Origin of the sequence: Polaribacter batillariae (assembly GCF_017498485.1) — a bacterium.
GTDB classification, from domain to species: domain Bacteria; phylum Bacteroidota; class Bacteroidia; order Flavobacteriales; family Flavobacteriaceae; genus Polaribacter; species Polaribacter batillariae.
This window is the reverse complement of sequence record NZ_CP071795.1, coordinates 1,499,059-1,614,401: the sequence shown is the minus strand read 5'-3', so window position 1 is coordinate 1,614,401 and position 115,343 is coordinate 1,499,059. Positions and strand designations below refer to the sequence as shown.

Here is a 115,343-nt window from a genome sequence, read left to right as displayed (position 1 = left end):
ATGGAACACATGGTTTTGCATTTTCATCTGGTTTGGCTGCCATAGATTGTGTTTTAAGAACATTAAAACCTGGCGATGAAATTATAGCAGGAAATGATTTGTATGGAGGAACTTACAGGCTATTTACTCAATTATTCGAAAAATATGGCTTAAAATTCATATATGTAAATATGAATTCTAAAGAAGCTCTTTTAAATGCAATTTCAGAGAAAACAACATTGGTTTGGTTAGAAACGCCAACAAATCCGTTATTAAAAATAGTAGATATTAAGGCAATTTCTAAAGCGGTAAAAGGTGTAAATTCGGCTATTTTAATAGGAATAGATAATACGTTTGCAACCCCTTACCTACAGCAACCTTTAACATTAGGAGCAGATATTGTGATGCATTCTGCAACAAAATATTTAGGAGGTCATTCTGATTTAGTAATGGGTGCTTTGGTTGTAAAAAATGATAAATTAGCAGAAGAATTGCATTTTAACCAGTTTGCAGCTGGTGCAATTGCTGGTCCAATGGATTCTTTTTTAGCGTTAAGAGGCATTAAAACGTTGCACATTCGAATGCAGCGTCATTGCGAAAATGCGATTAAGGTGGCTGTTTTTTTAAAAAATCATCCTAAAGTTGGTGCTGTTTATTTTCCTGGTTTAGAGGACCACCCCAATTATAAAATTGCCAAAAAACAAATGAAGAGTTTTGGTGGAGTGGTTTCTTTTAGTTTAAAAGATGAAAGCAAAGCTGCTACTTTTAAATTTTTAGAAAATATAAAACTTTTTACGTTAGCAGAATCTTTAGGTGGTGTAGAAAGTATGGTAAATCATTCTGCAACGATGTCTCATGCTTCTATGCCTAAAGAAGAACGTTTAAAAATTGGAATTGCAGATTCTTTAATTCGTTTAAGTGTTGGAATTGAGGCTATTGAAGATGTATTAGCAGATTTAGAAAGTGCTTTGAATTTGTAACAATTTTCCAGACCTTACAGGTTTTTAAAACCTGTAAGGTCTATTTCTGCAAGATTCTTTTACGAAACTTGATTGAGGATGTTTTTTATTTGAAATTGATTTAATTAACGAGTTTATCAAGAAAGAGTTTTAAGCCCTTTTTGGGGTTGTTTTATGGGATTGAGTAAGTGCGTTAGGGATTGAACGGCTTGTTTGAGCTCTCCCGCTTTTTTGCGGGAAGCGAGTAGTGAAAGCCCGCTCGAACGCCCAAAAAATATAAAAATTTATTCGTTTTATTTTATTAAAACAATCCGTTAATTTGAGAATCGATTCTGTCTATAATGTATCCTAAATCTTCTTGATTATCTACAAAATCTAAATGATCTACATCTATAACTAGTAATTTTCCTTTTTTGTAGGTAGAAATCCATGCTTCGTAACGTTCGTTTAATCTGCTTAAATAGTCGATAGAAATGGAGTTTTCGTATTCTCTACCGCGTTTGTGAATTTGCCCAACTAGTGTAGAAATATCTGCACGTAAATAAATTAATAAATCTGGTGGGGCAACTAAGTTTTCCATCAACTCGAATAGAGAGCTGTAATTGTTATAGTCTCTATTGGTCATTAAACCCATTGCATGTAAATTGGGTGCGAAAATATGTGCGTCTTCGTAAATGGTTCGATCTTGAATAATGTTGTTTCCGCTTTCTCTTAGTTCTAAAATTTGACGAAAACGACTGTTTAAAAAATAGACTTGCAAATTAAACGACCAGCGTTCCATTTCTCCATAAAAATCGTCTAAATATGGGTTTTCATCTACAGATTCGTAATGCGGTTTCCATTTGTAGTGTTTGGCTAAAAGTTTGGTTAGCGTAGTTTTACCTGCGCCAATGTTTCCTGCAATTGCAACGTGCATATTTTAAAGTATATAAGATTAAAAAGGGATGCTAAAGGTACACATTTTTTGCAATTGTAGCAGAATTAACAGAGCAATTTATATCCGAAACCGCGTACGTTAATAATTTGTATGTTTTTGTCTTTTTTTAGTTTTTTACGAAGTTTTGTTATAAAAACGTCCATACTTCTTGCATTAAAAAAATCGTCATTTCCCCATAATTTATTCAAGATAAATGTTCTGTCTAAAACTTCGTTTTTCTTTTCAATTAAATAAAATAGTAATTGCGCTTCTCTGTGGGTAAGATTTGTGTTGTCTTCGTTAAAAATTAATAGTTGTTTGGTGTAATTAAAAGTGTAGTTTCCTATTTTAATGTTTTCTATGTTTTGTTTTAACTCTACTCGATTTAACAAGGCTTTTATTCGAACGATTAATTCTTCTATGGAAAAGGGTTTTTTTAAATAATCGTTTCCTCCGTGATTAAAACCTTCTAAAACATCGCTTGTTTGCGATTTTGCTGTTAAGAAAATAATAGGAATTCGTTTGTTTTCTTCTCGGATTTCTTTGGCTAAAGTAAAACCATCTTTTTTAGGCATCATTACATCTAATACCAAAATATCTGGTTTTTCTTGTAGATATATTTGCATGGCTTCTTCGCCATTAATTGCGTGGTAAACCTTAAAATCTCTAGATTCTAGGCTTTCTGTTACAATCATTCCTAAACTGGCTTCGTCTTCTGCTAAGAGTACTTTTATCTTATTCATTGGGCAAGTTTATTTTAAAAATGGTGTTGTTTTTTGTGGTAGATAAATGTAGGCTTCCATTATGTTTTTCGATAATTTTTTTACAATAGTACAAACCAATTCCGAAACCTTTTACATCGTGTGTATTTCCTTTTGGAATGCGATAAAATTTATCGAAAATTTTCTCTTGCTGGTTTTTGTCAATTCCTTTTCCATTGTCTGCCACAGAAATTTCTGTTGTGTTTAAAATAGAGTTAATTGTTACTTCAATCTTATCTCCACCATATTTTACGGCATTGTCGATTAAATTAGAAACGGCGTTTTCGAAATGAAAAACATCTACATTTGCATACACTGGTTGCAAATTTGTAGAGAATGAAATGTTTTTAGAAGGCGATAAGAGTTGATGTTTAACTACTAATTTTTCAACAATTTCTGTAATGTTTTCAGTTTCTTTTTTTAATAATAATTGTTCGCTATCTAAAGTGGCTGTTTCTAGTAGTTTTTCGACCATTTGATGCAGTTTTTTTAACTGAACTGTGGACATGGCAAGGTATTTTTTTGTTTTTTCTTTATCTTTTAAAACATTAAAATTTTCGATGGCTTCGATAGCTGTGGAAACTGTGGCAATAGGGGTTTTAAATTCGTGTGTAATGTTGCTAATTAAATCGTTTTTTATGCTTGCCAATTCTTTTTGTTGATTGATAATTTTTAACAAATAAAATAACGACGAAATTACTGCCATTGCTAATAAAAAAGATAAAAAGATACCAAAAGAACTTCTTTTTAATGCTTCTAAATTAGAGTTTGTATAGGCCAGTTCAAAAACTTCATTTTCTTTTACATATGTAGATTTAGATTTTACAATATTAAAATGGTTGCTTAATAAACGATCTTTCGTTTGATGAAATAAAGTGTCTTTTTTAAGATGATGAAAACTGGTTTGTACGTTTATTTCTCTTTGTTTTAATTGGTTTTCTATTAACGAATCAATTTTTTTGTATTGAATTTTTTGTTCAAAAAAAGAAATAAAAATGGGTTTTAAATTATTAATTAGTTTTAAACTGTCTGCGGCTTTTTTACCTTTAAAATATTTAATTTTTGTTTTAGAACCGTCTAATTTTATATTGTAGCCATTTTTTAAATCTGTAAATTTTGTAAAAAAATTTACAGAATCTGTTTTCTTTTTTTCAGTATTATAAATTAAAGAGTCTTTCTTTAAACTAAATTTCGATACGAGCTCTTTTGTGGAGGTTAAGATAGAATCTACCTTTTCTTTAGAAAAGTTTTTATCTGAGGTAATTTTTATGTCATTAATGGTAAATTTTGGTTTTTCATTATTTTCAGTTTTCGTTGTATCGTTTAAAAATTTAAAATCTTTTGTTTCTATAATTGTTAAAAAATTACTTTTGGCTAAAGAAGAAAAATATTCTTCAATAGCATTGTCTAAACTTAATTGAATTTCATTAGTAACTTGTCGCTTATTTTCTTCGTAATTTTTATAATTCCAATAGAACTGAATAGCAATTGTAGCTATAATTGTAATTACAATTAAATAAAGAATCCATCTGTGTTTTTGTGTATTCATGCCTCAAAGGTAGTTTCTTTTTTTAATAAAAATAAACTGTTAACACTCGTTAACGCTCGTTAACTAAGTAGAATGTATTTGTGTAAGATATTTGTACCATCGAACTAAAATAACAAATTATGAAATCAATTTTAACAACACTAACAATAATGGTTGCATTTGCGTTAAATGCACAAAATTTTCAAGGAAAAGCTGTTTATAAAACGAGTGAAAAAAGCAATTTCGAAATAAAAGATGCCAAAGGCGTAGATGATAAAATGCAAGAAGCACTAAGAAAACGCTTGGAAAAAATGAACCAAAAAACCTACATTTTAAATTTCGACAAAAATGTATCAACTTATAAAGAAGAAGCAAAGCTAGATGCACCAAAACCGCAAATTGGAGGAGCAAATATTAGAGTTATTACTTTTGGTGGTCCTGGAGCATCTGATGTTTATTTTAAAAATCTAAAAGAGAATCGCTATTTCAATCAAACAGAAATTCAAGGAAAACGGTTTTTAATAAAAGACCAATTACCAAAATACGATTGGAAATTGTCTTCCGAAACTAAAAATATTGGAACATATACCTGCTATAAAGCAACTTTTTCTGAAGAAATAGAAAGTAAAAACATTACGTTTAAAGATGGAGAATCTGTAGAAGAGGTTAAAAAAGAAACAGTGGTAACTACTGCTTGGTACACACCTCAAATTCCTTTAAGTAACGGACCTGCAAATTACCAAGGCTTACCAGGCTTAATTTTAGAAGTAAACGACGGAACAAGAATAATTGTTTGCACAGAAATTATATTAAATCCAAAAGAAAAAATCACCATAGAAAAGCCTAAAAAAGGAAAAGTAGTTTCACAAGAGAAATTTAATAAAATTCAAAAACAAAAAACAGATGAAATGATGGAGAAGATAAAAGGTAGAAATGGTTTGGATTTAGGAAATGGGGTAAATGTTAAATTTGGAGGCTAATAGCTTTTACAATTGCCTATTTTTTTTCTAATGCGAAATTAAACTATTAAGAGTTTTTTAAGTCTTAGAGTTGTCCATTAACACTAATTTTTGGACCAATAAATTAGATAAAAATATTATGAAACCACTATTTACAGTATTAATCGCATTAGTAACAGTAACAACCTTTGCTCAAAAAGATTTTCAAGGAAAAGCCACTTACATGTCTAAAACAACTATGGATATGAGTAGGTTTGGAGATCGTTTTAATAAAATGTCAGAAGCTCAAAAGAAGCAAATGGCAGCAAGAATGAAATCTTTTCTCGAAAAGACCTTTATTTTAACATTCGATAAATCTTCCTCGATTTATAAAGAAGACGAAAAATTAGCTGCCCCAACTGCTGGTGGAGGCAGAGGCTGGGGAAGCATGACAGGTAGTGGAGTAAAATATAAAAACACCAAAGATTTAGTAGCATTAGAATCGATTGAGTTTTTTGGTAAAAAGTTCTTAATTTCCGATGAGATGAAAAGACCAGAATGGGAATTAGGTAGCGAAACCAAAAAAATTGGAGAATACGTTTGTTACAAAGCAACCCTTACAAAAGACGTAGATCCAACAGATTGGACCAACATGAGAAGAAGAAGAAATAACGATGATAACAAAAAGAAAGACGAAACAAAAAAAGACACAACCAATGTTGTAAAAATTTCTGATGAAATAGAAATGCCAAAACAAATTACAGTTACAGCATGGTACACTCCACAAATTCCAATTAGTAATGGTCCTGGCGAATATTGGGGGTTGCCTGGTTTAATTTTAGAATTAAACTCCGGAAGAACTACAATATTATGTACCGAAATTGTTATAAATCCAGAAGATAAAGTAACAATAGAAGCACCTAGTAAAGGAACAGAAGTAACTAGAGAAGAGTACAACCAAATTATTACGAAGAAAATGGAAGAAATGAGAGAAATGTATAGAAATCGAAGAAGAAGAAACTAATACCATTTGTCAATTTCTTTTACCGTAATTTCAAAACAATAAAAGCTATAAACATTTACAAACCAAAAATACACAATTTACAGGATGAAAAAATTACTACTATTGGCCATTTTTATGGTTTCATTTATAACAACTGCACAAGTAAAACTTACAGGAGTTGTTAAAGACAGTATTGGAACACCTTTAGAAATGGCAAATGTTTTAGCGATTAATAAAACAACCAAAAAAATGGCTTCTTACGGTTTTACAGATGCCAAAGGAAATTATAAATTAGATTTAGACAAAAACAGCACATTCGATGTAAAAATAAGTTACATTGGAATGAAAACATCTGAATTTGAGATAACCACAAAAACTGAAAATCTTGTAAAAAATATTACACTGTTTGAAGATAATTCTTTAGATGAAATTACCATCGTTTCTAAAATGCCAGTAACCATTAAAGGAGATACCATTGTTTACAATGCAGATTCTTTTAAAAACGGTTCCGAAAGAAAATTAGAAGACGTTCTAGAAAAATTACCAGGGGTAGAAATTAATGACGCGGGTCAAATAGAAGTAGAAGGCAAGGTTGTAGAAAAAATTACAGTAGATGGAAAAGAGTTTTTTAGTGGAGATACCAAATTAGCTTCAAAAAACATACCTTCGAATGCTGTAGATAAAATTCAAGTTTTAAGAAACTACGGAGATGTAAATCAGCTAAGAGGCGTACAAAACAACCAAGATCGAGTGGCAATTAATATTAAATTAAAAGAAGGTAAAAAGAACTTTTGGTTTGGAGATGTTACTGCTGGAGCTGGTAGTGCACCAGACGAAACCTTGTATTTATTTCAACCCAAATTGTTTTACTATTCTCCAAAATATACCGTAAATGTAATTGGAGACATAAACAACTTAGGAGACGTTGTTTTAAATAGAAGCGATTTAAGAAGTTTCGGGTCTAACTTTAGAAGCCAAAGCCCCTCTAATGGAACAAACATTAGCATTGCAAGTGCAGGAATTGGTTTTTTAACCGCGGGTGGAAGAAATGCGAATAAAATAAACACGAAATTATCTGCTTTAAACCTTAGTTATTCGCCGAATAAAAAATTAGACTTAAGTGGGTTTTTAATTTTTTCTAGCAATAGTAATGAACAAAGAAATATTAGAGATATCGATTATGTAGATCCTAGCACTCCAGACGATTTTGTAGATAATATTACCAATCAAACAAGTAATTCTGGGTTGTTTCGTTTTAGTTCAATTTATAGGAAAAACATAAACAATCAATTAAATTACAATGTATCTGGTCGTTTTTCTAACGAATTTAAAACAGAAAGTGCAGACTCTCGTGTTTTAAGTGATATTACAGAAAGAGAAAGAGCGACACCTTATACGATAAACCAAGATTTTAGTTACTTCTACACTGCAAACGAAAATAATATTTTCGCTTTAGAAGTAAAACATTTATTACAAGACGAAGATCCTTTTTATGTAGCTTCATTGGAAAATGATCCTAATAACAACGATGACGCTGATAACGATGGTTTTGATGATGCAGCAGAGAGTTTAGGCTTAGATAGATCTAATTTATTCTATAATTTAGAACAAGATAGAAAAGTAAAATCAAACCAACTAGATGCAAAATTAGATTATTACCATATCTTAAACTCAAAAAGTAATTTAAACTTTGTAGCTGGAACTATTTTAAGCAAGCAAAATTTTAATTCTAGGTTTTTCCAAATTTTAGATAATGGAAATGAGTTTACTCCAAATCCAACAATCAACGGCATTCCAGATCCACAAACCACAAACGATACAGAATATAACTTTACAGATATTTATGCAGGAGTTAGATATCGTTTAAAAGCAGGTATTTTTACAATTACTCCAGGAGTTACTGTACATTCTTATAATTCGAACAATACACAATATGGTACAGAATATTTCAAAGATAAATTTCTAGAAGTATTACCAGAGTTTGAAGCAATTGCACAATTTAAAAGAAGCGAAAGTTTAACTTTTACGTACAAAAAAGAGATAAATTTTACAGATGTGAATCAAATCGCAAGAGGTATTGTAGCAAATAATTACAATTCTTTCTTTGCAGGCAACGCAAATTTAGTAAATGCAAGCAGACATAATGCATCACTTTTTTACAGAAGTTTTAATTTATTTAACAATACAAACGTATTTGCAAGAGTAAGTTATAATAAAACTGCAAATCAGGTAAATAGAAACACAATTTTCGAGCCAGGTTCTGTAGTTTCAAGTTCTACAAATTTAAATTCACCCTTCGATAACGAAAGTATTTTTGCTTTTGCCAATGCAGGAAAACGATTTGGTAAAATTCAAACTTCTATTGGAGCTAATTATTCATTCAGTAAAACTTACCAATTTATTAATACTTTAGAGAACACGAACGAGAGCTTAAATAGAGGGCTAAATGCAAGAATAGGTACTAATTTTAGAAAAGCACCAAACGTTACTTTACGTTATAGAGTTAATTTTTCAGATCAAGACAATACTGCAAGACCAGCAGTTGTAAAATCTGTAACACATGCACCTTCTATAGATTTCGATGCTTATATTTGGGATTCTGTAACACTAACTTCAGATTTTACTTTTAACGAAGTAAGACAAGGAGGAAGCAAGCAAAGTTCATTTAATATTTGGAATGCAAAATTAGCCTACAGAAAAGACAAAGATGCAAAATGGGAATATGAATTGGTAGGGAATAACTTATTAGGTACAGGTTCAGAAACTTCTGTAAACCAAGGTCTTTTTTCATTTACAGTAAACGAAAGATTTATTTTACCAAGATTTGTAAGCTTTAGAGTAAGATATCAATTGTAAGTTGAAAACAAAATACAAATTAAAAAATGGCTCAATTTATCGAGCCATTTTTTGTTTACTTTCTCTATTTTTGCCCCATGAGTTTACTTGCATCAAAATCGCCCTATTTTGCAACGACTAAAAGTTTAGGAGCCTTATTCTTATTTATAGGTTTTGGGCTGTTTTTAGATAGCTTTTATATGGTTTCGCAAACAAATAATGCACAACTATTTGCCAATATTAGTATGTTTATTGGTTTTGGAATTGTCTTCTGGCAAGTAAACAAGAGAGTAAAAGAACAAATGATTGCTGCTGTAATTATTGCAACTTTTGGCGAATATCTTTTCTCTATTTTATTAGGCATGTACACTTATAGATTGGGTAATGTACCACATTATGTACCTCCAGGACATGCCATTGTTTATGTAGCAGTTTTGTATTTTTCTAAGGCATCATCAATAATTAAAAACAAAATTCAAATAGAAAGGTTTCTTACTATTTTTATTTTTATTTATGCGACTGTTTTTTTAATTTTTAAAAACGATGTTTTTGGATTTGTAATGACCATGGCAACGCTTTTAATTTTAAGAAAAAAACCGAGAGAACGTCTCTTTTATTTAGCAATGTACGTTACAGTAGCTTATTTAGAAATTGTTGGAACCACTTACAAATGTTGGTGGTGGCCCAATACAGCTTGGGGAGTTTTCGATTTTTTGCCCAGTTACAATCCACCAAGTGGCATTAGTTTTTTTTATTTTCTTTTAGATTTAGGAACCTTATGGTTTTATAAGCAAAGACACAAGATTACTTGGTCTCGAATGAAAAATATTCGAAAAATTAGAACAAATACGATTGATTAAACTAAAATTAAGATAAATTCGTTTTAAAGATTGTTCAAACTAAATTTGTTATATGTCTATAAAAGTTTCTTCTGTTTCCAAAATTTATAAAACTCAAAAAGCCCTTAATACTATTTCGTTTTCTGCTGAAAAAGGACAAATTATTGGTTTTTTAGGACCCAATGGAGCAGGGAAATCTACCATGATGAAAATCTTAACCGGTTTTATAAAACCCAATGAAGGTAAAGTTTATGTTGATGAAATAAATGTTTTAGAAAACCCATTAGAAGCCCAAAAAACAATTGGCTATTTACCAGAACACAATCCTTTGTATTTAGATATGTATGTGCGTGAATATTTACAGTTTCTGGCATCAATATTTCAGGTCGATAAAAACCAAATAGAAACTTGTATCGAAAAAGTGGGTTTAATTGCAGAAGCTCATAAGAAAATAAATCAACTTTCTAAAGGATATCAACAAAGAGTGGGTTTGGCGGCAGCTATTTTACACAATCCCAATATTTTAATTTTAGATGAGCCTACAACAGGTTTAGATCCAAATCAGTTAATAGAAATTAGAGCATTAATTAAAGAATTAGGAAAAGACAAAACCGTATTGTTTTCTACACATATTATGCAAGAAGTAGAAGCCGTTTGCGATCGAGTAATCATTATAAAAAAAGGAGAACTCATTATAGATAAAAAGATAGCTGAACTTCAAAAGAACCAGCAACAAATCATAAAAGTTATTTTTAATACAAAGGTTGATAAGGTTTTAATCAATCAATTAGAAAATTTAGTTTCATCCATAAATATCGGTAAAAATACTTGGCAACTTACCTTTAATTCTGATGAAGATATGCGTTCTAAAATATTTGATTTTGCACAAGAAAATAGCTTAAAAATTCTTGAATTAAGTTCAAAAAACAAAACATTAGAAAGTTTATTTACAGAGTTAACTTCCGATTAATTCGAACTGTCTTCTTGCCTTTCGTCTTCGCTCAAGATAAACTATGGCAGAAATCTACATTTCTAAATTATTTTTACAGCCATCCTGCAAGGTTTCAAAAAACCTTGTAGCTATTTTTTACGAAACACCTTGTGGGTTTCTTCTATGACATCATTTTTATTGATTATGGAAAAAAACTTGCAGGAATTCAAAAATATTTTTAAAAAAAACCGAATAATAGAATTTATTTTCAACAAAAATGAAAAAAGTAAAAGTGTTCTGGCTGTCATTTCGACCTTGTGGAGAAATCTTAGGCTAAATATAAGATTTCTCAACTACACTGCGTTTCGTTCGAAATGACAATAAACTGGTTTTTAAATAGATATTATCAATATTATATCGAACTCACGTTACAAGGTTTTTTTTGAAACCTTACAGGATCTCACAAAATACTAATTCAACTTAAATTGTATCTGTTGCGTCTATAAAGTCGCCAATAACTACTTGTGGCTATTTTTTACGAAACACCTTGTGGGTTTCTTCTATGACATCATTTTTATTGATTATGGAAAAAAACTTGCAGGAATTCAAAAATATTTTTAAAAAAAAACGAATAATAGAATTTATTTTCAACAAAAATGAAAAAAGTAAAAGTGTTCTGGCTGTCATTTCGACCTTGTGGAGAAATCTTAGGCTAAATATAAGATTTCTCAACTACACTGCGTTTCGTTCGAAATGACAATAAACTGGTTTTTAAATAGATATTATCAATATTATATCGAACTCACGTTATAAGGTTTTTTTTGAAACCTTGCAGGATCTCACAAAATACTAATTCAACTTAAATTGTATCTGTTGCGTCTCTAAAGTCGCCAACAACTACTTGTGGCTATTTTTTACGATAACACCTTGTGGGTTTCTTCTATGACATCATTTTTATTGATTATGGAAAAAAAAACTTGCAGGAATTCAAAAATCTTTAAAAAAAAACGAATAGTAGAATTTGTTTTCAACAAAAATGAAAAAAGTAAAAATGTTCTGGCTGTCATTTCGACCTTGTGGAGAAATCTTAGGCTAAATATAAGATTTCTCAACTACACTGCGTTTCGTTCGAAATGACAATAAACTGGTTTTTAAATAGATATTATCAATATTATATCGAACTCACGTTATAAGGTTTTTTTTGAAATCTTGCAGGATCTCACAAAATACTAATTCAACTTAAATTGTATCTGTTGCGTCTCTAAAGTCGCCAATAACTACTTGTGGCTATTTTTTACGATAACACCTTGTGGGTTTCTTCTATGACATCATTTTTATTGATTATGGAAAAAAAACTTGCAGGAATTCAAAAATATTTTTAAAAAAAACGAATAATAGAATTTATTTTCAACAAAAATGAAAAAAATAAAAGTGTTCTGGCTGTCATTTCGACCTTGTGGAGAAATCTTAGGCTAAATATAAGATTTCTCAACTACACTGCGTTTCGTTCGAAATGACAATAAACTGGTTTTTAAATAGATATTATCAATATTATATCGAACTCACGTTACAAGGTTTTTTTTGAAACCTTGCAGAATCTCACAAAATACTAATTCAACTTAAATTGTATCTGTTGCGTCTCTAAAGTCGCCAATAACTCGTTTGTAATATGAATTTTTGTGTTTCTACTTGGCAAACTTACTTCTAATTTCTCTTTTTCGTCCCAAACTGTAAAATTCAAACTTTGTTTTCCTGGCGAATTTTTTAAAATAGACTCTAAATTTAAAATGGTATTGGCATTAATTTCTTCTATAGGAAGTTGTATGGTTACTTTTTTACAAAGCTCGTCCATAATGTCATGAAGAAGCTTCATTTCTGTAAATTTTAACCTTGGTTCTCCTGTAACACCTTCTTTATTTGTCCAACCTGGTTGAATTGTACATCGCACAAACAAGAAAGAATTGGGCACTAAAAAGTGTTTCATTCTTAAATAATCTTCACCAAAAATTCGAAATTCGTGGCTATCGCCATAATCTTCCATCGTAAACATTGCCCAACCTTTACCAGCTTTAGAAACTCGATGCTGTACATCTGTAACAATGGCGGCAAATGCTAAATTCATGTTTACATATTTTGCCAAATCTTCTTTAAAATATTTTAAAGCAGCGTTGCAAAATTTCATTTCATTTTTAAAATCATCTAAAGGATGTGCAGAAATATAAATTCCAATCACTTCTTTTTCTTGTGATAATAATTCCATGGTTCCCCAACTTTCGCATTGTGGAATTTCTGGTTCTGGAAATTGTACAGTAGAAGTTTCACCAAACATAGAAACTTGTGCAGAATTTGCATTTTCTTGAAATTTGCTTCCAAATTTCATAGCACGTTCTAAGAAGGTAATTCCTTTTTCGTCTTTTGCAAAATATTGTGCTCTGTGTGTATTTGTAAAAGAATCGAAAGCGCCTGCTTTTACCAAGCTATCAAACGATTTTTTATTGGCGGCTCGCAAATCTACACGCTTTGCCAAATCGAAAATAGAAGTATAATTTCCGTTTTCTTCTCTTTCTTTAATAATGGCTCTTACTGCTGCAGCTCCAACACCTTTTACAGCAGCCATTCCAAAACGAACAGCACCTTCTTTGTTTACAGAGAATTTTAGGTAAGATTCATTTAAATCGGGACCTAAAACTTGCAATCCCATTCGTTTACACTCTTCCATAAAAAAAGAAACGGCTTTAATATCTTTCATATTATTAGAAAGTACAGAAGCCATATATTCTGCAGGATAATGTGCTTTTAAATAGGCAGTTTGGTAAGCAATCCATGCATAGCAAGTAGAGTGCGATTTGTTAAAAGCGTAACTTGCAAAGGCTTCCCAATCTTTCCAGATTTTTTCTAATTTTTTTGGGTCATGGCCATTTGCTGCGGCTTGTTCTACAAATTTTGGTTTCATTTTATCTAAAACCGCTATTTGTTTTTTACCCATTGCTTTTCGTAAAACGTCGGCTTCACCTTTGGTAAAATTTGCCAACTTTTGCGAGAGTAACATTACTTGCTCTTGATAGACGGTAATTCCGTAAGTTTCTGCCAAATATTCTTCCATGGCAGGTAAATCGTACTCAATATCTTCTGTACCGTGTTTTCTGTTGATAAAACTAGGGATGTATTCCATAGGTCCAGGTCTGTACAGGGCGTTCATGGCAATTAAATCTGCAAAAACGGTTGGTTTTAAAGAACGCATGTGTTTTTGCATTCCTGGAGATTCGTATTGAAAAATACCTACAGTTTCTCCTCTTTGAAACAATTCATAGGTTTTTTTATCATCTAAAGGAAACGTTTCTGGGTCTAATTCTATACCATGTTTTGCTTTTACAATTTTTACAGTGTCTTTAATTAAAGTTAATGTTTTTAGCCCTAAAAAGTCCATTTTTAATAAACCTGCAGATTCTACTACAGAGTTATCGAACTGGGTAACATACATGTCTGAATCTTTTGCTAAAGCAACAGGAACGTAATCTGTAATATCTCCAGGTGTAATAATTACACCACAAGCATGTATTCCAGTATTTCTAACAGAACCTTCTAAAATGGTGGCTTTATTAATGGTTTCTGAAACCAAATCGTTTCCAAAAGACATGTGTCTTAATTCTTCAACCAGTTGTTTTTCTTCAGCTCTTAAACCTTCTACTTTACTTTTACTTTTAGCATCATCACCAAAAATATTTTTTAGTTTAATTCCAGGAATTAATTTAGCAATTCTATCGGCTTCAAAAAGCGGTAAATCTAAAACTCTGGCAGTGTCTCGAATGGAAGATTTTGCAGCCATGGTTCCATACGTTATAATTTGTGCTACTTGATTAGCACCGTATTTATCAATTACATAATCCATCACTTTACTTCGTCCTTCATCATCAAAATCGATATCGATATCTGGCATCGAAATACGTTCTGGATTTAAGAAACGCTCAAAAAGTAAATCGTATTTAATTGGGTCGATATTGGTAATCCACAAACAATAGGCAACTACAGAACCTGCTGCAGAACCACGCCCTGGGCCTACTGCAACCCCCATGTTTCTGGCTTCGCGTATAAAATCTTCAACAATTAAAAAATAACCTGGATATCCTGTTTTTTCAATTACAGAAAGCTCAAAATCTAAACGTTCTTTAATAGATTCTGTGATTTCTCCATAGCGTTTTTTTGCACCTTCGTAAGTTAAATGGCGTAAGAAATTATTTTCTCCACGTTTTCCTCCATCTTCTTTGTCTTTTTCGTCGATAAATTCTTCAGGAATATCAAAAGCTGGTAACAAAACATCTCTTGCTAGTGTAAAAATTTCGATTTTATCTACAATTTCTTGAATGTTGATAATCGCTTCTGGTAAATCTGCAAATAGGGCTTTCATTTCATCCGAAGATTTAAAATAATACTCCTCATTTGGCAAACCATATCTATACCCGCGACCTTTTCCTTTAGGTGTTGCTTGTTTTTCGCCATCTTTTACACAGAGTAAAATATCGTGGGCATTTGCATCTTTTTTTTCTAAATAAAAGGTGTTGTTTGTGGCAACAATTTTAATATCGTGGGCGCTAGAAAACTTTAACAAAGTTTCGTTTACAATGGTTTCATCTTGTTGGTTATGGCGCATCAACTCGATGTATAAATCGTCTTTAAATTCCTCTTTCCACCAAAGCAATGCTTCTTCTGCTTGTTTTTCTCCGAGATTTAGAATTTTACTAGGTACTTCACCATATAAATTTCCTGTTAAAACAATAATATCTTCTTTGTATTTTTTTACAACTTCTTTGTCGATTCTTGGAACGTAATAAAAACCATCTACAAAAGCGATGGAAGACATTTTTGCTAAATTATGATAGCCGTTTTTATTTTTTGCTAACAAAACAATCTGGTAACCATTGTCTTTAACTGTTTTGTTTTTATGGTCTTCGCAAACGTTAAATTCACACCCAATAATTGGTTTTATTGGGTTTTCTGTAGTTTTATTATGATTTAAAATAGCGCTTACAAAGTGAAAAGAGGCCATCATATTTGCAGTATCTGTCATTGCAATGGCTGGCATATTGTCTTTGGCAGCGGCTTTTACAATGTTGCCTATTTGCATGGTAGATTGTAAAACAGAAAACTGTGTGTGATTGTGTAAATGTGCAAATTTTACATCTTTTAATTTGGCCAAACCAGCAGAAGTCGATTTTGTATCTGCAGTGTCTTTTAATTTTTCGAGACGTTGGCGAATTTTATCGCTTTCTTGTTTTAGGTTGATGTGTTTTAAGCCAATAACCTGAATTGGTTTTGGATTTGCTTCCGAAAAGTTTTTAAAATAATTTTCATCTACATCTAACTCTTCTTTGGTAAATTCTCGTAAACGAATCAATTCTAAAAAACAACGTGTTGTTGCTTCAACATCTGCAGTTGCATTGTGTGCTTCGTTAAAATCGACGCCAAATAAATAATTATGCAATTCTGTTAAAGTAGGCAATTTAAATTTTCCTCCACGACCACCAGGAATTTGACACAGTGTTGCTGTTTTTTCTGTACATGTATCTAAAACAGGAAGAGAAGTAAGGTTGTTTTCGATACCTAATCTATGGAATTCGCATCCCATAATATGAATATCAAATTGTAAGTTCTGCCCAACAATAAATTTTGTTTTTCCTAGAGCTTTATTAAATAATCGCAAACCTTCGTCTAAATCGATTCCTTTTTCTTCTGCTAATTCTGTAGAAATTCCATGAATTCTCTCTGCATCGTAAGGAATGTTATAGCCTTCTGGCTTTATTAAAAAATCGTTATGTTCTAATACATTTCCCATACCATCGTGCAATTGCCACGCAATTTGCACACACCTTGGCCAGTTGTCTGTATCTGTTATTGGGGCATTCCAACTTTTAGGTAAACCCGTGGTTTCTGTATCGAAAATTAAGTACATTTATTGTGTAATTGTGCTTTAAATAGTTTTTACTATTATTTTTTGGGAAGTTAAAAATACAAAAACATAAGAGATTTTAGGTTGCTAATTTTAACCACTTATCAACAACAAAAAAGTCAACCTAATTAAAGGTTGACTTTTTAAAATTTATAATTCTAACTAATTTATAATAAAACAGTGGCTTAAATTACGAAGCTAAATGTTCTTCTAATTTTAAAGAATTAATAGCCGCTTGAATTTGCTGTCTTTGATTTTCTAGCATTTTTCTTGTTGATGGCGCAAAAGAATCTTCTTTTAAGATTTCGTCATACTCTTCTAAACTTGCTTTTTCTCCTCTTAATGCTTCTTCTAAAATTGCTTCTTCGTCATTAGAACTAAATAAAGATTTTAAAGACATCCAGTTTCTGTGCATTGTTCCTTTAAAAGAACCATTGTCTTCTGGAATTTGCCCATAAGATAAAATTTCTGTTCTTAATTCTTTTGCAAACATACTTCTTTCTGAAGCCCTGTTTTTAAAAAAGATTTTTAATTTAGAACTATCTACATTATCTGCAGAATTTAGGTATCCTTTTTCTGCATCGTAATTCTTTTCTAATAATTCGTTTAACTTGTTCGAAACTTTTTCTGTGTACTTCATAATATCATTTTCATTTTAAATTTCAATAAATTATTTTGAGATGCGTATTGTTTCACATCTTAACAACACTTCAAATTTAAGGCAAAGCTAGAGTTTCGATTGCTTTAAAAGATTTGATTATTAACTCATTTGATTTTTTAAGAAATAAACTAAATTCTACATAAGAAAAAAGCGAGTAACCTTTCGGTTTCGCTCGAGGTAAACTCCAGCCCATTAAAACACCCAAAAAAATATTAAAGTTTAGAGTTTTAGTTTCAAAAGGTTTTTGTATTTTTGCGCCCACTTACTACGAGATGGTAAGATTTTTAATAATCGAGGTCGAGAACCTCAAAAAATTAATAAATTATGTCTGTAAAAATCAGATTACAAAGACACGGAAAAAAGGGCAAGCCATTTTATTGGATTGTTGCTGCTGATGCACGTGCAAAAAGAGATGGTAAATACTTAGAAAAAATAGGTACTTACAATCCAAATGTAAACCCTGCAGTTATCGATTTAGATGTAGATAAAGCTGTAGCATGGTTACAAAATGGTGCACAACCAACAGATACTGCAAAAAACATTTTATCTTACAAAGGCGCTATGTTAAAGAATCATTTAGCTGGTGGTGTAAGAAAAGGGGCTTTAACGCAAGAACAAGCAGATGCAAAATTTAATGCTTGGGTTGAAGAAAAAGCAACTAAAATTGCCGACAAAGAAGCTGGTTTATCTAAAGCAGAGTCTGAAGCAAAAGCAAAAGCCTTAGCAGCCGAAAAAGCTGTAAATGAAGCAAGAATCGAAGCAGCGAAACCAGTTGTCGAAGAAGAAGTTGCGGAAGAAGCAGCTGCAGAATCTATTGATGATACACAAGCGAAAGCAACTGAATAATTATAGTTTCTGCGAATTATGCGTAAAGAAGATTGTTTTTATTTAGGCAGAATCGTAACAAAATATAGTTTTAAGGGTGAAGTTGTTATTAAGTTAGATACAGACGAACCCGAGTTGTACAGAGAAATGGAATCAGTTTACGTTGAAATTGGCGCAAACTTGGTTCCATTTTTTATTGAAAAAAGTTCGTTGCATAAGGGAAATCAATTGCGTGTTCAGTTCGAAGATGTATATTCGGAAGAGGAAGCAGATACCATCTTAAAATGTGGTATTTATTTACCTATAAGTTTATTGCCTGAATTGTCTGGAGATAAATTTTATTTTCATGAAGTAATTGGTTTTACTGTTGTAGATGCTAATTTTGGCAAAGTCGGACAAATTGTTCATATAAACGACAAAGCTGCACAACCACTTTTTGAAATCGATAGAGAAGGAAAAGAAATTTTTATTCCTATGGTAGATGATTTCATTAAAAAAGTAGATAGAGAAAACAAAACGATAGAGGTCGAAACTCCTAATGGGTTGATTGAACTTTATCTTTAGTTTTTTTAAATAAGAAAAAACTGAAACAAATTCAGTATAAAAAGAGAGGTGGCCGAGTGGTCGAAGGCGCACGCCTGGAAAGTGTGTATGCGGCAACGTATCGAGGGTTCGAATCCCTTCCTCTCTGCGATAGAGGTATCAAATTAAATGAAAACCCTATAAACATTATGTTTATAGGGTTTTTAATGTATGCTTCATATCAATTAAAATCATTAAAAATTGATCTAAAAGGTGCTTATTAGGTGTCTATTTTCATAATCTTCAACTGACACCGAATTAAACTAAATGTACTGATATTTAATTAGTTATATGTTTTTATAATTTATTTTTTGTATATTTATGTTATAATAGTTAACTGACACCTATGCAACATTTATTCTCTTTTATCTTTTATATAAAGCGTAGTAAAGCTGATAAAAATGGAAAAGCCAATATTTATTTAAGAATTACCGTAAATGGTAAGAGAGCTGAATTAAGTATTTCCAGAAAAGTAGATGTTAAAAAATGGATTTCTTCTGCAGGTAAAATGAAAGGTTCTTCTGGAGAAGCTCAACAGCTTAATAAATATATTGACAGTATAGCAAATAGAATTTATAAAATACATCAAAAATTAGTAGAAGAGAATAAATTAATTACAGCTATAAATATTAGAAATATTTACCAAGGTAAAAATGAGATTAGAAAAATGACTTTGGAAATATTTGAAAATCATAATATTCAAATGGAAAAGCTAATTGGTAAAGATTACGCATTAGGTACATCAGAAAGGTATAAAACTGCAAAAAAACATTTAAAAAATTATATTAATCAAGAATATAAAATAGAAGATATACCAGTAAAAGATATTAACAATAAATTTATTACTGGCTTCGAGTATTATTTGAAAACAGAAAAAAATTGCGCTCATAATACAACCATAAAATACATTACCAATTTTAAGAAAATTGTTAGAATTGCTTATGCCAATGACTGGATAAGTAAAGATCCATTTTATAATTGGAAAGCGAGACTTAAAACAGTAGAAAGAGAGTTTTTATCAAAAGAAGAAATTGAAAAATTGGTATCAAAAGAGCTTGCTATAAAAAGATTGAATCAAGTTAAAGATATATTTATATTCAGTTGTTTTACAGGATTAGCATACAGTGATGTTAAAAAACTGTCGCATAGTGATATTGTAATTGGTATAGATGGTAATAGATGGATAAAAACTTATAGAACAAAAACTAATTCAAGGAGTAATATACCCTTACTTTCTACTGCAGAAGCAATTATTGAAAAATATAGCAATCATCCAGGTGTGGTAAAAAGTCAGTTTTTACTACCTGTACTTAGTAATCAAAAAATGAATGCATATTTGAAGGAAATCGCGGATGTTTGTGGAATCAATAAAAACTTAACTTTTCATTTGGCACGTCATACTTTTGCAACATCTGTAACACTAACAAATGGGGTTCCCATTGAAACAGTTAGTAAAATGTTAGGTCATAAGTCTTTGAAAACAACTCAGCATTATGCAAAAATTCTTGACAAAAAAGTAAGCGAGGATATGAATTTACTTAAGCAAAGATTAAGCTGTTAATTCTTACTTTAATCTAAAACCTTATAAAATATACTGTTTTGTCTCCAAATATTATTGTAATCTGAAAACACAACCTATTTAATACACTTACACACACCTTAAAACTATAAGTATAGTTCTAATTTTATGGTTTTAATAATTTATGGTTATGAAGCAATTGTTTAAATTGGGTGTATTTATAGGGTTTTTATTTTTAGTAACGAGTTGTAAAGAGAATGATACTAAAGCTCAAGGAAATGGTAATATATTAGATAATATAAAAAGTGTACCTGAATGGTTAAAGATGAATGTAGAAGAATCTTTACCTAATAAAGGTCTCAATATTTGGGTGCCAACAGGAAATTTACAAACATCTTCTCTTATAAGGGTTCCTAGGTTTCCAAGAAAAATATCTGAAACAGAAATAAATAAAAACCCAGCGTTAGAAGACTTTGTTATAAAAAAAATAGATGAAGATTCTGTTTTAAAATTACAAGCAGTAAGAAATGAGCAAATTTCTGCACAAATAGCAATAGCTTCTAATAGATATATTGAGGATTTAAATGTTTCATTTTCAGATTTTAAAAATAATAATGGAGATGTATTTAATAAAAAATTTATTCAATCTAGATATGTTAAATACTTATCAGTTGAAAGAGCGAGAAGTGAATATGTTTGGTCTCCAAAAATTGAAGATATTGTAGGTGAAGGGGTTTCAGGTACAATGTCACCAAATGTTGTAGGTGATCCTTTAATGGAATATTCTAAAGTTGATGTACCTGAATATAGAGCACAACCAATCTGGTTTACCTTCAAAATACCTAAGAACCAGAAACCTGGAATTTACTTTGGTGTTTTGAAACTAAAATCAAAAAAATTGGTTGATAAAGAATATAATATCAAAATTATTATTGAGGACTCTTCAATACCAGATTATATAAATTATAAATTTCATTTAGATTTATGGATTAACCCAAGTTCTATAGCTAGTTATTATGGATACAAAGATTGGTCTGATAAACATTGGGATATGTTAGAGGTATATTTAAAAGATTATGCTTCTAGAGGGGGGAAAAATATTACAACTACTATAACACATGAACCTTGGCATAAACCTTGGATAAATCAAACGACAATATCACAATCTAATTTTGGATATAAGAGTATGGTGGAATGGAGAAAAGATAAAGAGGATAATTGGGTTTTCGATTTTTCTGTTTTTGATAAATATATTGAATTGGCAACAAGGTTAGGAATTAATGAATCTATCAATGCATATTCTTTAACTCCTTTTCATACAAATCAAAAAATTCATTATTATGATGAAGCGACAAATACAAATAAGGTATTAGAGTTAAATGTTGGTGACGAAGAATATAAGAAAACTTGGACTAAATTTTTAAAAGATTTTAAAAATCATTTAATTAAAAAAGGTTGGTTTAATAGAACATACTTAGGTTTTGATGAAAAACCACAAGAAGTATTAGAATTATTATACGGAATAATTAGAGAATCATCCCCTGAGTTTTTAGATAGAATTATAGTTGCTGGACATCCAGAAACTACTAAATATGCTCAGAACCTATCAATATCTTATATGTTTTTTCCTGGGCAGAAATTAGAAGAAAAGGCTGTTGTTCCAGTAATTCCAACAATATCAAAAAGGAATAATGAAAATAAAATTACTACTTTTTATTTATGTGCTGAACCCAGTCACCCAAACACACTTACCTATTCTCCAGCTATAGAATCTCAAATGATTCCCTGGTTAGCTTTAAAGTATAAAACAAATGGTTATTTAAGGTGGGCTTATAATAATTGGACAAGTAACCCATTTCAATCCCCTGTATTCATTCATAACCAAGGTGATGATTATTATGTTTATCCAGGTAAAAATGGCCCAATATCTAGTATTAGATGGGAATTGTTAAAGGAAGGTATAGAAGATTATGAGTTATTTTCTTTAATAAAAGAGAATAGAGATCTAAGTGAATATGACCTTAAATTAGCAGTTGACCTAGCAACAAAAAATCAAGATGGTAGGTTTAAAAAAGCGATAGATATGTATATGTATAAAAATCTATTACTAAAAGACAATAGTTTATTAGTAGATAATAATGATTTCAAAATACAAAAAAAATGAATAGCAAAAGAAAAAAAATATTAGACATAGTAATTATTGTATTAATCTCTTTTGGATTCAAGTTATATTCACAAAATATTCAAGGGTCATTCGAATCTAAATTCAAACGTTATCAAAAGAATGAGAGTTTTGAAGGCGGCCAAACTCAAAGTTGGAATTTGGTTGTTTGGAAAGGGGAACGTATTAATAAACAAATAGTGTTATGGAGTAATTCTGATATTAATGGATTATCCTACAATATAAGTGACTTTCAAGGTGGAAGTAATAAAATTGATAATTCAAATATAAAATTACGATTCGGAAAATATATTAAAGGTGATCCCGAGTCAAGAACTTGTTCGCGTTACCCAACGCGCACATCATCTATAGAAATTATTGACGCGCTTATAGAAGAAGAAATAACTTCAATTACACCCACAGACCCATTAAAGCTATGGGTAACTATAGATGTACCCAAGAATACATCAATAGGTGTATATAATGGTACGATAACTGTAAACGGAGCAACTAATTCTTTAAATTTTGATATTAGTATTCAAGTTGTTGATTACACATTACCAGATGTCCCAAATTGGAGCTTCCATTTAGATTTGTGGCAATTTCCTGTTAATATTTTAAATCACTTTAATACTTCTAATCCTTCTAATAAAATAAGGCTATGGTCTGATGAACACTTCAACTTAATAGAGCCTTTTTACAAACATCTTGCAGATAGTGGTCAAAAATCTATTACAACATACATTAAAGAAGATGCTTTGGGTGCAACATCTATGATAAAATGGATAAAAAAAATAGACGGTACTTGGGAGTATGATTTTACAGTTTTTGATAAGTACGTAGGTAAATTAATGTCTTGGGGCATTACAAAACAAATTAGTTGCTTTTCTCCTGTTGGTTGGAATGAAGAAATTATTCCTTATTGGGATAAGTCTACAAATACCAAACTTAACTTAAGTGCTCCATTAAATTCAACAGCATATAGTGATAGATGGGAGCATTTTTTAACGGAATTTAAATTACATTTAGATAGTAAAGGTTGGTTTGATAAATCTGTATTGTATTTAGATGAAGTTTCTGAAGATAAATTAGATAGGGTTGTATCTGTTGTTAAAGGCAATAATCAAAACTGGAAGTTAGGTATTGCTTATTCTCATGGCTTAACTAATGCTTCAAAATCTAATTTTTATGACCTATCAGGTATTTTAGAAGATGCTTCTAATGAAGGTATTACTGGTAATAAAATTTCCACATTTTATACCAGTTGTACTCAACTACAACCCAACAATTATATTACTCCAGAAAATAGTCCAGCAGAAATGTCTTGGATGCCTTGGTATGCTTTTAACAAAGGTTTTAAAGGGTATCTAAGATGGGCTTATGATTATTGGCAAAAAACAGATCCTTTTGACGCAAGAGATGGGGCTCATACAGCAGGTGATTTTTCAATGGTTTATAGAGCCTCTAATAACAGACCATCTACTTTGATAACAAGTATTCGTTTAGAATTACTTAGAGAAGGAATTCAAGATTTTGAGAAGCTAAATATATTAAAAACTTCTTTAGAAGTATCATCAGATCTATATGATAAAGAAATATTAGAAGCACTAAATACTATAATTTCAAAGTTTACTATAAATAGTGGTTCAAATTCCAAACAATTAGTTATTGAAGGGCAAAAAGCTATAAAAGAAATTTCTTTAGGAACTTTTTCTTATTGTAAAGTTAATGGGAATGTTAATGAGGATTATTTTGTAAGTTCTTTAACAACAGAAAATGGAAATAATAACATCAATTACTCAACAAATTTCTATCCGAATACAGGATATAAACGTCATACAAGCTCTAAAGTAAGTGTTTTACCTGGTGCAAGTTTCATTGTAAATTTAACGAATTCATCTGCCTCAAATTGTGCTAGAACAAAAGTATGGATAGATTGGAATAATGATGAAGATTTTGATGATATAGGCGAAGAAGTTTTTGAAGGAGGTGCATCAAATACATGTAATAATGGTTTAGCATATACAATACCAGTTACTGTTCCTAATGATGTATTTCAAGGGATAAAAAGAATGAGAGTACAGGTTAAGAATTCATTTGAATTAGAGCCAAAAGCATGTGGAACAAATGACAAATCCAGTACAACAGATTTTGATATCGAAGTTTTAGATGCGTATTGTAGTGTCTCTGGAACGGGTAATTATAATGCAAATAAAGTAATTACTTCAGGTGGTATTCTAAATATAAATTATAATGGTGGGAGTGGTACGAATAATTACATGTTTAGTGATCAGAAAATAATAACCACCAGATCTTCAACATTTAATTTATCAGTTACCAATTCTAATGGTTGGTCTAGGTCTTTAGTTTGGATTGATTGGAATGGTGATAACGATTTTGATGATTTAAATGAAAAACTAGCGCCATTAAGTGAAGAAAAAGTTTCTCAAGGTACTACCCCCTCATATTCTATAGAAGTTACAGTGCCTCCAAATGCTAAACATGGTGTTCATAAGATAAGAATTGTTACTGGAGATGCTTGGACTTATGAAGATAGTGCTATTCCAGATACTCCCTGTGGTATTCCAACTCCAGATGGTAGTCTTGAAAATGCTGCAATTAAAGATTTTTTCATGGAGATTACCTCTGGTTTAAGTTATAATAGCTTTGAGAAAAATTTAGAGTTTTCAGTATATCCAAATCCAGTAAAAAAATATTTCATAATAGAATCTTCTTCTTTAAGTAATAGAAATGTTAATTTAAAATTAGCCAATTATCTTGGACAAATAGTACTAGAAAAATATATTCCTGTATTTCAATCCCCTCAAAAGATTTATTTACCGAATAAGTTAATGAAAGGAATTTATCTTTTAAAGATAACTGTTAATAATAATGAGTACTATTCAAAATTGCTTAAAGTTTAGCAATATCTTAATATAATACTAAGTTTAAATGTCAGAAAAATATCAAGTAAAAAAAATTGAAAGAGGGAAACTTATTGTTTCTGGTAAAGCTGATAGTATATTTTGGAATAAGGCATATATAATAAATGGTTTATTATCTCCTTGGAGTATTTGTGATGGTAATAAAACAGTATTTAAAGCTTTGTGGGATGACGATTTTTTCTTCTTTGCTTTTATTGCAAATGATTCAGATCCTTACATAGATAATACGGATAATTCAAAATATAGTATTAATAATTCAGATAGAATTGAGCTTTTCTTTAGAACAAATAGTATAATGAATCCTTATTATTGTTTAGAAATAGATCCAACCCCTCGTATAATGGATTTTAAAGCTAAGCCTAATAAAAACTTCGATTTTAATTGGAACTGGCCTAAAAGTGATATTCAAGTAAAATCATCAAAAACAAATACAAATTTTATTGTTGAAGGGAAGATTAGTATAAAGTCTTTAATCACATTTAACTTGTTAATTGAAAATAGATTAGAGGTTGGGGTGTATAGAGCAAAATATACTCTAAATTCAAACAGTTTGTATGAACCAAATTGGTTTACTTGGATAGATCCAAAAACTAAAACACCCAATTTCCATACCTCAAGTTCTTTTGGTGTTTTTATATTGCTGTAAAATACAATTAGAGTCAATTATGGTTAAATAGAATTGGAGTTAAGTCCTTTATCTAACACAGCCAATTCTATTGAAAATCACTCATCTTTTTATTAATTATTAAAATACACACCTTATTTTACCAAAAACGGTATTATGCTTACAAGTTTTTCTTAGTTGTTTTGTAAAGGTATTTCTATGTTAATAATAGAATTCAACTCACAACAAATAAGAATTAGTAATAGAATGTGTAAAAAACCAACATTAGTCATATTAGCTGCAGGTATGGGTAGTAGATATGGAGGCTTAAAACAAATGGACTCTTTTACTCCAGAAGGAGATACAATTATAGATTTTTCTTTATATGATGCTATTCAAGCTGGTTTTGGTAAAGTTGTTTTTATCATAAGAAAAAGCTTTGAAAAAGAATTTAAGGAAATTTTTAATAAAAAACTTCAAGGAAAAATAGAGGTAGAATATATATTTCAAGAGTTGGATAATGTTCCAGAAAAATACAAAAATAAAGAAAGAGTTAAGCCATGGGGTACAGGACATGCGTTATTAATGACTAAAGATGTTGTAAAAGAAAATTTTGCTATTATAAATGCAGATGATTTTTACAGTAAACAAGCTTTTGATGTAATTGCAGAACAGTTAAGAAACACAGATAAAAATAGTTATGATTTTAGTATGGTAGCGTATTCATTAAAGAATACTGTTTCAGAAAATGGTTATGTTTCAAGAGGAGAATGTACTGTAGATGATAATAATTTCTTAACAGATGTTACAGAAAGAACAAGAATAGAAAAAATAGACGGTATTTTAAAAAGTGAGAATGAAAAAGAGGAAATGATTCCTATTAATGAAAACACAACAGTTTCTATGAATTTTTGGGGTTTTACCCCAAAATGTTTTGAATTTGGAGGTGAATTATTTTTAGAGTTTTTAGAGAGTAATAAAGAAAACCTGAAAGCAGAATTTTATTTACCACTTATTGTCAATAAAATGTTACAAAGTAAAAAAGCCTCTGTTAAAGTGTTAGAATCAGACGCTAAATGGTTTGGTGTAACTTATAGTGATGATAAGCTAAAAGCACAAAAAGAAATTAATAAATTAAAAATAAACGGAGTATATCCAACTAAATTATGGGATTAATATGAAAGCAAATACTCTAAAAAATATTTTTAACGAATTTGAGCATAAGTCAACTTTTGTAAGCTATTCTGAGTTAAATTCAGGGCATATTAATGATACTTTTTTAATAAAAGCTACAGGAAACAAAAACTTTATTCTTCAGAGAATTAACCATAAAATCTTTAAGGATGTACCAGGTTTAGTAAACAACAAAGTACTTACCAGTAAACATTTAAAAAGTAAGTTTCCAAATATTAAAGAAGAAGAGTTAAATCAAAAAGTATTAAGCTTTGTAAAAACTAAAAATTCAGATTTCTATTACTATAAAAAAGGGGGTAACTATTGGAATGTTATGATTTTTATTAATGATAGCATTACTCACGAAATTGTAAAAAATGAAGAAGTTGCCTATGAAGGAGGCAAGTTGTTAGGAAGGTTTTTAAACTTAACTTCAGATTTAGATAGTAGTGCGTTAATTAATGTAATACCTAACTTTCATGATATGTCTTTTCGATATGCTCAATATACATCATCATTACAGAGCGCATCTAAAGAAAGGTTGTTTAAAGCCGAAAAATATACAAGGCTAGTATCTAGTTTAAAAGATGAGATGCATATACTTCAAAGATTAAAAGAAACTGGAGATATACCAACAAGAGTAACCCATAACGATACAAAGATTTCCAATTCACTTTTTAACAAGGATAATAAAGGTATTTGTATGATTGATACAGATACTGTAATGCCAGGTATTATACACTATGATTTTGGTGACGCAATTAGAACTATTTGTAATACTGCTGCTGAAGATGAAAAAGATTTATCTAAAGTAGAATTCAATTTAGAATATTACAAAGCGTATGAAAAAGGATTTTTAGAACAAACAAAATTTTCACTGTCAGAAACTGAGTTAAAATACTTACCACTGGGAGCTAAGACAATGATTTTTATTATGGCTTTACGTTTTTTAACCGATTATTTAAATAACGATGTGTACTATAAAATAGATTACCACGGACACAATTTAGATAGGGCTAAAAATCAGTTTAAACTAATAGAAAGTTTTACAAACAAAATATCATAAAATAAAAAAATGAAAAAGTATTTAGTAACTGGAGGTGCTGGTTTTATAGGTGGACATATAGCTCAAACATTATCAGAAAAAGGTAATGAAGTTATTGTTTTAGATAGCTTAAGAACTGGTTTTGAAAAGAATATAAAAGAATACTATGTTAAGTATGTAAAAGGAGATATAAGAGATGCAGATTTAGTTAAAGAATTAGCTCACGGTACGTCAGCAATTTTTCACTTAGCAGCTTTAGTAAGTGTGCCAGAATCTTTATTAAAAATTGATGAATGCATAGATATAAATACAAAGGGTACAATAAATGTACTAGAAGCGGCAAAAGCAACGCAAAATTGTAAAGTAGTATTATCTACTTCTGCAGCAAACTATGGAGATAATCCAGTACTACCAAAAGTTGAAAGCATGACGCCCAAACCTTTAACTCCATATTCGATAACAAAATTAGATGGAGAGTATTATTTAGATATGTACTTAAAACAATGGAATGTGCAAACTTCATCACTTAGATATTTTAATGTTTTTGGCCCCCGACAAAATCCTAAATCTGCTTATGCTGCAGCTGTACCTATTTTTATAGATAAAGCCTTAAAAAATGAACCTATTACAATTTATGGTGATGGTAAACAAACAAGAGACTTTATTTATGTAAAAGATGTTGTTAGAGCTAATATATTGGCTTCGCAAAAAGGTGTTGGTGTATTTAATGTGGCTTTAGGGCAGAGTACTTCTATTTTAGACTTAGCAAATATAATTATAGAATTAACAAACTCTAAATCTAAGATTAAGTTTTTAGAAGAAAGACCTGGGGATATTAAACATTCAAAAGCAAATCCTTCTAAATTTCAAAAACTAGGTTTTAGCCCTAATTATTCTTTAGATGCAGCCTTAAAAGAGACAATAGTTTTTTATGAAAATGAATTAAAAATGAAATAATCAGTTATGCAAATAAGAAATAATTTTGTTCCAATATTAATCATTGCTGGTATGTTTGCAATTTTTGGTTTTGTTACTTGGATAAACGGTGCATTAATTCCATTTATGAAAACCGTAAACGAACTTACTGAAGCCCAATCATACTTAGTAGCCTCAGCATCATATATATCATTTGTAGTAATGGCATTACCAGCTTCCTATATATTAAGTAAAATTGGATACAGAAAAGGAATGTCATTAGGTTTAATTGTAATGGCTGTTGGTGCTTTAGTTTTTATTCCTGCAGCTCAAGCTCGTACATATTGGATTTTCTTACTGGCTATTTTTATTCAAGGTATAGGAATGACTATATGTCAAACAGTAGCAAATCCATACATAACAATTTTAGGACCAATAGAAAGTGGTGCAAAAAGAATAGCTATTATGGGTATAGCGAATAAAACAGCAGGTGCACTAGGATCTCTAATCTTTGGAGCTTTATTGTTATCGGGTATAGATGAAGTTAAAGAGAAATTGGCTATTGTAGCAGCTGATGAAAAATCAGCTTTATTGGACACAATGGCAAACAGTGTGTATGTACCTTACATTGTTATGGCTTTAGTTTTATTAGTATTTGGTTTATTGATGCGAAAAGCACCACTTCCTCATGTTGAAGCAGAAGTGTCTAAAAAAACAGAAGAAGGAATAACGACTAAAACTAGTGTTTTTCAATTTCCACATCTATGGTTTGGAGTCTTGGCACTCTTTGTATACGTTGGCGCAGAAGTAATTGCTGGTGACACTATAATCGCTTATGGCATTTCTTTAGGTTTTACTGGGGAAGAAGCAAAATATTTTACCACATATACACTTCTGGCTATGGTTGCCACATATACTCTAGGAGTTTTCTTAATTCCTAAATACTTAAAACAAAAAACAGCTTTAATAATAAGTGCTTTTTTAGGAATTGTATTTAGTTTTTGCATCATAAATTCTACGGGATATACATCAATTTTATTTGTAGCAGCATTGGGTATAGCTAATGCTCTTGTTTGGCCAGCAATTTGGCCACTTACTCTAGACGGTCTTGGAAAATTCACAAAAACTGGTTCAGCACTTTTAATTATGGCAATTTCAGGAGGAGCTATCATTCCACCACTATATGGAAGGTTAGTTGATTATAAAAAAGAAGAATTAATATTAGATAGTGTTGAACAATTACAAACTACAGCAGAAGCTGCAACAGGAAGTTACTGGATATTAATACCATGTTATGTTATCATCTTGTTTTTTGCTATTTGGGGACATAAACTAGAAAAAAAATAAATAAAAGTCAAATTATAACGTAAAATGATAAAAAGTAATATAGACAAAGCTACAGGATTTGAAAAGAGATTTGAGAACATCAGTACTGTAGTTTTTGAGAATTCAACATCAGCCTCAAAAGCCATTGCAAAAGAAATAGCAGACCTAATTAGAGTAAAACAATCTCAAAAACAACCTTGTATTTTAGGCTTAGCTACAGGTTCTTCACCAAAAGGATTATATGCAGAGTTAGTACGTTTACATAAGCAGGAAGACTTAAGTTTTAAAAACGTAGTATCTTTTAACTTAGATGAATACTACCCAATGGAGCCAGATTCTGTAAATAGCTATGTGCGTTTTATGCAAGAACAATTATTCAATCACGTAGATATTTTACCAGAAAACTGTCATGTTCCAGACGGAACTTTAGCTAAAGAAGAAATTAGAGATTATTGTGATCAATATGAAGCAAAAATAGAAGCTTTAGGTGGTATCGATTTACAAATCTTAGGAATTGGAGGAAATGGTCATATAGGTTTTAATGAATCTGGATCTTTACAGAATTCTAAAACAAGGTTAGTTGCTTTAGACCATATTACAAGAGTTGCAGCAAGTGGCGATTTCTCTGGATTAGAAAACACTCCAAGAACCGCAATTACATTAGGTGTTAAGAAAATAATGGAAGCCAAAAGAGTCATTTTAATGGCTTGGGGAGAAAAAAAAGCGAATATTATAAAAGCGTCTGTAGAAGATGAAGTTACTAGTTTAGTACCAGCTTCGTATTTGCAAGAGCATAGAAATGCTACTTTTATTTTAGATCAAGCTGCTGCTTCTAAATTAACAAGAATTAATACACCTTGGTTGGTAGAAAAAATTGTTTGGACAGATCACTTAATTAGAAAAGCAGTTTTAAGTTTGGCTTTACATTTAAAAAAGCCAATATTAATGTTAACAGATGCAGATTATATTGAGAATGGAATGAGTGATTTATTAGCAGACTCTGGTCCTGCTTATGACATCAACATAAAAATATTTAACAAATTACAAAACACAATTACAGGTTGGCCAGGTGGAAAACCAAATGCTGACGATAGTAAAAGACCAGAAAGAGCAGAACCAGCTAAAAAACGAGTATTAATTTTTAGCCCACATCCAGATGATGATATTATTAGTATGGGTGGTACTTTTAAGCGTTTACAAGAACAAGGTCATGAAGTGCATGTTGGGTATCAAACCTCTGGAAATATTGCTGTAGCAGATGATGAAGCTTTACGTTTTGCTAGTTTTGTATGCGATTATAATGAACAATTTGGAATCGAAAATTCTCAAGCTACAGACATTTATAAAAAAGCTGCAAAATTTTTAAAGAATAAAAAGTCTAGTGAAATTGATACAGAAGAAGTTAGACATATTAAAGGTTTGATAAGAAAAGGAGAAGCTAGAGCTACCTGCCATTTTATTGGAATTCCAGATAACCAAATCCATTTTATGAATCTCCCATTCTATGAAACTGGTGCTATAAAAAAGAACCCTATTGGTGTTGCAGATGTAGAAATTACTAAAGATTTAATAGAAAAAATAAAACCACATCAAATTTATGCTGCAGGAGATTTAGCAGACCCTCATGGAACACATAAAGTTTGTTTGGATGCTATTTTTGCAGCAGTAAAAGAACTAAAACCAAAAAAATTTATGAAAGATTGTTGGGTTTGGTTGTATAGAGGTGCTTGGCAAGAATGGGGAATTGACGAAATAGAAATGGCAGTTCCTATGGGACCAGACCAAGTATTAGAAAAACGAAAAGGTATTTTTAAACATCAATCTCAAAAAGATGGAGTTGTTTTTCAAGGTGCTGATAGTAGAGAGTTTTGGCAACGTGCAGAAGATAGAAATAGCGAAACTGCAGAATTGTACGACCAATTAGGGTTGTCTCACTATGCAGCTATGGAAGCCTTTGTAAGATGGCATTATTAAACTTCAAAAAATTAAATAATGACATTAATAAAATCGATCTCAGGAATTAGAGGAACCATTGGAGGCAAAATAGCCGATAATTTAACGCCAATAGATGCTGTTAAGTTTGCATCTGCTTATGGAGCTTTAATAAAAAAGAGAAACCCAAACAAAGAAAAACTTACAGTAGTTATTGGTAGAGATGCCCGTATTTCTGGTAAAATGATTTCTAGTTTGGTTGCCAACACTTTGGTAGGTTTAGGAATAGATGTTATAGATTTAGGTTTGTCTACCACACCAACTGTAGAAGTAGCAGTTCCTTTAGAAAATGCAGATGGAGGCATTATTTTAACAGCTTCTCACAACCCAAAACAATGGAATGCTTTAAAATTATTAAATGAGAAAGGCGAATTTTTAAATGGATCAGAAGGAGAAAAGATTTTAGAATTAGCAGAAAGCGAAGATTTTGCTTTCGCAGAAGTAGATGATTTAGGAAGCAATACAAAAGACACTTCTTATGTAGAAAAACATATCAACGAAGTTTTAAATCTTGAATTGGTAGATGTAGAAGCCATAAAAAAAGCAAACTTTAAAGTGGTTGTAGATGCCGTAAATTCTACAGGCGGAATTTTTATTCCTGCTTTATTAAAAGAACTAAATGTAGCATGTGTAGAGTTGTACTGTACACCAAATGGACAATTTCCTCACAATCCAGAACCTTTAAAAGAACACTTAACAGATATATCTGAATTAGTTGTAAAAGAAAAAGCAGATTTTGGGATTGTAGTAGACCCAGATGTAGACAGACTAGCTTTGGTTTCTGAAGATGGCTCTATGTTTGGAGAAGAATATACGTTGGTTGCTTGTGCAGATTATGTTTTAGGAAGATTAAAAGGAGGAAACACAGTTTCTAACTTATCATCCTCTAGAGCTTTAAGAGATGTTACCCAGAAACATGGAGGAAAATATACAGCAAGTGCAGTTGGAGAGGTAAATGTTGTAATAAAAATGAAAGAAGAGAATGCTGTAATTGGTGGAGAAGGAAATGGAGGAATCATTTACCCAGCATCACATTATGGACGTGATTCTTTGGTAGGAGTTGCGTTGTTTTTATCGCATTTAGCAAATCAAAAATTATCTTGTAAGGAGTTGAGAGATTCGTACCCAAGTTATTTTATGAGCAAAAATAAGATTCAATTAACGCCAGAAATAGAGGTTGATAATATCTTAGAAACTATGGCTACAAAGTATGCAGACGAAGATGTAAACACCATAGATGGTGTAAAAATAGATTTTACTGAAGAGTGGATTCACTTGCGTAAGTCTAATACAGAACCCATTATTAGAATTTATACAGAAGCAAAATCACAACAAGCTGCAGATGCTTTGGCAGAGAGATTTATTAATGAAATTAAAAGTTTATTTGAATAAAAAATATAATTATTTGATGTGATTAAAGCTATGACTTCTTATCAATGATAAGTAGTCGTAGCTTTTAGTTTTCAATTGAAAATTTTTAAAAATAAAAAACTTAATTATATTTAGAGAATTTTAAATTAAAAAGATTGGAGAAAAAAATAATTTTAACACTTCTCATCCTACTAACTTGTTTTTACAGTAATAGTCAAGATGTATCGTTATTAAAAGTTTTGAATACTCAAAATGGGTTATCAAATGGACGTGTAACATCTATTGCTCAAGATAGTATTGGTTTCATTTGGTTGGGAACAAAGAATGGTTTAAATAGATATGATGGATCTTCAGTAAAGATTTATAATAATAGTAATAGTAATTTAAAATCAAATGATATTTCTGCAATTAAATTAGATTCCAAAAATAGACTTTGGATTGGTACTATTGGTAAAGGAATAGTATTATATAATGCCCAAAAAGACAAGTTTATTTCTTTAAATATTAACGTTAACATAAACAAAATTTATGAAGATTCGAGTAATAAAATTTGGATAGGAACAAATAAAGGATTAATGATTTACAATGAAGTTGATAAAAGTTTTAATCCAGTAAGAAAGTTTCAGAAACTAAACATATCAGCAATAATAGAAATAGATATATACAGTTTTTTAATAGGTACAAATGGTAAAGGCCTATATCTTTTTAACTCACAAACTCAAACATTAGTCCCTTATTTAAAAGAAAATCTTTTAAATCCTACATTTATAAATGTTTTACACAAGTACAATTCTGGTGAAATTTTAATAGGTACAAATGGGAATGGTATTTTAAGTTTTTCTAAAGAGAAAAATACATTAACTAATTTTTTGAAAGATAAGATTAAAGCATCAATAATTAGGAGTATTTATACTGATGAAGATAATAATTTATGGATAGGAACTGATGGGAAAGGAGTATACAAAGTTTTAGAAAAAAATAATAAACAAAAAGTAGAAATAGAGCACTATTATAAAGATAATAATTTACAACTTAAATTAGTAAATAATACAGTTAATTCAATATATGAAGATAATCAAAAAAATATTTGGATTGCAACTGCTTGGAAAGGTGTAAATATTATTCAAAAAAGACAAGATAACTCTGATTTCTTCTTCAGTGATTTTTTTGGGATAAAACCCTCACCAGTACTATCAATATTTAAAGATAAAAAGGATATTTTGGTGGGTACAGATGGAGAAGGGTTAACTGAAATAGAGTTTTCTCAAAAAATAAGTACCAATAAATATTTAGAAAACGATTATATCCAAAAGATAAAAAAAACAAAAAATGGAAATTATTGGGTAGGTACTTTTTCTAATGGGCTATTTTATTTAAATAATAATAAAGGCATTATAAAAAAATATCAGAGAAGTTCTAACATAAGAAACTCACTTCCATATAATGATGTAAGAGATATAGATATAACAGGTTCTGGTGACTTATGGATTGCAACATGGGGTGGTGGCTTAAGTTATTTAAATACACAAACAGAAAGCTTTACAAACTTTAATTATAATAGTACTAATAATTCTATAAGTAGTGATAATGTGCTAGCCATAGAAAGAGATAACGGTAACTTATGGATTGCAACATGGGGTGGTGGCTTAAATTTTTTTAACGTTAGCAGTAAAGAATTTATAGACTATAATCTAGAAGACCAATTAGGCAATTCAGGTAGTAATTATATATACTCTTTAAAGAAAGATAAAAAAGAAAATTTATGGTTAGGTACAAAAAAGGGGTTAGTTAAATTCGATATTAAAAAGAATAAATTTGAAAAAATCACAATTGGCTTTTCCGACAATTCAAACACAGTTGTAGCTGTATTAATTTCTAACGAAAAAATTTGGTTAAGCACTAAAGAGGGTATTTACAGCTATAATCCAACTACTAGAAATATAACTTCATTTAAAGATTTTAAAGGAGAGTATCATATCAATTCAGCTTATAAAGACGAAGAAGATATGTTGTATTTTGGTGGTAATGAGGGTTTTATAAGGTTTAGCCCAGAGAAAGTAAATAGTAGTGTTGATATCCCAAAAATTGTTTTCACAGATTTTAAGCTCTTTAATAAAAGTATAAATAGTAATACAGAAGGTATTTTAAACAAACATATTCCATTTGAAAAAACAATAACCTTAAATCACAACCAAAATGTTTTTACTTTCAATTTTTCGACGTTAGTATTTCCTTTTGCTACTGGTACTCAATTTTCTATAATGATGAAAGGTTTTGAAAAAGACTGGAGATTTATTGGCTCAGAGCAATCTGCTACATACACAAACCTTTCTCCAGGGAGTTATAATTTTTTTGTAAAAACAAAAACAGTTGATACTAATTGGAGTAAACCTATAGGCATAAAATTAATAATCAAACCTCCTTTTTGGCTTACGTGGTGGGCTTATGTAATATATTTTTTCTTTTTAGTTTTAGCAGTCTTATTAGTTAGAAAGTACACCATTAATTGGATAAATATTAACAATAAGTTAGAATTTGAAAAACATAAAAGGGAAGATCAAGATAAATTACATCAAATAAAACAGAGGTTTTTTGCGAATATTTCTCACGAAATTAGAACTCCACTGACTTTAATTATGAGTTCTTTAAATGTTTTACAAAGAGAAGACACTAACAGTGTTGAAAAAAAATCAATTGCAGTCGTAAAAAACAATACACGAAGATTGTTAAATTTAGTAAACGAACTTTTAAACTTTAGAAAACTAGAAACAGGTAATTTAGATTTAACAGTTCAAAAAACAGATATAGTTAGTTTCACTAAAGAGATTTTTTTAGCTTTTTCTCAAGAAGCATTAATAAATAATCTTAAATATAAATTTGTTGGTAAAGAAAAACCTATTCAATTGTGGATAGACAGAATACAATTAGAAAAAGCAATATTTAATGTTTTATCTAATGCTTTTAAATTTACTCAAAATGGAGGCAAAATATCAGTTAGTATTGAGAAAAATGAATCCAACATCCAAATTTTAATTTCTGATAATGGTACAGGAATATCAAAAGACAAACTACCACATATTTTTGAAAGATTTTATCATAGTAAATATAGAGGTTCACAAAAAGGTTTTGGTATCGGTCTTTCAATTGTAAAAGATATAATAGAACTACATAAAGGTAAAATTACTGTTACGAGCAAGGTAGGAGAAGGTAGTATATTTTCCCTTTTACTACCATTAGGTAAAGATCATTTCTCCGGTAATCAAATTAAAGAAGATATAATAGAAGAGGAGCATATTGAAAATTATAAAAAGGGTAAAGTAAATATAAACTTTAAAGAGTTTAAAGGAAAAGTAATACTATTAGTAGAGGATAATAAACATTTAAGGGAATATCTAAGGGATCTTCTTTATGAGAACTATCTAATCATTGAGGCAGAAAATGGTGAAGAAGGGTTGCAAAAAGCACTGCATAATACTCCAGATTTAATCATAAGTGATGTTATGATGCCAAAGTTAGATGGTTTTTCATTATGTTATAAAGTTAAAACAGATGTTCGTATTAGTCATATACCAATAATATTATTAACTGCTAGATCTTTTTCTATAGACAAAATAGAGGGACTAAAAAATGGTGCTGATGATTATTTAATTAAACCATTTAATGAAGAGGTGCTTAAAGCTAGAATTTATAATTTACTAAGAAATAGACAACTAATTCACGAGAGATTTTCTAAAGATACCATATTAACACCTAAAGACTTAGTACTAAGTTCTCCTGATGAGTCTTTTTTAAAAAAATTGGTAGAATTACTAGAGAATAATATAGAAAACTCAAATTTCAATGTAGAAGAATTATCATTAGAAATTGGAATGAGTCATTCAAGCTTATATAAAAAGATAAAAGCCCTTACAGGTATGACAATTGTTGGTTTTATAAGAGACTTTAGATTACAAAGAGCTGCGCAATTATTAATAAATAATAATTTATCAATAATTGATGTATGCTTTATGGTGGGATATACAGATAGAAAACACTTTAGTCAGGAGTTTAAGAAAAAATTTAAAGTTTCTCCAAGTGTTTATATTAAAGAAAACCAGTAAATTAAGATAATTAAACACTCAAAATATAGATTTTATTAAGAATACTTCTATTTTAAACAAAATCTATTCAAAATACGATATTACACCCCTCATTTTATGAAAATCATCATAATATAAAAACTGATTATAATATAATTTGGCACAAAATATCTATGTCTATCATAGTTATTATCAATCAAAAATAATTCAAAACATAATCAAATTATGATGAAAACAAACTTTAAATTTAAATTAGCTCTTCTAGCTTTACTGTTGTCACTATCGTATTCTTGTGAAAACGAAGAATTAGAAGTACCTCTTGAAACTATTGAAATCAACACCAATGATTTTTTATTAGCGATTGATGAGGTAAAGCAAATTGTAGTAAATGCTTCTCCAGGTAATGCTACTCAAAATGTATCATGGTCTTCAAGTGATGAAAATGTGGCTCAAATTCAATTTAATGAAAATGGTCGTGTTGCCGGTGTAAAAGGTCTCTCATTAGGTAGTGCAACATTAACTGCAAAATCTAATAATGGTACTGTAATGAAATCTATAAATGTACAAGTTATTGTAAAAGTTGAAAAAATTGAGTTAGTAGAAGAACCGATTAATGATCCTTCAAAAACCAAATACAATGTTGTTTTCACGCCAGCAGATGCAACATTTCAGACCGTAGTTTGGTCATCTAGTGATTCAAGTGTTATTTCTGTATCTAGTAATGGTGAGGTTACCGCAATTTCACCTGGTGTAGCAGTAATTACAGCAACGTCAGAAGAAGGCGCTAAGACAGCATCAGTAGAACTAAATGCAAGCGGAAATCCTACAATATTAGGTTTGCAATATTGTTCCATTTCAGGAACTGGTGGGTATAATGCAGACACGATAACAACTACAGGAGCGGATGTTAATTTAAATTATAGTGGATCACAACCTGCAGGAAATTATGAGTTATCTACAGAAAAATTGGTGGTTGCAACAGATACACAATTTTCAATGGGGCTTACACAATCAAACAATTGGTCTAAATCAAAAGTATGGATAGACTGGAATGGAGATAAAGACTTCGAAGATGCTGGTGAGTTAGTTGCAGAGTTTGGTTTAGATAGTCAACTTAATAATGGACCTTTTAATGGTAGCATAACAGTTCCTAGTAGTGCAGCTTTAGGGGTAACCAGAATGAGAGTTCAAACTTTAGATGCGTGGGTAAATTACGGTTTATGTGGTGATGTTGCTAACCAAACGACAAAAGATTTTGAAGTAGAAATTTTAGGTGTTTCTTACTGTGCTATTACGGGTACAGGAGGTTATAATGCAGATACAGTGGTTACAACAGGTGCTAATTCTAATTTAAATTACAGTGGTTCTCAGCCTGCTGGAAATTATGAGTTCTTTACTGCTGAAACTTTAGAGGTAACTACAGGTAGTTCTTTTACATTAGACATAAGTCAATCTAACAATTGGTCAAAGACTAAAGTATGGATAGATTGGAACGGTGATGGAGATTTTGAAGATGCTGATGAGTTAGTTGCAGAGTTTGGTTTAGATAATCAGCTTAATGATGGGCCTTTCTCTGGGACAGTAAGTATCCCAAATTCAGCAACCAAGGGCAATACAAGGATGAGAGTTCAAACTTTAGACGCTTGGGTTACTCATGGTCTGTGTGGTGCTGTAGATAATCAAACAACAAAAGACTTTAAGGTTACAATCCTTTAAAATATTTAAATTTATATTATGAAAAAAATAATAATAGCAATACTCTTTACAATTACATCACAGTTACTAATTTCACAAGAGATTATCACAGTACAAGGAACTGTTAAAGCTGATTCTGATAAATCGGTACTGCCATACGTAAATATAATAATAAAAGGTACTCAAATAGGTGTATCAACAGATTTTGATGGTAACTTTACAATTGCTGCACCAAATAATGGCACACTTGTAATAAGTTATCTTGGATATGTTACTAAAGAAGTCGAGATAAATAAGCAAAAGACTATAAATATATTTTTAAAAGAAGATGCACAACAACTAGATGAAATAGTGGTTGTTGGATACGGATCTCAGAAAAAAAGTGATGTAGTTGGATCTGTATCATCGGTAAAAGTATCCGATATTCAAAATATACCATTACCTAGAGCAGATGAGGCTTTACAGGGTCAGGTTGCTGGGGTTAATATAACGAATAATGATGCATCACCTAATGCTAATATATCTATTAGAGTAAGAGGGGTTACATCAATCAATGGAGGTAATAATCCATTAATCGTTATAGATGGTGTGCAAGGTGCTAGTCTTAGTGATATACATCCTAATGATATTGAATCTATGGAAGTTTTAAAAGATGCCTCTGCAACAGCTATATATGGATCTAGAGGTGCTTCAGGTGTTATTTTAATTACTTCAAAAAAGGGTAGAAATAGAAAGCCAGTAATTACATATAATACTTTTATGTCTATACATCAAGTACGTAAAAAGTTAGATTTAATGAATGCCTTTCAATATTCTAATTTCATTAATGAAAATAGAACTGCCAGAGGTTTACCAACAGTTTTTACAAATGCAGAGATAGATAACTTCAGAACTAATTCTACAGATTGGCAAAATGAAATTTTTAGAACAGGTATTTCAACAAACCATCACCTTAATATAAGTGGTGGGTCAGATAATATTGTGTACAGTCTTTCAGGTGACTTCATAGAAAATAAAGGTGTCGTATTAGGTTCAAAATACACAAGATATTCATTTAGACCTAATATCACATATAAGCATAATGATAAATTAAAGATTAATTTGAATTCATTTGTTTCTTTAGCTAAAGACAATCCTACAGTTTTAAATAGTAGAGATAGACAAGGAAGTCCAATTTATGCAGCACTTTTATTTTCTCCAACAAAACCAGTATTCAATGCAGATGGTACATACTCTCAACCAGGTGGAGGTGCTGGTTCTAATACAGAGTTTAATCCAGTTGCGTTAGCTTTAGAACCAATTAGAGATAATTTTTCTGATAGAATAATTCTTAATCCAAGTGTTGAATACGATTTTAATGAAAATTTTAGTATTAAAGTGATGGGGTCATTTCAATCTATAAAAGATGAAAATAATTTCTATTACAATGAAAAGGTGGTGAATGGTGGTGAATCAGATAGAGAAGCTTCAATTGCAAATAGTAAATGGACAAGCTACCAAAACTCTAACATTTTGACATATAATAAGAAAATAAAAGATCATAATGTAAAAATAACAGGTGTTTTTGAACAACAAATCATTAAATCAAATAATAATTTTATAAGTTCAAGCAATTTTCTTTCTAATGCAAATACATATAATAATTTAGGTTTAGGTGCTTCACCAGGTATACCATTTTCTTACAAAGAAGAACAATCACTAGAATCATTTATGGCTAGAATAGATTATTCTTATAAAGGTAAATATTCTGTTACCTTAACAGGAAGGTCGGATGCTTCATCAGTATTTGCTAAGAATAATAAAAGAGCTTTTTTCCCTTCTGTAGGTCTAGCTTGGAATGTTTCTGAAGAAAAATTCTTAAGAGATGCTAAAAATATAAATTCTTTAAAAATTAGAGCTAGTTATGGAGAAATAGGGAATGCTGCAATCTCTCCATACCAGTCATTATCTCAACTTGTAACTGGCGCTAACTTTTCATTCAATGGTAGTACATTAACCTCGGGTGTTAATTTATCTACACAAGCTGAAAATCCAAACTTAAAATGGGAAACTACCAAACAACTAAACTTTGGTTTTGATCTAGGTTTGTTCAATGGCGCATTGAACATAGTTGCAGATTATTATAAAAAGAACACAGTAGATCTACTACAAGAAAGAGCCTTATTTCAAGCTTCAGGGTTTCAAACTCAATTAGTAAATGCAGGTGAAGTTCTTAATGAAGGTTTTGAAATTGCAATTTCTGGAACTCCCGTAAGAAATGATAAGTTCAAATGGAATACGAACCTAACGTTTTCAATGAATAGAAATGAGGTATTATCTTTAACAGACAATCAAACAAGCGTTAGATTAGGAGGTGCAGGTTTACCTGGTTTCTCTGATGCTATTTGGCTAGAAGTTGGTCAGCCAATAGGTCTTATTAAAGGATTAGAATATGCAGGTGTCTGGAAAAGTAATGAGGCGGTACTCGCATCAGCTTATGGGACTACTCCTGGTTCTCCAAAATATGTAGATCAAAATAATGATGGTGTAATCAATAATGATGATTTTATCAATATTGCTAATGCATTACCAGATTATACTTTTGGCTGGAACAATACTTTTACATACGGAAACTTTAGCCTAAATACTTTAATTATTGGTTCACAGGGTAATGATATCTATAACATTGGTAGATCTAGAACAGAATCAAGTGATGATGGTACGAGTGTTAACCTTTTAAATGCTTGGACACCCAATAATGAAAACACAAATGTACCAGGGCATGATCAGGTTGGGGCTTTTCGTAATTCGAGTAGATGGGTTGAAGACGGTTCATATCTAAGATTAAAAAATGTAACACTAGGATATGATTTTTCAGATGAGGTAACTAATTCTTTAAATATTTCATCTCTTAGATTGTATTTCACGGGTACTAACCTTTTAACAATTACAGATTATACAGGTTTTGATCCTGAATCAAATAATTCTAACGGTGTAGATACTTTCGCAGGTGTAGATTTAGCAACATATCCGTCACAAAAGAGATATACATTAGGTTTAGATATAAAATTTTAAAATAAAGAAAAATGAAAAAATATTTAATTTTTATAGTTACAATAGTTTTCACTCTCTCATTTATAAAATGTGCAGATGTAAATTTAGAAGAAACTCCACAATCACTTCTTAGCCCTAACTCTTTTTTTACTACTGAAAGCGAGTTTGAGGCAGCATTAACAGGAACTTTCCAAGCATTATATACTGGTTATTCTGGTTTTGACTATGGATATCCTCTTATTATGACTTCTGGTGCAGAAGATGTAAGATCAGATGCTGGTATTTTTAGAGATTTAGATAGGTTAAGCCCTAATGGAAATGATCAATCTATTCTTAATGTATGGAGACAGTTATATCAATCAATTGCGAATGCCAATACAATAATTGGTAATATTAAAAATGCAAAAGATATACCAGCTCAAAGATTGGGTGAACTGGAGGGGCAAGCTAAATTTATTAGAGCATTTAACTTTTTCTTTCTAGTAAGATGGTTTGGTGAAGTACAACTAACTACTTTCGAAAATCAAACAGATATAGAGAATCTTAAGCAATCATCTGTAAAAGAAATATATGATTCTATAATTTCAGATTTAACTGATGCTGAAAATAAGTTACCACTTTCTTTTCCAGATCCCGGTCGCCCAACAAAAGGAGCAGCTCAAGCTTTATTAGCCAAAGTATATTTAACAATGACAGGTTGGCCTTTAGAAGACGCTTCATATTATGCAAAGGCAAGAGATAAAGCAGATGAAGTGATTAAGAGTGGTGTGTATGATCTAGAGCCTAACTTCTCAGACTTGTGGCAAGAGTCAAATAAACTTTCTAATAAGGAATTTATTTTTGCTTTTTATGGATCAATTGCTGCTGGAGGCGTTTCAGGAAGCCATATGCATATAGCTTCTCGCCATTGGGGTAATGGAGAAGGAGGTTGGGGTGATTTCTACAGTGAAGATAGATTTTTCAACGCTTTTCCGGATAGTCCTAGGAAAGATGCAACGTTTACATCTGTATTTGCAGATGGTACAGACTATGTTACTGCAGGTGTTCAACCTCATATGGCTAAGTACAGAGATGCTGGACAAACGATTAATGATGATGGTGAAGGTTTTAATGTAATGCTTAGATACGCAGACGTTTTATTAATTTATGCAGAAGCAGCAAATATGGCAGGAGGTAGTCCTTCAGCAAGTGCTTTAGAGGCTATTAATAAAGTAAAAAGAAGAGCAATGGGATTAAACTTTAATACGCCAGCTCCTGCTGTAGATTTATCTTCGGGGATGTCACAAAGTGATTTTGATGATGCTGTTATAAATGAAAGAAATTGGGAATTGGCTTTTGAATTAAACAGATGGTTTGACTTGGTAAGAAAGAAAATGATTGTACAAGTAAATCAATCAATACACCCTAATGTTACAGAAAATAATAGATTACTACCTAAACCAACTGCACAACTAATTCCTGGTGTTTTAGAGCAGAATCCTGGTTATTAATTTGTTAAATTAGTTTTCATATTTGAATTATTGAAAAAGGCCAACCGTAGTAAAATACTGTTGGCTTTTTTTTTACTTCATTTATCAATTAGTAAAAGCAGTATTATTTTGGATATAGAAGTTTTTCCTTGGAAAGAAAAAATAGTTTTTAAAAACATAAACAATTATCAACAAGTTCTAAATTGGGTTAGTGGTGAGTTTAGTCTATATCAACAAGAGTCAATTAATGGTTTATAAATTTATAATCCCAACAGTTATATTTTAATTAATAAAATTGCAAAATAGTAATAATATATTAGCAATTATTAAAACTAATTGTTTGGGTATAAAAAATAGAAACAAATTAAAACTCGTCTTTGAAGTTTTCAAAAACTATAGTCAATTTCAAATTACATCATAAATTATGAGCAACTATCACATTAAGCATTTAGAAGAATATTATCAAGTTTATAGAAAATCTATAAGAGAACCAGAAAATTTTTGGGAAGAAGTTGCAGAAGAGCATTTTTTATGGCGAAAAAAATGGAATAAAGTATTAGAGTGGGATTTTAAAAAACCAGAAATTAAGTGGTTTCAAGGTGCACAATTAAACATCACTGAAAACTGTATTGATAGGCATTTGGCAACAAGAGCCAATAAAACGGCTATTTTATTTGAACCAAATAATCCAAATGAACCAGCAGAACATATCAGCTATAAACAGTTATACAAAAGAGTAAATCAGTTTGCAAATGTTTTAAAAGAACAAGGAATTAAAAAAGGAGATAGAGTTTGTATTTATGTACCAATGATTCCTGAATTAGCAATCGCTACATTGGCTTGTGCAAGAATTGGTGCCATTCATTCAGTTGTTTTTGCAGGATTTTCATCCACAGCTTTATCAACAAGAATTAATGATGCAGATTGTAAAATGGTTATTACTTCTGATGGTTCATACAGAGGAAAAAAAACAATAGATTTAAAAGGAATTGTAGATGAAGCTCTAGAAAGCTGTTCTTGTGTAGAAACAGTTTTGGTAGCAAAAAGAATCAATTCAGATATCGATATGAAAGAAGGTCGTGATAAATGGTTGCAACCATTATTAGACCAAGCATCAACATCATATAAAGCAGAAATTATGGATGCAGAAGATCCTCTCTTTATTTTATATACTTCTGGATCTACAGGAAAGCCAAAAGGAATGGTACACACAACTGCTGGTTATATGGTCTATACTGCTTATACGTTTAAAAATGCATTTCAATATACAGAAAATGATGTGTATTGGTGTACAGCAGATATTGGTTGGATTACTGGACATTCTTACATTGTTTACGGACCTTTAGCCAATGGAGCAACTACAGTTTTGTTTGAAGGTGTACCAAGTTATCCAGATTTTGGACGCTTTTGGGAAATTGTAGAAAAGCACAAAGTAAATCAATTTTATACAGCACCAACTGCAATTAGAGCGCTTGCAAAACACGGAACAGAATTGGTAGATAAATACGATTTGTCATCATTAAAAGTATTAGGATCTGTAGGAGAACCCATCAATGAAGAAGCCTGGCATTGGTACAATGACAATGTTGGGAAGAAAAAAAGTCCGATTATAGATACTTGGTGGCAAACAGAAACTGGAGGGATGATGATAACTCCAATCCCTTATGTAACCCCAACCAAACCAACGTATGCTACTTTACCATTTATAGGAATTCAACCTTGTTTAATGGATGAAAATGGAGAGGAATTAAAAGGAAACCAAGTAGATGGAAGATTGTGTATAAAATTTCCTTGGACATCTATGGCAAGAACTATTTGGGGCAATCATTTACGTTACAAAGAGACCTATTTTTCTGCTTTTAAAAACAACTATTTTACTGGTGATGGAGCCTTAAGAGATGAAGTAGGTTACTATAGAATTACAGGTAGAGTAGATGATGTCATTATAGTTTCTGGGCATAATTTAGGAACTGCCCCAATTGAAGATGCAATTAATGAGCATCCAGCAGTTGCAGAAAGTGCAATTGTAGGTTTTCCTCATGATATTAAAGGAAGTGCATTGTATGGATATGTGATTTTAAAAGAAACAGGAGAAAGTAGAGATCAAAACAACTTACGAAAAGAAATCAATCAAATTATTACAGAACATATTGGACCTATTGCAAAGTTGGATAAAATTCAGTTTTCAGAAGGCCTACCAAAAACACGTTCAGGTAAAATTATGAGGAGAATTTTATGTAAAATAGCTTCAAACGAATTAGACAATTTAGGAGATGTTTCTACATTATTAAATCCAGAAGTTGTACAAGGTATTATAGATAATAGGTTGTAATAACTTTATGTTTTAATTTATTTCTCACTTATCAAATCAAAAAATAATGAAAATTTATAAATTAAAAATAATAAATCAAAGCATTGTCCAAGATTTTGAAAGATTAATACCTCAACTTTCAAAAAAATGTATTCCGCCTACAGGCAAAGAACTTAATAGTATAATTAAATTAAAAGCGGCAGATCTTTTTTGTAGCAGAGGAAAACACCAAAATTATTGGTTCATTATCATTAGTGTCAAATAAAATTCCAACTAGGCAAAAAGTATGGATAGAAGATGTTATAGTTGATAAAGATGCTAGGAGAAGAGGTATTGGAAAAGAATTGATGTTATAAATTATTCAAAAAATAACAATACAAAGAGTATAAATTTAACATCGAGTCCAGAAGGAGAAATAGCAAACAGAATGTATCATAATATAGGATTTTTTAAAAAAAAGACAAATGTTTATAGAATTCAGTTAGAATAAAATATGTAAAAACCCAAGGATTGAAAAAATATGAAGAAAAAGTAAAAGAATTAGAAAACAAATTAGAAATATTAGAATCTGAAAATGAAGATATTTTAAAAATAGCAGAAGAAGGTATTAAAATAACAAAGAAAACTCTTATAGAAATAAGAAACGCTGTAATTAAGAAACCTTTTAAAAGTAATTTAGATGAAATAAAATTCTTCAAAACATACAAACCTCAAATATATAGTAAGGTAATATATTATGTAACATTGTTTAATATTGAAAGTAAAAGACCAAGGAGTAGTAATAAATCCATTACCAAATATTTAAATAATTATATAGATAAGTTGCAAATATATTTTAAGACACTTTCCCGCAAAGTGTGTAAGTTAAAAATTACAGGATTAAATTTTTCATAGTTTAATCCTGTTTTCAAATATAGCCAAAAATTGGTTAAGAATGATACCCCAATTTCTAATAGGCAATGTCCATTTTTTTGTTGATTCTCTCAAAGCTAAAAATACGGATTTAATTACAGCATCATCTGTTGGATATGAGAGTTTGTTTTTAGTGTATTTTCTAATTTTCCCATTTAAGTTTTCTATCAAATTTGTGGTATAAATAATGGTTCTGATTTCTAATGGGAAATCGAAGAAAACAGTGAGTTCATCCCAATTGTTTTCCCATGATTTAATGGCATAAGAATATTTAGAGTTCCATTTATTTTTAAAGTCTTCTAAGGCTGCTTTTGCTGCTTCTTTTGTAGGAGCTGTATAGATTTGCTTCATATCTCTTGTAAAGGCTTTTTTATCTTTCCAGACTACATATTTACAAGAGTTTCTGATTTGATGAACCACACATATTTGTGTTACTGAATTGGGAAAAATAGTTTTAATGGTGTCTGTAAATCCGTTTAAATTATCAGTTGCTGTAATTAAAATGTCTTGTGTTCCTCTGGCTTTTATGTCGGTTAAAACGCTCATCCAAAAAGAGGAAGATTCGTTTTTTCCTAACCAAAGTCCTAAAACTTCTTTTTTACCATCTACTCTAAGACCAACAGCAATGTAAATTGTTTTATTGATGACTTTGGAGTTTTCACGAACCTTAAAAACGATGCCATCCATCCATACAATCAGATAAGTAGCTTCTAAAGGTCTATTTTTCCAAGCAATAATGTCAGCTGTAATTTTATCTGTGATTCTAGAAATGGCTGAACTAGAGATGTTATAATCATACAATTCTCGTATTTGTTCTTCGATATCTGTAGTACTCATTCCTTTGGCATATAAAGAAATAATCAGGTTTTCAACTCCATCTGCAGTACTTTCTCGCTTTTTAATAAGCATTGGATTGAAAGTAGCATCGCGATCTCTTGGAACTTTTATTTTAGTTTCTCCTAAATGCGTCTTTATGGTCTTGGTGCCATAGCCATTTCGTGAATTAGGATTGTTGCTTTTTTGATGCTTATCGTAATCTAAATGCGCATCTAATTCGCCTTCTAAAATCTTTTCTACACCACGTTTGTGCAGTTGTTCTATAAAACTGGTTAGTTCTGAACCTGTTTTAAATTGTTTTAAAAATTCTTCGTTTAATAAATCTTCTGGTTTCATAATAAAAGTGTGTTTATAAATTTAGTGATTATTTAATCGTAAAGTTATTTCCGAAATTTTTCCTCATGGAGCAATTTAATGATTGCTCTAGAAAAATTTCAGAATAACTTTACTTACACACTTTTTGGTTTAGTACCTATTTTAATGAAAACTTAGAATTCTACCAATATTATAGAAGAGGTGCTACGTTTTTAGATGAACAATATTTTTTAAGAGGTAAAGCAAATATTCGGTTGTATCCAGATACATTTCACTTTTTAATAGATGTACAATTTTCTACAAGTCACGACAGTACTGTTGCTACAATTTTGGCGTTTGATATGCTCATTATACATCTTAAAAAAGAAGTTGATAAATTAGAAAATAATGATATTGAAACAAATACCGATGGTTTTCAGAAGCAATCAGACCTATTTTGGACAGGCAACAAAACAGACTTGATAGAGCTTATTTATGCCCTCCATAGTACAGGTTTTATTAATAGTGGTAAAGCCAACATAAAAGAAGTAGCGTCAGTTTGTGAACATATGTTTAATATTAATCTGGGCGATTATTACAGAACATTTCTTGAAATCCGTTTAAGGAAAATTAATCAAACAAAATTTTTAGATAATTTAAAAGAATCATTGATTAATAAGATGTTAGAGTCAGACGAATAAAAACCCAACTTGTGTGTTTTTAAAATCTTGCATATTATTTTACAACTTCTACCTTTTTGTTATTTCAATTTTAAAGTGCAAATATCAAATGGTATCAATATAAGTCATTAAAAATGAGTAGATAAAAATACCCAACTTGGGCTTTACTTGTGAATAAAACTCTTTAAATCACTTCATATTTGCCAAACGAAAGTCAAATCGAGCCAAAATATTTTGGCGAAGTCCCCGCGAAAGAGGGAATCTTTTTCAATAACAATTAAAATCGTTTTACTATGGCAGCAACAATTATTACAACAGAAGATTTACAAGAATTCAAACAAGAATTATTAGAAGACATCAAAGCAATGATTAATCATCAATCTGGCTTTGCTCCTAAAAAGTGGTTAAAGTCACCAGAAGTTAGAGATTTATTAAGTATTTCTCCAGGAACATTACAAAATTTAAGAATCAATGGCACACTTCCTTATTCTAAAGTAGGTGGTGTAATCTATTACGATTATGAAGAAATTGTAAAAGTATTAGAAGCAAATCGAATTCATAACAAGTTCTAAATGGTCATTATTTTGTCATTTCGAGCGCAGTCGAGAAACCTCTCTTTATGCAAAACGTAAATTTCATAAAACATCTAAAAGGTATATTCCTGCAATTCTCAAAAGATAATCGCCTCAATCCAACACACATCAGTCTGTACATCGCGCTATTTCAACTATGGAATAACAATCGATTTTTAGATGAATTTCACATCAATCGTGAAGAAGTAATGCGTTTTTCAAAAATCGGTTCAAAATCCACATATCATAAGTGTATTAAAGAATTAAGCTATTGGAAATACATCATTTATTATCCATCACATAATCCATACAAAGGGAGTAAAATTAAGATGTTCAAATTCGAAACAAGTATTGGACAAGCTCTGGTACACAACAATGCCAATATCGAAACAAGCAGTGGACAAGCACTGGTATCTATAAATAAACATATACAAACAAATAGAAACAATAAAAACGTTACTAAACTTGACCAGCCCATAAATGAAAAAGAGGTTATTGATTTTTTCAAAAAAGAAAATTGGCCAAAAATTGAAGCTCAAAAATTTTACAATCATTACCAAGGTATTGGTTGGAAAGTGGGCGGCAAAACAAAAATTGTCAATTGGCAGGCAACAGCAAAAAATTGGATGATAAAAGCTGAAGAGATGTCAGTTCGAGCGCAGTCGAGAACAAACCAAAAATCAGTTAGCCAAAATATGGACAACCTAAAGACTAGTAAAAATAAAAACTATAATGAACCTCTATGATTTATTTAAATAACCTAACATATTTAAAAATATATATGTCACTTCAAGCGCAGTCGAGAAGTTTCTAATCAAATAATTATGAATAGTACACCTCACATCATTCAAGAAGGAAATGTCCAGTTTCAATTAGGTGAATTGACAGGAAATAAAATAAGCTATAATTTCCCTAAAATTCTAATCTATTTAGAAGCGAAAGGTAAATTATTGTTTGGTAAGAATTTCAAAATATATTCAGAAGATGAAGCAATTTTATACAAGTTGTGCATTTATTTTATTCGTGATTTTGATACTTGTGCAAAATTAGGTGTGGATTCAAACAAGGGTATATTATTATCTGGGCCAGTGGGTTGTGGTAAAACCAGTTTAATGAAATTATTACCATTCATAGTACCTCATCAAAATCAACATAGTCTTATTCCAGCAAGAAATATAACTTTTAGTTTTAATAAAAGTGGGTTTAAAATTATTGAAGATTATGGAAATAATGGCTTTTATTGTTTTGATGATTTAGGTGTAGAAACCACTGGAAGACATTTTGGTAAAGATTGTAATGTAATGGGAGAAATACTATTATCTCGCTATGATTTATTTTTAAAAAGAAATTTAAAAACTCACGCTACGACAAACTTAAACGCAGAAGAATTGGAGTACAGATATGGCAATCGTGTACGTTCAAGAATGCGTGAGCTTTTTAATTTAATTGCTTTTGATAAAAATAGTTTAGATAAACGAAAATAGTTTTTAAATCATTTAGTTTAAATTTTGTAATTTGTTAACTTTGTAAAATAATGCAAGTAGCTAAAAATATAGAAAGTTTAAGGAATTTATCACAAATTCTATCTCCTGCTAATTTTAAAAAAATAGTAAAGGATAGGAATTATTTTGATACATTTTATCGTATAAGCAAACACACTAAAATATCAGATTCTACAACTAACTTTGAAGTTATTAATGCTATTTACAAATCACTTTTAGGTACTTACAAAAATGAATATATTTATAAAAATATTCTTTTAAATCAAAAACTTCTTAAAAAGTATAGCTTAAAAAAATCAATAGCACTATCAGAATTTAAAATTGATAATTCAATAGCAGACTTTGTTATTTTAAATGGGGTAGCTCGTGTTTATGAAATTAAAACGGAATTGGATGGTTTAGATAAATTAGATAAACAATTAGCAGATTATAAAAAATTTGCTGATAAAATTTATGTGGTCTCAAATTCAAAACATATTCCTAATCTATTGGTTAAATTTCATAACACAGAAATTGGTTTAATTGAATTAACAAAAAGAAACGCACTTAAAACTATTAAAAAAGCAGAACAAAATTTTTCATTTTCCTATGAAACATTATTTAAAAGTTTAAGAAAAGATGAATACATTAGTTTACTTAAAAAACATTTTGGAGCAATTCCTAAAGTTCCTAACACCCTAATTTTTAGAGAGTGTTTTAAACTTTCAAAAAAAATAGATATTTTAGAGTTTCAAAAATTAGTTATAAAAGAATTAAAATTTAGAAATATTTCTAACCCAGAATTATTTAATGATGATTTAGTCCCAGATTCATTAAAACATATCTGCTACACTTTAAATTTTTCAAAAAAAGATTTTATTGAGTTAGAAGATTTTCTTTACAAAAAAAGTAAGCTATGTATTTCCCATATGTCAGAGGCAAACAATTTGAATTAATCGCATTACGTGAATTATGTGGTTTCCTTCCAAATTTTTCAACTAAAATATCTCCAGTAATCGAACCAATTAAAGGTTCTTCTACTTTAAAATCTGCGTTAAAAAATTTAGCAGCTAAAAATGTAAATTTTAGTGTTATTATCAATCCTAAAGTAGGCGGTTTAGTAGGAGAAGGTAATAAAATTATAGAACTTCTTAAAGATGTATTGGAACATTACAACAATTATCAAATTGCAATAATTATTGATTCAAAAATAGAAGAGCAAATTCCAGCTTTAATTGAAAGTATAAATAATTTAGACTTAAACTATCAGGGTGTCACTTTAATTCATAATTCTGAAATATCTGAAGTCAGTATCGCCGAAATTCAAAATAATATAAATGTTATTTACAATATAATTTACTTTAGTAATACAAGCAGACGGTATTATAGACTATTTTCTGTAGAAAGTAGAATATCATTAGATGATTATTTTAAGGATATGCCAAGAAATGCAGATTATCTTCAAGTAGGTGAAAGTCCTTTTTCTGAAGAGTATAGTTTTTATAAAGATGAAGGCTTTTTTGGTTTTTCTGATTTTTTAACAGTTGGCGATAATTATTCAGATTCAGGATTTTTACCAAGAGCAGTAGCAATGCATTTATCTTATATTAATGCATCAGGCAAAATAATGGTAAAACACTTTGTGTCAGACTCAAATGGAGATGTATCTGATATAGGTGGTAAATTTGCAGAAGCACTTGAAAAACTTGTAAATTGGTGTGTTAGCAACAGTATAAATACCCAAGCTGTTGAAATTTATAAAGACCTTCATAATCGTGGTCATTTTCCTGGTTTAGGCACACTAAAAAAATTATTTATAATGAATCATATCGAATTAATAGTAGATAAGATTTAATTATAAATTGTTTTAATAGCGAATACTTGATAAGTATAATTAATGCTGATGATAGAAATGGGAATTGTGATTTTTGTAATTCGATAAATGTTTCTATTTATTCAGCAAGAGAATTAGCTCCTTTTTTTCGTAATATAATTTCCTTGTATGAAGTGAATGCTGATTCGGTTTTTGATATTGCCCAATCCATAAAAAAAGACTTTAATCTTACTACTAATTTAGTTGATAATAATAAACTATTATTTGAATCTATTTTTGTAGATGAGGAAGAAATTCTAACAGAATTATTCAATAGTAATGTATCATCAGAAATAAAGATTGAACTAATTTCTGAAACTAATCAAATTCATAGTATTTGGAAAGAATTCAAAGAAGAAATTAAATCTGTAAATAGATATCATATTAATAACACAATTGATTTGAAAAAATTAGCCAACTTTTTCAATCACGAAAGTTTCTATAAAACAATAAAGAAAGGTCGTATTTTTTATAGATGTCGCATATCAGATAAAACAGGTTTTACTACAAACCAAATAGGTAATCCACCTAACGAACTTGCTACTGGTGGTAGAGCAAATCCTAAAGGAATATCTTATTTATATATAGCTGATAAGTTAGAAACATCTTTGTATGAAACAAGAGCATCTTTATTTGATTATGTTACAGTTGGTGAATTTCGTTTAAATGAAGATCTTAAAATCCTCAATTTAAGAAATCCAAAGGACGACCCTATTCCTTGGTCTGAAAATGAGGCAATAGAAGATTTTTTAACCTATGTTCCATTTATACAAACTTTACAAAAAGAAATCTCATTACCAATCAGAAAAAGAGATAAACAGTTAGATTACATTCCTACTCAATACATTTCTGAATTTATCAAATCATTAGGTTTTGATGGTGTAGAATATCAGAGTTCATTATTTGCTGAAGGTTATAATTTAGCAATCTTCAATCCAGATAAATTAGAATGCATCGCAACAAAAGTTTATGAAATTGAGAATATAAAACTGCACCATAAATTACTTGATAATAATTAAAATCCCCACAAACCAAAGTCCAGTTTGTTGCAAAAGCAAAAAACCTCTGTCTTTTGGTTTGTTCCGCGCACCAATGCAAGTTTAGCGTTTTAAATATCTACAGGTAGTTGCATTTTAGAGCTTGTTCCATTCGCAAACTCATTACACAAATCTAAAAAGCAATGCGTTTTTATTATTTCATAAAACACAAAAATCCCCAAGCTATATTTACATAATGCGCAGTTATACTGCTCTTCCGTGAAAAACTCCAGGCACTATAACGCCATTATGTAAAATAGCCGCACTTCCATCGCGCAAATCCGTTATCAACAATAAAATTTAATTATTTTAACAACATTTCGTAATTGTTGCATTGTTTTTATAAGTGCTTTTTTAGTTTCAATAATGGAAAGTTAGGTAACATTGAAAATCAGTAATAGTAAGAATAATTCTAAAGCACCTATAAAATCAAGAATAGCCAATAAGAGTATATTTTTTTATTTGTAAGAGAATGGATAATATTGTTTTCACAAAAGCAAATGCTAATCCAAGTTTAAAAGTAATTTAGTAAACATAGAAATTTAGGTACAATAAACATATTTTTTGAGGCATTCACTTTTTACAAAAACAATCAGAAAGATAGTACAAAACAAATAAAAAAATACACACTTCTTTTCGCTTCTGCCAGCGCACTATGTACTTCGTCTTTAATAATTTCCATTCAATCGCCATTGGGCTAACATTTTTAAAGATTGATAAACTCCATACACAAACCAGCCCCTGTTCATCAATCTTTAAAAACGATAATACTCGTTGTCAATTTTTTTCTTATCTCATTCATCTGCACAAAAATTCTGCTAAATTCATTTACTTTCTTTATCACAATTCTTTGTTTGTCTCATTTCGTTAAGTAAAAAATTATAGAAAATAAAAAAAGGACAATTAAAATATAAATGTCCTTTTCTGATAATGATTTTTTGATATTACTTTTTACGCTGTCTTTTAATTGTTTTTACAAAATATTTCATCATAAATGAAGCGATAAAACTCACAATCGCTCCTAAAGTAGCCAATACAATCGTTGTAATTATATCCTCTGTACCAATATGAGTGATTGCAGATAAAAAAGTTCCACCCCAAACACCAATACTTAAATTAGAATGTGAGGCTTGAAAACTCATATTATTTACTTTTTTCAGTTGTTACAGATGTTCCATTCTCCTTATTATCAGAAACCACAGCTTGACTTACAGCAGTGGCCACAGTTCCTGCAACTGTCATATAAGTAGCAATGGTAACAATAGTTGCTGGTATAGTAATAGGAGCTGCGATAATAGTACCACCTGCAGTGGCTAAAGCAATACCAATATTTCTCAATACTCTAAAAAATTTTGGAGTAGGTTTTTTATAACGTTCTATAATTTTCATAATTCTGTGATTTAACGATTAATATTATTTTTTCCTTTCGGTCTATAGCTTGATACACCAAAGACAGTAATTTTTGCATTGCATCCCTTGAATGAATCCCTTTTCCAACACCACTTAAATAAGTTACAGGAGCAATACAACCTTCTAAATCTCTTTTTGCATCATTTGCAGGATGAAATAAAATAAAGCTTCTGTTGGCTACATTTTTCAATATCAAATGATGTTTAAACTTTTTAGAAAAGCGAGGAATAACTTCATATTCTCCTTCTGGTATGCAGGAAATATTTCGTTGATTGTTTCTCCAAGGCAATTCAATGGTGTGACAAAGAAACCGATCAGAAATAAACAGAGTACCATTGGTACCCTGTTTAAAATAAGCTCTTTGTAGTACTAATTCCATAACTATGGAGTATCAACAGTCGCAACAGATAATGCATTGTAAGCACCATTTTTAAGGGCGTACATTTCTCCGTTCACTTCCTGATAAAACTCAACTCCAATAACCTGTACTACTTGTAAGGTAGAGTTAGCAGTTATTGTAGCAGATAACGCAATGGCAGCAGTGTCTGCAGCTGTATAGGGTAAAATAGCTGTTGCATCACTCTCAAAAGTTGAGGTTTCATTCTCAAAATCCAATTCTGCAGCACCCATCACAATTTTAAAATGTGTAGTTCCTGCAGGAGCTGCAATTCTAACCACAGGAGAAAAAGCAGCTAAGTCTAAAGTTGCTTCTCCTGTAACTCGATCAAAAGCTTTGCTAAAGGGTGCAAATAATGTTGCTCCAAGCTTTCCATTCAAATTGAATTCAAAACCTTCCAAAAGAACTAAATTTCCATCTTGTAAGTTTCTTAAACCTCTTTCGTTAGTCGTATCGGTTTTCGTGATAGCTACTAAAGATTTTGTCAAACGAGAGACCACTCTTTTGTCTTTAGCATTCTGCAAAAGCAAACGAATGGCGTTTCGCAATACTTTACCACCTTTACCAGCACGTCCAAATTCAGAACCATTTTCACGCGTTCTTTGAAACGCAGGATCATTCTGAATTCTGCTTTTGTCTACACCTCCTTTTTCACGAGCCAGGTGTCCGTCACTTGTTTTGTAAAAAGAAATACCTCCGATAGTTCCTTTTAGCTTAATAATTCCTGTTTGTTTTGCCATAATTTTTACTTTTTTTGTGATTAATATTCCAAATCACGTAACTTTATGGCAGTCAATGAAAAATTAAATTCCGTTTTTGGATGTTCTTTCCGAAAACACCAAAAACGTTATTAAAATATTGATAACACTATCGTGTTGTCAACATTTTAACAACACATTATCCACAACATCATAAAATAATTAAGTCTGTTTTAAGTATAGATAAAGCATAGATAAAGCATTATGAATCAAAAAAGAGCTTGTATATATCCAAAAGATATTCAGCGCATCACAGGGCGTAGTGAAAGGTATGGGCGTAAGCTACTGAATGATATTAAAAACTTTTTAGATAAAGAACCTCATCAATTCGTAACTGTCGATGAGTTTTCTGATTACTCTGGTATTCATGTAGATATAGTAAATGAGTATATAAAAGATTAAATTGTAAGGGACTAATTAGGGGTCAGTATAAATTCTTATATTTGTAAACGCATATAAACAGAGAGTTCTCGAGAGTAGTGTTAGTTCCTTCCTCTCTGCAAACAAGTTTAAGATTTAAACTTTGAGAAAATTCTGTGTTTTTCGCAGAATTTTTTATTCAATATAAAATTTAATTTTGGGGAAACCTTTCCAGTTTAAACAATTTACAATCAATCAAGATAAAACTGCCATGAAAATTGGTACAGATGCTGTTTTATTAGGTGCTTGGTGTACTGTTGATAATAATTTAAACACCATTTTAGATGTTGGTTCTGGTACAGGAGTAATTTCTTTAATGATCGCACAACGTTCAGACGCAATGACAATTGATGCTGTTGAAGTTGATGAAAATGCTTACGAACAAACTGTAGAGAATTTTGAAAATTCAGATTGGGGTGACAGATTGTATTGTTACCATGCAACTTTTCAAGAATTTGCTAATGAAATTTACGAGGAAGAAGAAACGTATGATTTAATTGTTACAAATCCGCCTTTTTACAACGATGATTTTGAAACTGAAAACGACGCCAGAAATAAAGCACGTTTTACTTCTTCTTTATCTTTTGAAGAATTAGTGAGTAGAGTTGCAAAAATTTTATCGAAAAACGGAATTTTTTCAACAATTATCCCTTTTAAGGAAGAGAAGCGTTTTATCGATTTAGCAAACGAAAATCACTTATTTTTGAGTAGAGTTTGTCGAGTTCAAGGGAATGAAACATCAGAAATTAAAAGAAGTTTGTTAGAGTTTTCTTTTCAGAAAAAAGAACGAAAAGAAACACATTTAGTTATTGAAATTGGGCGCCACCAATACACAGCAGATTATATAAGTTTGGTAAAAGATTTTTATTTGAAAATGTAGGTTTTCCCAGAACCACCAAAAACCTAAAAAGTCTTTTGAGATTTACCCAATTACATGGTTCGGGTTATATCCTAAATAAGGAACTTCTCTTTCCGTAAATTGAATTCCATATGCTTCTAATTCCTTTAAAATGGGTATATAAACTTCTTTGGAAATCGGAATTTGAACTCCAGGAGTTTTAATTTCTTCTTTTAATATTTTTAAAGTTGCAATGGCAAGAGGTAAACCTACAGTTTTAGCCATTGCTGTATATGTTTGGTTTTCTCCGAGAACAACTAAATTACTTTCCATTTGTTTTTTTTCTCCATTAATTTCGTAACCAAACAAATGTTGCATTACAATCATATCTTTATCGTTTTGCTGTAGGGTCCAAGAATCTTCTAAAATTCGTTGTAGCATTTTTGCAGGCGTGGCATTTTTAACACCTATTTTTTTATTCGGGTTAAAAAGATCTAATTCTAATAATTTTTCCCACATCACATCGTCTTGGTCTATTTTTAAATAAGAACGTAGTTTTAATTCCACAGAATCTGAAGGAGAATAGGCTAAAAATAAATTTACAAAATCTCTGTAACTCATGTTTTCAGAACCTTCAATTGTGTAAGAATCGTCTGTCATGCCTAACTGCACAAAAATATTCCAAGCTCTAGAAAAGCCCACTTTTCTAATCGTTCCTCTGTACATGGTTGGTATTTTTTCTAAACCATAAGCGTTTCTATATTTTAAAGAATCTCTGTTGGCATATGCTTCAAATTTTGCGTTATTTATTTTTAAAAATTCGGTTCTTCTAAATAATTTATGATACGGAATGTATTTGTAAGTGCCTTCTTGTATAAACATTGCAGCTCCACCTTGCCCTGCTAAAACCACATTTCTTGGATTCCACGTAAATTTATAATTCCATAAATTGTTGTCGCTTTCTGGAGCAACCAAACCCCCTGTAAAAGATTCGAATAGTAACATTTTGGCGTTGTTTTCTCGAATTCTATCAATTATTTTCATGGCACTCATATGGTCTAAACCTGGATCTACACCAATTTCGTTCATAAAAACCAATTTTTTTTCTTTTACTTGAGTATCCAGTGCTTTCATTTCATTAGAAACATAAGAAGCAGTAACCATGTTTTTACTAAATTTTAAGCAATCTTTGGCAACTTCAATATGAAATCTTGCAGGCAACATAGAAACGACAATATCTGCTTTTTGAATTTCTTTTGTACGCTGATTTTTATCAAAAACATCAAAAACAATAGCAGTCGCGTTTTTATGATGATTGATTAATTTGTTTGCATTTTCTATTGAAATATCTCCAATAGTTAAAAACAAATTTTCTTTTTCAGAATTATCTAAAAGATATTTTATTAAAGCTGCACTCGATTTTCCTGCGCCAATTATTAATATGTTTTTCATAAACGAAAAGATGTATTTTTGTGTAATTACGAAGATACATTAATTGTTTAAAATTTAACAAAAACCATTAAAAATGTTTAAAAATATTATTATCACTTGTTTTTTAGGAATGTTAGCGATTATTTTAGGGGCTTTTGGCGCGCATGCTTTAAAAGAAACGCTTACAGTAGCGCAATTATCGAGTTTCGAAACGGCGGTTCGTTACCAAATGTATCATGTAATTGTGTTGTTAATTGTAAATATGTATGCAGGATTTTCAGCAAAACAAAAAAATACAATTAGTTATTTATTTTTTATAGGAATTCTTCTTTTTTCGGGTTCTATTTATGCAATTCAGCTAACAGCTATTTCTGCAAAATCTATTTGGTTTGTTACCCCTTTAGGAGGTCTTTTTCTAATCGTAGGTTGGATTGCCATGATTATTATATTCTCAAAAAAAATAAGAAATAGATAAAATAATAATAATTTTTATCTAAATAGAAGTCCGTTTTAAAATATTGCTTAATTTTGCAATACACAAAAAAACAAAAATATATTGATATGGTAGATACAAATACGAAATCGATTTCGTTAAATCATCTAGGAATCAAAAACGCAACAATTCGTTACCAACTATCTTCAGACGAATTACATAATGAAACTTTAAAAAAAAACCAAGGAGTAGAATCTTCTTTAGGAGCAATTGCCGTAAACACAGGTGAGTTTACAGGACGTTCTCCCAAAGATCGTTTTATTGTAAAAGACAACATTACAAAAGATGAAGTTTGGTGGAGTAACATTAATCTTCCTTTCGATTCTAATAAGTTCGACGCACTTTACGATAAAGTAACTAATTATTTATCTGGAAAAGAAGTTTTTGTAAGAGATTCTTACGCTTGTGCAGATAAAAATTACAAATTAAACATTAGAGTTGTAAACGAATTTCCTTGGAGTAACATGTTTGCTTACAATATGTTTTTGCGACCAACTGCCGAAGAATTAAAAGAGTTTTCTCCAGAATGGACTGTGATAAACGCCCCTGGATTTATGGCAGATCCAGAAGTAGATGGCACTCGCCAACACAATTTTGCAATCTTAAATTTTACAAAGAAAATCGCTTTAATTGGCGGAACAGGTTATACTGGAGAAATTAAAAAAGGAATATTTTCGGCCTTAAACTTTATACTTCCAGTATTTAAAAATACGTTACCCATGCATTGTTCTGCCAATGTTGGTAAAGATGGAGATACTGCTATTTTTTTCGGATTATCTGGAACTGGAAAAACAACACTTTCTACAGACCCCAATAGAAGTTTAATTGGTGATGACGAGCATGGCTGGACTGCAGAAAATACCGTTTTTAATTTTGAAGGAGGTTGTTATGCAAAAGTGATTAATTTATCGCAAGAACAAGAACCAGAAATTTTTGGAGCCATTAAGAAAGGAGCAATTCTAGAAAATGTTGTTATGGATGCAAATGGAGTAATCGACTTTGCAGATACTTCCATTACACAAAACACAAGAGTTAGTTACCCAATTTATCATATAGATAATATTCAACAACCATCCATTGGTAAAAACCCGAAGAATATATTTTTTTTAACGGCAGATGCATTTGGAGTTTTGCCTCCAATTTCTAAATTAACGCCAAATCAAGCAGCATACCATTTTATATCTGGTTATACAGCAAAAGTAGCAGGAACAGAGGCAGGAGTTACAGAACCAACACCAAGTTTTTCTGCGTGTTTTGGTGCACCTTTTATGCCTTTACACCCTACAAGATATGCAGAAATGTTAAGTAAAAAAATGAAAGATGCTGGTGTAAATGTTTGGTTGATAAATACAGGTTGGTCTGGTGGCCAATATGGAGTGGGTAGAAGAATGCCACTAAAATATACACGAGCAATGATTGCTGCTGTTTTAAATGGCGACTTAGGAAGTTATACATACGAAGATTACCATATACACTCTGTGTTTGGAGTGGCACAACCAAGAACTTGCCCAGGAGTTCCAACAGAATTATTAAGCCCTAGAGCTACGTGGAATGATGATGAAGCGTACTATAAAACTGCGTTTAAATTATCGAATGCTTTTAGGCATAATTTTAAGCAATTTGAAGATATCGCAAGCGAAGATATTCGAAGAGGAGGTCCCCAACGTTATGCTTTTTAAGATGAATTTTTAAATTTTACTTCAAGAAAGCACCTCAAATTTGAGGTGTTTTTTTATTTTTAGAAGTATCTTTAACCAACATTATAATTTATGATAAAAAATTGGTTTCAAAACATAGGTCCAGGAACATTAGTTGCAGCTGCTTTTATTGGTCCAGGAACGGTTACAGTTTGTACATTAGCAGGTGTAAATTTTGGTTTTAATTTATTGTGGGCAATGTTGCTTTCTATGATTGCCACCATTGTTTTACAAGAAATGGCTGCAAGATTGGGTATTATTTCTCAAAAAGGCTTGTCTGAAGTCATTAGAGAAGAAATTAAAATTCCGTTTTTAAAACACTTTGTAACGCTGTTAATTTTAGCTGCAATTGTTGTTGGAAACGCTTCTTACGAAGCTGGAAATATTAGTGGTGGCATTTTAGGTTTGGAAACCATTTTTGGGAAATCAACTTTTAATATTGGCGATATTACTATCAATATAATAAGTTTTGTAATTGGTAGTATTGCATTTGTACTTTTATATATTGGAAATTATAAATTTTTAGAAAAAGCTTTGGTAGCACTTGTGTTAGTAATGAGTGTTTCCTTTTTAATTACAGCAATCGTTACCAAACCTAATATTTTAGAAATCTTAAAAGGACTTTTTATTCCGAGGTTTCCAGAGAAAAGTCTATTAACAGTTATTGGTTTAATAGGTACAACTGTTGTGCCTTACAATTTATTTTTACATGCTTCTTTGGTAAAAGAAAGGTGGAATAAAAAAGAAGATTTAAAATTGGCAAGAAAAGATACAATTGTTTCTATAATTTTAGGAGGCTTGGTTTCGATGGCGATTATTGTTTCTGCAGCAGCCATTCCTTTTGGAGAAATTACCAATGCAGCAGATTTGGCCAAAGGTTTGGCACCTTTGTATGGCGAATTTGCAAAGTATTTCTTGGCTTTGGGGTTGTTTGCTGCAGGAATAACATCTGCAATTACAGCGCCTTTAGCAGCTGCCTATGTCGCAAAAGGCTGTTTGGGTTGGAGAGGAGGTTTAAAATCTAAAAAATTTAAAAGTGTTTGGATAATTATTTTGGTTTTAGGAGTTGTTTTTTCTTCCATAGGAATAAAACCAATAGATATTATAAAATTTGCCCAAGTTGCAAACGGAATGCTATTGCCAATAATAGCAGGAATTTTACTATGGATAATGAATAAGAACACTGTTTTAGGCAAGTTTACAAATTCTAAAACACAGAATATTTTAGGTTTTGTAATTGTAGCAATTACCATTTTTTTAGGAGCAAAAGGAATTTTAAAAGTATTTAATTTTATATAAAACTTTCATTGAAAGGCATCAAAAATTAAAACAATATTTTTAATACATAAATTAATAGAACAACTTGCTATAAATTTAAAATGAAAAATACCATCGATATTAATTGTGATGTTGGAGAAGGAATAAAAAACGAGCATTTGTTAATGCCATACATTTCTTCTTGTAATATTGCTTGCGGAGGCCATTTTGGAAATGCTGAAACGATTGATAAAACCATACAGTTAGCAGTTGAAAATAAGGTGTTTATAGGTGCGCACCCTTCTTTTCCAGACAAAGAAAACTTCGGAAGAAAGTCGATGCATATTTCTCATCAAAAACTCCAAAAAAGTATCGAAAATCAGTTAGCATTATTTACCAATAGATTGAGTTTGGTTGCTGAAAAACTACACCATATAAAACCTCATGGAGCTTTGTATAATTTAATTGCTGTCGATAAAAATTTTGCAGAAACTTTTTTAAAATCTATCGGAAAATATACAAAAGACATTTTTTTATACGTTCCATATAATTCAGTAATCGAAAAATTAGCGATTAAAAAAAATATTAAAATAAAGTACGAAGTTTTTGCAGATAGAAATTACAACAACGATTTAACTTTGGTATCGAGAAACAAAGAAAATGCTTTAATTACCGATGTTAAAGACGTTTTAAGCCATGTTTTGTTAATGTGTAAAGGAAGCGTAAAAACCATTTCAGGAGAATTAAAAACCATAAAAGCAGATACTTTTTGTATTCACGGAGATAACGAAAAAGCAGTTTCGATATTAGAATACGTATCTAAAAAACTACAAGAACACGAAATTAAAGTTGCATAAAAAAACAACATACAAGCCCTTTGGAAATGCTGCTATTTTAATAGAATGGCAAGCCATTATTAGTAAAGAAATCTTAAACGATATCATTCTTTTTAAAGAGAAAATTAAAAAAGAAAAAGCGACATTAATTACAGATTTTATAATTGGTTACAATTCTTTAACTTTAAAGTATAAAAACGAAATTGGCAATTATTGTAATGAAGTTGAAAGCTTAAAATTAATTTACAAACAAGATTTTAAACTCAACAAAGTAGAAAAAATTCTTTGGGAAATTCCAGTTTGTTACGATTTAGAATTTGGGATTGATTTGGAAGAAATTTCAGAAAAATCGAACTTATCTGTCGAAGAAATTATTAAAATTCATTCAAAAAAAACATACACAGTTTTCTTTATCGGTTTTTTACCAGGTTTTTTATATTTAGGAGGCTTAGATAAACAATTACATTTCGATAGAAAACCAAATCCAAGGTTAAAAGTACCAAAAGGAGCCCTCGCAATTGGCGGAAAACAAACAGGTGTTTATCCGCAAGAATCTGCTGGAGGTTGGCATATTGTTGGCAAAACACCCATACATTTTTTCGACATAAAAAACGAAAATCTGTGTTTCGCAAAATCGGGAGATCAAATAAAATTCAAAGCGATTTCTTTAGAAGAATTTTATCAAACTGAAAAAGAAGTTTTAAAAAATAATTATATAATCTCTAAAACTTTGTTGAATGGTTAGCGTTTTAAAACCCGGTTTTTATACTTCAATTCAAGATAAAGGTAGAGTAGGTTTTGCCTCAAATGGAGTGCCTGTTTCTGGAGTTATGGATAGTTATGCTGCAGATATTGCAAACAGTGTTTTAAATAATTCTTTAGAGGCGGCTCTTTTAGAAATTACTTTTGGGGGTTGCAAGCTCGAATTTTTATCGGCAACTGCTATTTGTATTTCTGGGGGCGATTTTTCAGCAAAAATAAATAACCAACCAATTGCATTAAATTCAAGAATAAAAATTTATAAAAACGATGTTTTAAGTTTTGGAAAAATTAATTTCGGAGCCAGATGTTATTTGGCTGTAAAAGGTGGGTTTTTAACGGAAAAAGTTTTAGGAAGTAGCAGTTTTTATCAGAACATAACAAATAATTTAACGATTAAAAAAGGAGATATATTGCCAATAACAACGTTTAAAAACGATTTAGAAACAGCAAATTCAGCCATAAAAATACCAGCTATTCATTTTAATTCAGAAGAGTTAAAATGTTACAAGGGACCAGAATTCGAGTTGTTAAATCATCAGCAACAAGAACAATTGTTAAATAACGTTTTTACAATTTCTAACGATAATAATAGAATGGGATATCGCTTAAATGAAATAATCGAAAACGATTTTCCATCAATTTTAACATCTGCAGTTTTGGTTGGAGTTGTTCAATTAACACCATCTGGAAAATTAATTGTGTTAATGAGAGATTGCCAAGTTACGGGTGGTTACCCAAGAATTCTGCAACTTACAGAAGAATCTATTAATAAATTAGCCCAAAAAACAACCCATCAAAAACTAAAATTTGTACTAAAAAGTATTTGAGTTAAGATTTAACGTTATACAGTCAAGTAAAACCCTCTTATGGGCGTATCTTTGTGGTGTATTAATCGATACATCACTAAAAGTATAATTTTAAAAAAAATAAAGATGAAAAATTTATCAGGAGTATTATTAGGAACGATAGTAGGTGCAGCAGCAGGAATTCTATTTGCACCAGACAAAGGAGAAAACACCAGAAGAAAAATTAAGAACGAAGCTTTATCTGCGAAAGATAAAATTTCTGAAACAGCATCTGAATATTCAGAAAAAATAAGTGCGACAGCATCTGATTTAAAAGAAAAAGTGAGCGCAACTTACAACTCAAAAAAAAAGTCTTTTGATGCTCAGTTAGAAGACGTAATGTCTAACGTAAGTTATAAAGCAGACGATGTAATCTCTACTTTAGAGAAAAAATTAAGTGAATTAAAAGAAAAGAACAAAAAATTACAAAAAAACGTTAGTTCTACTGCCAAAAGTGGAAGAGAAGAAATTCAATCAGTATAATTTATGAGTGTATTTAAATCTTTAAACAACTCGTCAGATAATGGTTTTAACCAAGGGAAAAAGTATGTAGATGCGAGTTATAAATACTATAAATTAAAGGCTTTTTATGCATTAACATTTTCTCTTAGTATAATTGTAAAACTCTTAATTATTGGAGGTTTCGTGGCGACAGGAATTTTATTTGCATCTATTGCTTTGGCAATTTTTTTAGGTAATTGTTTAGAAAGTATAGCCTTAGGCTATTTATCTGTAGCAGGAATTTATGTTTTGCTAGGTGTTTTAGTTTTTTTCTTTAGAAAGAATATAAACAAGATGATTATTTCTAAGATAGCAGATAAATTCTCAAACTAAAAAACGAGTAAAGATGAGAAAATACACAAATTTTGTTGAAATAGAAAAAGACTTAAAAATCTTAAGTTTAGAAAGAAAAATTGCTCTAGAAGAACTAAAAATTGTAAAAAGCGATTTCGAAGACCAACTAAAACCGCTAAGCTTAATAGGAAATTTCTTTAAATTTGCTAGTAAATACGGATTATTAGTTTTGATAAAGAAAATATTTAAATAAAATAGAAGAAATTTATTAGGTTATTTAGCGATAAGTAACCGATAAGTGGTTGGTTGATTAATAACCTCAATGTGAAAGCATTGAGGTTTTTTTTGAGATAAAATTTCAAATTTTAAAAGATATAATTTTTATGATATCGATTAACATCTAAATTAATTGAGACAAGAAAAACTTAGGCGATTATTAATTTTGAAAAACTAAAAAACAACAACTATGAATATTTATGAAGAAATAAGAAAAGACCACGATAAACAAAGAGAATTGTTAGATAAATTAGTAAAAACATCTGGCGATACTAAAGAAAGAGATCAATTGTTTAAAGAGTTAAAAGACGAACTAGAAGTGCATTCAGATGCCGAAGAACGCCATTTTTACAAACCATTAATATCTAATGATATAATGCAAGACAAAGCAAGACATGGCATTGCAGAGCACCATGAGATAGACGAGTTGATAGCGCAATTAGAAGAAACGGATTACGATTCTTCTGCTTGGTTAAAAATAGCAAAAGAACTTCAAGATAAAGTAGCACACCATTTAGAAGACGAAGAAAAATCTTATTTTCAATTATCTGGAAAAATATTTACAGAGAAAGAAAAACAAGAGCTAGCAAAAAATTATAGAGATTATATGAGTAAAAATTTGTAAATACTAGATTTTATTGATTTTTAAAAGTCAAAATCTTTCGAAACAGTATTTAAATTAAAAATTAGTATTATAAAAGATTCTGTTTTTTGGTAAAATTTAAAAAAGATGCGAAAGCGTCTTTTTTTTAGTTAAAGATAATCCAAAACAAACTTGTATGAGTTAATAATCAATTTGTTAGGGTTAAACTACAAGTCTTAAAACGGTTAAATTTGTAGTATAAAAAAATAGAAAATACTATATTATTAACCGTTAAAAACTTAAAAACTATGTTACGTTGGACAATCACATTTGTAGTAATCGCCTTAATCGCTGCAGTATTAGGATTTGGAGGAATCGCAGGAACTGCTGCTTATATTGCTAAGATTATATTCTTTATATTTATTGTATTATTTATACTTTCTTTAATTAGAGGTGGAGTAAAAAGATAATAACTATATATAATCTACGGAAAAGAAAATAAACTGTTTGATTTTTTTATTCAAGCAGTTTTTTTGCGCTTATACCATAATTTCAAACAATAACTGGTATAAAGCTAAGAATTTTTGCTAGAAAAATTTCAGAAAAAAAAGACTGCCCTTTAAGACAGTCTCTTGTATTTTACAAAACAAAAGCATAGAAGAGTTTATTTTTTAACTCAATTCTTGTTGTAGGATGCTTATTTTTTAATTAAACTTTTAATTGTGTTTTCTAAATCTCTTATTGTTGTTGAGCCTAAACCACTAGTTAAATAAGCAATTTTCGAATTTGTATCTAAGACAATATGGGTTGGATAATTCGATACGTTATATTTATCGGCAATCTTTTCGCTATCCGGAATTATGTTATATAAAAAGTCTCTTCTCTTTAAAAATTTGTCGATTTTAGTTTTCTCATTTGTAGCAAATGCTAAAAAAACGATGTCTTTATTTTTATATTTTTTTACGATTCTATTTAACTCGGGCATTTCCTCAATACAAGGTTTGCATTCCACAAACCAAAAATTAAGAACAACAATTTTACCTTTTAGGCTCTCTAAAGAGTATTCATTTCCATTAATGTCGGTAACAGAAAAATTAGAAGCATCTGTTCCAATGGCCGAAATCTCGCTATTTATTTGAGTTTCCATTTCTTTTATCATCAATTTCTCTTCTTTCGTTGCAATTCTTAAAACGGCCGCTTTAATTTCTTTATTACTGTCTATATAAAAATCAGGAACGTAGTTTCCAGAAATCATAACTTGCATCATTTCATTGCCTCTTATTCTTTTTCCTTTTACGCTGTAAACAGGAATAGTCTCTCCATCAAGCATAATTTCTTTGTCAGATAAATCCTTTTCACTGGCCTTGGTTAACCCTTTTAAAAACTCTTTTTTACTAATTTTAGTAGAGTCTTTAGTTTGCGTTTGCGCCACTAGATTTGTTAAACAAAAATTGCTAAATAGAACTGTTAAAATAATTATTAGTTTAAGTCTCATTGTTTTTTTTCTACAATGATAAAAAATGATTACTCTACACTAGACTTATTGCGAGTTAAATTAGTGTTAATGTTCGTTTTACACTTCATATTGTTGTGTGAATTATTCATTTAGCATAGAATTATTGGTATGTTTTCAAATAAATTAGAAGCTTCTTTTTTTTATTTGAGTTAATATAAAAACCAGATACAGTATGTGTAATTATTTTAAAATCAAATACTTATTAGTTGCAGTGTTATTACAATAAAAATATATTTTGATTGCAAGTAGTAAACGAAGTTTAGAGCACAGTATTAAAACGAGAATTTTAAATAAATCTCGATTACAATTGTAAAAAAAAAGTTTCATTTTTTTTGAATCCACTATTATTTCTTCTACCTTAGTTTTATAAATATAAGTACTGAAAAACAACGAGTAATCTTTTAAAATTAAAAAAAACATAAAAAAATAACTGATGACAAAAGCTCAAATTAAAGAAAGAGAAAAGCAGCTATTAGAACTTACAGGTGCTTTTTGTATTCAAAAAATCAATCAAGAATATTTAGAACTTTGCGAAAAGCTCATTAAAAAAATGGCACGCAAAAGAGAAGTTCCTTTTAAAAGAGGAAAATTAGAAATTTGGGCATCAGCTGTTATTTACGCGATTGGTTCTATTAATTTTTTATTCGATAAATCTTTTGAACCTTATGTTAGTTCTAAACAAATCTGCGAATATTTTAATACAAAGCAAACTACTGTCTCTAGCAAGGCTAGAATTATAAAAGAAATGTTTGATTTATGGCATTTTAGCCCAGAGTTTTCTACCCAAAGTATGGAAAAAACCAATCCGTTTAATAACGTAGTGTTCGTTGACGATTTGATTGTTCCACTAGACTCTTTGTCTGAAGAAATGCAACAAATGGTACTTGATGCTAGAGCTAAAGGAGATGATATATCTTTTACAACGATCAAATAAACCTGTTTTTAGCAACCACTTAATGCCTCTATAAATTAAATTAACTTACTAAAACAACCTTTTTTACGATTACAGTTCGTAAAACTATCAAATAAGCCAAAGAAACCCTTTTATCTATTTTATTTTTGTTACAAACAGAATACAAACTTAAAAAATTAGAAAAATGAAAATACAAGCTTATTTAGCATTTAACGGAAATTGCCAAGAAGCATTAAATTTCTATGGAGAATTATTTAATGCGAATGTAGAAAATAGAGAAACTTATGAAGATAAGAAAATGGATGTTCCTTCTTCTTACAGAAATAAATTGCAACATGCAGAATTAAAAGGAAAAGGCGTACATTTTATGGCCTATGATGCTGCTCCAGACACACCTATAAGTAGCGGAAATCAAATACACATGAGTATCGATTTTAATGATAAAGCCGCAGCAGAAAAGGTGTTTAATAATTTAGCTGAAAGCGGAATTAAACATCACGATTTTAGCGAAAGAGAATGGGGTTTTTTTGGAAGATGTACAGATAAATACGGAATTAATTGGATGGTAAATGCCAAAAAATAATTTGAAATTTCTAAAGAAAAATTTAATAATGGATTGCATTTGTTTGTAATCCATTATTTTTATGAAAAGATTTTTTTTAAAATTGAAGTTATATTGAAACTCTTAAAATTTACAAAAAAAGGCATTTATTGCATTCCAGGAAAGTTTTATTTAGATCCTTGGTTTCCTGTAGATTATGCAATTATTTCTCATGGTCATGCAGATCATTCTAGAGCTGGAAATAAGCATTATTTATGTCATAACGATTCCAAAGCAATTATAAAACATAGGTTAGGGCAAGATATTTCCATTGAAAGTTTGGGGTATAATGAACCGAGAATTATAAATGGAGTGCAAGTAAGTTTTTTTCCAGCTGGTCATGTAATTGGTTCTGCTCAAATTCGGTTGGAATACAAAGGTTTTGTGGTGGTTTTTTCTGGGGATTATAAAACACAACCCGATTTTATTTCAACACCTTTTGAACCCGTAAAATGTCACGAATTTATTACTGAAAGTACATTTGGTTTGCCAATTTATAAGTGGAAAGAAGAAACAGCATTGCAAACTCAGTTACAAAAATGGGTGTTACAAAATCAACAAAATAATAGAACCAGTGTTTTTTTAGGATACAGTTTAGGAAAAGCACAACGTATAATGAAGTTGATTGAAGGTGTAGATGATATTTATGTGCACACAGCAATTCACAATTTAAACAATGCTATTTCAGGTTCAGGAATAGAGCTTCCAGAAACCAATTTACTGAATTACGATTTCAAAAAAGCAGACCTTCAAAATAAAATAGTAATCATGCCTCCAGGTTTGTTGGGTTCTCGATTATTGAAGAAAATTCCAAATGCATCAACTGCAATTTGTTCTGGTTGGATGCACATTCGTGGAAACCGAAGATGGAAAGGTGCGGATGCAGGTTTTGCAGTTAGCGATCACGCAGATTGGGATGGTTTATTGGAAGCCGTAAAAGCCACTGAAGCCCAAAAAGTGTATGTAACTCATGGTTCACAAGCTGTTTTTTCTAAATATTTGAATGAAATTGGTATTGAAGCACACGAATTAAAAACCGAGTTTGGTAATGATGAATTGGCAAGTGAAGTAGCAATTAAAACTGAAAAAGCGGATTTATGAAAGACTTTTCCAACTTAATTAGCGCGATTGAAATCACCAACAAAACCAATGCAAAAATTGATGCATTGGTCAATTATTTTAGAACTGCTCCAGACAAAGATAAATTATGGCTAATCGCATTGTTTACTGGAAAAAGACCTTCAAGACCTGTAAAATCGAATTTGATGAAAAGTTGGGTAATGGAAATTACACAACTTCCTGAATGGCTTTTTTTAGAAAGTTATGCATCTGTTGGAGATTTAGGTGAAACGATTGCACTTTTATTGCCAAATCCCGAATATAAAATTGAAAAACCATTACATATTTGGATGGATGAACTCATCAACCTAAAACAAAAAACAGACGAAGAAAAAAAGGCCTATGTTTTAGAAGCTTGGAACGGATTAGAAGCTCAAGAACGGTTGATTTTTAATAAATTGATTGGCGGAAGTTTCAGAATTGGAGTTTCTAAAAAAACATTGGTAAATGCATTGGCAAAATTATCAAGAATTGATGCCAACCAACTAATGCATAGTATTATTGGAAATTGGACGCCAAATTCTATCACTTTTAATGATTTATTAAATGGCGAACATATCAATTACGATAATTCAAAACCTTATCCGTTTTGTTTGGCCTATTCTTTAGAAAAAGAATTAGAAGATTTAGGCGAAACAAATGAGTGGCAAGTAGAATATAAATGGGATGGAATTCGCGGACAAATCATCAAAAGAAAAGAAGAGGTTTTTATATGGAGTAGAGGAGAAGAATTAGTAACAGAACAATTCCCAGAATTGGTAGAAGCAGTTGCTCAATTAGAAGGCAGTTTTGTAATCGATGGAGAAATTTTGGCAATAAAAGACAGTGCTGTATTACTTTTTAACGATTTACAAAAAAGATTAAATCGTAAAAATGTAACCAAAAAATTATTAGAAGAAGTACCTGTTGGTTTGTATATTTATGATATTTTAGAAATAAATGAAGTCGATTTGCGAACTTTTTCGATGGAAGAAAGACGAATTAAATTAGAAGAATTATTCAAACAAAATACCAGTGATATTTTAAAATTATCAGAAGTTATCGATTTTAAAAATTGGAACGAATTAGATGCGTTAAGAAATGTGGCAAGAAGTTTTAATTCTGAAGGTTTAATGTTGAAGAAAAAATCGTCCATTTATCATGTTGGAAGAAAAAAAGGCGATTGGTGGAAATGGAAAGTAGATCCCTTAACGATTGATGCAGTAATGATTTATGCCCAAAAAGGAAGTGGAAGAAGAAGTTCTAAATACACAGATTATACGTTTGCAGTAAAAAATAAAGACAAATTAGTAACCGTAGCAAAAGCCTATTCAGGATTAACTGATGTAGAAATTACACAAATTTCTAAATGGGTAAATAAAAATGCCATCGAAAAATTCGGACCTGTAAGAACCGTAAAACCAGAATTGGTTTTCGAAATTGCTTTTGAAGGAATCGCATACAGTAAAAGACACAAAAGTGGAGTTGCCTTACGTTTTCCAAGAATGAAACGTTGGCGAAAAGACAAAACTGTAAAAGATATAGATACAATTGAAAGTGTAAAAGCATTAATTGATGCATGTTAAAATGTAAAGGACGATTGTCATTTCGAGCGAAACGCAGTGAAGTCGAGAAATCTTATTTTAGTGAGAAGAATCTTTACTGATTAAGCTATTTTCTATGAGATTTCTCCATAAAGTCGAAAAGACATTATAACTAAAAACTAAATTGTCATTTCGAGCGAAACACAGTGAAGTCGAGAAATCTTAATTTTAACGAGAAGAATCTTTATTGATTAAGCTGTTTTCTTTAATATTTCTCCATAAAGTCGAAAAGACATTATAACTAAAAACAAAATTGTCATTTCGAGTGAAACGCAGTGAAGTCGAGAAATCTTAATTTAACGAGAAGAATCTTCATTGATTAAGCTGTTTTCTTTAATATTTCTCCATAAAGTCGAAATGACATAGAAACCATAAATTCACTTCAGTTTTGTCACGCTGGAAGCGTCTCACGCAAACATTGTGGAGAAGATTCTTAATAGTGAAAATAACTGTTTGGAATAACAATATGATTATAAACACGCACGCGTTAGCGATTGAAGCAATTGTTTGAGCTCTTTTATGAGAGGAACGAATAAAAAGCGAGTGCGTAAAGCGCGACCCTTGTGGTAACGCCCAAATTATTAAAAATAAATTTCAGTTTTTGCTCCTTGAGAGAGAAAAAAAGGAACAAAAAATATAAAAAGACTTCGCGTCTTTGCGTTTAAAAAAATGAGCAACTTCAAACAAACACAAGGCTATAAAATCATAGAAAACTGGATGGCAGAAAAAGATCAAACGCCATTTAGTTTTCAAACCCAAACTTGGGAACGCTATCATAACAATTTCAGTGGAATGGTAGTGGCTCCAACAGGTTTTGGAAAAACGTTTTCTGTGTTTTTAGCGGTAGTTATCGATTATTTAAACAACCAAAAAAACTATAAAAAAGGGTTGAAATTAATTTGGGTAAGTCCTTTGCGCTCGTTGGCAAAAGATTTGGCAAAAGCCATGAACACTGCTGTAGATGAAATTGGTTTAGATTGGACTGTGGAGGTTCGAAATGGAGACACGCCTACCAAAGATAGAAGGCGTCAAGAACGTGCAATGCCAGACGTTATTTTAACAACTCCAGAAACGCTTCATTTATTATTTTCTCAAAAGAAAAACTCACGTTGGTTTAAAAATGTAAACTGTATTGCGGTTGATGAATGGCACGAATTACTAGGCTCAAAACGTGGTGTAATTACCGAAATTGCGATTGCGAGAATTAGAAATTTATCACCAAAAACTCGTATTTGGAGTATTTCTGCAACCATTGGAAATTTAGAAGAAGCAAAAAATGTCTTAATTCCTTATGACCTAAAAACCACGATGATTCGTGCAAAAGAAAAGAAGAAAATAGATATTGTTTCTCTGTTGCCTGATGAAGTAGAAGAGTTGTCTTGGGCAGGTCATTTAGGAAAAACGATGAGCTCTAAAATAATTCCCATTATTTATAAAAATACGACGACTTTAATTTTTACAAATACCAGAAATCAGAGTGAATTATGGTATCAAATTTTAATTGAAGAAGAACCCGATTTAATTGGACAAATTGCCATTCATCATGGTTCTATTGATAAAGTGCAACGTAATTTTATTGAAGAAGCCATTTCAAACGGATTGTTAAAAGCAGTTGTTTGTACATCTTCGTTAGATTTAGGAGTCGATTTTAAACCTGTAGATTGTGTCATTCAAATTGGTTCTGCCAAAGGAATTGCGCGTTTTATGCAACGCGCAGGCAGAAGTGGGCATTCGCCTTTTGAGCGTTCTAAAATTTACGCTGTTCCCACACATTCTTTGCAATTGATAGAAGTTGCTGCTGTAAAAGAAGCTGTAAAACAGAATGAAATCGAATCGAGAATTCCGTATGTTTTAACCTACGATGTTTTAGTTCAATTTTTAGTAACGTTGGCAGTTGGCGAAGGTTTTAAGGCAGATGAAACTTTTGAATTGGTAAAGGAAATTCACGCTTTTCATTATTTAACCAAAGAAGAATTCGATTGGTGTATTCATTTTATTACACAAGGTGGAAATACGCTAAAAGCTTATGAAGAATTTCATAAAGTAGTGTTAGATGAAGATGGATTTTACCGAGTAAAAAGTAGAAGAATAGCCATGATGCACAGAATGAATATTGGTGTAATTGTAAGTGAAGTAATGCTATTTGTAAAGTTTTTTTCTGGTGGATATATTGGAATGGTGGAAGAATATTTTATCTCAAAATTAAAAAAAGGCGATGCTTTTATTTTAGGAGGAAGGGTTTTAGAGATGAAACAAATAAAAGACATGACTGTTTTGGTAAAAAGAAGCAAAAATAAAAAAGCCATTACGCCAAGTTGGATGGGTGGTAGATTACCATTAACCTCTTACTTAACCCATTTTTTAAGATTGAAGTTAAGCGATGCTTTAATACCTAATAATAGAGAAAAAGAACTTAAATTTTTGCATCCATTATTAAAAAGACAAGAAGCCAATTCTCACATTCCAAAACACGACGAATTTTTAGTAGAACTCATAGAAACCAAAGAAGGTTTTCATTTGTTTGCCTATCCTTTTGAAGGCAGATTGGTGCACGAAATTATGGCTTCGTTAATTGCGTATAGAATTAGTCAGATTGATAAAAGAACCTTTACAATCGCTATGAACGATTATGGTTTTGAGTTGTTAAGCGACCAAGAAATTCCTTTAAACGAAGAAAATATTACTGAAATATTCTCGAAAGAAAATTTAATTCAGGATGTAACTGCAAGTATAAATGCGAGTGAAATGGCTTCTCGAAAATTTAGAGATATTGCTGTGGTTGCTGGTTTGGTGATCCAAACACAACCAGGAAATCGAAAAACGAATAAAAGTTTACAATCTTCATCAGGTTTAATTTTTAGAGTTTTAAATGACCACGAACCCAATAATTTATTACTGAAACAAGCGTATAACGAAGTTTTCGATTATGAATTAGAAAAAGTACGTTTACAAAGTGCTTTTAAACGAATTTCAGAAAGTAAAATCATTTTGAAAAGAGCACAAAATTTTACACCTTTGAGTTTTCCGTTAAAAGTAGATAGTTTGCGAGGAACCATGAGTAACGAAGATTTAAGCAAACGTATAGAACGCATTCAAAAACAAGCTTTAAAAGCCTAAATATGATAAAACCTTTGGTAATAATTTCTAAAAAAATACTTTGTAAAGATGAGGTTTTAGAAGTTACAAATCAACGAGTTTTATATTGGGAATCTCAAAAAAGTTTAATTTTAAGTGATTTGCATATTGGAAAATCGGCACATTTTCAAAAAAGTGGCATTCCAATTCCTAAAAACGTTTTAACAACAGATTTAGAGCGTTTAAAACAGCTAATTAACCATTTTAAAGCTGAAAATTTAATAATTGTGGGCGATTTATTTCACGCAGAATACAATGCTGATTTAGATGAGTTCAAAGAGTGGTTGTTGCAATTCGAAAACTTACAATTACAATTGATAAAAGGAAATCATGATAGATTAAGCAACAAAATTTACGAGCAATTTAATATTGAAGTTTTTAAAACTGAATTGAATATAAACACTTTAAAATTTGTGCATGATTCAGTTGAAGAAAGAAGCGATTTTTTCACCATTTCAGGACACATTCATCCTGGAGTTTTTATCAAAGGAAAAGGAAAACAACGAATTAAATTACCTTGTTTTCAAGTAACAGAAAATCAACTAATTTTACCTGCTTTTAGTTTGTTTACAGGTTTAAACACAAGACAAAGTTTAAGAAAATGTAAAAATTATTGTTTTACAAATGATGGGATTTTTGAGTTGTAGAGACAAAGACCTCACAGGTTTTTAAAACCTGTGAGGTCTGATAAATTATTTTAATTAAGAATGTCATTTCGACTTTATGGAGAAATGTAATAGAAATACATAAGGTTTCTCAACTTCACTGTTTTGCTTCGCAAGCTACTTTCAATCAAAATTCATTTTGATTTCAGTAATGTTCGAAATGACAAGGGTTAGTGCGTTCCATTAGAAATAACCGTTTAATTTTTAGTTCCAATGTCATTTCGACTTTATGGAGAAATCTAATAGAAATACATAAGATTTCTCAACTTCACTGCGTTTCGTTCGAAATGACAAGAATTAATTCCCCATCAAAAAAGCTTTCAAATCTTCATAAGAACTTGCTTTTATGGCTGCTTTTTTATTATTGATTACTTTCTGAATCTGTTCTGGAATTTCGACTTTTATAGGCAAAGTTTCTTCTACAACATCTAAAAACTTAACAGGATGTGCCGTTTCTAAAAACACCCCAAATTCGTTTTCATTTAAACCATATTTTTCCAACCCTAAATAGCCAACTGCTCCATGAGGATCTGCCACATAACCAGAGTCTTTGTAAATCGTTTTCATCTTTTCGCGAGTTGCATCATCAGAAAAACTGTATGAAGAAAAATGGGTTTTTATTGTTTCAAAGTCATTATTATATAATTCTTGAATTCTAATAAAATTACTTGGGTTTCCAACATCCATGGCATTAGAAATGGTTGCTTTTGATGGTTTTGGAATGTATTTTCCGTCTTTTAAATAATTAGGAACTGTGTCGTTTACATTGGTAGAAGCCACAAAATGTTTGATTGGTAAACCTAATTTTTGTGCCATAATTCCTGCACAAATATTTCCAAAATTTCCACTTGGAACAGAAAAAACCAATTCTTTATTCAGTTTTTTCAATTCTTTATAAGTAAAGAAAAAGTAAAACATTTGTGGCAACCAACGTGCCACATTTATTGAATTTGCAGAGGTTAAAGTCTTCGTAATTTCTTCATCTAAAAAAGCAGTTTTTACCATTTCTTGGCAATCGTCAAAAACACCATCGACTTCTAAAGCTGTAATATTTTGTCCTAAAGTGGTTAGTTGTTTTTCTTGAATATCACTTACTTTTCCTGAAGGATATAAAATAACCACATTTACGCCTTTTGCACCTAAAAACCCATTGGCAACTGCGCCTCCAGTATCTCCAGAAGTGGCAACTAAAACAGTGACTTCATCTTCGTTTCCTTGATTGAAATATTCCAAACACTTCGCCATAAATTTGGCGCCAACATCTTTAAAAGCCATTGTTGGGCCGTGAAATAATTCTAAAGAAGCAATTTTATCTGTAATTTTTACCACAGGAAAATCGAAAGAAACCGTTTCTGCCACAATTTCTTTTAATTTTTCCGCCGGAATTTCATCACCCACAAATTGTTGAATCACTTCAAAAGCAATTTCTTGATTGGAATAATCTTCTATATTTTCAATAAAATCTTTTGAAAGTGGCGTAATTGTTTCAGGAAAATAAATTCCTCTGTCTTTTGCCAAACCTTCTACAACTGCGTTTTTAAAGTTTGTATTTGGCGATTTTCTATGTAAACTGTAGTAGTTCATTTTATTCGTTTTTTAGACCTCACAGGTTTTTAAAACCTGTGAGGTCTTTATCTAATTTTATAATATTTTTATTCCTGCTGGATTCACTTTTGAAGTAAAGATTTCAAAATCGATTCCAGTATTTTTATACGTTTTATGAATAGCATTGTGTACTTCTTCTGCAATTATATCACCTTCGCATAAAGCATAAACTGTTGGGCCAGAACCAGAAATTCCTGCACCTAAAGCACCAGCTTTTATGGCGCTTTCTTTCACTCCATCAAAAAACGGAATTAAAGATTTTCTGGCAGGTTCTGCCACCAAATCTACCAAAGAATTGCTAATTAATTCGTAATTGCTTGTGTACAATCCACTTACCAATCCACCAACATTTGCCCATTGTGTAATGGCATTTTTTAACGGAATTTCTCTCGGCAAAACTTCTCTAGCATCTTTTGTTTTTACTTCAATTTGAGGATGAATTGCCACTACTCTCAACTTTTCTGGAACTGGAAGTTTTATAATATCCAAAGGTTCGTAACTTCTAACCAATACAAAACCTCCATAAATTGCGGCTGCAACATTGTCGGCAATTGGAGTTCCGCAAGCAACTTCTTCGCCAAACATCGCAAATTTAGTGAGTTCTAAATCAGAATATTTGTTTTCTAAAAACTGATTTACCCCAAAAGCAGCACCAGCAGCACTTGCAGCAGAACTACCCAAACCACTTCCAGGAGAAAATCCTTTGTGGATGGTAAGTTCAATTCCGAAATCGGCATTAGCTTCTAATAATATCTTTTTCACGACTGCACTTGCTGCATTTTTATCAACATCATAGGTTAAATTTGCACCCGTAATCTTGGTTATTTTTACACCTTTTTCTGCGGTTTTTGTAAACGTCATTTCATCGCCAATGGCATCTACAGCAAAACCCATAGAATCGAATCCGCAGGAAACATTGGCAACAGTTGCAGGAGAAAATATTTTTAAAGTTTTCATTTTTTTTAAGTCTTCAGTCAGCAGTTCTCAGTCTTCAGTTTACAGTCAGTTTTTTTACTGAATACTGCCTACTGAAGACTGCAAACTGCCAACTTATTTAGTAGTTCTAATTATATCAGCAAAAATACCAGAAGCAGTAACATCTGCACCAGCACCAGCACCTTTTATAATTAAAGGATTTTCTGGATATCTATCTGTAAAAAATAATACAATATTATCACTTCCTTCTAAATTATAAAAAGGATGCTCTGCTGGAATGTGTTGCAAACCAACATTTGCTTTTCCGTCTATAAATTCTGCGACATATTTTAAACGACAATTTTTGTCATTTGCTTCCTTAAAAATTTGTTGAAAATGTGCTTCGTTCTTTGTTAAAGAAGCGTAGAAATCATCATTATTTTTGGTTTTTAAACTTTCTTCAGGAAGAAAAGCATTTTTAGAAATATCGCTTAATTCTAAATCGTAACCACTTTCTCTAGCAAGAATTAAAATTTTTCTGGCAACATCCACACCACTTAAATCGATCTTTGGATCTGGTTCTGTATAACCTTCTTTTTGTGCTTGCGCTACAACATCATGAAACGTTGTATTTTTATTAAAATTATTAAACACAAAGTTTAAACTTCCGGATAAAACAGCCTGGATTTTATGAACTCTATCACCAGAATTAATTAAGTTTTTTAAGGTATCTATAATTGGTAAACCTGCACCTACATTGGTTTCAAACAAAAATGGCGCATTGTATTTTCTTGAAATTGCTTTTAATGTTTTGTAATTTTCTAACAAAGAAGCACAAGCAATTTTATTGCAGGTTACGACACCAATACTTTGTCTTAAATAATTCTCGTAAACTTCGGAAACGGCTTGGTTTGCAGTGTTATCTACAAAAACACTATTTCTTAAATTACATTGTTTTGTCTTGTTGAAGAATCTCTCTAAACTTGTTGATTCTCCGTTTTCTAAAAGCGCTTTCCAGTTTTTTAAATCGATTCCTTTTTCGTTAAAAATCATTTTTCTGGAGTTAGACAAACCAATGACACGAACGTTTAGTTTTAAATGCTTTTTTAAGTGTTTTTTTTGCTGTTCTAATTGTGCTAAAAAGCGTTCGCCAACATTACCAACTCCAGTTACAAAAAGATTGATTTGCTTAATTTTTTCTTCAAAAAATTGTTCGTGTAAGGTGTTTAAGGCCTTTTTTGCATCATTTTTATTAATTACTGCAGAAATATTTTTCTCAGTAGAACCTTGTGCAATGGCTCTAATATTCACATTATTTTTTCCTAAAGAACTAAACATTTGTCCGCTTAAACCTTGATGATTTTTCATATTATCGCCCACCAAAGCAATAATGCATAAATCTTGTTCTAATTTTACAGGATTTACTTTTTGTTTCTCGATTTCAAACTCGAAAGTTTCGTCGATTACTGCTTTTGCTTTTTGTGCATCTTCATCAGCAATACCAATACAAATCGATAATTCTGACGAAGCTTGAGTAATTAAAATAATATTGATATTATGAAAAGAAATCGCTTCAAATAAACGTTTAGAAAAGCCTGGAATGCCAACCATGCCACTGCCTTCTAAGGTAATTAAAGTTATGTTTTCTATATGACTAATTCCTTTTACAGGCTTTTTGTTACTAGTTTCTTTGGCGATTAAAGTACCTTCTTCTTCTGGTTTAAATGTATTTTTAATTCTAATAGAAATTTCTTTTTTCAACACTGGCTGAATCGTTGGCGGATAAATAACTTTCGCGCCAAAATGAGACAATTCCATGGCTTCGTGATACGAAATATGTGGAATAGGAAACGCTTGTTTTACCACACTTGGATTGGCAGTAAACATTCCAGAAACGTCTGTCCAAATTTGTAACTCATCTGCATTTACAGCGGCAGCAATAATTGCAGCAGTATAATCTGAGCCTCCACGTCCTAAAGTAGTGGTTTTTCCTTCGCTTGTTTTGGCGACAAAACCGGGTAAAAGTGTTACTTTTTTTTGATTTCCACTAAAATAAGCAGTAATATTTTTATTTGTTTCGGCAAAATTAACGGTTGCATTTAGGTAATTATTAGATGCGATAATAATTTCTCTACTGTCTTTATATCCAGTTTCAAAAGAAATGTTCGCCGCTTTTGCGATAATGTAAGAAGATAATAACTCGCCAAAACTAGAAATGGTTGCCAATGTTTTGGGCGTTAATTCTTCCAATAAGTAACAACCTTCGTAAATGGTTGCTAATTGGTGGAAAAGTTCTTTTGCGTGATTTAGAATTTCAGGTTGATTTTCTAAAGAAATCAAGTCTTTAATTACATTAAAATGATGTGCTTCTAACTTTTCTAAAACCGTTTTATAGGCTTCATTTTTTGTAGCTGCTAAATGTGCACCTTCAATTAGTGCATTGGTTGTTTTTCCGAATGCAGAAACCACAACAGCAATTTTACTTGTTTTTGAAGTTTTTTCAACAATGGCTAAAACCTTTTTTATGTTTTCTGAATTTGCGACAGACGAACCGCCGAATTTTAATACTTTCATCTTTTTTAAGAATAAATATTCTGTGAAATTAATTTTTATTGAAAATTGTTTCAAAATTATTCGAAACAATATAAATGACCTGAGTTGATATGAAATATAGTAAACCCCTAAAGGGTAATTGTTGTAGTTGTGCCAATAATAGTGCCTGCTAAAGAAATAGCATTGGTTAAATTTGTATGTATTATTGGATGATTCACAAGGCAAAAATATTAGAAATATTTAATTCACAAACACGAAGTTGTGTTTATTTTGTGTTTTTATTGAATTTATATCATATTGATAAAAACAAGTGGTGAAAATTTAAAATTTGATATTATTTGGAAAGCTGGCGTGATTTTTCTTTAATGACTTGAGCAATCGGTTTGTTTTCAATCTTGCTTTCTAACCAAGACAAAATATCTAAATATAAAAAAGCCCTTTTTTCGTAAGGATGATTTTCGAACTTCTTTAATTTTGTATGAATTTTTTTAAATTCATTTTTTATTTCGTGCGGAAACACATCACTTAAATCTCTAATAGAAGTTAAGAAAACCTTTTGTACTTCTTGTAAATTCTCCATTTTTAGTAAGAATTTATAGGTGTCTATAAATTGTCTTTCTAAGTCGTAGTCCAAGCCACATTCGTAATGTGCAATTAAATTTAAAACACGGGCAAAACATTGCAAATCTTCTGCAGAACCAATTTTATTGCGAATAATTTTTTGCAAATAGGCGATGCACAATTCGTTTTTACCCATTCCAAAATACAGGCAAGCAATTTTATAATAGAACATTACCACGTAATGGTTGTCTAACCTATGGTTGTAACTTTCAATTTTTTTGTTGATTATTGTAACCAAATATTCACCTTCTTTAAAAGTGCCTTCCAAGAAATGTAAATGCAGTTTATTGGCATATAAGTATTGAAAAATTAAAAGCTCGGTATTGGTGTTTAAAGGAATTTTTTTAGCTTCAATTTCTTCCTCAAAAACGGTCAATTCTTGTTTAAAGGTAGATGCTTTTTTTACAAAAAAAGAAGCTTCCAACAAGTAATTAATTCCTTTTAAATAAAAAACAGGATGTAAAATAATTAATTTTTTATTTTCCTTAAATAAATCTACCCATTTATTAGCGTATTTATAACTCTGTAAGAAATCTTGCACCAAAAAACTGTGCCATAAATGTGCCTTATACAACCATAAACGCTCTCTAAAACCTAGTTTTTCGTACTTGTATTTTGGCAAACGATCTTCGAAATAATTATTTACAAATTGCAATTCTTCTTCGTTTTTTACATAGCCATTTTGTAGTAAATGACTGTACAATTGAAGTGATAAGTTAGACAATTTACTAGCAATTACGTTTTGCTGGCTTAGCTCTTTTGCTTGTACAGAAAGCTGGTCTGCTCTATTACTTAAACTTCGAGTAATGTATTGCGTTTCGATTACTTTTTCGAGTTCTACAATTTCGTAAGCAATATTTTTTTCTTCGTATTCGATGGCTAAATTTTTTGCTTTGTCAAGCAATTTTAAACTCTGTTTATACAATCCTTTTTGATATAGAACTGTTGCAAAATCTAGTTGTTCTCTAATTTGAATTCGAATATTTTTATGAGCAGGGTTTAGTCGTAAGCTAATTAAAATCTGTTTATACAAATGTGCTTTTAAATTCGATAATTGTTGTTTAGAAACAATGCCACTTCCAATAATTACTTTTTCGTCATAAACTTTTAGTTTCTCTAAAAATTTAAAAAGAGAGAAAAATTTTGCATCTACATTACCATCCAATCTTCCAACATAGAGGTTAAATTGCCTTTTTTCGGACTTGGTTAACGATTTAATTAACACGAAAAGAGCATCATTTTGATGATTGGCTAATGTAGTATTTTTACTCATAATTAATTAAAAATCAATAAATTATATGTTTTTAAAATCTTTTAGAAATCGTACTAGCTAGTAAATTTATAATTTATTTGCAAATGCAAGATATATATTTGATTTATAATAAAGATAATCTTTTCAGAAATTATGCAAGACAATCAAGTACAAATTTTCGACACAACACTAAGAGATGGTGAGCAGGTTCCTGGCTGTAAGTTAGATACAAAACAGAAATTAGTGATTGCAGAGCGATTAGATTTGTTGGGCGTAAATGTAATTGAAGCTGGTTTTCCAGTATCAAGTCCAGGAGATTTCGCGTCTGTTTCTGAAATTGCAAAAATTGTAAAAAATGCTACAGTTTGTGGTTTAACTAGAGCTGTAGAAAACGATATTAAAGTTGCAGTAGAAGCATTAAAATTTGCAAAATATCCAAGAATTCATACAGGAATTGGAACGAGTGATTCTCATATAAAATTTAAATTTAACTCTACAAGAGAAAAAGTAATAGAACGTGCCGTAAAAGCAGTTTCTTACGCAAAATCTTTTGTGGAAGATATCGAATTTTATGCCGAAGATGCTGGTAGAACAGACAACGCATTTTTAGCTAAAGTTTGCGAAGAAGTAATTAAAGCTGGGGCAACTGTTTTAAATATTCCAGATACAACTGGGTATTGTTTGCCAGAAGAGTATGGTGCAAAAATGAAATATTTACGTGAAAACGTAAAAGGAATCGAAAATGTAATTCTTTCTTGTCACTGTCATAACGACTTAGGAATGGCAACTGCCAACTCAATTGCCGGAGTTATTAATGGTGCGCGTCAAATAGAATGTACCATTAATGGAATTGGAGAAAGAGCAGGCAATACAGCTTTAGAAGAAGTGGTTATGGTGTTAAAACAACACCCTTATTTAAACTTAGAAACTTCTATCAATACAAAGTTATTGTACGATACTTCTATTATGGTGAGAGAAAGTATGGGAATGCCTGTACAACCAAACAAAGCAATTGTAGGTGCAAATGCATTTGCGCATAGTTCTGGAATTCATCAAGATGGAGTAATAAAAAACAGAGAAACCTACGAGATTATGAATCCAGAAGATGTTGGTGTTACAGAAAGTGCTATTGTTTTAACAGCCAGAAGTGGTAGAGCAGCATTGGCTTATAGAGCGAAGAAAATAGGGTACGAATTAACTAAAATTCAGTTAGATAAAGCCTATACTTCGTTTTTAGAAACGGCAGACAAACAGAAAGAAGTAAAAGATGAAGATATTCATCAAATAATGAAAAAAGTAAATAAAACCTCTAAAATAGCAGTTGCTTCATCTTAGAGAAATTTAAAAATAAACTTTGTCTTCATAGGTAGTTGTGAAATTTTTTAGTCAACCAGCTTATTCGTAAATTAGCAGCTACCTTTGATTTTTAAGATAAAATCTGCAAAAAAATAGTAAATGAAATACACAATAGCAGTAATTCCAGGAGATGGTATTGGGCCAGAAGTAACCAATCAAGCAAAAAAAGCATTAGATGCAGTTGCAGAAGTGTACGACCATATTTTTTTATACGAAGAAGCTCAAATGGGTTCTTGTGCAATCGAGGCAACAGGAAATCCTTTGCCAGAAAAAACAATTGAAATTTGTAAAAAAGCAGATGCCATTTTATTTGGTGCTATTGGCGATCCAAAGTACGACAACGATCCATCGTTAAGAATAAGACCAGAACAAGGTTTGCTAAAATTAAGAAAAGAATTGGATCTTTTTTGCAATGTAAACCCTGTAAAAGCCTACGACCAACTTATTAAAAACTCTCCATTAAAAAGAGAGATTATAAAAGGTACAGATATTGTAATTTTTAGAGAATTAACATCAGGCATTTATTTTGGCAAAAAAGAAGTAAGCAAAGATGGTAAAAATGCATTCGATGTTTGCTCTTATTGCGAAGACGAAATTTCGAGAATTGCACATTTGGCATTTAAAGCAGCACAAGGCAGAAAGAAAAAAGTAACTCTAATAGATAAATCTAATGTATTAGAAACTTCGAAACTGTGGCGAAAAACAGTTACAGAAATTGCAAAACAATACAAAAATGTAGCATTAGAGCATATGTATGCAGATAATGCTGCGATGAAGTTAATTTTAAAACCCAAAAGCTTCGACGTTGTTTTAACAGACAACCTATTTGGAGATATATTTTCAGACGAAGTTAGCGTAATTAGTGGTTCAATAGGTTTATTATCGTCTTCTTCCATAGGAAATAACAACGCATTATTTGCGCCAGTTCACGGAACATTTTCAGAAGCAAAAGGCAAAGATATCGCAAATCCATTAGCATCAATTTTATCTGCAGCCATGCTATTAGAGCACTTAGGTTTGTTAGAAGAAGCAGATGCTATTGAAAGAGCAGTAGAAAAATCTTTAGACTTAAACATCACTACAGAAGACATTAAAGGAAAAAATAAATACGCAGCATCGACGTCTAAAGTAGGCGATTTTATTGCAGATTATATCTTAAATCAAGAAGATAGCAATCTAAATTTTATAAATATTCACGCTGGGCAAAGTACCATTATTTAACAAAGGGTTTTACAAGGGGTTTTAACTCCTTGCAAAAAAAAGTAAATATTTATTTGCATAATAAAATAAAAAATTAAAATATTTGTTGCTCAAATGAAAAACCAATTATCAAATATTATTTCTATTATTATTGTCATCGTAATTATTACGACATGATAAGGAAGTAGTATTTATATATTTTATAAAGCAAACCTTCCTATAAACGGAAGGTTTTTTTATGGAAATATTTATCTGTTTTTGAACGTCATAATAAGAAGTAGTTAAATAATTAAAAATCAAAAAGTTAAGCATGCTTTCGAATACCTGAATTTAAAGATTTTTAATAAAGATTATGCAACAAAAACGTAAAAACACAGTAATTTAGTCAACAAATCGAACAAAACAATAAATGGAATTAAATAAACACAGCAAAAGATTAACACAAGACGAATCTCAACCAGCATCTCAAGCAATGCTATACGCAGTTGGTTTGAGTGACGAAGATATGAGCAAAGCACAAGTGGGTATTGCAAGTACAGGTTATGATGGAAACCCATGTAACATGCACTTAAACAATTTAGCAGCAGAAGTAAAAGTGGAATCTAAAATTGCAGGTTTAGTAGGTTTAGTTTTTAATACAATTGGTGTTTCAGATGGAATTTCAATGGGAACCTCAGGTATGAATTATTCCTTAGCTTCCAGAGATATTATTGCAGATTCCATAGAAACCGTAATGAATGCGCAAAGTTACGATGCATTGGTTTCTGTAGTAGGTTGCGATAAAAATATGCCAGGAGCCGTTATTGCGATGTTGCGTTTAAATCGACCATCAATTATGATGTATGGAGGTACCATCGCATCAGGAAATTACAAAGGAAGAAAATTAAATATTGTTTCTGCATTCGAAGCTTTAGGGCAAAAAGTTGCTGGAGAAATAGACGAAGCAGAATACAAAGAAATTATTAAAAGAGCCATTCCAGGAGCAGGCGCTTGTGGCGGAATGTACACAGCCAACACAATGGCATCTGCAATCGAATGCATGGGTTTTGCATTGCCTTACAACTCATCTATTCCTGCAGAAAACCCGAATAAATTGTCTGAAGCAGAAAGAACCGCTTTAGCCATTAAAAATTTATTAGAATTAGATTTAAAACCTTTAGATATTATTTCTAAAAAATCGTTAGAAAATGCAGTTGCATTGGTAAACGCTTTAGGAGGTTCTACAAATGCAGTATTACACTTTTTAGCAATTGCACACGCTGCAGATATCGAATTTACTCTAGAAGATTTTCAAAGAGTTTCAGATAGAACTCCGTTAATTGCAGACTTAAAACCATCTGGAAAATACTTAATGGAAGATGTACATGGAGTTGGAGGAACACCCGCAATTATGAAATATTTATTAGACAATGGCTATTTACATGGAGATTGTTTAACTGTAACAGGAAAAACTTTAGCAGAGAATCTTGCAGATGTAAAAGCTATAGAATTTGAAGCCCAAGATGTTATTTATCCAAAAGATAAAGCGTTAAAGTCATCAGGAAATATTCAAATTATTTACGGAAACTTAGCTCCTGAAGGAGCAGTTGCAAAAATTTCTGGAAACGAAGGTTTATTGTTCGAAGGAAAAGCAGTGGTGTATGATGGTGAACAAGCAGCAAATACAGGAATTTCTAATGGAGAGGTAGAAAAAGGAGATGTAGTCGTTATTAGATATGTGGGACCAAAAGGAGGACCAGGAATGCCAGAAATGTTAAAACCAACATCATTAATTATGGGAGCAGGTTTAGGAAAATCTGTCGCATTAATTACAGATGGTCGTTTTTCTGGAGGAACTCATGGCTTTGTAGTTGGTCATATTACACCAGAAGCACAATCTGGAGGTGCAATAGGTTTAATAAAAACAGGGGATAAGATAAGAATTAGTGCAGAAGACAACTCTATAAATGTTTTAATTTCTGATGAAGAATTAGCAGAAAGAAAAGCAAAATGGGTAGCACCAGCATTAAAACACAAAAAAGGAATTTTATATAAATACGCAAAATCAGTAGCATCTGCATCAAAAGGTTGTGTCACAGATTTGTAAAACACCTAGAAAGGCTTTAAAAACATCCCGCAAGGTTTCAAAAACCTTGTAGGTATATAAATTAAGAAAGAAAAGAAGTAAGACTAAAAAAGACAAGAATTATAAAACTTTATTCTTTTCTTTTCATCAAAAAAAAATAAAACATATGGAAACACAAACCATACAAAACAAGCAAACATCAGCAAAAGTTACAGAGAGAATTTCTGGGAGCGAAGCAATTGTAAGATGTTTAATAGCCGAAGATGTAAAAATTATTTATGGTTATCCTGGAGGTGCAATTATGCCAGTTTATGACGAACTGTATAAGTATCAAGATAAAATTCATCATGTGTTAACACGTCATGAACAAGGAGCCACACATTCTGCACAAGGTTTTGCAAGAATTTCTGGAAAAGTGGGTGTTGCAATTGCAACTTCGGGGCCAGGAGCCACCAATTTAATTACAGGAATTGCAGATGCGCAGATAGATTCTACACCAATGGTTTGTATTACTGGTCAAGTTCCTTCTCATTTATTAGGAAGCGATGCCTTTCAGGAAACAGATATTGTAGGTATTTCTACACCCGTTACAAAATGGAATTGCCAAGTAACCAAAGCAGAAGACATTCCTGAAGCTTTAGCGAAAGCATTTTACATTGCAAAAAGTGGAAGACCAGGACCGGTTTTAGTAGATATTACAAAAGATGCACAGTTCGAAGAGTTCGATTTTTGTTACAAAAAATGCGAGAAAATAAGAAGTTATACCCCAATTCCAAAAATCGTAGAAGGTTCTTTAGAAGCTGCCGCAAAATTAATAAATGAAGCAAAAAGACCATTTATTGTTTGGGGCAAGGAGTTATTTTAAGCGAAGCAGAAGAGCAATTTAAAGCATTGGTAGAAAAAGCAGAAATTCCTGCAGCTTGGACAATTTTAGGAGCATCTGCATTGCCAACTTCTCATCCATTTAATGTGGGTATGGTAGGCATGCACGGAAATTATGCACCCAATAAATTAACCAATGAATGCGATGTTTTAATTGCCATTGGAATGCGTTTCGACGATAGAGTTACAGGAAAATTAGACGAATATGCTACGCAAGCAAAAGTAATTCATTTCGAAATCGATCCAGCAGAAGTAAATAAAAATGTAAAAGCAGATGTAGCTGTTTTAGGTGATGCCAAAGTAACTTTAGAAGCGATTTTACCTTTAATCAATAAGAACTCTCATAAAAAATGGCATCAAAAATTTAAAGACTTATATGCCATTGAGTACGAAAAAGTAATAAAAAACGACATCCATCCAACCAAAGAAGGGTTAACCATGGGCGAAGTAATTAAAGAAATTAACATTCAAAGTAAAGGAGAAGCTGCCATTGTAACAGATGTTGGCCAGCATCAAATGATTGCTTGTAGATATGCAGATTTTAACAAGACCAAAAGTAACATTACTTCTGGCGGATTAGGAACCATGGGCTTTGGTTTACCAGCAGCAATTGGGGCAAAAATGGCATGTCCAGAACGCGAAGTGGTTTCTATTTCTGGTGATGGCGGATATCAAATGACCATTCAAGAATTAGGCACTATTTTTCAGCAAAAAGCAGCAGTAAAAGTGGTAGTTTTAAATAACGAATTTTTAGGAATGGTACGTCAATGGCAACAGTTGTTTTTCGATAAACGTTACGCATCTACAGAAATGATAAACCCGAATTTTGTAGCCATTGCAGAAGGATATTATTTAAAAGCTAGAAAAGTTGTAAAAAGAGAAGACTTAAAAGAAGCAGTAAAAGAGATGATGGAGAGCAAAGAAGCGTATTTCTTAGAAGTATGTGTAGAAAAAGAAGGAAATGTATTTCCAATGGTGCCTTCTGGAGCAAGTGTTTCCGATGTAAGGCTAGAGTAAGCCGAGAATATGAAGTTTGGAGACAAAAAAATAGAGTAGAGAAAACAGACAGAGAACAAAGATTAGGGTTTTGAGTAAACAACTTTGAAACTTTAAATTTTAAACCTTGAACGAGTAATGAGTACAGAAGAACAATTATATACAATATCAGTATATACCGAAAACAATATTGGGTTGTTGAATAGAGTTTCAGCAATATTTCAAAGAAGAGGTATTAACATCGAAAGCTTAAACATTTCTTCTTCGGAAATTGAAGGGGTTTCTAGATTTACAATTGTGGCCAATATGCTCGAAGATAATGTGAAGAAAATTATCGGCCAAATAGAAAAACAGGTAGAAGTTATAAAAGCTTATTACCACGATGATGAAGAAACTATTTATCAAATTTCTGGGTTGTTTAAAATAAAATCAGATTTATTATTTGAAGAACGTCAAATTCAAAATATCATTAAAGAAAGCAGCGCAAGAATCGTTACTGTAAACAAAGAGTTTTTTGTCTTAGAAAAATCAGGAAAAAAAGAAGAAATAGATCTTTTACACAGAGAATTAAAACCTTTTGGAATTATGCAATACACGCGTTCTGGAAGAATTGCAGTTACCAAAGACGAAATGAAAATTTCTGCACTATTAGAAACATACAACAACTAAAAAAATAGAATAGAGAAAATAGATCAAAGAAATTAGACGGATTATCGAACACAATAAGTCTTTATTCTCTACTCTTTTTTCTCTTTTCGAATTAAACACAACTAAATAAAAAAAATGTCAAATTATTTTAACACATTAACATTAAGAGAAAAATTAGAACAATTAGGAAAATGCCGTTTTATGGACGCTTCAGAATTTGAAGATGGCGTAAACGCATTAAAAGGAAAGAAAATTGTTATTGTGGGCTGTGGAGCACAAGGTTTAAATCAAGGTTTAAACATGAGAGATTCTGGTTTAGATATTTCTTACGCTTTAAGACAAGCAGCAATCGACCAAAAAAGAGATTCATTTAAAAATGCAACTTCAAACAATTTTAAGGTTGGTAATTACGAAGAATTAATTCCAACTGCAGATTTGGTTCTAAATTTAACCCCAGACAAGCAACATACAAACGTTGTAAAAACGGTAATGCCTTTAATGAAAAAAGGAGCAACATTAAGCTATTCTCACGGTTTTAATGTGGTGGAAGAAGGCATGCAAATCCGTAAAGATTTAACCGTAATTATGGTAGCACCAAAATGTCCGGGTTCAGAGGTACGTGAAGAGTATAAAAGAGGTTTTGGTGTGCCCACTTTAATTGCTGTGCACCCAGAAAACGACCCAGAAAACAAAGGTTGGGAACAAGCAAAAGCTTACGCAGTTGCAACTGGAGGAGATAGGGCAGGTGTTTTAGCATCTTCTTTTGTGGCAGAAGTAAAGAGCGATTTAATGGGAGAGCAAACCATTTTATGTGGTTTGTTACAAACAGGCGCTATTTTATCTTTCGACAAAATGGTAGAAAAAGGAATTGAACCAAGTTATGCTGCAAAATTAATTCAATATGGTTGGGAAACTGTAACAGAAGCCTTAAAGCACGGAGGAATTACCAATATGATGGACAGGCTGTCTAATCCTGCAAAAATAGAAGCGTTTAGAATTTCCGAAGAGTTAAAAGACATTATGCGTCCGTTGTTCCAAAAACATATGGACGATATTATGACAGGTCATTTCTCTAAAACCATGATGGAAGATTGGGCAAATGACGATAAAAACTTATTAGCTTGGAGAGCAGCAACAGGAGAAACTGCTTTCGAAAAACAAGAAATTACCAATCAAGAAATTTCTGAACAAGAATATTTCGACCACGGAACTTTGTTAGTTGCCTTTGTAAGAGCGGGTGTAGAATTGGCTTTTGAATCGATGACAGAATCTGGAATTATAGATGCATCTGCATATTACGAATCTTTGCACGAAACTCCATTAATAGCAAACACCATTGCACGTAAAAAATTATATGAAATGAATCGTGTAATTTCTGATACCGCAGAATACGGTTGCTATTTATTCGACCATGCTTGTAAGCCTTTATTGGCCAACTTTATGAAAACAGTAGATACCGATATTATTGGAAAGAAATTTTCAGATTCTAATGAAGTAGATAATCAAGAATTAATTCGAATTAATAGTATTATTAGAAATCATCCTGTAGAAAAAATTGGGGCAAAATTAAGAGCTTCAATGACAGCAATGAAAGTAATAAAATCTGAAGTTTAAGAAAAATTAAATAATATATTTTTTCAGACCCTTCAGGCTCTAAAAACCTGAAGGGTCTTTTATTTTTAAAAGATGCAAACAAAACAAATTTATTTTCCAAGTTTAAAAAACATAAAAGCTGCTGCTAAAAAATTAGAAGGTGTTGCGTATAAAACGCCATTAAATGCGAATATTAATCTTTCTAAAGAATTCGATGCCAATATTTTGTTTAAAAGAGAAGATTTGCAAGTTGTACGTTCTTATAAAATTAGAGGAGCTTATAATAAAATGGCCTCTTTAAATGCCGACGAAAAACAACGAGGAATTGTTTGTGCAAGTGCAGGAAATCATGCACAAGGCGTTGCTTTGTCTTGTAAATTGCTGCAGATAAAAGGTACTATTTTTATGCCTTCGCCAACGCCAAATCAAAAAATTAACCAAGTAAAAATGTTTGGCGAAGATTTTATAGATGTGGTTATTGAAGGCGATACTTTCGATGATGCTTTTAATGCAGCAACATTAGAATGCGATTTTAAAAAGAAAGTGTTTATTCATCCTTTTAATGATAAAAAAGTAATAGAAGGTCAAGCCACAGTTGGTTGGGAAATATTAAATCAAACCGATGTAAAAATCGATTATGTTTTTGTTCCAGTTGGTGGTGGTGGGTTGTCTGCGGGATTATCATCTGTATTTAAAAATTTGTCTCCAAACACAAAAATAATCGGAGTAGAACCAGAAGGAGCACCTTCTATGTTAACATCTATTAGAAATAAAGAAAACACTTTTTTAGAAAAAATAGATGCTTTTGTAGATGGCGCTGCAGTAAAAAAAGTGGGAGATTTAAACTTTGCAATTTGCCAACAAAACCTGCACGATGTCATTACAGTTCCAGAAGGTAAAATTTGTCAGACTATTTTAGATTTATATAACAAAGACGCCATTGTTGTAGAGCCAGCAGGCGCTTTAAGTATTGCTGCCTTAGATTTTTTTAAGGAGGATATAAAAGAAAAAAATGTAGTTTGTGTAGTCAGTGGAAGTAATAACGATATTACAAGAACTGCAGAAATTAAAGAACGTGCCTTATTATACGCGAACTTAAAACACTATTTTATTGTTAAATTTCCACAAAGAGCAGGAGCTTTAAAAGAATTTGTGGCAGAAATTCTAGGACCTAATGACGATATTACTCATTTTGAATATACCAAAAAAACAAATAGAGAAAATGGCGCAGCAGTAGTGGGCTTAGAATTAAAAACATCTGCAGATTTGGCACCATTAATCAACCGAATGAAAGAACGTAACTTCTTTGGAGAGTATTTAAATGACAAACCAGATTTGTTTCAGTTTTTGGTGTAATAAAATAACAGATCGCAACACAACAAAGGGTTTAACCCCCTTGCTATAGGGATGAACGAAAAACCATATCATATAACAACAGCAATTCACGACAGCAGAACTTCATCAAGAATGATAAGGTTTAAAGTTCGAGAACGAAGAGAAATGGGCACAAATCCATATCCAAAAATTATCTATTTTACAGAGGAAGAAGAATTATTAGTTGCACAAACAATTTCAGAAATTGTAAAAGAAGATCATTTAAAACTGTTGGCTTTTAATATTTGTTCAGATCATATTCATTTGTTGTTGGTTTGTGATATCGATGATATTTCAAAAATAATGCAGAAGATAAAAGGAAGAACTTCATTTATTTTGAATAAAAGCAAGGGATTTAAACCCCTTGTTGTAGGAGGAAAAAAGAATAAACCTTTATGGCAACAAAAATATAGTGCACCAAAAGAAATTACATCAGAAATACAACTTAACAATACGATCCAATATATACAGACTAATAGAAGAAAGCACAAACTACCACCACATAAAGATATTTTGCAAGATATTATTAATAAAATGTGTTGTAGAATAGAAGATGCTTTTTAATAAGAGGTTTAAACCTCTTGTAACATACAATTACCGAAATCCTTTTCGTCTTTTAAGATAGAAACAGAACGTTTTACGGTAATTTTTAGTTAATTTTGATACGTAAATAGGTCTAAATATTTACAGTAAAATCAATCAATATCTTAGACAAATTTTTAAATTTCAACTTATGAAGAATACTTTTAAAGAAATTCCGAACGAATATAAAATCACATCACTTGTAAACCAAAATACCTATTTAATTGGTGGTGAATTAAAAGAATGGAAAGGCACAAATGCAGATGTTTACTCAACAATTTCATCAACAAAAGAATATAAACCAACTTTATTAGGAACTGTACCAAATTTAACTGAAAATGAAGCGATAGATGCTTTAAATGCAGCTTTAAAAGCATACGACCAAGGGCAAGGTTTATGGCCAACGATGAAAGTAGAAAGTAGAATTGCTGCGATGGAAAAGTTTGTGGTTCAAATGAAAACCAAAAGAGAAGAAATTGTAAAATTGCTAATGTGGGAAATAGGTAAATCGTTGCCAGATTCTGAAAAAGAATTCGATAGAACTGTAGAATATATTTACGACACGATTGAAGATTACAAACAAATGGACAGAAATTCTGCAAAGTTCGAAAAAAATAGCGGAGTTCATGCACATATTAGAAGAGGACCTTTAGGAGTGGTTTTGTGTTTAGGGCCTTACAATTATCCTTTAAATGAAACATTTGCATTGTTAATTCCTGCTTTAATTATGGGAAATACAGCCATTTTTAAGCCAGCAAAACACGGAGTTTTATTATTATCGCCTTTATTGGAAGCGTTTCAAAATAGTTTTCCTGCAGGAGTTGTAAACATTATTTATGGTAGAGGTCGAGTTTTGGCAACACCAATTATGAAAACGGGTAAAGTAGATGTTTTAGCATTGATAGGAAACAGTAAATCTGCCAATGCAATTCAGGCGAATCATCCGCAGAAAAATAGATTGCGTTTGGTATTAGGTTTAGAAGCTAAAAACCCAGCAATTGTGTTGCCAGATGCCGATTTAGATTTGGCAATTTCAGAATGTATTTCTGGTACAACTTCGTTTAACGGACAACGTTGTACAGCATTAAAAATAGTATATGTGCATGAGCATATTGTAGATGAATTTAATAAGCGTTTTGCAGCAAAAGTAGATGCTTTAAAATTTGGAAATCCTTGGGAAGATGATGTAAAATTAACCCCATTACCAGAAGTAGGAAAACCTGCATACATTCAAGAATTAATTGACGATGCTATTGAAAAAGGCGCAAAAATTATCAATAAAAAAGGAGGAGAAACTACCGAAAATTATATTTTCCCAGCAGTTTTGTATCCCGTTTCTAAAGATTCCAGAGTTTTTGAAGAAGAACAATTTGGTCCTGTAATTCCAGTAGTTTCATTTAAAAACATTCAAGAACCTTTAGACGATATGGCTGCATCTAATTATGGACAGCAAGTAAGTGTTTTTGGTAGTGAAGTAAAAACCTTAGCACCGTTAATTGATACTTTGGTAAACCTAGTGTGTAGAGTAAACTTAAATAGTGCTGCACAAAGAGGGCCAGATGTATATCCTTTTACAGGTAGAAAAGATTCTGCCGTAGCAACTTTAAGTGTACACGATGCTTTGCGTTCGTTCTCAATTAGAACTTTTGTTGCATCTAAAGATACAGCGTATAATAATGCTATTTTACAAGAATTGTTAGATAAAAAAGCATCTAATTTTATTAGTACAGATTATATTTTGTAGCAATACATTTAAAAGAAAATAATTGCCTTAAGCAAAACTTATTATACCATTTCTTGTTTTATCTTACCGTAATTTCAAACAAGAAATGGTATTACACTTTATTGTTTAACTTTTTTAGTTGCTTATTATGGACTTTACTTAAAGTAAGCAATGCTAAAATGGCCCCTAATAAAGCCAACGCCATGTCAGATTGTGTGTCCCAAACATAGCCTTGTGTTCCTAAAAAATCTGCTGCAGATTCTCCAGAGAAGGCAGCAACAAACCATTCAATTAATTCGTAAAAAGCACTAAAACCTAAACAAAACATTACAATTAAAAAATTTTCCCACGCTTTAGAATTTATTATTTTTTTTCTGATAAAAATTTCTCTGGCAATCATTGCAGGAATAAATCCTTGTGCTAAATGCCCCACTTTATCGTAACTGTTTCTAGACATATCTAACAGATCTTTTATAGTGTTAAAAAGAGGAACTTCTGCATAAGTATAATGTCCGCCAACCATTAAAATAATACAATGAATTAAAATTAAAATATACACCAAACGTGTTAATGGAAACGATTTTTCTGTTTGCCATAAAACGATAAAACCAATTATCGCAGGCAAAACCTCTAGAAACCAAGTAAAATAATCATAAGGTTTTATGGCAGACCAAATTAAAACAGCAAAAAAGAGTACAATCCAAATTATTCGAAACATCTGTGGTTATTTTTATTTCGAAGATAAACAAATCTTCCAAACAAATTTAGACGAAAGTGTATTTAGCAACAAACAAAACCTTACGAACCTGAGGTCGAAAAATTGTATATAAAAACATTATTATTTTAAAATCAAGTGTTTGTGAGTTCGAGTTTTACTAAAATTAAAATCTATTTTAATTGAAAATAGCAAACGAAGTTTAGAGAATAGTTGTAAAACTAGAATTTTAAACAAAACATAGTATGTCAATCTATAAAGTTCGTGAATTTTTGTGTAATAACGATCCTAAACCTTTACAGTAAACATTGGTTTTAAAGCCTTTTTAGATAGGTTTTTGGTAACACTTGCCGTAAATAAATGCGAAATTCCACTTCTGCCATGTGTGCTTAAAGCAATCAAATCGGCTTTTTTTTCTTTAGAAAAATTAATAATTCCTTCCTCAACAGAAGTATCATTATATACATTTATAGAGTGTTTGGGTAAATTATACTCTTTTATAAAATTTTTTACTTTTTGTTTTGTATTTGCAGTACTTTCAAAATTAGAAGGCGTATTTATTTTTAATAAATGCACTTTACTATCAAAAGCATTCGCAAAATCTAAAAATTTAGCAAACACTTCTTTGTTGTCTTCTTTAAAGTTAGAGGCAAAGACTAAATTCTTCAATTTAAATTTTTTAGAATCTTTTTTTACAACAATTACAGGTGTTTTAGAGGTTCTTACAATTTTTTCGGTGTTAGATCCAATAATTATTTCTTCAAATTCAGAATGCCCCTTGGATCCCATAATTATTAAATCGGCATCAATTTTATCAGCATATTTTTTAATACCATCAAAAGGCGTGTTTAGTTTTATAAAATATTCAACAGGAATGTCTTCAGAAAAAAAAGATTTTTTAAAATCCAAAACTTTTTCTCTAGTTTTTCTTAGGTACAACATGCTTTCTGGAATGCTAAATTTACTACCAGAACCCATGTCTATAACTCCAGTAGGCAATTCTATCATATGTATTAAATACACAGTAGCCTTGGCTTTTTTGGCAATTTTTGCAGCCATTTTTGCAGCATATTCAGACGGTTTAGAAAAATCGATAGGCACTAAAATTTTTTTCATAAGTCGATATTTTAAGAAGTTAATTTGCTGATATCTAAAGTTACAAAAAAATAATGAATTAGAGTTGCTTTGGTAAATCATAAACAATTCGTATATTTGCATCGAAATTTATTGTAAATGGAGGATTGTAGGGGACTTAAAGTCCCCTCTTTTTATACTTTATTTTAAGGATTAAGATGGATCAAAAAATAGTAAAAGACCTAGTAAACGAAGCATTGGCACTTAACGAGTCGCTTTTTTTAATCGATTTATCAATTTCAGAAAACAATAAAATTCAGGTTTTGGTAGATGGAGATCATGGCGTTCCTTTAAGCGAATGTATTCGAATTAGTAGAAATATAAATAATAATTTAGATAGAGAAGAGGAAGATTATTCGTTGGAAGTCTCTACGCCAGATATTTCTAATGCGTTAACAGATAAGAGGCAGTATAAAAAGAACATCAATAGAATATTAAAAGTTAAAACTGCGGAAGAAGAATTAGAAGGAATTTTAACAGAAGCAAATAAAGATAAAATTGTTTTGCGATGGAAAGCAAGAGAACCAAAACCAGTAGGTAAAGGAAAAGTTACTGTAGAAAAAACAGCAACAATAGAGTATAAAGATATTAAAGAAGCAAAAGTGAAGATTGTATTTTAAGCCAAAAATGTAATGGAAAATATAGCGTTAATTGATTCGTTTTCAGAATTTAAAGATAATAAAAGTATAGACAGGGTAACCTTAATGTCTATTTTAGAAGAAGTATTTAGAGCTGCTTTAAAACGTAAGTTTGGGTCCGATGATAATTTCGATATCATTATAAACCCAGATAAAGGAGATTTAGAAATTTGGAGAAATAGAGTTGTAGTTGCAGACGGCATGTCTGAAGATGATAATGAAGAAATAGAATTAAGCGAAGCAAGAAAAATCGAGCCAGATTTCGAAATTGGCGAAGATGTTTCAGAAGAAGTAAAACTAATCGATTTAGGAAGAAGAGCTATTTTGGCATTGCGTCAAAACCTAATTTCTAAAATTTACGAGCACGACAGTACAAATATCTTTAAACATTTTAAAGAATTAGAAGGCGAACTGTATAGTGCAGAAGTGCACCACATTCGTCACAATGCAATTATTTTGTTAGATGACGATGGAAATGAAATTGTATTGCCAAAAAGCGAGCAAATTCGTTCAGATTTCTTTAGAAAAGGAGATTCTGTAAGAGGCGTTATAAAAACCGTAGAATTAAGAGGCAATAAACCAGCAATTATTATGTCTAGAACCTCGCCACTATTTTTAAATAAATTATTCGAGCAAGAAATTCCAGAAGTTTTCGACGGATTAATTACAGTTGAAGGCGTTGCTAGAATACCTGGAGAAAAAGCAAAAGTAGCAGTAGATTCTTATGACGATAGAATAGACCCTGTTGGAGCTTGTGTAGGGGTAAAGGGATCAAGAATTCATGGCATTGTGCGTGAATTAGGAAACGAAAATATAGATGTTATTAATTATACCAAAAACGAACAATTGTTTATTTCAAGAGCCTTAAGTCCTGCAAAAGTAACTTCAATGGAAATAGAAATGTACGAAGAAGAAAAAAATGGTAAAAAAGGACGTGTAAACGTACTTTTAAAGCCAGAAGAAGTTTCGAAAGCAATAGGTAGAGGGGGTGTAAATATTCGTTTAGCAAGTGAGTTAACAGGTTACGAAATAGACGTTCAAAGAGAAGGTTTAGAAGAAGAAGACGTAGAGTTAACAGAATTTGGAGACGAAATAGAAGATTGGATTATTAAAGAATTCAAAAACATTGGTTTAGATACCGCAAGAAGCGTATTAGAAACAAGTGTTGCAGAATTGGTGAAAAGAACCGATTTAGAAGAAGAAACTATTTTAGATGTGCAGAGAATTCTAAAAGAAGAATTCGAAGAATAGTTAAAAATTAAAGAGTAACGTAAAAAAGCATATTTTTACAAAAATTAAAGGCTAAAAAATAATATATGTCTGAAGGCAAAACAACGAGGCTTAATAAGGTTTTAAGAGAATTAAACATTTCTCTAGATAGAGCAGTAGAATATTTGGCGGATAAAGGTCATGAAATAGAATCGAGACCCACCACTAAAATTTCTGCAGATGTCTATCAAGTCTTACTAGATGGCTTCCAAACAGATGCCAGTAAAAAAGCAGCATCTAAAGAAGTTGGTGAAGAAAAGCGAAAAGAAAAAGAAGCTATTCGTGCAGAGCTTGAAGCGAAACAAGAACGTAAAAAAGCCGAAGAAGCTAAGAAAGAAGAAATTTTAAAAGCAAAAGCAACAAAGCTAGAGTTAAAAAAAGTAGGTAAAATCGATATCGATACTATTGGAAAAAAACCTACAGAGAAAAAAGAAACTGTTGCAGAAAAGCCAAAAGAAGAAGCTCCAAAAGCAGTAGAACCTAAGAAAGAGGTTGTTGCAGAAAAGCCAAAAGAAGAAATAATTAAGGCAGAAGTACCAAAATTAAAAGGATTAAAGGTCGTTTCTAAAATAACAAAAGAAACTCCAAAAAAGGAAGTTCCAAAAAAAGAAAATACAGTATCAGCTAAAAAAGAAGAAACACCAAAAGAAATTACTGCAGAAAATGCAGAAGCAATAAAAACGCAGTATAAAAAATTAGATGGCCCCAACTTTACAGGTAAGAAAATCGATTTAAAACAATTCGAAAAACCCAAAAAGAAAAAACCAGAAGCTAAAAAAGATACAAATTCAGATTCAAAAAGGAAACGCAAGCGCATTAGCAAACCAAGTGGAGGTGGCGTAGGAAGACCATTACCAAACAGAGGCTCAGGAGGAGCTAGAGGAGGTTATAAAGGAAGAGGAAATAACACAAGACCAGCCGTTAAAAAAGAAGAACCAACAGAAGCAGAAATTCAAAAGCAAGTAAGAGAAACTCTTGAGAAACTGCAAGGAAAATCTTCTAGAGGAAAAGGTGCAAAATACCGTAGAAACAAAAGAGAAGCGCACAGAGAGCACACAGAAGCAGAATTAGAAGCACAAGCATTAGATAGCAAAATCTTAAAAGTAACAGAATTTGTTACCGTAAGTGAAGTTGCTACAATGATGGATGTACCTGTAACAGACATCATATCTGCATGTATGTCTTTAGGAATGATGGTAACCATGAACCAGCGTTTAGATGCAGAAACATTAGTTATTGTTGCAGAAGAATTCAATCATAAAGTAGAATTTGTTGGCGCAGAAGTAGAAGAATCTATCGAAGAAGTAGAAGACAAACCAGAAGATTTAATAACAAGAGCACCAATTATTACAGTAATGGGGCATGTAGATCATGGTAAAACCTCTTTATTAGACTATATTAGAAAAGCAAATGTAATTGAAGGCGAAAGTGGAGGAATTACGCAACACATTGGAGCGTATTCTGTAAATGTTGGCGACCAAAAAATTGCATTTTTAGATACACCAGGTCACGAGGCCTTTACAGCCATGAGAGCACGTGGTGCACAAGTAACAGATTTAGTAATTATTGTAGCTGCAGCAGACGATGATGTAATGCCACAAACCAAAGAAGCAATTTCTCACGCGCAAGCAGCAGGAGTGCCAATTATATTTGCAATTAACAAGATAGACAAACCAAATGCGAATCCAGATAATGTAAAAACACAATTATCTCAAATGAACTTGTTAATTGAAGAATGGGGTGGAAACATTCAGTCGCAAGATATTTCAGCAAAAACAGGAGAAGGAATTCCTGAATTACTAGAAAAAGTTTTATTAGAAGCAGAAATTTTAGAACTAAAAGCGAATCCTAACAAAAACGCTGTAGGTGCAGTAGTAGAAGCACTATTAGACAAAGGTAGAGGTTATGTAACCACTATTTTAGTGCAAGCAGGAACGTTAAAAATCGGAGATTACTTATTAGCTGGGAAACACAGTGGTAAAGTAAAAGCAATGTTCGACGATAAAGGAAATAATTTGCAAACAGCAGGGCCATCTACACCAGTATCTATTTTAGGATTAGATGGCGCGCCACAAGCAGGAGACAAGTTTGTTGTTTTCGATGACGAAAGAGAAGCAAAACAAATTGCCTCTAAACGTTCTCAATTACAACGCGAGCAGTCTGTAAGAACTCAAAAAACATTAACATTAGCAGAAATTGGGCGTAGAATAGCGTTAGGAGACTTTAAAGAATTAAACATTATCTTAAAAGGAGATGTAGATGGTTCCGTAGAAGCCTTAACAGATTCTTTCCAAAAATTATCTACAGAAGAAATTCAAGTAAATATATTACACAAAGGTGTTGGAGCCATTACAGAAAGTGATGTCTTACTAGCAACAGCTTCAGATGCAATTATTGTTGGGTTTAATGTACGTCCGCAAGGAAATGCAAGAGCTGTTGCAGATAGAGAAGAAGTAGATATTAGAACCTACTCTATTATTTACGATGCAATCAACGACCTGAAAGATGCCATGGAAGGAATGCTATCTCCAGAAATGAAAGAAGAAGTTACAGGAAATGTAGAAATTAGAGAAGTTTATAAAATTTCTAAAGTAGGTAACATTGCAGGCTGTATGGTAATATCTGGTAAAATCTTTAGAGACTCTCAAGTGAGAGTTATTAGAGATGGAATTGTAGTTCACGACGGAGTATTATCATCATTAAAACGTTTTAAAGACGATGTAAAAGAAGTAGCAAAAGGATACGATTGCGGACTTCAAATTAAAAATTACAACGACATTCAAGAAGGCGATTTAATAGAAGCTTACAAAGAAGTAGCTGTTAAAAAGAAGTTGAAGTAAACCCATTTTTTCATACAAACAAAAAAAACGAAATTCGTAAGAATTTCGGTTTTTTTGTTTGCCTAGTATCAGAAAAAAAATCAGCTTTTAAATACTAAATACTAAATACTAAATACTAAATACTAAATACTACTTTCCCATTGGAACAACAATAATTCCAGAAAACTCTTCTTGAAAAATTAGAAGTGCTCTATCTGCATCTAATTTCGTTTTATAGTTTCCAACTTGTACTTTCCATTCAGGAGCATTATACACCAATCTAGAATACACTCTAGGATACAGTATTTTAAATTGTGCTTGTTTTCTTTTAGCAGTGGTTTCTTTACCATTGTAAATTTGAATTTTATACCCAAAACCTACAACTTTATCATAATCTCTTTTTTTTTCGATAAGACGTTTAATTTCTTCGCTGCTGTTCGTAGCATTTTGTGCAGACAAGGTGGTCGTACCAAAAAACAAACTCACAAATAATATCTTTAAGAATAATGTATTTTTCATAGATTAAAATCTTTCTACAAAAATAACGACTTCATTAAGAATAAATTGAATAAAATACTTATTTAGAATTATTATAAATTAATATTTAACGTTCCTTTAGCTTTTCAGAATTTGGCAATATGTAGTACTTTTGTGCAACTGTTCAAAAATCATGTTTTTTTGAGCGAATTTATACACATTACTAAAATTATAGTTTGTAAATATGAAAAGTGTAGCATTGCACAGTAGCCTAACTTCATTGTTCCTTAAAGGACTTACATTACTTTTATTTTTTGCATTTAGCATTTCTTCGTATTCGCAAGATATGGACGAAGCTCGTCAAAAAAGAGGAAAAGCATTATTTAAATCTCTATGTGCTTCTTGCCATAAATTAGACAAGAAATTAGTAGGGCCAGCTTTAGGAAATGTAGAAGATCGAAGAGAAAATGATTGGTTGATAGCTTGGATTAAAAATAATGCAGAACTAAGAGCTTCTGGAGATAAACAAGCAATTGAAATTTACGAGGAATATAATGGATCTAACATGACTGCTTTTCCGCAGTTATCTGATGCAGATATAAATGATATTTTATACTACACAACCGTTGGAGAAATTAAAAAAGCCCCAGTTGTTGCAGAAGGTGTAGCTACAGGCGCTCCTACAGGAAGTGCTCCAGAATGGTTAATTTACTTATTGGCAGCTGCAATTGTAGTAGCTTTTTTAATGATTGCCAGCTTGTTAAAACAAGTAAGTGAGCTAAAAGGAAATAAAACGCCAGAAGTACAATCGAATTTAAAAAGAGATTTGCAAGAACTATGGGTTGGTGTTAAGAAAAATACTTTCTTAAAAGTTTTAGGAACGATCTTTTTACTTTTAGTTGGTGCTTATTTTGTTTTTGGTGCTTTGTTCCAAATAGGGGTAGATGAAGGGTATCAGCCAATTCAGCCAATTGCATTTTCGCACAAGATTCACGCAGGAGACAATAAAATCGACTGTCAATATTGTCACTCTTCAGCAAAACACAGTAAACATTCAGGAATTCCTTCTGTAAATGTTTGTATGAATTGTCATAAAAATATTTCTGAAGTCGCAGAAAATACAGTAGTAGAATTAGAAGACGGTGTTGTTTTAGGAAAAGCAGAATTAGATTTAGAAATTGCTAAAGTTTACAAGGCTGCAGGTTGGGATCCAGATATATTAGAATATACAGGAGAAGAAAAACCAATCAAATGGGTTAAAATTCATAATTTACCAGATTTTGTTTACTATAATCACTCTCAGCATGTAACAGTTGCAGGAATTGCTTGTCAAAAATGTCATGGACCTGTTCAGGAAATGGAAGAATTATACCAATATTCTCCATTAACAATGGGTTGGTGTATAGACTGTCATAGAGAAACAAAGGTAGATTTAAAAAATAACGATTATTACGAGAAAATTCATAAACAATTGGCAGAAAAGTATGGCACAGAGCAAGTTACAATTTCTCAGTTGGGTGGGTTAGAGTGTGGTAAATGTCATTATTAATTATAATTAAAAGGTTTTTTAAATCTTTCAATCATTAAATAAAAGCATAAATGGCTTCAAACAAAAAATACTGGAAAAGTGTTGAAGAACTAAAAGGTAGTTCTGTTGTTGAAACGCTGGGTAAAAATGAATTTGTAGAAAATATTCCTACAGACGATTTTTTAGGTGATAAAGAAACATTAGAGAATTCTTCTACATCTCGTAGAGATTTCTTAAAATATGTTGGCTTTACAACAGCTGCAGCTTCATTAGCAGCTTGCGAAGGACCTGTTATCAAGTCCATTCCATACGTTGTAAAACCAAATGATATTATTCCTGGAGTTGCAGATTGGTATGCTACTTCTATAGCAGACGGTTTCGATTTTGCGAATATTTTAGTAAAAACAAGAGAAGGTCGTCCAATTCAAATTATGCCAAATAAAGAGGCAAATGGAACTACAAGTGCAAGAGTACAAGCTTCTGTTTTATCTTTATATGACGAAAAACTTCGTTTAAAAGAGCCTTCTAAAAACGGAAAAGCCATTTCTTGGGCAGATGCAGATAAAGAAATAGGTGTAGAATTGTTAAAATTAAAAGAAGCTGCAAAACCAGTAGTTTTATTAACAGGAACAATGGCAAGTCCGTCAACAACCAAAATTGTCGAAGACCTTATAGTAGCACATCCAAACATTTCTCATGTTGTGTACGATGCAGTTTCTGAAGCTGCAGCTGTAGATGCATTCGAAGCAATGTATGGTAAAAGAGCGCTGCCTAACTACAAATTAGAAAATGCAAAAACAATCGTTTCTTTCGGAGCAGATTTCTTAGGAGATTTTCACGGAGGATTCGAAAAAGCATACATACAAGGTAGAAAACCAGAAACAGGAAAAATGTCTCGCCACATTCAAGTGGAGAGTAATATGTCTTTAACAGGTGCAAATGCAGACAAGCGTATTGTTGCAAAACCATCTGATGTTGTTTTTGCTTTAATTAATCTATACAACGCAATTACAAAAGAAGGAGTAGCTTCTAAAGCAACACCTATTGATGTTGAAATTCAAAAAATAGCACAAGAATTAAAGAAGTCAGGTTCTAAAGCAGTTGTTATGACTGGCGTGAATGATATCAATGCGCAATTAATTTCTTTAGCAATAAATAGAGCTTTAAATAGCGAAATTTTAGATACTAATAACTCATTAAATATCCGTCAAGGAAATTACGAGCAAGTTCAAAAATTAGTTTCAGAGGCAAAATCTGGAAAAATAGGAGGTTTAATTACTTATAATGTAGATCCAGTTTACAGTTTAGAAAACGGAACTGCTTTTGCAGAAGCATTAAAAAATGTATCGCTAAAAGTTGCTATTTCTGTCGAAAACAATGCAACTGTAAACGCAATGGATTATGCATTACCTGCAACACATTTCTTAGAATCTTGGGGAGATACTAATTTTTCTGAAGGAAATTACGGCTTAATGCAACCTACAATTCAGCCATTATTTAAAACACGTCAATTTCAAGACACGTTATTAAAATGGTCTGGAAACGCAACTTCTTATTACGATTATTTAAAATCTTTTTGGTCTGCAGAAATTTTAGGAGGTAGTTCTTGGAACAAAGCACTACACAATGGTTTCTTTCAAAAAGAAGCAGTTGCTACTGAAGATGCTGTAGAAGCCCCAAAAGAGGTTTCAATTGCAGAAGCAGCAAGAATTTTAAAAATGAACACCACTCCTTCTGGAATGGAGTTAAATTTATATACAAAAACGGGTTTAGGAGATGGTAAGCAAGCGAACAATCCTTGGTTACAAGAGTTTCCAGATCCAATTACAAGAGCATCTTGGGATAATTACTTAACCATTTCTATGGCAGATGCTAAAGAAATAGGTTTTTCTAATCCTGTAAAAGACAATGGAGCCATTAATGGAAATTATGCGAAAGTAACCGTAAATGGTGCAGAAGTGGTAGTTCCTGTTATGGTGCAACCAGGTCAAGCAAAAGGCTCTGTAGGTTTGGCATTAGGTTACGGAAAAACTTTTGGTTTAAAAGAAGAAATGCAAGTGGGTGTTAATGCATATCCTTTGTACAAAGGTGGTAATAACATTCAATACAATGTAAAAGTAGAGAAAGTGTCTGGAACGCATAAATTTGCTTGTACACAAGTACAAAAAACAATTGCGGGTCGTCACGATATTTTAAAAGTAACGTCTCTAAAAGACTATAAAACTGTAGATCCTAAAGATCATCATCATGGATGGAATAAACCAGCATATGTTTCTTACGACCACAAAGAGGTAGAAGCAAATACGATAGATTTATGGGACGAGCACAATAGAGAAATTGGGCATCATTTTAATTTATCTATCGATTTAACTTCTTGTACAGGTTGTGGTGCTTGTGTGGTTGCCTGTCATGCAGAAAACAATGTGCCAGTTGTAGGTAAAAACGAAGTAAGAGTTGGTAGAGATATGCATTGGTTGCGTATAGATAGATATTACTCTTCTGAAGTAGAAACAAGAGAAGAAGCAAAAAAAATAGGGTTAAGTAGAGGCGAAATGTATGAAGCATTAGAAACCGAAGCAGAAAATCCTGAAGTTACTTTTCAACCAATGATGTGTCAGCACTGTAACCACGCTCCTTGTGAGACTGTGTGTCCAGTTGCAGCAACTTCACACGGTCGTCAAGGTCAAAACCAAATGGCATATAACAGATGTGTTGGTACAAGATATTGTGCAAACAACTGTCCATATAGAGTACGTCGTTTTAACTGGTTTAATTATGCAAATAATAACGAGTTCGATTTTAATATGAATAACGAATATGGTAAGATGGTATTAAATCCAGATGTGGTAGTTCGTTCAAGAGGAGTTATGGAAAAATGTTCGATGTGTATTCAAATGACACAAGCAACCATTTTAAAAGCGAAAAAAGAAGGAAGAAAAGTAAATACAGATGAGTTTGAAACAGCTTGTTCTTCCGCTTGTACAACAGGAGCTATGGTTTTTGGAGATGTAAATAACAAAGAAGACCAAGTAGCTACATTAGCAAAAGACAAAAGAGCTTACAATGTATTAGATTATCTTCAAACGAAGCCTAATGTAATATATCAAGTGAAAGTTAGAAATACAAACGAAGCGTAATTAAATTTTAAGATATAAAATATGTCTCATTACGAAGCACCCATAAGGGAACCTTTAGTATTAGGTGATAAAAGTTATCACGATATTACCGAAGACATTGCAAAACCTATAGAAGGTAAAGCAAATAAGAATTGGTACATGGCATTTTATATTTCTTTAGCAGCAATGCTTTGGGGATTTGGATGTATCTTTTACACAGTTGGAACAGGTATTGGAGTTTGGGGATTAAACAAGAACATCGGTTGGGCTTGGGATATTACCAACTTTGTATGGTGGGTTGGTATTGGTCACGCAGGAACATTAATTTCTGCAGTACTTTTATTATTCCGTCAAAAATGGAGAATGGCCATTAACCGTTCTGCAGAAGCAATGACAATTTTTGCCGTTTTTCAGGCAGGATTGTTTCCAATTATTCACATGGGACGTCCATGGAATGGATATTGGGTAATGCCAATTCCAAATCAGTTTGGCTCTCTTTGGGTAAACTTTAACTCGCCATTATTATGGGATGTATTTGCAATTTCAACCTATTTATCTGTATCGTTAGTTTTCTGGTGGACAGGTTTATTGCCAGATTTTGCAATGATTCGTGATAGAGCTGTAAAACCTTTTCAAAAGAAAATTTATGCTTTATTATCATTCGGTTGGTCTGGTAGAGCAAAAGATTGGCAACGTTTCGAAGAAGTATCTTTGGTATTGGCTGGTTTAGCAACACCATTAGTACTTTCTGTACATACAATTGTATCTATGGACTTTGCTACTTCTATCAACCCAGGTTGGCACTCAACAATTTTTCCACCTTATTTCGTAGCTGGGGCAATCTTTTCAGGATTTGCAATGGTACAAACATTATTAGGTATTATGAGAAAGGTTACTAATATGGAAGAATATATTACACGTTTACACGTAGAATATATGAACATTGTAATTATTCTAACTGGTGGAATTGTAGCAGTAGCTTACGCAACAGAATTTTTTATAGCTTGGTACACAGGATCGCCTTACGAAAACTACACCTATTTATCAGTAGGTGCAGCAACAGGACCTTACGCATGGGCATTTTATTCACTATTATTCTTTAACATTTTAACACCACAGTTACTTTGGTTTAAGAAAATTAGAAGAAGTTTTATATGGTCTTTTATCATATCGATATTTATTAATATTGGTATGTGGTTTGAGCGTTTCGATATTATTGCGATTGTGTTAAGTAAAGGTCATTTACCATCTACTTGGTGGCGTTTTGAGCCAACGTTTGTAGATGTAGGTATTTTTATTGGAACCATTGGATTCTTCTTTGTATTGTTTTTATTATATGCAAGAACATTCCCAGTAATTGCACAAGCAGAAGTGAAAACCATCTTAAAATCTTCTGGTGAATTTTACAAGAAGAGATTAGCACAAGGTATTCCAACAAAACCAACAGTTGTTATTGCTGAAAAGAAAATTATTGAAGTTGATTCTTCAGATAAAAATATAAAAGAATAATTATGGAATTATCAAAAGTTATTCACGCGTTTTATACCGATGACGAAGTTTTGTTAGATGCAGTAAAAGCTGTAAAGGCAAAACACCATCATATAGAAGAAGTATTTTGCCCTTTTCCAGTTCATGGATTAGACAAAGCAATGGGCTTAGCACCAACAAGATTGGCCATTACTGCGTTTCTTTACGGAATTACAGGTTTATCAGTCGCAATTTGGTTAACAAATTATATTATGATTAACGATTGGCCACAAGACATTGGTGGTAAACCAAACTTTACTTGGTGGGCAAACATGCCCGCTTTTGTGCCAATTATGTTCGAATTAACGGTGTTTTTTGCAGCCCACTTAATGGTAATTACTTTTTATATGAGAAGCAGAATTTGGCCATTTAAAGAAGCAGAAAATCCAGACCCACGAACTACAGACGATCATTTTTTAATGGAAATACCTGTTCATAATAACGAAGCTGAATTAACAGAATTGTTAACAAACACAGGAGCTGTAGAAATTAATATAGTAGACAAGCACTAATATATAGATAATGAAGAATTTTAAATTAATTATCGCTTTAGTAGTTGTCGCAAGTTTTATGTCTTGTGGCAATAAAAGAACACCACAAGTACAATTTATGCCAGATATGTATGAATCTGTACCTTACAATGCAGACGCCGCAAACGGTTTAAATGGAAACCCTGTTAATTCGAAACCAGTGGCTGGTACAATTCCAAGAGGTGGAGCTCCAGCATACGATATACCAGATACAACTGAAGGATATGAGCAAGCCAAAACAGAGCTTAAAAATCCATTAGAAAAGACAAAAGAAAACTTAGAAAATGGAAAAGCAATGTACACTATTTACTGTGCATCTTGCCATGGTAAAAAAGGAGATGGAAATGGATATTTGGTAGAAGCAGATAAATTTGCTGGAATACCCAACTACAAAGATAGAGATATTACAGAAGGGAGTATATACCACGTAATTATGCATGGTAAAAACTTAATGGGGTCACACTCATCTCAATTAACATACAAAGAACGTTGGCAAGTGGTACAATATGTGGAAGCATTACGTGCAGATTTGTTAAAATAAATTACAAAAAGAAAGAATACGAAAGATATGTATCAATTCTCAGGTAAATTAAAAATATTCTCTTTAGCACTAATCGTATTAGGAGCTTTAGGTATTGCATTTAGCTTTTATAGTGGATCTCAAATGACCGTTGAGAGTGCTAAAGAAATTATAGCCAATCAATCTCATGGAAATACTCATGGCACGTCTCATGATAAAGTTGTTAAAAGCCATTCAGCAACTAAAGAACACGATACAAGCGGTTCTCATGCAGGTACTGGAAATATAGATAAAGAAATGAGTGCTCATGGAGCTCATGGAGACGATTCTCATGCAGAGCACGTTTTACACCAATTACAAAACAGACCTTGGTCTGCTTTTTATGTAGCCTTATTCTTTTTCTTAGGTACTACTTTATTAGTATTGGCATTTTATGCTGCACAAAGAGTAGCACAATCTGGTTGGTCTATTGTTTTATTTAGAGTAATGGAAGCAATTACCGCAAATTTAGTTCCAGTATCTATTTTAATGTTGGTTTTTATAGGCCTAACAGTAGGGCACTATAACCATATGTTTTCTTGGATGACACCTGGTACATTTGATCCTACAAGCGAAAATTACGATGCTATTGTAGATGGTAAATCTTGGTGGATGAATGTTCCTGGATGGGCAATAAGAAGTGTTGTATATTTATTACTTTGGAATTTATATAGATGGTTTATTAGAAGAAATTCTATTGCAGAAGATACTGCAAACGACGGATTTAAAACCTACAAGAAAAACTATAATGCCTCTGTAATATTCTTATTCATTTTTATGATTACAGAATCTATGATGTCTTGGGACTGGATTATGGGATTAGACCCACACTGGTTCTCAACATTATTTGGCTGGTATGTTTTGGCGACATTACTGGTAAGCGCTTTAACGATTATTGCTTTTGTAACCATTTATTTACGTTCAAAAGGAGCTTTGCCAAAAGTTAACGATAGCCATATTCACGACTTAGCAAAATTTATGTTTGGTTTCTCGGTATTTTGGACATACTTATGGTTCGCACAGTTTATGCTAATTTGGTATGCAGATATTCCAGAAGAAACTACATATTTCTTAGCAAGATTTAACGAATACAAATTGCCGTTTTTAGGAATGGTTGTTATGAACTTTGTGTTTCCAGTATTGTTATTATTAAATAGCGACTTTAAGAGTGTTCCTTGGTTTGTTATTATTGGAGGTATTGTAATATTAGGCGGTCATTATGTAGATGTATTTATTATGGTAATGCCTGCAACAGTTGGTGGTCAATGGTTTTTTGGAATACCAGAAATTAGTGCACTATTATTTTTCTTAGGAATATTTATATATACAGTATTTAGTGCATTTGCAAAAGCAAACGCTGTACCATTAGGAAATCCGTTCTTGCAAGAAAGTGAACATTTTCACTATTATAATATAGAACACAAAGGAGAAGGATCCGCAGATCATCATTAATAAATAATTAATTAAAAATTAAGACAAGATAAATATGCTAGCTCTATTTTATATTTTTATAGGTGTTGCAATCGGTGTAAGTGTTTGGCAAATTACCAGAATTATGAACTTTAGAAGTTCTATTGCCAACGATAATGATAATGCTGCTCAAGGAAAATTTGCTATTGGTTTTATGGCTTTTTTATATGCTATGATGATCTACTGTTTAATTTTCATGAACGTAATAATGCTACCAGAATCTGCCTCTATTGAAGGAGAACACGACGATAATTTATTCAACATTACCTTTTGGTTAATTGGAATTGTACAATTTATCATGCAATTTCTTATCTTTTATTTCACTTTTAAATATAGAGGAAGTAAAGATAGAAAAGCAAAATTCTATGCAGATAGCCATAAATTAGAATTTATCTGGACAATTACTCCAGCCATTGTTTTGGTGGGTTTAATTGGTTATGGTTTGTGGCAATGGAACAATGTTATGGATTTATCTGATGATGAGGCAATCGTTATTGAAGTCTATTCGCAACAATTTCGATGGGATGCACGTTATGCAGGAGAAGACAATACACTAGGTTTAGGAAACGTAAACTACATAAAAGGTATCAACATTTTAGGTGTAGATATGACAGATAAAAACGCTGCCGACGATAAACAAGTAACAGAATTGTATTTACCAAAAGGTAGAAAAGTTCATTTTAAATTTCGTTCGCAAGACGTTTTACACTCTGCTTACATGCCACACTTTAGAGCCCAAATGAATTGTGTTCCAGGAATGGTTACAGAATTTGGTTTCACACCAAAATACACCACAGAAGAAATGAGACAACAACCAGAGGTTATCGAAAAAACCAATGGAATTAATAAAATAAGAAGAGCAAAAGGAGAAGACCCTTATGTATTTGATTATTTGTTGTTGTGTAACAAAATTTGTGGAGCTTCTCACTACAACATGCAAATGAAAATTACGGTTGTAGAACCAGAAGAATACGAAAAGTGGATTGCAGAGCAACCAACATTAGCAGAAGTTATTAAATAAATTAGTTTAAAAAAGACACTACAAATAATAAGATTATGTCAGATCATCATCATAAAGAAACATTTGTAACAAAATATATTTTTACTCAAGACCATAAAATGATTTCTAAGCAGTTCTTGGTAACTGGTATGTTTATGGGAATTATAGGGGTATTAATGTCTATGTTATTCCGTATGCAAATTGCTTGGCCAGAAAAATCGTTTTCAATTATTGAAGCATTTTTAGGACCACATCAAACAGATGGAATTATGAACCCAGATATGTACTTAGCATTGGTAACAATCCATGGTACAATAATGGTGTTTTTTGTACTTACTGCAGGTTTAAGCGGTACTTTTTCGAACTTATTAATTCCATTGCAAATTGGAGCCAGAGATATGGCCTCTGGTTTTTTAAATATGATTTCTTACTGGTTATTCTTTATCTCTAGTATTGTAATGGTTATTTCTTTATTTGTAGAAGCTGGACCAGCATCTGCAGGTTGGACAATTTACCCTCCTTTAAGTGCATTACCACAAGCAATTCCAGGTTCTGGAGCAGGTATGACCTTATGGTTGGTTTCGATGGCAATATTTATTGCTTCCTCTTTAATAGGATCTTTAAATTATATCGTTACCGTATTTAACTTGCGTACTAAAGGAATGAAAATGACAAGATTGCCACTAACAATTTGGGCATTTTTTATTACTGCAATTATTGGTGTAGTTTCTTTCCCAGTATTATTATCTGCAGCATTATTATTAATTTTTGATAGAAGCTTTGGAACCTCTTTCTACCTATCAGACATATTTATTTCTGGTGAAGTATTGCATTACCAAGGTGGTTCTCCAGTATTATTCGAACACTTATTTTGGTTCTTAGGTCATCCAGAAGTATATATTGTATTATTACCAGCATTAGGTATTACTTCAGAAATAATCTCTACAAACTCCAGAAAACCAATTTTTGGCTATAGAGCAATGATTGGTTCTATCATGGCAATTGCATTTTTATCGACAATTGTTTGGGGGCACCATATGTTTATCTCAGGAATGAACCCATTCTTAGGATCTGTATTTACATTTACAACACTATTAATTGCAATTCCATCTGCAGTAAAAGCATTTAACTATGTAACCACACTTTGGAAAGGAAATTTACAATTAAACCCTGCAATGTTATTTTCAATAGGATTGGTATCAACATTTGTAACAGGAGGTTTAACAGGGTTGGTTTTAGGAGATTCTGCATTAGATATAAATATTCACGACACCTATTTTGTAGTAGCGCATTTCCACCTAGTGATGGGAGTTTCTGCAATTTTTGGAATGTTTGCTGGTGTGTATCACTGGTTTCCAAAAATGTATGGTAGAATGATGAATAAAACCATGGGATATTGGCACTTTTGGATAAGCATAATTTGTGCTTACGGAGTTTTTTGGCCAATGCATTTTATTGGATTAGCTGGGTTGCCAAGAAGATACTATACCAACACAAACTTTCCAATGTTCGACGATTTAGCCGATATTAATGTAGTAATTACCATTTTTGCATTGGTTGGTGGTTTGGCTCAAATTATATTTTTAGCAAACTTTTTTATCTCTATTTACAGAGGTAAAAAGGCAACACAAAACCCTTGGAACTCAAATACGTTAGAATGGACAACTCCAGTAGAACACATTCATGGAAACTGGCCTGGTAAATTACCAGAAGTACACAGATGGGCGTACGATTACAGTAAGCGTGTAGATCCAAACGACGATGATAGCGATTATTTACATGGCAAAGACTTCGTGTTACAAACAACACCTTTATTAGATGGAGAAGAGCCATCATAAATAAAAATAAAACAATAAAAAACCTTTCCAACTTTGGAAAGGTTTTTTGCTTTATAGAACATTATTTTATCATCTTAAATTCTATTATCTTTGTTTTTATGAACGAAAACTTAAATCCCAAAAACGATAATTACACAAATGAAGAATTAGACGTAGAAAAAAAACTACGTCCGCTTTCGTTTGATGATTTCTCAGGGCAAGATCAAGCAATTGATAATTTAAAAATTTTCGTAGAAGCAGCCAATCAAAGAGGCGAAGCTTTAGACCACACTTTGTTTCATGGTCCTCCAGGTTTAGGAAAAACTACCTTAGCACATATTTTAGCAAACGAGTTAGAAGTTGGTATTAAAATAACTTCTGGCCCCGTTTTAGACAAACCAGGAGATTTGGCTGGTTTATTAACCAATTTAGATGAACGAGATGTGCTTTTTATTGATGAAATCCATCGATTAAGCCCTATTGTAGAAGAATATTTATACTCTGCAATGGAAGATTATAAAATTGATATTATGATTGAATCTGGACCAAATGCCAGAACCGTTCAAATCAATTTAGAACCATTTACCTTAGTTGGCGCCACAACAAGATCAGGATTGTTAACAGCTCCAATGAGAGCTCGTTTTGGAATAAATAGCCGATTGCATTATTATTCAACAGAACTTTTAACCACAATTATTCAAAGAAGTGCAAATATTTTAGGAGTTCCTATTTCCATGGAAGGTGCAATCGAAATTGCTGGAAGAAGTAGAGGAACACCAAGAATTGCAAACGCATTATTAAGAAGAGTACGCGATTTTGCGCAAATTAAAGGTAATGGAAACATTACTATTGAAATTGCAAAATATGCATTAAAAGCACTAAATGTAGATGCCCATGGTTTGGATGAAATGGACAATAAAATTTTAATGACCATTATCGATAAATTTAAAGGAGGCCCAGTAGGATTAAGTACAATAGCAACAGCTGTTTCTGAAAACACAGAAACAATTGAAGAAGTATATGA

90 protein-coding genes, 1 tRNA gene and 2 pseudogenes (2 of these 93 only partly in view) are annotated in these 115,343 nt (G+C 31.3%); 74 read left to right on the top strand and 19 right to left on the bottom strand.

The features are described 5' to 3' along the window. Window positions 1-959, top strand: the 3' portion of a protein-coding gene (locus tag JL193_RS07010; protein WP_207973106.1) for a cystathionine gamma-synthase. 190 nt of this gene lie to the left of the window's left edge; the window shows 959 of its 1,149 coding nt (coding positions 191-1,149); its start codon lies beyond the left edge, outside the window; its stop codon occupies window positions 957-959. A 280-nt stretch (window positions 960-1,239) separates the two neighbouring features. Here the strand turns inward: JL193_RS07010 and JL193_RS07005 are convergent, their stop codons facing one another. From JL193_RS07005 to JL193_RS06995, 3 genes are all read right to left on the bottom strand, one after another. Further along, a complete protein-coding gene (locus JL193_RS07005) occupies window positions 1,240-1,854 on the bottom strand; it encodes a deoxynucleoside kinase (protein WP_207973105.1) in 615 nt (204 codons plus the stop codon). Between the two features lie 65 nt (window positions 1,855-1,919). Continuing rightward, window positions 1,920-2,597, bottom strand: a complete 678-nt coding sequence (locus tag JL193_RS07000; protein ID WP_207973104.1) for a response regulator transcription factor — start codon at window positions 2,595-2,597, stop codon at window positions 1,920-1,922. Next, a complete protein-coding gene (locus JL193_RS06995; protein ID WP_207973103.1) occupies window positions 2,590-4,164 on the bottom strand; it encodes a sensor histidine kinase in 1,575 nt (524 codons plus the stop codon). The genes JL193_RS07000 and JL193_RS06995 overlap by 8 nt, the downstream gene beginning before the upstream one ends. A 119-nt stretch (window positions 4,165-4,283) precedes the next feature. On the opposite strand from JL193_RS06995, the gene JL193_RS06990 reads away from it, so the two are divergent. The 5 genes from JL193_RS06990 (at window position 4,284) to gldA (ending at window position 10,728) form a co-directional block, all read left to right on the top strand. After that, window positions 4,284-5,123, top strand: coding sequence for a GLPGLI family protein (locus tag JL193_RS06990; protein WP_207973102.1), 840 nt, complete (start codon window positions 4,284-4,286; stop codon window positions 5,121-5,123). Window positions 5,124-5,241: 118 nt separating this feature from the next. Beyond that, on the top strand, window positions 5,242-6,105 hold the full coding sequence (locus JL193_RS06985; RefSeq protein WP_207973101.1) for a GLPGLI family protein: 864 nt from the start codon (window positions 5,242-5,244) through the stop codon (window positions 6,103-6,105). Between the two features lie 84 nt (window positions 6,106-6,189). Further along, window positions 6,190-8,940 (top strand): carboxypeptidase-like regulatory domain-containing protein, encoded by a 2,751-nt coding sequence (locus tag JL193_RS06980; protein WP_207973100.1) that lies wholly within the window; start codon window positions 6,190-6,192, stop codon window positions 8,938-8,940. A 77-nt stretch (window positions 8,941-9,017) separates the two neighbouring features. Next, on the top strand, window positions 9,018-9,779 hold the full coding sequence (locus JL193_RS06975) for a hypothetical protein (protein ID WP_207973099.1): 762 nt from the start codon (window positions 9,018-9,020) through the stop codon (window positions 9,777-9,779). A 52-nt stretch (window positions 9,780-9,831) separates the two neighbouring features. After that, window positions 9,832-10,728: a gliding motility-associated ABC transporter ATP-binding subunit GldA gene (gene gldA / locus JL193_RS06970; protein WP_207973098.1), complete on the top strand. Its 897-nt coding sequence runs from the start codon at window positions 9,832-9,834 to the stop codon at window positions 10,726-10,728. Window positions 10,729-12,298: 1,570 nt separating this feature from the next. Here the strand turns inward: gldA and dnaE are convergent. Then, complete coding sequence (dnaE, locus tag JL193_RS06965; protein ID WP_207973097.1) at window positions 12,299-16,636, bottom strand: DNA polymerase III subunit alpha; 4,338 nt, start codon at window positions 16,634-16,636, stop codon at window positions 12,299-12,301. Between the two features lie 187 nt (window positions 16,637-16,823). Continuing rightward, the gene (locus JL193_RS06960; RefSeq protein ID WP_207973096.1) at window positions 16,824-17,273 is read right to left on the bottom strand and encodes a ferritin-like domain-containing protein; all 450 of its coding nucleotides are present in this window, start codon (window positions 17,271-17,273) and stop codon (window positions 16,824-16,826) included. A 345-nt stretch (window positions 17,274-17,618) separates the two neighbouring features. On the opposite strand from JL193_RS06960, the gene JL193_RS06955 reads away from it, so the two are divergent. The 21 genes from JL193_RS06955 to JL193_RS06855 all read left to right on the top strand — a co-directional run bounded on the left by JL193_RS06955 (window position 17,619) and on the right by JL193_RS06855 (window position 47,233). Then, window positions 17,619-18,140, top strand: coding sequence for a 30S ribosomal protein S16 (locus JL193_RS06955; protein ID WP_207973095.1), 522 nt, complete (start codon window positions 17,619-17,621; stop codon window positions 18,138-18,140). Window positions 18,141-18,158: 18 nt separating this feature from the next. After that, window positions 18,159-18,683 carry a ribosome maturation factor RimM gene (rimM, locus tag JL193_RS06950; RefSeq protein WP_207973094.1) on the top strand — a complete coding sequence of 175 codons (525 nt, stop codon included), beginning with the start codon at window positions 18,159-18,161 and terminating at the stop codon, window positions 18,681-18,683. A gap of 42 nt (window positions 18,684-18,725) precedes the next feature. After that, window positions 18,726-18,810, top strand: a tRNA-Ser gene (locus JL193_RS06945). Window positions 18,811-19,047: 237 nt separating this feature from the next. Continuing rightward, window positions 19,048-20,262 carry a site-specific integrase gene (locus JL193_RS06940; protein WP_207973093.1) on the top strand — a complete coding sequence of 405 codons (1,215 nt, stop codon included), beginning with the start codon at window positions 19,048-19,050 and terminating at the stop codon, window positions 20,260-20,262. A 148-nt stretch (window positions 20,263-20,410) separates the two neighbouring features. After that, window positions 20,411-22,384, top strand: a complete 1,974-nt coding sequence (locus JL193_RS06935; RefSeq protein ID WP_207973092.1) for a DUF4091 domain-containing protein — start codon at window positions 20,411-20,413, stop codon at window positions 22,382-22,384. Beyond that, window positions 22,381-25,305: a glycoside hydrolase domain-containing protein gene (locus JL193_RS06930; RefSeq protein WP_437440087.1), complete on the top strand. Its 2,925-nt coding sequence runs from the start codon at window positions 22,381-22,383 to the stop codon at window positions 25,303-25,305. The genes JL193_RS06935 and JL193_RS06930 overlap by 4 nt, the downstream gene beginning before the upstream one ends. A 28-nt stretch (window positions 25,306-25,333) precedes the next feature. Continuing rightward, window positions 25,334-25,972, top strand: a complete 639-nt coding sequence (locus JL193_RS06925) for a sugar-binding protein (protein WP_207973090.1) — start codon at window positions 25,334-25,336, stop codon at window positions 25,970-25,972. 177 nt (window positions 25,973-26,149) lie between these two features. Next, complete coding sequence (locus tag JL193_RS06920) at window positions 26,150-27,106, top strand: nucleotidyltransferase family protein (protein WP_243456860.1); 957 nt, start codon at window positions 26,150-26,152, stop codon at window positions 27,104-27,106. Window position 27,107: 1 nt separating this feature from the next. Continuing rightward, entirely contained in the window at window positions 27,108-28,169 is a 1,062-nt protein-coding gene (locus JL193_RS06915) for a phosphotransferase enzyme family protein (protein ID WP_207973089.1), read from the top strand. Between the two features lie 9 nt (window positions 28,170-28,178). Continuing rightward, window positions 28,179-29,105: an SDR family NAD(P)-dependent oxidoreductase gene (locus JL193_RS06910; protein ID WP_207973088.1), complete on the top strand. Its 927-nt coding sequence runs from the start codon at window positions 28,179-28,181 to the stop codon at window positions 29,103-29,105. A gap of 6 nt (window positions 29,106-29,111) precedes the next feature. Continuing rightward, on the top strand, window positions 29,112-30,410 hold the full coding sequence (locus JL193_RS06905; RefSeq protein WP_207973087.1) for a sugar MFS transporter: 1,299 nt from the start codon (window positions 29,112-29,114) through the stop codon (window positions 30,408-30,410). Between the two features lie 24 nt (window positions 30,411-30,434). Then, window positions 30,435-32,363 (top strand): glucosamine-6-phosphate deaminase, encoded by a 1,929-nt coding sequence (gene nagB, locus JL193_RS06900; protein ID WP_207973086.1) that lies wholly within the window; start codon window positions 30,435-30,437, stop codon window positions 32,361-32,363. A gap of 18 nt (window positions 32,364-32,381) precedes the next feature. Then, window positions 32,382-33,773, top strand: coding sequence for a phosphoglucosamine mutase (gene glmM, locus JL193_RS06895; protein WP_207973085.1), 1,392 nt, complete (start codon window positions 32,382-32,384; stop codon window positions 33,771-33,773). Between the two features lie 134 nt (window positions 33,774-33,907). Further along, a complete protein-coding gene (locus JL193_RS06890; RefSeq protein ID WP_207973084.1) occupies window positions 33,908-37,852 on the top strand; it encodes a hybrid sensor histidine kinase/response regulator transcription factor in 3,945 nt (1,314 codons plus the stop codon). A gap of 204 nt (window positions 37,853-38,056) precedes the next feature. After that, window positions 38,057-39,547, top strand: a complete 1,491-nt coding sequence (locus JL193_RS06885) for an Ig-like domain-containing protein (RefSeq protein ID WP_207973083.1) — start codon at window positions 38,057-38,059, stop codon at window positions 39,545-39,547. 18 nt (window positions 39,548-39,565) lie between these two features. Further along, window positions 39,566-42,580 (top strand): SusC/RagA family TonB-linked outer membrane protein, encoded by a 3,015-nt coding sequence (locus JL193_RS06880; protein WP_207973082.1) that lies wholly within the window; start codon window positions 39,566-39,568, stop codon window positions 42,578-42,580. An 11-nt stretch (window positions 42,581-42,591) separates the two neighbouring features. Continuing rightward, the gene (locus JL193_RS06875) at window positions 42,592-44,049 is read left to right on the top strand and encodes a RagB/SusD family nutrient uptake outer membrane protein (protein WP_207973081.1); all 1,458 of its coding nucleotides are present in this window, start codon (window positions 42,592-42,594) and stop codon (window positions 44,047-44,049) included. A gap of 403 nt (window positions 44,050-44,452) precedes the next feature. Further along, window positions 44,453-46,360, top strand: a complete 1,908-nt coding sequence (acs, locus tag JL193_RS06870; protein WP_207973080.1) for an acetate--CoA ligase — start codon at window positions 44,453-44,455, stop codon at window positions 46,358-46,360. Between the two features lie 46 nt (window positions 46,361-46,406). Continuing rightward, entirely contained in the window at window positions 46,407-46,604 is a 198-nt protein-coding gene (locus JL193_RS06865; protein WP_207973079.1) for a hypothetical protein, read from the top strand. Continuing rightward, a complete protein-coding gene (locus JL193_RS17480) occupies window positions 46,594-46,695 on the top strand; it encodes a GNAT family N-acetyltransferase (RefSeq protein ID WP_367890035.1) in 102 nt (33 codons plus the stop codon). Before JL193_RS06865 ends, JL193_RS17480 begins: the two co-directional genes overlap by 11 nt. 154 nt (window positions 46,696-46,849) lie before the next feature. Beyond that, complete coding sequence (locus tag JL193_RS06855) at window positions 46,850-47,233, top strand: RteC domain-containing protein (RefSeq protein ID WP_207973078.1); 384 nt, start codon at window positions 46,850-46,852, stop codon at window positions 47,231-47,233. On the opposite strand, the gene JL193_RS06850 is transcribed toward JL193_RS06855, so the two are convergent. Further along, a complete protein-coding gene (locus JL193_RS06850; protein ID WP_207970621.1) occupies window positions 47,228-48,424 on the bottom strand; it encodes an IS256 family transposase in 1,197 nt (398 codons plus the stop codon). The genes JL193_RS06855 and JL193_RS06850 overlap by 6 nt on opposite strands. Before the next feature lie 146 nt (window positions 48,425-48,570). Between JL193_RS06850 and JL193_RS06845 the strand changes: the two are divergent. The 7 genes and pseudogenes from JL193_RS06845 to JL193_RS06815 form a co-directional block, all read left to right on the top strand. After that, window positions 48,571-49,083, top strand: a pseudogene (locus tag JL193_RS06845) (RteC domain-containing protein); the annotation flags it as partial. A gap of 272 nt (window positions 49,084-49,355) precedes the next feature. Next, window positions 49,356-49,634, top strand: coding sequence for a helix-turn-helix domain-containing protein (locus JL193_RS06840; protein ID WP_207973077.1), 279 nt, complete (start codon window positions 49,356-49,358; stop codon window positions 49,632-49,634). Window positions 49,635-49,681: 47 nt separating this feature from the next. Next, a complete protein-coding gene (locus JL193_RS06835) occupies window positions 49,682-50,380 on the top strand; it encodes a hypothetical protein (protein WP_207973076.1) in 699 nt (232 codons plus the stop codon). 78 nt (window positions 50,381-50,458) lie between these two features. Next, window positions 50,459-51,118 carry a P-loop NTPase family protein gene (locus JL193_RS06830; protein ID WP_207973075.1) on the top strand — a complete coding sequence of 220 codons (660 nt, stop codon included), beginning with the start codon at window positions 50,459-50,461 and terminating at the stop codon, window positions 51,116-51,118. 50 nt (window positions 51,119-51,168) lie between these two features. Continuing rightward, window positions 51,169-52,071, top strand: a complete 903-nt coding sequence (locus JL193_RS06825) for a sce7726 family protein (RefSeq protein WP_207973074.1) — start codon at window positions 51,169-51,171, stop codon at window positions 52,069-52,071. Beyond that, on the top strand, window positions 52,032-52,970 hold the full coding sequence (locus tag JL193_RS06820; RefSeq protein WP_207973073.1) for a sce7725 family protein: 939 nt from the start codon (window positions 52,032-52,034) through the stop codon (window positions 52,968-52,970). The genes JL193_RS06825 and JL193_RS06820 overlap by 40 nt, the downstream gene beginning before the upstream one ends. 26 nt (window positions 52,971-52,996) lie before the next feature. After that, the gene (locus tag JL193_RS06815; protein WP_207973072.1) at window positions 52,997-54,007 is read left to right on the top strand and encodes an RES family NAD+ phosphorylase; all 1,011 of its coding nucleotides are present in this window, start codon (window positions 52,997-52,999) and stop codon (window positions 54,005-54,007) included. A 962-nt stretch (window positions 54,008-54,969) separates the two neighbouring features. Here JL193_RS06815 and JL193_RS06810 read toward each other — a convergent pair. From JL193_RS06810 to JL193_RS06795, 4 genes are read right to left on the bottom strand one after another with little or no spacing between them, the layout of a single operon-like run. After that, window positions 54,970-55,167 (bottom strand): hypothetical protein, encoded by a 198-nt coding sequence (locus JL193_RS06810; RefSeq protein ID WP_207973071.1) that lies wholly within the window; start codon window positions 55,165-55,167, stop codon window positions 54,970-54,972. A 1-nt stretch (window position 55,168) separates the two neighbouring features. Then, on the bottom strand, window positions 55,169-55,414 hold the full coding sequence (locus JL193_RS06805) for a hypothetical protein (protein ID WP_207973070.1): 246 nt from the start codon (window positions 55,412-55,414) through the stop codon (window positions 55,169-55,171). Further along, entirely contained in the window at window positions 55,392-55,814 is a 423-nt protein-coding gene (locus JL193_RS06800; protein WP_207973069.1) for a DUF5675 family protein, read from the bottom strand. Before JL193_RS06800 ends, JL193_RS06805 begins: the two co-directional genes overlap by 23 nt. 2 nt (window positions 55,815-55,816) lie before the next feature. Further along, on the bottom strand, window positions 55,817-56,572 hold the full coding sequence (locus JL193_RS06795; protein WP_207973068.1) for a hypothetical protein: 756 nt from the start codon (window positions 56,570-56,572) through the stop codon (window positions 55,817-55,819). A 222-nt stretch (window positions 56,573-56,794) separates the two neighbouring features. On the opposite strand from JL193_RS06795, the gene JL193_RS06790 reads away from it, so the two are divergent. After that, the gene (locus JL193_RS06790; RefSeq protein WP_207973067.1) at window positions 56,795-56,992 is read left to right on the top strand and encodes a hypothetical protein; all 198 of its coding nucleotides are present in this window, start codon (window positions 56,795-56,797) and stop codon (window positions 56,990-56,992) included. A 175-nt stretch (window positions 56,993-57,167) separates the two neighbouring features. After that, entirely contained in the window at window positions 57,168-57,890 is a 723-nt protein-coding gene (locus tag JL193_RS06785) for a tRNA1(Val) (adenine(37)-N6)-methyltransferase (RefSeq protein WP_243456859.1), read from the top strand. Window positions 57,891-57,932: 42 nt separating this feature from the next. On the opposite strand, the gene JL193_RS06780 is transcribed toward JL193_RS06785, so the two are convergent. Beyond that, complete coding sequence (locus JL193_RS06780) at window positions 57,933-59,300, bottom strand: saccharopine dehydrogenase family protein (protein ID WP_207973066.1); 1,368 nt, start codon at window positions 59,298-59,300, stop codon at window positions 57,933-57,935. A gap of 73 nt (window positions 59,301-59,373) precedes the next feature. Between JL193_RS06780 and JL193_RS06775 the strand changes: the two genes are divergently transcribed. From JL193_RS06775 to JL193_RS06725, 11 genes are all read left to right on the top strand, one after another. Then, window positions 59,374-59,754: a DUF423 domain-containing protein gene (locus JL193_RS06775; protein ID WP_207973065.1), complete on the top strand. Its 381-nt coding sequence runs from the start codon at window positions 59,374-59,376 to the stop codon at window positions 59,752-59,754. Between the two features lie 86 nt (window positions 59,755-59,840). Then, window positions 59,841-61,451, top strand: a complete 1,611-nt coding sequence (gene pckA / locus JL193_RS06770) for a phosphoenolpyruvate carboxykinase (ATP) (protein ID WP_207973064.1) — start codon at window positions 59,841-59,843, stop codon at window positions 61,449-61,451. Window positions 61,452-61,541: 90 nt separating this feature from the next. Beyond that, window positions 61,542-62,768, top strand: a complete 1,227-nt coding sequence (locus tag JL193_RS06765; RefSeq protein WP_207973063.1) for an Nramp family divalent metal transporter — start codon at window positions 61,542-61,544, stop codon at window positions 62,766-62,768. A gap of 80 nt (window positions 62,769-62,848) precedes the next feature. Next, the gene (gene pxpA / locus JL193_RS06760) at window positions 62,849-63,583 is read left to right on the top strand and encodes a 5-oxoprolinase subunit PxpA (RefSeq protein WP_207973062.1); all 735 of its coding nucleotides are present in this window, start codon (window positions 62,849-62,851) and stop codon (window positions 63,581-63,583) included. Continuing rightward, on the top strand, window positions 63,576-64,307 hold the full coding sequence (gene pxpB / locus JL193_RS06755) for a 5-oxoprolinase subunit PxpB (RefSeq protein WP_207973061.1): 732 nt from the start codon (window positions 63,576-63,578) through the stop codon (window positions 64,305-64,307). Before pxpA ends, pxpB begins: the two co-directional genes overlap by 8 nt. After that, window positions 64,300-65,151, top strand: a complete 852-nt coding sequence (locus JL193_RS06750) for a 5-oxoprolinase subunit C family protein (RefSeq protein ID WP_207973060.1) — start codon at window positions 64,300-64,302, stop codon at window positions 65,149-65,151. Before pxpB ends, JL193_RS06750 begins: the two co-directional genes overlap by 8 nt. Before the next feature lie 105 nt (window positions 65,152-65,256). Then, a complete protein-coding gene (locus JL193_RS06745; RefSeq protein WP_207973059.1) occupies window positions 65,257-65,652 on the top strand; it encodes a YtxH domain-containing protein in 396 nt (131 codons plus the stop codon). Between the two features lie 3 nt (window positions 65,653-65,655). After that, a complete protein-coding gene (locus JL193_RS06740; protein ID WP_207973058.1) occupies window positions 65,656-66,003 on the top strand; it encodes a hypothetical protein in 348 nt (115 codons plus the stop codon). Between the two features lie 13 nt (window positions 66,004-66,016). Next, window positions 66,017-66,217: a DUF6327 family protein gene (locus tag JL193_RS06735; RefSeq protein WP_207973057.1), complete on the top strand. Its 201-nt coding sequence runs from the start codon at window positions 66,017-66,019 to the stop codon at window positions 66,215-66,217. A gap of 213 nt (window positions 66,218-66,430) precedes the next feature. Further along, entirely contained in the window at window positions 66,431-66,865 is a 435-nt protein-coding gene (locus JL193_RS06730; RefSeq protein ID WP_207973056.1) for a hemerythrin domain-containing protein, read from the top strand. Window positions 66,866-67,131: 266 nt separating this feature from the next. Next, window positions 67,132-67,293: a DUF1328 domain-containing protein gene (locus JL193_RS06725; protein WP_207973055.1), complete on the top strand. Its 162-nt coding sequence runs from the start codon at window positions 67,132-67,134 to the stop codon at window positions 67,291-67,293. Between the two features lie 227 nt (window positions 67,294-67,520). Here JL193_RS06725 and JL193_RS06720 read toward each other — a convergent pair whose 3' ends face one another. Further along, complete coding sequence (locus tag JL193_RS06720; protein WP_207973054.1) at window positions 67,521-68,318, bottom strand: TlpA family protein disulfide reductase; 798 nt, start codon at window positions 68,316-68,318, stop codon at window positions 67,521-67,523. Window positions 68,319-68,772: 454 nt separating this feature from the next. On the opposite strand from JL193_RS06720, the gene JL193_RS06715 reads away from it, so the two are divergent. The 6 genes from JL193_RS06715 to pdeM all read left to right on the top strand — a co-directional run bounded on the left by JL193_RS06715 (window position 68,773) and on the right by pdeM (window position 76,337). Further along, window positions 68,773-69,273, top strand: coding sequence for a DUF6398 domain-containing protein (locus JL193_RS06715; protein WP_207973053.1), 501 nt, complete (start codon window positions 68,773-68,775; stop codon window positions 69,271-69,273). 163 nt (window positions 69,274-69,436) lie between these two features. Beyond that, the gene (locus tag JL193_RS06710; protein ID WP_207973052.1) at window positions 69,437-69,835 is read left to right on the top strand and encodes a VOC family protein; all 399 of its coding nucleotides are present in this window, start codon (window positions 69,437-69,439) and stop codon (window positions 69,833-69,835) included. A gap of 93 nt (window positions 69,836-69,928) precedes the next feature. Then, window positions 69,929-70,954, top strand: coding sequence for a ligase-associated DNA damage response exonuclease (locus JL193_RS06705; RefSeq protein ID WP_207973051.1), 1,026 nt, complete (start codon window positions 69,929-69,931; stop codon window positions 70,952-70,954). After that, the gene (locus tag JL193_RS06700; RefSeq protein ID WP_207973050.1) at window positions 70,951-72,537 is read left to right on the top strand and encodes an ATP-dependent DNA ligase; all 1,587 of its coding nucleotides are present in this window, start codon (window positions 70,951-70,953) and stop codon (window positions 72,535-72,537) included. Before JL193_RS06705 ends, JL193_RS06700 begins: the two co-directional genes overlap by 4 nt. Window positions 72,538-73,224: 687 nt before the next feature. Beyond that, a complete protein-coding gene (locus tag JL193_RS06695; RefSeq protein WP_207973049.1) occupies window positions 73,225-75,672 on the top strand; it encodes a ligase-associated DNA damage response DEXH box helicase in 2,448 nt (815 codons plus the stop codon). Window positions 75,673-75,674: 2 nt separating this feature from the next. Further along, complete coding sequence (pdeM, locus tag JL193_RS06690; RefSeq protein ID WP_207973048.1) at window positions 75,675-76,337, top strand: ligase-associated DNA damage response endonuclease PdeM; 663 nt, start codon at window positions 75,675-75,677, stop codon at window positions 76,335-76,337. 315 nt (window positions 76,338-76,652) lie between these two features. On the opposite strand, the gene thrC is transcribed toward pdeM, so the two are convergent. The 4 genes from thrC to JL193_RS06670 all read right to left on the bottom strand — a co-directional run bounded on the left by thrC (window position 76,653) and on the right by JL193_RS06670 (window position 83,322). Further along, on the bottom strand, window positions 76,653-77,939 hold the full coding sequence (gene thrC, locus JL193_RS06685) for a threonine synthase (protein WP_207973047.1): 1,287 nt from the start codon (window positions 77,937-77,939) through the stop codon (window positions 76,653-76,655). A gap of 57 nt (window positions 77,940-77,996) precedes the next feature. Beyond that, on the bottom strand, window positions 77,997-78,917 hold the full coding sequence (locus JL193_RS06680) for a homoserine kinase (RefSeq protein ID WP_207973046.1): 921 nt from the start codon (window positions 78,915-78,917) through the stop codon (window positions 77,997-77,999). Window positions 78,918-79,010: 93 nt separating this feature from the next. Next, complete coding sequence (gene thrA / locus JL193_RS06675) at window positions 79,011-81,449, bottom strand: bifunctional aspartate kinase/homoserine dehydrogenase I (protein WP_207973045.1); 2,439 nt, start codon at window positions 81,447-81,449, stop codon at window positions 79,011-79,013. A 313-nt stretch (window positions 81,450-81,762) separates the two neighbouring features. Next, window positions 81,763-83,322 carry a hypothetical protein gene (locus JL193_RS06670; protein ID WP_207973044.1) on the bottom strand — a complete coding sequence of 520 codons (1,560 nt, stop codon included), beginning with the start codon at window positions 83,320-83,322 and terminating at the stop codon, window positions 81,763-81,765. Between the two features lie 132 nt (window positions 83,323-83,454). On the opposite strand from JL193_RS06670, the gene JL193_RS06665 reads away from it, so the two are divergent. From JL193_RS06665 to JL193_RS06625, 9 genes and pseudogenes are all read left to right on the top strand, one after another. Beyond that, on the top strand, window positions 83,455-84,636 hold the full coding sequence (locus JL193_RS06665) for a 2-isopropylmalate synthase (RefSeq protein WP_207973043.1): 1,182 nt from the start codon (window positions 83,455-83,457) through the stop codon (window positions 84,634-84,636). A gap of 120 nt (window positions 84,637-84,756) precedes the next feature. Next, on the top strand, window positions 84,757-85,878 hold the full coding sequence (leuB, locus tag JL193_RS06660; RefSeq protein WP_207973042.1) for a 3-isopropylmalate dehydrogenase: 1,122 nt from the start codon (window positions 84,757-84,759) through the stop codon (window positions 85,876-85,878). A 388-nt stretch (window positions 85,879-86,266) separates the two neighbouring features. Further along, complete coding sequence (gene ilvD, locus JL193_RS06655; RefSeq protein WP_207973041.1) at window positions 86,267-87,943, top strand: dihydroxy-acid dehydratase; 1,677 nt, start codon at window positions 86,267-86,269, stop codon at window positions 87,941-87,943. A gap of 145 nt (window positions 87,944-88,088) precedes the next feature. Continuing rightward, window positions 88,089-89,821 (top strand): annotated as a pseudogene (gene ilvB, locus JL193_RS06650) (biosynthetic-type acetolactate synthase large subunit). 117 nt (window positions 89,822-89,938) lie between these two features. Next, entirely contained in the window at window positions 89,939-90,469 is a 531-nt protein-coding gene (ilvN, locus tag JL193_RS06645) for an acetolactate synthase small subunit (RefSeq protein WP_207973040.1), read from the top strand. Between the two features lie 114 nt (window positions 90,470-90,583). Continuing rightward, window positions 90,584-92,062 (top strand): ketol-acid reductoisomerase, encoded by a 1,479-nt coding sequence (gene ilvC / locus JL193_RS06640; protein ID WP_207973039.1) that lies wholly within the window; start codon window positions 90,584-90,586, stop codon window positions 92,060-92,062. A 72-nt stretch (window positions 92,063-92,134) separates the two neighbouring features. After that, window positions 92,135-93,397, top strand: coding sequence for a threonine ammonia-lyase IlvA (gene ilvA / locus JL193_RS06635; protein WP_207973038.1), 1,263 nt, complete (start codon window positions 92,135-92,137; stop codon window positions 93,395-93,397). 51 nt (window positions 93,398-93,448) lie between these two features. Next, a complete protein-coding gene (locus tag JL193_RS06630; RefSeq protein WP_207973037.1) occupies window positions 93,449-93,979 on the top strand; it encodes a transposase in 531 nt (176 codons plus the stop codon). Between the two features lie 169 nt (window positions 93,980-94,148). Beyond that, a complete protein-coding gene (locus JL193_RS06625; RefSeq protein WP_207973036.1) occupies window positions 94,149-95,741 on the top strand; it encodes an NADP-dependent glyceraldehyde-3-phosphate dehydrogenase in 1,593 nt (530 codons plus the stop codon). Between the two features lie 91 nt (window positions 95,742-95,832). On the opposite strand, the gene JL193_RS06620 is transcribed toward JL193_RS06625, so the two are convergent. After that, window positions 95,833-96,438 (bottom strand): DUF2238 domain-containing protein, encoded by a 606-nt coding sequence (locus JL193_RS06620; RefSeq protein WP_207973035.1) that lies wholly within the window; start codon window positions 96,436-96,438, stop codon window positions 95,833-95,835. A gap of 285 nt (window positions 96,439-96,723) precedes the next feature. After that, on the bottom strand, window positions 96,724-97,551 hold the full coding sequence (locus JL193_RS06615; protein ID WP_207973034.1) for a universal stress protein: 828 nt from the start codon (window positions 97,549-97,551) through the stop codon (window positions 96,724-96,726). 176 nt (window positions 97,552-97,727) lie between these two features. On the opposite strand from JL193_RS06615, the gene rimP reads away from it, so the two are divergent. From rimP to infB, 3 genes are all read left to right on the top strand, one after another. Next, on the top strand, window positions 97,728-98,189 hold the full coding sequence (gene rimP, locus JL193_RS06610; RefSeq protein ID WP_207973033.1) for a ribosome assembly cofactor RimP: 462 nt from the start codon (window positions 97,728-97,730) through the stop codon (window positions 98,187-98,189). Between the two features lie 12 nt (window positions 98,190-98,201). Further along, window positions 98,202-99,458, top strand: coding sequence for a transcription termination factor NusA (nusA, locus tag JL193_RS06605; RefSeq protein ID WP_207973032.1), 1,257 nt, complete (start codon window positions 98,202-98,204; stop codon window positions 99,456-99,458). Between the two features lie 65 nt (window positions 99,459-99,523). Further along, a complete protein-coding gene (gene infB, locus JL193_RS06600; RefSeq protein WP_207973031.1) occupies window positions 99,524-102,316 on the top strand; it encodes a translation initiation factor IF-2 in 2,793 nt (930 codons plus the stop codon). Between the two features lie 129 nt (window positions 102,317-102,445). Here the strand turns inward: infB and JL193_RS06595 are convergent, their stop codons facing one another. Continuing rightward, on the bottom strand, window positions 102,446-102,814 hold the full coding sequence (locus tag JL193_RS06595; protein WP_207973030.1) for an SPOR domain-containing protein: 369 nt from the start codon (window positions 102,812-102,814) through the stop codon (window positions 102,446-102,448). A gap of 202 nt (window positions 102,815-103,016) precedes the next feature. Between JL193_RS06595 and JL193_RS06590 the strand changes: the two genes are divergently transcribed. From JL193_RS06590 to ruvB, 9 genes are all read left to right on the top strand, one after another. Continuing rightward, complete coding sequence (locus JL193_RS06590) at window positions 103,017-104,321, top strand: c-type cytochrome (RefSeq protein WP_207973029.1); 1,305 nt, start codon at window positions 103,017-103,019, stop codon at window positions 104,319-104,321. Between the two features lie 50 nt (window positions 104,322-104,371). Further along, complete coding sequence (locus tag JL193_RS06585; protein ID WP_207973028.1) at window positions 104,372-107,437, top strand: TAT-variant-translocated molybdopterin oxidoreductase; 3,066 nt, start codon at window positions 104,372-104,374, stop codon at window positions 107,435-107,437. Window positions 107,438-107,458: 21 nt separating this feature from the next. Further along, on the top strand, window positions 107,459-108,925 hold the full coding sequence (gene nrfD / locus JL193_RS06580; RefSeq protein WP_207973027.1) for an NrfD/PsrC family molybdoenzyme membrane anchor subunit: 1,467 nt from the start codon (window positions 107,459-107,461) through the stop codon (window positions 108,923-108,925). Between the two features lie 2 nt (window positions 108,926-108,927). Then, the gene (locus JL193_RS06575; protein WP_207973026.1) at window positions 108,928-109,455 is read left to right on the top strand and encodes a DUF3341 domain-containing protein; all 528 of its coding nucleotides are present in this window, start codon (window positions 108,928-108,930) and stop codon (window positions 109,453-109,455) included. A 10-nt stretch (window positions 109,456-109,465) separates the two neighbouring features. Beyond that, the gene (locus JL193_RS06570; protein ID WP_207973025.1) at window positions 109,466-110,014 is read left to right on the top strand and encodes a c-type cytochrome; all 549 of its coding nucleotides are present in this window, start codon (window positions 109,466-109,468) and stop codon (window positions 110,012-110,014) included. A gap of 27 nt (window positions 110,015-110,041) precedes the next feature. Further along, window positions 110,042-111,484, top strand: a complete 1,443-nt coding sequence (locus tag JL193_RS06565; RefSeq protein ID WP_207973024.1) for a quinol:cytochrome C oxidoreductase — start codon at window positions 110,042-110,044, stop codon at window positions 111,482-111,484. Between the two features lie 34 nt (window positions 111,485-111,518). Further along, the gene (locus JL193_RS06560; RefSeq protein ID WP_207973023.1) at window positions 111,519-112,523 is read left to right on the top strand and encodes a cytochrome c oxidase subunit II; all 1,005 of its coding nucleotides are present in this window, start codon (window positions 111,519-111,521) and stop codon (window positions 112,521-112,523) included. A 35-nt stretch (window positions 112,524-112,558) separates the two neighbouring features. Continuing rightward, window positions 112,559-114,340 carry a cytochrome c oxidase subunit I gene (locus tag JL193_RS06555; protein WP_207973022.1) on the top strand — a complete coding sequence of 594 codons (1,782 nt, stop codon included), beginning with the start codon at window positions 112,559-112,561 and terminating at the stop codon, window positions 114,338-114,340. A gap of 98 nt (window positions 114,341-114,438) precedes the next feature. After that, window positions 114,439-115,343: the 5' portion of a Holliday junction branch migration DNA helicase RuvB gene (gene ruvB / locus JL193_RS06550; RefSeq protein WP_207973021.1), read on the top strand. 118 nt of this gene lie beyond the right edge of the window; 905 of the gene's 1,023 nt are visible here — the first part of the coding sequence; the start codon lies at window positions 114,439-114,441; its stop codon lies beyond the right edge, outside the window.

What these genes read in the sequence shown, in the direction of transcription:
- JL193_RS07005 (WP_207973105.1), bottom strand. Translation starts at nt 1,854, where the DNA reads ATGCACGTTGCAATTGCAGGAAACATTGGCGCAGGTAAAACTACGCTA.
- JL193_RS07000 (WP_207973104.1), bottom strand. Translation starts at nt 2,597, where the DNA reads ATGAATAAGATAAAAGTACTCTTAGCAGAAGACGAAGCCAGTTTAGGA.
- JL193_RS06995 (WP_207973103.1), bottom strand. Translation starts at nt 4,164, where the DNA reads ATGAATACACAAAAACACAGATGGATTCTTTATTTAATTGTAATTACA.
- JL193_RS06990 (WP_207973102.1), top strand. Translation starts at nt 4,284, where the DNA reads ATGAAATCAATTTTAACAACACTAACAATAATGGTTGCATTTGCGTTA.
- JL193_RS06985 (WP_207973101.1), top strand. Translation starts at nt 5,242, where the DNA reads ATGAAACCACTATTTACAGTATTAATCGCATTAGTAACAGTAACAACC.
- JL193_RS06980 (WP_207973100.1), top strand. Translation starts at nt 6,190, where the DNA reads ATGAAAAAATTACTACTATTGGCCATTTTTATGGTTTCATTTATAACA.
- JL193_RS06975 (WP_207973099.1), top strand. Translation starts at nt 9,018, where the DNA reads ATGAGTTTACTTGCATCAAAATCGCCCTATTTTGCAACGACTAAAAGT.
- gldA (WP_207973098.1), top strand. Translation starts at nt 9,832, where the DNA reads ATGTCTATAAAAGTTTCTTCTGTTTCCAAAATTTATAAAACTCAAAAA.
- dnaE (WP_207973097.1), bottom strand. Translation starts at nt 16,636, where the DNA reads ATGTACTTAATTTTCGATACAGAAACCACGGGTTTACCTAAAAGTTGG.
- JL193_RS06960 (WP_207973096.1), bottom strand. Translation starts at nt 17,273, where the DNA reads ATGAAGTACACAGAAAAAGTTTCGAACAAGTTAAACGAATTATTAGAA.
- JL193_RS06955 (WP_207973095.1), top strand. Translation starts at nt 17,619, where the DNA reads ATGTCTGTAAAAATCAGATTACAAAGACACGGAAAAAAGGGCAAGCCA.
- rimM (WP_207973094.1), top strand. Translation starts at nt 18,159, where the DNA reads ATGCGTAAAGAAGATTGTTTTTATTTAGGCAGAATCGTAACAAAATAT.
- JL193_RS06940 (WP_207973093.1), top strand. Translation starts at nt 19,048, where the DNA reads ATGCAACATTTATTCTCTTTTATCTTTTATATAAAGCGTAGTAAAGCT.
- JL193_RS06935 (WP_207973092.1), top strand. Translation starts at nt 20,411, where the DNA reads ATGAAGCAATTGTTTAAATTGGGTGTATTTATAGGGTTTTTATTTTTA.
- JL193_RS06930 (WP_437440087.1), top strand. Translation starts at nt 22,381, where the DNA reads ATGAATAGCAAAAGAAAAAAAATATTAGACATAGTAATTATTGTATTA.
- JL193_RS06925 (WP_207973090.1), top strand. Translation starts at nt 25,334, where the DNA reads ATGTCAGAAAAATATCAAGTAAAAAAAATTGAAAGAGGGAAACTTATT.
- JL193_RS06920 (WP_243456860.1), top strand. Translation starts at nt 26,150, where the DNA reads ATGTTAATAATAGAATTCAACTCACAACAAATAAGAATTAGTAATAGA.
- JL193_RS06915 (WP_207973089.1), top strand. Translation starts at nt 27,108, where the DNA reads ATGAAAGCAAATACTCTAAAAAATATTTTTAACGAATTTGAGCATAAG.
- JL193_RS06910 (WP_207973088.1), top strand. Translation starts at nt 28,179, where the DNA reads ATGAAAAAGTATTTAGTAACTGGAGGTGCTGGTTTTATAGGTGGACAT.
- JL193_RS06905 (WP_207973087.1), top strand. Translation starts at nt 29,112, where the DNA reads ATGCAAATAAGAAATAATTTTGTTCCAATATTAATCATTGCTGGTATG.
- nagB (WP_207973086.1), top strand. Translation starts at nt 30,435, where the DNA reads ATGATAAAAAGTAATATAGACAAAGCTACAGGATTTGAAAAGAGATTT.
- glmM (WP_207973085.1), top strand. Translation starts at nt 32,382, where the DNA reads ATGACATTAATAAAATCGATCTCAGGAATTAGAGGAACCATTGGAGGC.
- JL193_RS06885 (WP_207973083.1), top strand. Translation starts at nt 38,057, where the DNA reads ATGATGAAAACAAACTTTAAATTTAAATTAGCTCTTCTAGCTTTACTG.
- JL193_RS06880 (WP_207973082.1), top strand. Translation starts at nt 39,566, where the DNA reads ATGAAAAAAATAATAATAGCAATACTCTTTACAATTACATCACAGTTA.
- JL193_RS06875 (WP_207973081.1), top strand. Translation starts at nt 42,592, where the DNA reads ATGAAAAAATATTTAATTTTTATAGTTACAATAGTTTTCACTCTCTCA.
- acs (WP_207973080.1), top strand. Translation starts at nt 44,453, where the DNA reads ATGAGCAACTATCACATTAAGCATTTAGAAGAATATTATCAAGTTTAT.
- JL193_RS06865 (WP_207973079.1), top strand. Translation starts at nt 46,407, where the DNA reads ATGAAAATTTATAAATTAAAAATAATAAATCAAAGCATTGTCCAAGAT.
- JL193_RS06850 (WP_207970621.1), bottom strand. Translation starts at nt 48,424, where the DNA reads ATGAAACCAGAAGATTTATTAAACGAAGAATTTTTAAAACAATTTAAA.
- JL193_RS06840 (WP_207973077.1), top strand. Translation starts at nt 49,356, where the DNA reads ATGGCAGCAACAATTATTACAACAGAAGATTTACAAGAATTCAAACAA.
- JL193_RS06835 (WP_207973076.1), top strand. Translation starts at nt 49,682, where the DNA reads ATGCAAAACGTAAATTTCATAAAACATCTAAAAGGTATATTCCTGCAA.
- JL193_RS06830 (WP_207973075.1), top strand. Translation starts at nt 50,459, where the DNA reads ATGAATAGTACACCTCACATCATTCAAGAAGGAAATGTCCAGTTTCAA.
- JL193_RS06825 (WP_207973074.1), top strand. Translation starts at nt 51,169, where the DNA reads ATGCAAGTAGCTAAAAATATAGAAAGTTTAAGGAATTTATCACAAATT.
- JL193_RS06820 (WP_207973073.1), top strand. Translation starts at nt 52,032, where the DNA reads ATGTATTTCCCATATGTCAGAGGCAAACAATTTGAATTAATCGCATTA.
- JL193_RS06810 (WP_207973071.1), bottom strand. Translation starts at nt 55,167, where the DNA reads ATGAGTTTTCAAGCCTCACATTCTAATTTAAGTATTGGTGTTTGGGGT.
- JL193_RS06805 (WP_207973070.1), bottom strand. Translation starts at nt 55,414, where the DNA reads ATGAAAATTATAGAACGTTATAAAAAACCTACTCCAAAATTTTTTAGA.
- JL193_RS06800 (WP_207973069.1), bottom strand. Translation starts at nt 55,814, where the DNA reads ATGGAATTAGTACTACAAAGAGCTTATTTTAAACAGGGTACCAATGGT.
- JL193_RS06795 (WP_207973068.1), bottom strand. Translation starts at nt 56,572, where the DNA reads ATGGCAAAACAAACAGGAATTATTAAGCTAAAAGGAACTATCGGAGGT.
- JL193_RS06790 (WP_207973067.1), top strand. Translation starts at nt 56,795, where the DNA reads ATGAATCAAAAAAGAGCTTGTATATATCCAAAAGATATTCAGCGCATC.
- JL193_RS06780 (WP_207973066.1), bottom strand. Translation starts at nt 59,300, where the DNA reads ATGAAAAACATATTAATAATTGGCGCAGGAAAATCGAGTGCAGCTTTA.
- JL193_RS06775 (WP_207973065.1), top strand. Translation starts at nt 59,374, where the DNA reads ATGTTTAAAAATATTATTATCACTTGTTTTTTAGGAATGTTAGCGATT.
- pckA (WP_207973064.1), top strand. Translation starts at nt 59,841, where the DNA reads ATGGTAGATACAAATACGAAATCGATTTCGTTAAATCATCTAGGAATC.
- JL193_RS06765 (WP_207973063.1), top strand. Translation starts at nt 61,542, where the DNA reads ATGATAAAAAATTGGTTTCAAAACATAGGTCCAGGAACATTAGTTGCA.
- pxpA (WP_207973062.1), top strand. Translation starts at nt 62,849, where the DNA reads ATGAAAAATACCATCGATATTAATTGTGATGTTGGAGAAGGAATAAAA.
- JL193_RS06750 (WP_207973060.1), top strand. Translation starts at nt 64,300, where the DNA reads ATGGTTAGCGTTTTAAAACCCGGTTTTTATACTTCAATTCAAGATAAA.
- JL193_RS06745 (WP_207973059.1), top strand. Translation starts at nt 65,257, where the DNA reads ATGAAAAATTTATCAGGAGTATTATTAGGAACGATAGTAGGTGCAGCA.
- JL193_RS06740 (WP_207973058.1), top strand. Translation starts at nt 65,656, where the DNA reads ATGAGTGTATTTAAATCTTTAAACAACTCGTCAGATAATGGTTTTAAC.
- JL193_RS06735 (WP_207973057.1), top strand. Translation starts at nt 66,017, where the DNA reads ATGAGAAAATACACAAATTTTGTTGAAATAGAAAAAGACTTAAAAATC.
- JL193_RS06730 (WP_207973056.1), top strand. Translation starts at nt 66,431, where the DNA reads ATGAATATTTATGAAGAAATAAGAAAAGACCACGATAAACAAAGAGAA.
- JL193_RS06725 (WP_207973055.1), top strand. Translation starts at nt 67,132, where the DNA reads ATGTTACGTTGGACAATCACATTTGTAGTAATCGCCTTAATCGCTGCA.
- JL193_RS06720 (WP_207973054.1), bottom strand. Translation starts at nt 68,318, where the DNA reads ATGAGACTTAAACTAATAATTATTTTAACAGTTCTATTTAGCAATTTT.
- JL193_RS06715 (WP_207973053.1), top strand. Translation starts at nt 68,773, where the DNA reads ATGACAAAAGCTCAAATTAAAGAAAGAGAAAAGCAGCTATTAGAACTT.
- JL193_RS06710 (WP_207973052.1), top strand. Translation starts at nt 69,437, where the DNA reads ATGAAAATACAAGCTTATTTAGCATTTAACGGAAATTGCCAAGAAGCA.
- JL193_RS06700 (WP_207973050.1), top strand. Translation starts at nt 70,951, where the DNA reads ATGAAAGACTTTTCCAACTTAATTAGCGCGATTGAAATCACCAACAAA.
- JL193_RS06695 (WP_207973049.1), top strand. Translation starts at nt 73,225, where the DNA reads ATGAGCAACTTCAAACAAACACAAGGCTATAAAATCATAGAAAACTGG.
- pdeM (WP_207973048.1), top strand. Translation starts at nt 75,675, where the DNA reads ATGATAAAACCTTTGGTAATAATTTCTAAAAAAATACTTTGTAAAGAT.
- thrC (WP_207973047.1), bottom strand. Translation starts at nt 77,939, where the DNA reads ATGAACTACTACAGTTTACATAGAAAATCGCCAAATACAAACTTTAAA.
- JL193_RS06680 (WP_207973046.1), bottom strand. Translation starts at nt 78,917, where the DNA reads ATGAAAACTTTAAAAATATTTTCTCCTGCAACTGTTGCCAATGTTTCC.
- thrA (WP_207973045.1), bottom strand. Translation starts at nt 81,449, where the DNA reads ATGAAAGTATTAAAATTCGGCGGTTCGTCTGTCGCAAATTCAGAAAAC.
- JL193_RS06670 (WP_207973044.1), bottom strand. Translation starts at nt 83,322, where the DNA reads ATGAGTAAAAATACTACATTAGCCAATCATCAAAATGATGCTCTTTTC.
- JL193_RS06665 (WP_207973043.1), top strand. Translation starts at nt 83,455, where the DNA reads ATGCAAGACAATCAAGTACAAATTTTCGACACAACACTAAGAGATGGT.
- leuB (WP_207973042.1), top strand. Translation starts at nt 84,757, where the DNA reads ATGAAATACACAATAGCAGTAATTCCAGGAGATGGTATTGGGCCAGAA.
- ilvD (WP_207973041.1), top strand. Translation starts at nt 86,267, where the DNA reads ATGGAATTAAATAAACACAGCAAAAGATTAACACAAGACGAATCTCAA.
- ilvN (WP_207973040.1), top strand. Translation starts at nt 89,939, where the DNA reads ATGAGTACAGAAGAACAATTATATACAATATCAGTATATACCGAAAAC.
- ilvC (WP_207973039.1), top strand. Translation starts at nt 90,584, where the DNA reads ATGTCAAATTATTTTAACACATTAACATTAAGAGAAAAATTAGAACAA.
- ilvA (WP_207973038.1), top strand. Translation starts at nt 92,135, where the DNA reads ATGCAAACAAAACAAATTTATTTTCCAAGTTTAAAAAACATAAAAGCT.
- JL193_RS06630 (WP_207973037.1), top strand. Translation starts at nt 93,449, where the DNA reads ATGAACGAAAAACCATATCATATAACAACAGCAATTCACGACAGCAGA.
- JL193_RS06625 (WP_207973036.1), top strand. Translation starts at nt 94,149, where the DNA reads ATGAAGAATACTTTTAAAGAAATTCCGAACGAATATAAAATCACATCA.
- JL193_RS06620 (WP_207973035.1), bottom strand. Translation starts at nt 96,438, where the DNA reads ATGTTTCGAATAATTTGGATTGTACTCTTTTTTGCTGTTTTAATTTGG.
- JL193_RS06615 (WP_207973034.1), bottom strand. Translation starts at nt 97,551, where the DNA reads ATGAAAAAAATTTTAGTGCCTATCGATTTTTCTAAACCGTCTGAATAT.
- rimP (WP_207973033.1), top strand. Translation starts at nt 97,728, where the DNA reads ATGGATCAAAAAATAGTAAAAGACCTAGTAAACGAAGCATTGGCACTT.
- nusA (WP_207973032.1), top strand. Translation starts at nt 98,202, where the DNA reads ATGGAAAATATAGCGTTAATTGATTCGTTTTCAGAATTTAAAGATAAT.
- infB (WP_207973031.1), top strand. Translation starts at nt 99,524, where the DNA reads ATGTCTGAAGGCAAAACAACGAGGCTTAATAAGGTTTTAAGAGAATTA.
- JL193_RS06595 (WP_207973030.1), bottom strand. Translation starts at nt 102,814, where the DNA reads ATGAAAAATACATTATTCTTAAAGATATTATTTGTGAGTTTGTTTTTT.
- JL193_RS06590 (WP_207973029.1), top strand. Translation starts at nt 103,017, where the DNA reads ATGAAAAGTGTAGCATTGCACAGTAGCCTAACTTCATTGTTCCTTAAA.
- JL193_RS06585 (WP_207973028.1), top strand. Translation starts at nt 104,372, where the DNA reads ATGGCTTCAAACAAAAAATACTGGAAAAGTGTTGAAGAACTAAAAGGT.
- nrfD (WP_207973027.1), top strand. Translation starts at nt 107,459, where the DNA reads ATGTCTCATTACGAAGCACCCATAAGGGAACCTTTAGTATTAGGTGAT.
- JL193_RS06575 (WP_207973026.1), top strand. Translation starts at nt 108,928, where the DNA reads ATGGAATTATCAAAAGTTATTCACGCGTTTTATACCGATGACGAAGTT.
- JL193_RS06570 (WP_207973025.1), top strand. Translation starts at nt 109,466, where the DNA reads ATGAAGAATTTTAAATTAATTATCGCTTTAGTAGTTGTCGCAAGTTTT.
- JL193_RS06565 (WP_207973024.1), top strand. Translation starts at nt 110,042, where the DNA reads ATGTATCAATTCTCAGGTAAATTAAAAATATTCTCTTTAGCACTAATC.
- JL193_RS06560 (WP_207973023.1), top strand. Translation starts at nt 111,519, where the DNA reads ATGCTAGCTCTATTTTATATTTTTATAGGTGTTGCAATCGGTGTAAGT.
- JL193_RS06555 (WP_207973022.1), top strand. Translation starts at nt 112,559, where the DNA reads ATGTCAGATCATCATCATAAAGAAACATTTGTAACAAAATATATTTTT.